Origin of the sequence: Flavobacterium suaedae (assembly GCF_014642915.1) — a bacterium.
Classification (GTDB): Bacteria; Bacteroidota; Bacteroidia; order Flavobacteriales; family Flavobacteriaceae; genus Flavobacterium; species Flavobacterium suaedae.
Map to the genome: position 1 here is coordinate 575,757 of NZ_BMJE01000001.1, position 84,364 is coordinate 660,120.

Sequence of the window (84,364 nt, forward strand, 5' to 3'; positions counted from 1 at the left end):
TACCGTTGTATGGTATTCGTTAGTATTCTCATATCTTGTATAGTCAATATCATACTTACGCTTTTCGTTGGTAATAATATCGCGTGTATACACTTTATCCAAATACGGTACATCTGTAATTTTAAGGCTACCTACAGATTGTAATTTTTCGGTTATAGAAAACTTACTTTCAAACTTCATAGACTCAGAGTATTTATCTGAATTTTCTATAAGCTTTACTGATTCTAACGAAACTGCTTTATCTAATTTACCGTTAATGTCTTCCTCAAACTTTTTATTTCTCATATCTGCGGTAGTAGCATCAGAGAACAACTCGTTATAATATGATTTTGACAGTCCTTGTACATTAACTGTATTAGTATAATGCTTTGTATCATCTTTTACATCTACAACTGTAGTAGTAGAAAGTATATTTTGCATAGCATTTGTAAACGGTATGTTTATAATGTTTGCTTTTTCATTTTGGTTACGATCTAAAGACACTACCAGTGCTTTAGCATTATATAATGATAATGGCAGTGCTTTAAATGGTAAATACTTATTAGTAAGTTCTAAAAAGTGTTCTTTACCATTAAGCATAACTTTTACAATACAGTGATTAAAATCTATTTCCGGTAGTATAGGGAAAACTGTTCCGTTATCAGATGTAAGCACTAATACCAGTTTGGCATCAAGACCTGCTTTTTCTGCCATAGCAACAAAAAGCGTTGATACATCTTTACAGTCCCCCAGCTTTGTACTAATAGTTTTAGACGGTTTTTGCGGCACATAACCACTCTGCCTGAAATCAAGAGAACTATATGTGATATTATCTTCTATATACTTATAAATTTTATAGGCTTTCTCTTCGTCTGATAATCCTTTAGCTTCATTAGGGAATATTTCATTAAAGGTTTTAAGTGCAACATTATCCATGTCTACATTCTTCTTAACCAAGTCTGCATACCAGTTAGCAATTTCTCCCCATGTTTTTATACTGCTTATTTGTATTTGGTTTGCCACATTATAATAACTTGGTGAATAACTATCAAAAATTGGCATTGCAGGAGTGTTATTTAATTCCCAGCGAATGTAATTTCTGCCATTAACTTTACTTTTCTTAGGAGTTACGTTTCCGTTTACTACTTCATAAGAGAAAGTCACGTCCTCAGGGGATATTATACCGAAAATAGTTTGCACACACGGGTATGAACCATTAAAGAATGATGTAGTATTAAAGTCCTTATAAAAACGCCCGTAACCACTACTGGTAGACTCATATTCAATATATACAACATCATTAACTGCCAGATTAGTAAATACTACTGTACCGTAACCTCTGTCTCCCGGAACAATAGTACCGTCCGGCTTTACAATTTCTGCTTTAATAATATTAAGCCCGCTTGCACTTATACGATACTCTTTTAACTCCTCAATACCACTCTCGGCAGTCACTTCATACACATATATTGTTTTTGCTTTTCTGCTTCCTTCCGGTAATATATTAACAATAAATTCATCAAGAAGAAGTGTTACCCCATAATCGTTTTTCAGTTTAGAGTTTCTTCTGTTTTTTATTAGCTCATATATATCTTTTGTAGATACCTCTTCCAGCTCATCAGGCGTTTTGGTTATATCATACAGCGTTCTTCTTAGGCTGGAATCAGCAGAATTATATACCAATGACTGTCTGAAATACTTTTCAGCCTCTTTAGTATTTTTAAGATAATTGTAGCCGTTACCTTTTCGCTCCATCATTCCGTAAGAATATGGAAAGTTATTTAACGCTGTGGTAGTATATTTTATACCTTCTTCATAATTACTTTCTTTATAAGCAATATTAATCAAGTCTTCATATATATAATTATTGTATGGGTAGTACTCTGCTCGCTGAAGAAGTATTTTTTTAACGTCATCCTTTCTTCCTACAGAGTTATAATAGCTAATTAACTGGTTTTGAGCCGAAATGTTTTCTACTCTGTTTGCCAGCTCTTCATATATTGAGATTGTCTTTTCTTTATCATTCTTTAGTGAAGTATATAATTGTGAGAATGATATTACCAAGTTTTCATTATGATATGACTTTTCAACTATAGTTTCTGCTTTAGTCATCATTTCCTCAACATCCTGATTTCTGGAAACAATAAGAAAATCATATAAAGTACTATATAAATCAGACTTCAAGTTCTTTGCTTTATCCCTATATTCTTCAATATCCGAAATGTTAGCACTTCGCATCCAGCTATCATCCTGAATCTTTTTTATAATGCTGTAGTAGTAATACTCATCCTTAACTAAAACACTTTTTTCAAGTTCTTCTTTCTTTTGCTCATCTCCCATTAATTCGAAGTAAGGTATAAGCTCCACTTTAAGTAAAGAACTTTCAGGATATTTTTCATAAAGGCTCTCTATAACCTCATAAGCCTTTTCTTTTTTGTTATTGCTCATGTAGGCACTGTACAATAAATAAGTATGGAATATATCTCCAGGCTTTTCTTTAAGTTTTTGGATAAGGAACTCCTCATAATCAGGATTAATTTCCTCTGCTTTTAACTGCTCTGCTGTAGATTTGGTATAAGGCTTATAGGTATCGTAAAACTTTAAACCGTTAACAGCTTTCCCGTTTTTATCTTTAATCGCAGCATAAAAATAGTCGCTACTTCCGCTTATTGCCGATTTTATAACTAACCTGCTTATACCTTTTGGTAAATTAAATTTTAAAGAAAAAGCATTTAAGTTAGTGGTTAGCGCTTTATCATTTCTATAAACTTCTACATCGTTTATAAGAATTTTGATAGGGTCACTTGTTCCGAAATTTAATACTACTTCACGGTCAGCATCTGACTCTATAAAAGTTTGTGCATATATAGTTCCGCTACCATACTCTCCTTCATTACTGTAAAAATGATACCCTTCGCGCTGTACTATAGCAGGGTTATACCAGTTTACAATACCATTACTGTTAGCGTTAAATGTCTTGTCGTTTTTAGCGTAAAATTCCGCTTCATATTCAGTATCTAAACCACTGCCGTTCATGTTTTCAAAAACACCACAAAACTGCCATTTTTCTATAGCACCCAGTTTTTCAATACCGGTTTTATAACTGTTTAAATCATACCTTCTTTTATCATAAACAGCTTTGGTATAAATAACCATAGGGTTACTTTTAAACTTATCTACACTGGCAACATAGTCCATTTTTTTGTAGGCTAAATCATCATACCCCTCTGATTCAGGTGCTCCAATCCCGTATTTTCTATACCAAATAGAATAAAGGTATTTTTCACTTTCATCAAGTGCTGCAAAATCTTTAAGAAAGGTTTCATCATAATATATCCTTCCTAATTCTTCATCTATAATAGCATCCAAAACAAGTAGTTCTATGTTGCTGTTTTTCTTCTTTTTAAACTTTTTATCAAAAGTTTCACGTGCACCTTCCCTATCATTTTTCAGCAAAAGATCCCAAACCTTTTGAGTATCCTGAGCATGCATTGCTGCTGTAAAAAGCAGTAATAGTGCTAATAAAATTTTTCTCATTATGCTATGGTCTTAGTATTTTATATTAGTTAATTAGTTTTTATCTTCTAATAATGGCACAAACCTGAAATCGCCAAACTCATGTTTTTCAAAACGCGTCTCAGTTTTTCTTATAAGTAATGTCATTATTTGTTTTTCTTCTCCCACCGGTATTACCAACCTTCCCCCTACTTTTAACTGCGCCATTAGCGGTTTTGGTATAAATGGTGCACCTGCCGTAACAATAATACTGTCAAAAGGGGCATAGTTGGGTAAGCCTTTATAACCATCCCCAAAGGAAAGGTGTTTAGGACGTATTCCTAATTTTCGTAATAAATGCGATGTAGTTTTAAAAAGCTCATGTTGCCTTTCTACACTATATACCTTTGCCCCCATTTTAAAAAGAACAGTAGTTTGGTAGCCCGAACCAGTACCTATTTCCAGTATTTTATGGTCTTTTTCTACCTCTAGCAACTGCGACTGAAAAGCCACCGTATAAGGTTGCGATATAGTTTGCCCTGCCCCTATAGGAAAGGCTTTATCCTGATAGGCGTAATCTTCAAAACTGGAATCTAAAAACAAGTGTCTGGGTATATTGCGTATGGCTTCAAGAACATTTTTGTCTTTAATACCTTTTTGCTCCAAAACATTTACCAACTGGTTACGAAGTCCTTGGTGTTTTGCTGTATCTTTCAATTTTAGGATTTAATTTTGCAGTAAAAATAGAAAACTAATTTTAAAATATAGCTTTTAAAACCAGTCTTGGTCAGGTTTATTGATATCACAAGCAGCTCAGGCAATTTTAGCCGTTTTTTTGCTTTTTCGCCCCAAATAATCTTATTTTTGTTAAAAATATATTTCACATGTTAAAAATCGGAGTATTGGGTGCGGGGCATCTTGGTAAAATACATCTTCGTCTGCTTAATGAGTCGGAAAAATATGAACTTGTAGGTTTTTATGATCCTGATAAAAAAAATGCTGACAAAGTAGCCAAGGAGTTTGGTTATAAAAAGTTTGACTCTATTGCTGCCCTTATTGATGTTGTTGATGTTGTTGATATTGTAACACCTACCCTTTCTCACCACGATTGCGCCAAACAAAGTATAAAAAAAGGAAAGCACGTTTTCCTTGAAAAGCCTATAGCCAATACCGTAGCAGAAGCAGAAGAAATTATTGCTTTGGCTAAAGAATACAATGTAAAAGGACAAGTAGGGCACGTAGAGCGTTTTAACCCTGCATTTATGGCTACTAAAGATGCTATAAACAACCCAATGTTTATAGAAACGCACCGTTTAGCGGAGTTTAACCCGCGCGGTACAGATGTTCCTGTAGTTTTAGACTTAATGATTCACGATATTGATGTTATACTAAGTGTGGTAAAGAGCAAAGTGAAAAACATTAATGCCAGCGGAGTATCAGTAATCAGTGAAACGCCTGATATTGCCAATGCACGCCTTGAATTTGAAAATGGATGTGTGGCAAACCTTACATCCAGTCGTATATCGCTAAAAAATATGCGCAAATCACGCTTTTTCCAGAAAGATGCCTATATCTCTGTAGATTTTCTTGATAAAGGCTGTGAAGTAGTAAAAATGAAAGATGCACCCGAAACTCCGGGCGATTTTGATATGGTACTGCAAAATGCAGAAGGGGTACGAAAACAAATTTATTTTGAAAACCCTGAAGTACAACTGAACAACGCTATACTGGATGAGCTTGAAACTTTTGCCGATGCCATTACTAACAATACAACGCCAATTGTAACACTTGAAGATGGTACTGAAGCACTAAGGATAGCCTACCAGATTATAGACTGTTTTAATTAATACTAACTATTCTTAAAATAACGTTTACAAGATGAAAACAAAGCAACTAATCACTGCTTAAAAAAATCATCAATGAAAAATTTTATAGTAACACTACTCTTTATTTTATCTACAGTAAACGGTATTGCCCAAAATTTCATTAAGGGAGTTATTAAAGACATCGCCACTAATGAAACTATTGAAAGAGCCAGTATTTATACAGCCGATTTTAAGCTCCATACTATCTCTAATAAGGACGGAGTTTTTAAACTTTATTACCGGGAAGGGAATAAAAGTTTTACTGTAAAATACTTAGGTTATAAGGATTTAAAGATAACAGTAAACAATCTGCCTGCCGATGGTATTTATTATCTTGAACCTAAAAATCTTGAACTGGAGGAAATTGTATTAAACAACATTCCTATAAATGAATTAATAGAAAGTTTGGTTGAAAGTTCTGTAAAAAGGCTGGAAGCCCCTGTAATACTAAATACTTATTACAGAGAGTTTATAAGAATCAACGATACTTTTACTAAGTTTTCGGATGCGCTGATTGATTATAATTTTTATAAGAATAAAAGGGAAACCAAAGTAAAAACAGATTTATCTGTAAAACAAAGCAGGTTTGCAGAACTTAATAAAGTTGAAGAAGGTTTTATAAGAGGTGTTGGTCCTGATGTACGAAAAGCTATAGAAATTCCTGCTAATTTCAGCGTAATTAAAGAAGTGTTTCCTAATAAAAAAGAGTATACTAAGTATAATTTCAAGATAGCATCATACGGTACTGATAACGGAGAACCATTACAGGCTATAACTTTTGCACCGAAAGAAGACTTAAATGAACTTTTTTACGAAGGTGTTATTATTTACAGTCCCAACAATAGCCTTATAAGGAGTATTGAAGCAAAAATGACCGAAAAATCTAAAGAAAACATTCGGTACTCTAATATCCTTATCGCCAAGTTAGGTATAGAAGATTTGGTTATAAAGAGTGGTTTTAACTACATAAATAACCAATATTTGCCTGCTTACTATTATATTTATGGTGTTTTACATATTTGGAACCGTAACTACGATAAATCCTACAAGTATACCAGTGATATAATAGTTACAAATGTATCGGAAGATGTTTCCTCTTTTAGTGACGAAAAGAAGTACAAAAAGCGGTCTTTATATGAAAACGGAAACAACTATACTAGTAAATTTTGGCAGGGCAATAATAGTTTAGTACTTACCCCAAATGAGGAAGCGATTATAAAACAATTAGAGCATAAAAAATAAACAGACTCAAACAAACAATAAAACAAATATGAAAAACGTAGCAGTAATAGGTGCAGGAACAATGGGTAACGGTATTGCCCACACTTTTGCACAAAGCGGTTTTAAAGTAAACCTTATTGATATTTCGGAACAATCGTTAGAAAGAGGTATAGCAACCATTGCTAAAAACCTTGACCGTATGGTAGCTAAAGAAAAAATAACTGAAGCTGATAAGCAAAATACATTAGGCAACATTACTACTTATACTGATACAAAAGAGGGTGTAGCAAATGTTGAATTAGTAGTAGAAGCTGCTACCGAAAATACAGACCTTAAACTTAAAATATTTAAAGACCTTGATGCTTTTTGTAATGACAGTACTATTCTTGCTACCAATACATCATCAATATCTATTACACAAATAGCGGCTGTTACAGCCTCAGGAAGACAAGATAAAGTAATTGGTATGCACTTTATGAACCCTGTGCCGATTATGAAGCTGGTAGAAATCATCAGAGGGTATAATACTTCTGACGAGGTAACTAAAACTATAATGGACTTATCTGAACAACTGGGTAAAGTTCCTGTAGAAGTAAACGATTATCCCGGTTTCGTGGCAAACCGCATATTAATGCCAATGATTAACGAAGCTATAGAAACACTTTACAATGGCGTAGCGGGTGTATATGAAATTGATACCGTAATGAAGTTAGGTATGGCACACCCTATGGGACCATTACAACTAGCTGACTTTATCGGTCTTGATGTATGTCTTTCTATTTTAGAGGTAATGTATAATGGCTTCAAAAACCCTAAATATGCACCATGCCCGTTATTAGTAAACATGGTAAGAGCCGGTAAACTAGGTGTTAAATCAGGAGAAGGTTTCTACGACTACTCCGAAAGCAAAAAAGCAGAAAAAGTAGCTGCAATGTTCAGCAACTAATAAACATATTCAACTTTCCTGTTTTAAAGTTATTGAAACAGGAAAGTTATCTTTAAAATATACTCCTTTGGCAAAAATAGTTCCTTTTAAAGCCGTGCGCCCTGCACGCGATAAAGTTAGTCTTGTAATATCCCGTTCTTACGATGAATACAGTGCAGCCGAACTGGCATCGCAACTGGATTATAACCCTTTCTCTTTTTTACATGTGCTAAACCCTGCCTATGTAAACGTACAGAAAATAGCTACTGCTACCCGATTAAAAGCAGTAAACCTAAAGTATGAAGAGTTTAAGGAATCGCAAGTACTAAAAAAGGAAGAAGAGCCAATATTCATGCTTTATGAAATTAAAAGCAAAGGCAATACGTATACCGGTATTATAGCAGGTACATCTTTAGAGGATTACAGAAATAATGTGATAAAAAAGCACGAAGATACTTTATCCTACCGGGTAGAGTATTTTAAAGAATATCTGGACTATACCGGCTTTAATACAGAGCCCGTACTTATTACCTACCCTGAAGATAAAGAATTACAGGACTGGATAACAGCAAAAAAGCAAAACCGCCCGTTATACCATTTTTCATCTGTAAACCGTAATATGCATACGCTTTGGCGCATAAAATATGATGATGAAATTGAATGGATTAAAAAGAAGTTTGAAGGCATGGACAGCATTTATATTGCAGATGGGCACCACAGATCAGCATCGGCAAATATGTTGTTAGAACAAAATCAAGATTCTGATAACGAGAATCTGAACTATTTTATGAGCTTTCTTATTGCGGAAAGCGATTTAAAAATAAACGAATACAACCGTATTGTTCATGACCTAAATGGCTTAAGTAGCGAACAGTTTCTGGAAGCACTTTCAAATGACTTTATAATCGAAAACAAAAAGCAGGAACTTTGGAAGCCAAATGAAAAGTTTAGCTTTGGTATGTATTTTAACGGAGAGTTTTATGCTTTGCAGCTAAAAGAAAAAGAATTCAATTCGGTTTACGAGGCACTGGATGCGCGTATTTTATACGAAAAAGTACTACATCCGTTACTGGGTATTACTGATTTACGTAATGATGAACGTATTGAGTATATTCCGGGAAATCAACCTATTACTAATATTAAAAAAATGGTTGATGAAAGTGAGTTTGAAGTAGGTTTTATGCTTTACCCTCCTACTATTGATGAAATAAAAAACCTGGCAGATAATAACCTTATTATGCCGCCAAAAAGTACCTATATAGAACCGAAGTTCAGGAGTGGTCTTGTGGTTTATGAATTGTAAATGAAAAAACTAAGCTTCCTCATACTATTCCTTTTTATTTGTTCCTTTTGTAATGCACAAGAAGGATACAATTTTACTGTAAAAGAAATTGACAGTATTATCAAAATAAATGATGTTATAACAAAAGGAGGATTAGCTAAAATTGTTGACGGAAGAGAAGTTTCGGGAGTATCCTATAGTTCATACTACATATTTGAATCTAAAGAAAAAAATGAAAGAATTATAAAAGGTACATACCATCAAAACTTTCTCTTTGAAAAATATTCAGAGGAATCAAATATGGAATTGTATTTTAACAAAGGGGAATTATTTTTTGCGAAATTAGAGATTAAGAAGTATAACAAAAGGTTCAAAGAAATTGAAAGCAACTACTATAAGTATAGTGTTGGACAAGAAAGTACTAGTAGTGATATTTTACCCGATAATATTAAAGAATGGATAGAGGATAATAGTCAAGAAATACTTGAAAAATATAATTCTGCTAAATATGAAAATTGAACAAAGCTTAAACAACATAAAACAATCATTACCTGAAAATGTTACACTTGTAGCCGTTAGTAAAACCAAACCTGTAGCAGACCTTATGGAAGCATACGAGGCTGGGCAGCGCATTTTTGGCGAAAATAAGGTACAGGAAATGACTGATAAATGGGAGCAAATGCCGAAGGATATACAATGGCACATGATAGGGCATGTACAAACCAATAAGGTTAAATATATGGCTCCGTTTGTTTCACTTATTCACGGGGTAGATAGCCTTAAACTATTAAAGGAAGTCAACAAACAGGCTAAAAAGAATGACCGTGTTATCGATTGCCTGTTACAAATGCATATTGCTGATGAAGAAACTAAATTCGGTATGGATGAGCAGGAACTTTCAGATTTACTAAATTCAGAAGTGTTCACACAAATGGAAAACGTAAAAGTTAAAGGCTTAATGGGGATGGCTACTTTTACAGAAGATACCGCACAAATAAAACAGGAATTTACTGCTCTTAAAAATATTTTTGACAAGCTTAAGGAAAAACCTACTACCAAAAACTTTGAACCGGACACTTTATCTATGGGTATGAGTGGCGATTATGAAATTGCTGTAACCTGCGGCAGCAACATGGTACGCATAGGCAGCAGCATTTTCGGCGCACGTCAATACAATAAATAAAGGCTTCAGGAATACTATAAGGTATGAAAGTTAGTGCTTTATTCGTATATTTGAAGTTTATCTGAATTTTTCAGACGCGCAACTTTTACTAATCTTAGCACAAAATAAAGCATTCCCTTTTGCAGTAAAGGGTAATTTTATGTACGCAATACTCGATATAGAAACTACCGGAGGACAATATAATGAAGAAGGGATAACGGAAATCGCTATATACCAATATGACGGACATGAAATAACCGATCAGTTCATTAGCCTTATTAACCCTGAAAAACCCATACAACCATTTGTTGTAAAACTTACGGGAATCAATAATGAAATGCTTCGCAACGCTCCTAAATTTTATGACGTTGCCAAGAGAATTATTGAAATCACCGAAGGCTGTATTATTGTAGCCCATAATGCCGGTTTTGACTATAGGGTACTACAGGCTGAATTTGACAGACTGGGCTATAACTACCAAAGGCAATCCCTTTGTACGGTTGAGCTATCACAAAAACTTTTACCGGAACAAAAATCACACAGCTTAGGGAAGTTGGTGCGCTCATTGGGCATACCTATCAGCGACAGGCACCGTGCCAGTGGTGATGCTATGGCAACGGTTAAACTGTTTAAACTTTTACTGGCTAAAGATGTAGAAAAGGAAATAATAAAAAATCTTGTACGTTCGGGAGAGAAAAAAGAAGTATCCGCTAAAATATTTAACCTGTTGGAAGATATACCTCCTGTAACAGGTATGTACTACATTTATAAAGAAAACGGCAATTTAGTATATATAGGTAAAAGCAATAATATAAAGCGCAGACTACACCAGCACTTTACAGGTACTTCGCGTAAAGCAAAGCGACTGCAAAAAGATGCTTTTACCATAAACTATGAGGAAACAGGTAATGAGCTTATAGCACAATTAAAAGAAAATCAGGAAGTAGCGGCTAACAAACCTATACATAACCGATTAATACAAAAAGTAGCTCCACCCTACTCTTTATATTCCAAAAAAAATAAAGAGGGCTATATTGTGCTTACAGTTGCCAAAACAGATTACAGAAAGAAAGAAGTTACATCATTTAGAAATACCAACGAGGCACGTAATGCTATTAATAAGTTTATAGAAGAATACAACCTGTCATCTGAACTTATAGCAACTACCCGAGATATTGAACTGGATAATATTATTAATGGCACTGATATTACTAATATAACCGCCGAAGAATATAACACCAGAGTAGACAGGTTTATTAAGCAATACAGCTTTTATCATCAAAATATGATTATTATTGATAAAGGACGCTCTATTGAAGAACGAAGTGCTGTATTAATAGAAAAAGGTGTATATAAAGGCTACGCTTTTTATGATCTTAACCATCAGATAAATAAGCCTGAAATATTAAAAAACATTCTTATCCCTATGCCACATAACAGGGATATTAAAAATATCATTCAGAGCTACCTGCGTAAAAAAAGAAACTTAAAAATTATTCGGTTTTAAAGCCTAATAAATCTTTTTGCATTCCTTAACTTAAGGTACATATCTTATACGCCCTTTTTTCTCCAAGATATAATATTTATTTTTACAAGAAATATAAAACACAAACTATAATGTCAAGAGGTTTCAGGGAAAAACTGCATGAAGTAATTTACGAAGCTGATACGCCTGAAGGGAAACTTTTTGATGTTGTACTCCTCATAATTATACTTATAAGTGTTATTGCCGTTATGCTGGAAAGCGTGGCAGGAATAAAAGCAGTATATGGTTATGAGCTGGATATTATAGAATGGGTAATAACTGCTTTTTTTACTATTGAGTACATAGCCCGTATTATATCGGTTAAAAAACCTGCTGCTTATATTTTCAGTTTTTACGGTGTTATAGACTTACTGGCGCTTTTGCCCAAATATATTGGTATACTATTCCCGGGGCTGGGTTTTTTACTATCTATAAGAGCATTACGATTATTACGTGTATTCAGGATTTTAAAGCTCGTACATTTTATAGGGGCTTCAAACCAGCTTGTTACCGCTATTAAAAAAAGTCGTGCTAAAATAGCGGTATTTATGTTTAGTGTAGTAATACTATGTGTTATAATGGGAACGTTTATGTATATGATAGAAGGTCCCGAAGCAGGGTTTGATAATATACCTATAAGTATTTACTGGACTATTGTTACCCTTACTACCGTAGGCTTTGGAGATATTACTCCAATTACACCATTTGGGCAGTTTATATCATCGCTTATTATGATTATGGGTTATGGTATTATAGCTGTACCGACAGGTTTGGTAACTGCCCAGTTTATGGAAGAAAATAAAGTACATAAAAACACACAGGTTTGCCCTGTTTGCAATGCTGATGCCCATAAAGACGGAGCTAAATATTGCTATAACTGCGGGGCTAAACTTTAACTAACAAAATGAATACTACACACAGAAAAAAATATTTAATAACCGTTATTGGTCCTACTGCTATTGGTAAAACAGCAATGGCTATACATATTGCTAATTATTTTAATACAAGTATAATATCTGCTGATAGCAGACAGTTTTTTAAAGAAATGGCTATAGGTACTGCTGTACCCGGTAAAGAGGAACTGGAAGCAGCAAAACATCATTTTATACAAAACATCAGCATATTTGACGATTACAGTGTTGGTGATTTTGAAAGAGAGGCTATTGACTTATTAGATAACTTATACACAGAGCAGGATTTTGTTGTTATGGCAGGAGGTTCAGGACTGTATGTTGATGCTGTTTTAAAGGGCTTTGATGAATTTCCTGACATTGAACTTTCTATACGTGAGGATTTAATAGCTGAATACGAAAGTAAAGGCATTACTTATCTACAAAATAAATTACAAGAGTTGGACCCTACACATTATGAACGTGTAGCTAAAGATAACCCTCAGCGAATGATGCGCGCATTAGAAGTATGTATTGGTACAGGTAAGCCATACTCATCATTCCTCAACCAAAAAAAGAATGAAAGAAATTTCACTCCTATAGTTATAGGCTTAGAGGCTGACCGCGAAATAATGTATAATCGCATTAATATGCGTGTAGATATAATGGTGAATAACGGGCTAATTGAAGAAGCAGAAGCCTTATATAAACATAAAGACTTAAATGCACTGCAAACCGTTGGCTACAGGGAACTGTTCAGTTATTTTGATGGGGAGCTTACAAAAGAAGAAGCTATCGAAGAAATAAAGAAGAACACACGCCGTTTTGCTAAAAGACAAATGACATGGTTTAGGCGTAATGAAGCTGCCAAATGGTTTGATTACCAAACGCCTCCTTCAACTATTATTAACTACATAAAAGATACTATATAATGCCTATAGCAGACAATTTTACTTCTGTATATACTCAGGATTTTGAAATTACTTTTTTACACTGCCATCCTAACGGTTATTTAAAGCAAACCGAGCTTTGTAACTTATTACAGCTTACTGCAGGTGCACATGCCGAAGCAGGTGGAATGAGCTTTACCGATATGCAAACCAAAGACCAAGCATGGGTATTAAGCCGTATGAGAGTTGAAATTGATGAATTACCTAAATGGCGTGACACGATAACAATAAAAACCTGGATTATAGATTTACAAGGCTCACGCTCTGTAAGGGCTTTAGAAGTGTGGCTTAATGGTAAAAAAATTATAGGTGCTATGACGTATTGGGCAGTTATAAATACAAAACTAAGAAGAGCTGAAAGCTTAGCCTTACCGCATGAACATTTTGAAAAATATCCTGAAAAGCACCCAACTACTGAGCCTTTCAAAAAAATAGAATTAGACAAACCGGCAGAAAAAACAGGCACAAGAACAGTTGTACTATCTGACCTTGATATAGTTTTTCATGCTAACAACGTGAAGTATTTAGAATGGTGTCTTGATTTTGTTGATTTTAAACCATTATTAAAACAACAACTAAAAAGTTTTGATATGAACTTTTTGAGGGAACTTAAACTTGGAGATGAAGTAAGTTTCCTGAGAGGGAAAAAGGAAAACCAAGAGTACTTTACTATTACAAAAGGAGAAAAGCCCTGTTTTGCTCTTGAACTAAACTGGAAATAGATAAAAAATAAAAAACTCTTTCATTAAGTCGGTGGATGATTATGAAAGAGTTTTCTATATGTGTGTATAAGTAATGGTATCTACTACTTGTCGTCGCCTTCCGAAACTTTATTTTTAACTACTAAACGGAAACCTTCGCCGTGTATGTTAAGTATTTCTACATCCTCATCAGGTTTCAGGTATTTTCTTAGCTTAGCTATGTAAACATCCATACTTCTTGATGTAAAGTAGTTATCATCTCTCCATATTTTAGTAAGTGCTAATTCTCTTGGCATAAGGTCATTTTCATGAAGCGCAAGCATTTTAAGCAGCTCATTTTCTTTTGGAGAAAGTTTTATCGGTTCTTCATTCTCAAAAGTTAAGAAACGTAACTTTGAGTTTAGGTGGAACTTACCTATCTGGAACTCAAACTTAGAGTTATCCGTTTTAGTCTCTGATGCTTTTCTTTGGATAATGGCTTTAATTTTCATCAATAAAACTTCAGAATCAAACGGCTTGTTTAGGTAATCATCCGCTCCTACTTTATACCCTTTAAGCACATCTTCTTTCATAGATTTTGCCGTAAGGAAAATAATAGGTACTTCTTTGTTTTTATCTCTGATTTCTCTGGCCAGAGTATAACCATCTTTATATGGCATCATGACATCAAGGATACAAAGGTCGAAATTATCTTTTTTAAATTTTTCGAAACCCTCCATACCGTTCTTTGCCAAGGTAACTTCAAAATCGTTAATTGACAGATAGTCTTTTAGTACTGCTCCGAAGTTTGGATCATCTTCTACTAAAAGAATCTTTTTGTTTACTTCTTCCATATTTTTAATTTATTAGAGGCATTTTTATTATAAAGGTACTACCCTTCCCTTTTTCACTTTCTACGTATATATCACAATTGTGGTCGTCAATCACCCGTTTTACATAAGCAAGACCAAGACCGTGTCCCTTTACATTGTGTATGTCTCCGGTATGCTCACGGTAAAATTTCTGAAATATTTTCTTCTGTACAGATTTAGACATTCCCAAGCCTTTATCTGTAATTTTAATTAATATGAAATCCTTTACATTTTCCGTATATATGTCTATAACGGGTTCTCCTTCAGAATATTTTATTGCATTGTCTAAAATATTAACTAAAACATTTGTAAAATGAACATCGTTTAACAAAACAGTGGTTCTCTTTGCGTTAAAATGTCTTGTTAACCTACCATCTCTGGCTTCAACAATTAAATGGACATGCTCTATAGCTTCTTCAATAATCTCCTGAACATCAGCCTGATCTTTAGTTATATCAAGCTCTTTTTTATCAAATTTAGATATCTGTAAAACATTTTCTACCTGAGAATGCATTCGCTTATTCTCATCTCTTATCATCCGCAAATAATTCTGAACCCTGTCAGGGTCATTTAGTATTTTCGGATTTTTTATAGCATCAAGCGCAAGGTTTATAGTAGCTATCGGCGTTTTAAACTCATGCGTCATGTTATTTATAAAATCAGTTTTAATTTCAGATATCTGTTTTTGTTTTATTAACTGATTTATGGCACTAAGGTACGCAATAATAATTATAAGTGTAAAAATGAGTGATAATGATGTTATACCAACTATAGAAGAAAATATAAATGTTTTCTTTTTCGGGAAACTTATTACCAGCCTGTACTGTGTTTTACCATCTATATCATCATATAAAGGGTATTGATATGAAGTACCTTCCTTCCACTCCAGTTTTCCTGAATGTAATTCTGTAGGCTCTCCGTTTTTATATACTCCAAACTCAAATGGGGTATCAACACCACTTTGCGCCAACTCCACCTTTATTTTTCGTTTTAAATCATTGATAGAAACACGCTCGGTAATTGGTGTAGACTCTCTGTAATCATTTACATAAAGTTTAAATTGATAGCGTTGCCAAACCTGCATATCACCATCTTCCTCCTCTAACTTTGTTTGGGCAATAGTATCTTTTTTATGTATGGCAGTTAAGTCATCTACGTCGTGATCAACGGAATTGCCATTGCTGATATCTACTGTATCAAAACTTACTGTTTCTTTATTTTTTGAAGATTGCGGCTTTTGTTTGGTCTTACTATTTGCTTTAATATCTATTAAATTGCAATAGGCAGCCTGCATTTCTTCTCTGCTTGGTGAGTGACCAATACTGTCTTCGTAAGCTTTATATAGCTCTAAAAATTTATATTCGTCTTTTTGCTGTAACTTAACTGCAACTTTACCCAGCACCTGCTGTATATGGCGCTTAAACTGGTCTTCACTATTTTCTATAGAAGAATTTACCCAGTACAATTGTACAAGGATAATACCTATTAAGGATAGGCTCATAAAAAATACCAGTAAGCGAAACCGAGTCTTATTCATCGGCACAAATTTAACATTTTAACACACATTAATTTAAGGCGTTAACCAAAGATTAACAAGAGTATCAATTTTTTAAAGTGTGTGAATTGTCTTATAAATTTTATTCACCTGATTTTTAGCTACTTCCAAGTCAATATTTTCAATAATAAAATCGCTTAATTTTTTCTTTTTTTCTTCGCTCCATTGGTTTTTCATCCTCTCAAGCACCTCTTTTTCGCTTACACCATCCCTTTTCATTACCCTTTTTATTCTTGTCTCTTTAGGAGCTGTAACCAGTATAACTTTATCACAATCTTTAAAGCTGCCACTCTCAAATAGTATTGCTGCTTCTTTTATTACAAATTTTTCATCTTTGTGCTGGTCTGTCCAGTCAGTAAAATGCTGCCTTACCCTTGGGTGTATAATAGCATTAAGTTGCTCCAGTTTTTCAGGTTTTTTAAAAACTACCGAAGCTAATTTTTTTCTGTCAGGAATATTATCTGTAAGTACTTCTTCTCCAAAAACCTCTGAAATTTGCTGCACTACTTCAGGAAAGTATAATATTTTCTTTGCTTCCGTATCTGCTATATAAACAGGCACTCCTAAATCAGCAAAATAATTAGCAATAGTAGTTTTACCACTGCCTATACCTCCTGTAAGCCCTATAATTTTGGTTTTCATTTTTTAAAGAATAATTCAGGGAAAGCTACTTCCGGTTTTTTTGAAAGTAAGTGCACATTTATAAACGATTTTAAGTACCCTACTCCATACCCATAAAACTGTATAAAAACAGCTATAAGGGAGTAACCTCCTATTTTTAAACTTTTGTTTTGTATGGTCGATGCAATAAATAGTAAAACAAAATACAGAAAATACAGATATAAAAGGACAGCTATATTACCAAAAAGTAATAAGAGTACTGAAAATGCTAACCCCAGTATAAATAGTGTAGGAAACAAAAAAGTAACTTTTTTATATTGCGGATGCCATAAATCCAGTATTGGTCTTGCTTTACCAAACTTATTAACCTGTTTATAAAACTTCTCCCAATCTATTCTCCGTTTGTGGTATACTTTACAATCAGGAAAAAGTTTTGTTGCATAGCCCAAACGCCATAAACGTATAGAAAGGTCCGGGTCTTCCCCTGGGTGTATATTTCCGAAACCTCCTGAAGCCTCAAAAGCTTTTTTAGAAATCCCCATATTAAAACTTCTGGGTTGAAACTTTTCTATTTTTTCCGATTTCCCTCTTATACCTCCTGTAGTTAAAAAAGAAGTCATTGTAAAGTTTATAGCCTTTTGTATATCGCTAAAACTATCTAAAGCAGCATCAGGTCCTCCAAAACAATCTACATAGTTTTTTGACAGGCTTTTAGCTACATTAGTAAGATAATTTTCAGGAATAATACAATCAGAGTCCAGTATTATAAAATATTCTCCTTTGGCTTTTTTCATGCCATAATTTCGGGAATCTCCGGGACCTGAATTCTCTTTATAATAGTAGGATATAAACAGCTTACCTTCAAACTTATCAACTACATCAGTACATGCTATTGAGGAGCCATCTTCTATAATAACCACTTCATAACGATCTGTATAAGTTTGTTTGGTTAAGCTCTCCAGTAATTCCTCTATTTCATCAGGTCTGTTATATACGGGTATTATTAGCGAAAAAAGCATTTATACAAATTTTAAGCAAAGTTACTGTTTAATTAAAAACAAAAGCCACCCAAGGCAGCCTTTACATAAAAGTTTATATAAAAAAGAACCGATGGCATACGCCACCGGTTCCAAACAATTAAAATTTAATAATTACAACTATTGCTTTTTAACTACTTTAATTGTTTTATTTACAGTACCTGCAGTTACCTGAACTACATAAGTACCGTCAGCAAGAATGCTCATATCAATTTTAGCCTCTGGCGTATTTGGCTTAACATTCATTACTTCCTGACCAAGCATATTAAATATTGCTACAGAAGTAATTTCAGATGAGTAGTTCATTACAAGTACATCCTTAACCGGGTTAGGATAATAGCTGAATGAAGTTACATCAAATCTGTCTCCTGCAAGTACAGCAGTAATTGTAACTGCAAGCGGTGACATACTTGAACATCCGTTCATTGTTGCAACAGCATAATAATTAGCACCTGCCTCAATCATAGCGTCAGCAGCAAGTGGGTTAACACCGGCCATTGCATCTTCCATACTAGCATACCATACTACGTTAGTACCTGTTACCTCAATATCTGCAACAGTAGCAAAGTCAGCATCAGTAACTTCAATTTGTTGCTCAGCTGCACCTGTAGCGTCTTCAACTACAACAACCTGAGCTGTTACAGCTGCACGGTTAATACTTTCACAACCTCCCATAGTTTGAGAAGCATAATATGTCATACCATCCATAACTGTTGCATCCATAGCAAGTGGTTCTCCACCTTCGGCAGCCATATACCATTGAATCATTTCTCCGGAAGCAGATAAATCTGCAACTGTAGCACTCTGACAGAATATTTGATTTGCAGATGCAGTTGGTGTAGATGCAGGACATAGTACTTCAAGTACTCCGCTCATATACGTAACACCATCCCAAATGTTTCCACCGTTTGCATTATAACCACCGTAAGTATAAGGACCATCTTCAAGCTGGAATCTTGCAGCATAGTAGTAAGTACCTATTTCAAGGTCTGAACCTATTGCAGCTACAAACTCATCGTTATTTCCTGACTGTAGGTTAAATGTTGCAGGAACCCACTCTGTCCAAGTTGAAGGATCAGTATCTTCTGTACTAATACCTACCCAAGCAGAAACGCCTACACCAGGTCCTGTGCCGGGAGTAACTCCTTCTTCATAACCCTGAATGTAAACCATTCCTGATTGACCTTGAAGTATAGATAGTGTACCAGGGTATTGCAGGCTAACATAATCCATAGTCGGTTCGTTAACTGTTACAGTAACCGCCAGTCTGTTTTGGCTTTCACAGCCATTCATTGTTTGAGAAGCATAGTACGTCATACCATCTTCAAGAGCAGTATACGCAGATACCATGTTACCATCAACCTCAGCATCATACCACATAATCATATTTCCGTTTGCCATTAGGTCGGCAACTGTAGCACCTGCTTCAAATACCTGAGTAGTATTTCCTGTTGGAGCAGCAGTACTGTTTATAGTTACAGCAACAGCTGTCCTCATTTCACTTTCACATCCTACAGTTTGAGAAGCATAATAAGTGCCTCCGTTTGCAAGAGCAGCATCTGCTGCAAGTGGGTTTCCTCCTTGTGCAGTAGCATACCACATTACCATATCTCCTTCAGCCATTAAGTCTGCAACTGTAGCACTGTAACAGAAAGATTGTGCTGCATCAGCTACAGGAGCTTCAGTACCACAATTAACTGTAAGTACTCCGCTTACATACATATCACCATCCCAGAAAGAACCACCTTCTGCACTGTAACCACCATATCTGTATGGTCCTTCAAGATATTTAAATCTTGATGCGTAGTAATATGTACCAGGCTCTAAATCATCTCCTATTGCAGCTACAAACTCATCGTTATTACCTACCTGAGTGTTAAACGTCATAGGAATCCATGTAGTCCATGTAGATGGGTCAGTATTAGCTTCACTAACACCTATCCAAGCCGTAACCCCTAGACCAGGTCCTGCTCCCGGAGTAACTCCTTCTTTGTAACCTTGCGCATATACCATTCCTGTTTCTCCTTGTACTACAGTTAACTGTGGTGGCCACTGTAAATTAATCCAATCCATTTCAGGAACGCTTACTGTTACTGCAAGTCTTTCCTGGCTTTCGCAACCATTCACTGTTTGTGTAGCATAATACATTCCTGATGTTAAACCTGCTGATTCAGCTAAAGCTGTACCACCTTCGGCAACACTGTACCATTGTATATTCTCACCTGTTGCTTCTAAATCTGCAACTGTTGCTGCTGTAGTAAATACATAATCAGTTTGCCCTGTAGGTGCAGGTGTTATAATAACCTCTATATCTACACTGTCAGAAGCAGGGCAACCTAAATCTGTTGTTACAGTAGCTGTATAAGTCGCATCAGCCATTGGCTTAGCATATACCATTTGTGCAGGATCTCCTGTATATGGTACTGTTGCAGCAGGATCAGAGTAAAGACCTTCCATAGGAGACCATACAAATTCAACTGCACTTGCTCCACCTGTAACCATAACATTATAATCTTCCCACTCACCAAAACCTGTGTGACCACAAGCCTCATCAGCATTAATTCCTGTAGAACCATATCTACAACCTACACGCATTCTTGTAAATCCGTTAAATGCAGTTGCCGGTATACTAGCTGTTCCTGTTACTTCATCTGTTGTTGCTGTAGCAGTATCAAAAATACTTTCATCTGCCGTAAACTCACCATCCATGTTAAAGTCAATCCATACACGGAAACGCTGTCCCCAAGTACCACCTGCATCAACTGAAATATCATATGTTTGACCTGCAATTACGTTTGCAGTCATAGCATCATAGTATGTATAATCTGAAGCTGCATCATCTGAACCATTGTTAGCAAGGTCTGCAAAAGAGAAGCTTCCGATAAAGTCTCCTGTAGAGCCTGTGCTGCTTACAGTTGGTATACAGTATTCAGCAGGAACTATACTTTCGCCTCCTTCAGCCATAAGCATTACAGGAGAACCCTGACAAGCTACTACAGAAGAAGGTACTACTGTTACAGGGTTTGGCACAGGGTTTACAGTAACAGTATAATCTGTTGATATTTCACAGTTACCTGCAGATTGTGAAGCCGTTAATGTAAACGTAGTTGTTTCTGCTGGTGTAAACACATAACCATTTACAGAGTCTCCACTAACTCCATCAGCAGGAGACCAAACGTATGTATCAAAATCAGCAAGACCTTCTGTTATTGTTACCAATTCAGAATCGTCTCCAGAACATATAGTAGTTTCTGTTCCGCTTAACGTTAAGTTAGCCGGTTCAGTTACACTAAACTCATCTGTTGTAGTAGCTGTTCCTGCTACTGTTGTTACTGATACAGTACCTGATACTCCGGCAGGAACTGTTGCTACTATTTCTGTATCTGTGTTAGATGTAATATCTATTGCTGTACCTCCTATTTCAAGAGCTGTAGCAAAACCTAAATTTGTACCTGTTATAGTTATATCCCCTGATACTGCACAATATGCAGCCGGTGTGAACTCTGTAATTGCAGGAGGATCCGGCATAAATACGTTTAATGTATAGTCCTCAAAACTACCCCAAGAACCTGTATAACATGGTCCTGAAGGTCCTGAGTTATTATCTGTACCACCTACTCTCACTCGGTGAGAACCTACAACTACTGCGTCAGCAGGTATTGAGAATGAACCTTCCAGTGTAGTTGGCTCATCACTTTCTGATAATCCTTCATAAACAAGTTCTCCTTCATCGTCAAAATCAGTATCATTATTCCAGTCTACCCATACTTTAGTACCATATGTGTAACCTGTATTATAGGTAATAGCGAAATCTACAGTTGCTGCCACAGGGAAATCTGTTGACATAGCTGAGTAATCTCCATAGTAAGATGGTTCACCTCCTGTTTCATTATTTATAGTTCCCATAAGGAATCCTACAATACCATCACCATCCATACTACTTGGTGCCGGAGTACAATATCCTGTATAGAATGATGCAGGTCCTTCCCATGGGCTTGAATCTGAGTCTGAACATACGGCCTGTACCCAAGTATAATATGTAGTATTTGGTGTAAGTGCCGATACTGTAGCCTCTGTTACCCCTGCTGCTACACTTCCTGTTGCAACTGTTGTTTCTGTAGGCATTTCATCTGAAGTACTCACATAATAGTTATATCCGTCAGCAGGTTCGCTGGCAGATGCCGACCATGTAACAAGACCTGATTCAAAAGAAGCTGTTTCCGCAGAAACACTTCCTACAGGCTCACATGATGGAGTTTCTATTACTGATATATCGTCTACAAATAATCTGTTTTGGTTTGCAATTGAGTATGCATTGAAACCTATGTAATAAACACCGGATGTTGTAGGTGTAAAATCTACAAATACTTCTTCTGAACCTGACATAGAAATTTCAGGATAATCTGCCAAAGTAGTAGTCATTGCAGCAGCAGTACCACTGGTACCATAGGCTACCTGAAGACTCTCTGTATAGAATGTACTGTCATTACCGTAACGATATGCCAACCTGTACGATACTCCTCCTGTTAAGTTTAAGCCTTGTGTAAAGAACCAAGCGTTAGCAGGGTTAGAACTGTTATACTGATATCTGAAAACAATTCCGTCAAAACCATAACCAGGATTATTAGTTGTAGACCAGTTGTTGCCTGAACCTACATTTTGTCGTGTAATACACTCCGGCATTCCGGGTGTAGTAGCTGTTTCTGCATCTTGATAATAAGGTACATCAGTAGCTGTACATAATGTAGTAAATGATACTGAACTAGACCATGCACTAACATCTGAACCGCCGCATAGGCTTCTTACCCATACATAATACATAGTATTAGGAGTAAGTGATGTTATATTTGCAGTAGTTGTACCTGCTGTAACACTTCCTGAAGCAGTTTGAGATGCATCAGGAGCAGCTGCTGATGTACTGTAATAATACTCATATCCTGCTGAAGCATTTGTTGCAGCAGTCCAAGACACATCTGCTGAGTCCGTTCCAAATCCTGCTACTGATAGCGCTGTTGGAGGCAAGCATGAAGCTACAGGTCCTACAAATTGTAATCTTGCTAACGTAGAAGTACGTGTTCCTGATGGCGGTGAAGCAGGGTCAGGGTTTGTACCATCACTATAATAATACAGACCGGTGTTTGAGGTTGATGAATACGAACCAAAGTTAGCTGTACAAGAATAACCTGAAACGTTTTCATCTACTGCTATAATAAGGTTACTGGTACCATCGTAATTAAATGGTGTTGAAAAAGTAATTTCAAACCAGTTTCCGCCAACAGGAGTAATTGCTCCTGAATAAACTTGCGTTAAGTTAGCAACAGGTTCCCAGTCAGAAGTAGAAGTAAACTCAGTTTTAGTAGTGTGACCTAAGTAAACTGTCCATTGATTCCAGTTTCCTAAGGTTGTACCGCCTGATGAATAATAATACCTTACTTTGGTAATTTCTCCCGGTAGTCCTCCTCCGGTTGCATACTCAGAAGCTTTAACAATTTGCTGAGTATAATTGTAGTTATAACATGAATTAATTGGTATTAATCCATTTGTAGATGTTCCGGAACCAATCCCTATGGTTCCTGTTTGTGAGAATCCTGTCGTGACCGACAGTAAGGCTGTTAATAGCCAAAAGCAAACATGCCACTGTCTCCGGTTTTTCCCATAACCGGAAACACTGTTAATAGTAGTGTTTTTCATATTATAATAGTTATAAATTATTGTTAATAAAATTACAAATTTTACATTTAAATAACACTAAATAATACTTTTTATATTTTTTATAAATAAATTTTTAAATTAAAATCAATTATTTTCACAAATAATGGCTTTATGTCATTAAAAAGTTAAAAAAATCAATGTATTTTATAAAAAATTCTTTTTTTTAACATTTAGAATGATTTTAAATTTAATTTTTAGTTACAAAAAATCTTATAAAACCATTTATTAACAGCGATAAACAAAAAAACAAGTATATGATAATATTAATTATATAAATAATACAGTAAAAAAATAGCATAAAAAAAGGAGCCGTAAAGACTCCTTTTTTTATGCTATTTTATATATAAATTTTATTCTTCTGTCGAAAATTTTTCCATTACTTCTGCACTAACTCCTGTCGAAGAGTACCCTCCGTCATGGAAAAGGTTCTGCATTGTAACCATTCTTGTAAGGTCTGAGAATAATGTAATACAGTAATCCGCACAAGACTCTGCATCTGCATTACCAAGTGGTGCAATAGAATCGGCATAATCATAAAAAGCATCAAAACCTTTAATACCTGTACCTGCTGTTGTTTTGGTTGGTGACTGTGATACTGTATTAATACGTACTTTTTTCTCTACTCCATAGTGGTAACCAAAACTACGTGCTATAGACTCAAGCATTGCTTTAATGTCTGCCATATCAGTATAGAAAGGATAAGTACGCTGTGCAGCCATATATGTTAATGCTACTACACTACCCCCTTCATTTATTACATCCATTTTTTTGGCTACACTAAGCATTTTATGTAAAGACATAGCAGAAACATCTATACCTTTCATAAAGTAGTCGTAGTTAGACTCTGTATACGATATTTTTTTACGAATGTTTACACTCATACCTATAGAGTGTAATACAAAATCTATTTTACCTCCTAAAACTTCTTGTGCCTTTTCATAAAGGTTAGCAATGTCATCTACATTTGTAGCATCGGCAGGTATAATTTCTGAACCTGTTTTTTCTGCTAACTCATTTATTTGCCCCATTCGCATAGCAATTGGTGCATTAGTAAGTACAAATTTAGCTCCTTGTTCATGTGCTTTTTCAGCAACTTTCCAAGCTATAGAGTTTTGGTCAAGAGCACCTGTTATAATACCTCTTTTACCTTTTAGTAAATTATACATATCGATCGTGTGTTTGCTTTGTTTATTGATAAACAAATATTATATTTTTTTTTTACTTAAGCAATTCCCTTGCATGGGTTAAAGCAGTTTCCGAAATATCTTTTCCGGAAAGCATCTCTGCTATTTCATTTACCCTCTCATCCTGAGATAATAATTTAAGTTCGGAAACAGTATTATCACCTTCTGTTGTTTTAAATACTTTATAATGAGTATCGCCTTTTCCTGCAATTTGCGGTAAGTGCGTTATAGCAAAAACCTGCATATTTTTACTCATAGCCTTCATAATATCACCCATTTTGTTTGATATTTCCCCTGACACTCCAGTATCTATTTCATCGAATATAATAGTAGGCAGGTTAGAATACTCTGCCAGTACCGCTTTTACCGAAAGCATTACACGAGACATCTCTCCACCGGAAGCTACCTTTTTAAACGTACCGAAATCAGTACCTTTATTTGCTGAGAATAATAAGACAACATTATCTTTCCCATCAGCATAATAACTATCAGAAATTGTTACTTCAAATTTTAGGCGTGCATTTGGCATACCTTGCAATGCTAATAATTCAGTAATTTTCTCTGTTAATACCGGTACCGCTTCTCTTCTCTTCTCAGAAATTGTTTCGGCTGTTTCATTAAGTTGCTCACGTGCCCCTTCTATTTTTATAGTAAGTTCTTCTATTAAAGTATCTAAATCTTCCGAATAACTTACTTTTTCTTTAAGTACTTCCTGAATAGTCATTAACTCTTCTACCGTTGTTACCTGATGCTTTTTTTGCAAAGTATAAATAAGCTGTAGCTTTTGGTTTACCTGTTCCAGTTGTTCAGGGTCATCAATTAATGAATCAGAACTTTGCGAAAGTTCATTAGTTATATCATCAAACTCTATTAAAACACTGGAAACTCTTTCATGTAACTGATTATACTCTTCCGAAAAACTACTTATTTTTTGCAGTACATTTTTTACCTCTTTCAGGTTTTGCACTACACCTATCTGCTCTTCACTGGCTATGGCTAATACTTTAGCTACCGATTCTTTTATAAACTCAACATTACTCAACTTTTCAAGTTCAGCCTCCATCTCCTCCTGTTCACCTGCTTTTAACTTAGCTGTTTCCAGTTCTTCCAGTAAAAAAGCATTATAATCCTGCTCTTTAACCAGATTGCTTTTATCTTCTTGTGCTTTAGCAAGTGTTGCTTCTAACTGTTTATATGCTTTAAGCTGACTTTTATAATCTTTCAAAACATTTGCATTATCAGCTATTGCATCAAGCAATTGTTTTTGATAACTTTCATCTGAAAGCTCGCGAGTTTGGTGTTGCGAATGAATATCAATAAGGTAATTACCTAACTGTTGTAGTTTTTGAAGGTTTACAGGGCTGTCATTTACAAATGCCCTGGATTTCCCTGAAGGTAAAATTTCTCTCCTAATGATGGTTACATCATCATAATCCAAATCATTTTGAGTAAAGAAATCACTAAGGCTGTAATTTTTAATTTTAAAATAAGCCTCTATTACACATTTCTTTTCCTTGTTTTTTAGAGAGGTAAGGTCTGCCCTGTTCCCCAATACTAAACCAAGTGCACCCAGTAATATAGATTTACCGGCTCCTGTTTCTCCTGTTATTATAGAAAAACCTTCGGAAAAGTCAATATTAAGTTGCTCTATAAGAGCAAAGTTTTTAATTTGAAGTGTTTGCAGCATATAGTATTTTGTGCCTTTAATGTCACACAAATATACTATTTAATATTACTCCATTTAGAAGAATTAAGAGGAGATATTCTGTTTAAAGTATCAACAAGCTGTGTAATAGTAATCATTGGTCCTCCTGAGAAAACAGAAACTATTTCATCTGCCTTGGCATCAAAAAATATACGGGTTAAAAAAGCATTAGGTCTTACTTTGTTTACCTCTGCCAGTGTTTGTATTGCCTCCGCCACTTTCTCTTTACCTTCTTTAACGTTTTTTGCCATCACATCCAGTCCTAAACGATGGTACTGGTATAATGCTTCTCTAAAAGAACTGTAGGTATTGGACAAAAGGTCGCTTATTAAAAAGTATCGGTTTTGGTTACCATCCTGCTGACTCCAGCCTTTATAACCACCACCCTGCGCTAACGATGCCATATTTTGTGCCTCTTGGTAATATGGTGTACCACTATTAAGTTCAAAAGTATCGGCATCCAAACCAATTATAATATTGGCATAAAAAGATATTAAAGCCACCAGGTTAGAACCATAACTGTTTGGGTTATAAATAAGGTTTTCTGATTGTGTATATCTAAAACCTACATCAGGATCACTGTAGTTTAAAACAGGCGACTGGTATGTTGAGTTATGTACAGGTCTTGAAGATTGTACCTGCATTGTTGCTTTAAAGTTGTTAGAATTATATTCTGATACGTTTATAAATATAGAACAATCAATACGCTCATTTCTTCCATAGTTACGGGTTGTCCAGCGTGTATTGTTTATAAACTCTGTAAGCGAAGTTTCCAGTGTTTTAAATAACTGTGTATCACCATCGGTTATCCTGTCTGTATTTACCTGCACTATGCAATTAAGCTCCTGTGCTTTTACAGAAAAAGAAAATAACACCAATACCAGTGCTGCTACCCATTTATACATTGTAATGCTGTTTTATTTTACTAATAATATCTTTTGCAACTTCTTCCTTTGTTTTAAGCTCTGCCGGCTCAACTTCAAAGTTTTTATTTATAAATGTTACTTTGTTTGTTGGTTTGCCGAACCCCGCCCCTTCATCATTCAGCGAATTTAAAACAATCAAATCTAAGTTTTTTTTCTGTATTTTTTGCTTTGCGTGCTCTAATTCATTTTCTGTCTCTAATGCAAAGCCAACTAAAAACTGATTTTTCTTTTCCTGTCCCAAAGAAGCTAAAACATCTTTAGTTTTCTCCAGTTCAATAGTTAAATTTTCATCAGCCTTTTTTATTTTTTGCTGTGCTACTGTTTTAGGTCTGTAATCAGCCACCGCAGCTGCAGCTACTACTGCATCTGCATTTTTAAAATGAGCATGACAGGCATTATACATATCCTCTGCCGAGGTTATATTTATAATCTTTACAAGCTCATGTTCTGCTTTCAGGTTTGTGGGGCCACTCACTAAAGTAATCTCAGCACCTTCATTTGCAGCAGCAAGCGCAATATCATACCCCATTTTACCTGAAGAATGATTACCTATAAAACGTACAGGGTCTATAGCTTCGTATGTAGGACCTGCAGTAATTAGTATTTTTTTTCCGCGTAAGGGTAATTTCGCTGTTATATCCTTTTCAAGAAAAGTGATAATATTTTCAGGTTCTGCCATGCGCCCTTCACCATGAAGACCGCTTGCCAGTTCGCCTGACTCTGCCGGAATCATTACATTACCGTATTCCTGTAATGCCTTAAATGTAGCTGTTGTAGAAGGGTGGCGATACATATCTAAATCCATTGCAGGAGCAAAATAAACAGTGCATTTTGCTGAAAGATATGTTGCCAGTAATAAATTATCTGAACTGCCCGAAACCATTTTAGAGAGCGTGTTGGCGGTTGCCGGGGCTATTAAAAACAAATCAGCCCAAAGGGCTAATTCTACATGATTATTCCACACCGCGTTTTCATCTTCTTCGTTATAAAATGATGAATGCACGGGGTTTTTAGACAACGTGGAAAGTGTAAGCGGAGTTACAAAATCTTTAGCAGCAGGCGTCATGATAACACGAACATGCGCGCCTGCCTTTACAAAAAGTCTTACTAATGTTGCTGTTTTATAAGCGGCAATACCTCCGGATATACCTAGAACAATTTTTTTACCGCTTAAAACTGACATCTATATTTTTATTTTGCTTTTTTGTATGAAACTTTTTCCTCTAACCACTCTTCTACTGCTAAAGCATGTGGTTTAGGAAGTTTTTCATAAAACTTAGATACTTCTATCTGCTCCTTGTTTTCAAATATTTCTTCAAGGCTGTCATTATAAGTAGCAAATTCCTCAAGCTTTTCTATAAGCTCTTTTTTAATTTCTGTATTAATCTGCCCTGCTCTTTTAGCTATAATAGTAATAGCTTCATATATGTTACCTGTCGGCTCTTCAATCTTACTTCTGTTGTAAGTAACTGTGTTTACAGGAGCTTGTGCTTTTTTTAAATCTATCATAATATAATGACTCTTTGTTATTTAGAATATAATTGTAATTCGTTTTCCAGTTCTTTCTTCATTGCGTCAGCCTGCTTTTTATATTTAGTATCAGGCTTAAACTTAATCAATTCGTTATAGTTTTGTATAGCTGCTAAAAGACGTTCTTCCTGTTTAGAGCGTACACTGTTAATAGCTAACCTGTAAGAAGCATCTAATTTATAAAAAAGAGCATCTTCTTTATATTTTGTACCCGGAAAGTTAATCAGGAAGTTATCTAATGCAGTTGCAGCTGCTTTAAAATCTCCAAAGTACTCGGCTGTTGTATTATATTGTTTTGCTACTTCAAATGCTTTCTTTTCCAGCTTTTCATTAAGTTCTTTTACCAGTGCATTAGCCTCATCCATATATTCAGATTCAGGATAAGTGTTAATAAACACCTGTAGTTTATCTAACGCTTTGTATGTAGCTTCCTGGTCAAGAGAATATCTTGGGGAAAGCATATAGTATGATTTAGCTCCTAATAAAAAAGCTTCTTCTCTTTTTTCGCTACGTGGATAGTTTGCTGTAAAATATTCAAACTGATATCCGGCAGTGTAATATGTGCCTACCTCATATAATGATTTAGCATAAATGTAAAATAACTTCTCTCCCTGAGGCTTACCCCTGTATGATGGTGTTATCTGCTCGGCAAGCCGTACTGTTTTGGAGTATTTTCCCTGATCATACATTTGCACAGCGATATCATATTTAAACTTAAGATCTTCTGACTTAAGTGCTTTTTGGTATTGGCTGCATGATGTTAACACTGCCGCAAGTATGAATATATACAGGTATTTCGCCATTTTAATTTGTTTGTTTTATGCTACAGCTACTGCTGATTTAAAAGCAACTGCAAATTTAGTTAATAATTATACAATACAAAATCTTTTTTTAGCTCTCGCTTTTTTTTAAAATCAGGTATAAAAAAAGATGCCTTTTGGGCACCTTCCTTTAAACTCATATATTTTACTTTTATTGCACTATGTTGTGCGCTGTAGAACTAAAGTTCTTCATATCGTTATCAAACATATACAACCCTCCTTTATCATCACCTATCAGGTCTATTTTATCCAGTATTACTTTAGCAGTAGCTTCTTCTTCTATTTGTTCGGAAACATACCATTGTAAAAAGTTATGCGTAGCATAGTCTTTTTCTTTTAAAGCAATATCAACTAAAATATTGATACATTCTGAAACTCTTACTTCGTGCTCATATAACTGACGGAAAAGTGTTTTAAATGATGTATAGTCCAATTTAGGCTCATCAAGCTGAGATATCTTTGCTTCTCCTCCGCGCTGGTTTACATATTTTAACAGTTTAAGCATGTGCGCACGCTCTTCGTCAGATTGTTTAAACATAAAAGTAGCAATACCCTCGAACCCCTTGATTTCTGCCCAAGATGCCATTGCAAGATATATTTGAGAAGACTCTGCCTCTACTTTTATCTGTTCATTTAAAGCGGATTGTATAATTTCAGGTAACATAGTAGTCGGTTTTTAAAATTGTGTCTCTTACAAATTTAACCGATTTTTTTTACAAAACCCTCAATACGATCTGCTAAATCTTCGTTAACCTTTACTAAAGGTAACCTAACAACATCTTCACAAAGTCCTAATGATTTAAATACTGATTTTATTCCTGCCGGGTTACCCTGCTCAAAAATCATATCTATAGCATCAGCAAGCAGGTAGTGTAATGTATAGGCTTCATCAGCTTTTTTCTCACGACCTAAACGTACCATATCAGAGAATTGTTTTGGGAAACCTTCGGCAATTACTGATATTACCCCTACTCCTCCGGCAAGTATCATCGGCAGCGTTATCATATCATCACCTGAAATTACTAAAAAGTCTTTTGGGGCTTTTTGTATCAGTTTCATTGCCTGTACTATATCGCCTGCCGCTTCTTTAATCGCTACAATATTATCAAAATCTTTAGCTAGTCGCACTACTGTATCAGGTAGCATATTGCTTGCCGTTCTACCCGGTACATTATACAATATAATTGGTAACGGAGAAGCCTCAGCAACCATTTTAAAATGCTGATAAATTCCCTCCTGTGTTGGTTTATTATAATATGGCGAAACAGAAAGCACTGCTGTAAAAGCAGATAAATCTCTTATTTTTAATTCTTCTGTTACTGCTGCGGTATTATTACCACCAATACCAAGCACTAACGGCAAACGTTTATTATTTGCTTCTACTACAGTAGTAATAACAAGTTCTCTTTCTTCAGCGGTTAAGGTAGCAGCTTCTGCTGTTGTACCCAGCACTACCAAATAATCAATACCGTTATCTATTTGATAATTCACTATTTTTTTCAAGGCTTCAGTATCTACTGAAAAATCTTGCTTAAACGGTGTAATAAGCGCTACACCTGTACCTGTTATTGCCTGCATATGTATATTATTATTTTTCTTTTTAAAACTTATAACCAACTATATACAAACAACATACACTTTTAAAAACAATTTCTTAATACTACTTTTTAGTAAAAAATATTTAATAAAGTGTAAAATGGTTGTAATTTTGGCTACTGAATACAAAACTACTTCAATTTAAGTGTCATCGCAAATGATAAACCTAAAAAAGAATAGTACAATACAAAGTGTTTTTGTGCTATTTCTAACTTTTTTAATATTAACCTCTTGTGGGTCTGAAAAGCTATATAATTCTGAAATTAAAGGTAAACAAATACCTGTTAGCGATACATATAATAACGATAAGCAAATAGAAGATTTTATCGCACCGTATCGTGATCATATCAATAAAGATTTAGATAGTGTATTGGCGTATGCACCTGAAACGTTTACCAAAACAAAAGGTAAATGGCAAACCAATATTGGTAACCTGATGGCAGATATGACTTTTGAAACTGCTGACACATTACTTTACCAAAGAGAAAAAGAGCATGTAGATATTTGCCTGTTAAACTATGGCGGAATACGCGCTACCATACCACAAGGCAATGTAACAGCACGTTCAGCTTATGAAATAATGCCTTTTGAAAACAGCCTTATTGTTATGGCACTTAGAGGAAAGCAAGTAAAAGAAATCGCAGAATATATTTCGCAAGGCAAACGCCCTCACCCACTGGCAGGAATGTTAATTGTTTTAAACAATAACGGAACTGTTAAAAGTGCTACAGTACAGGGAGAACCGATAGATGAAAATAAAGTATACTACGTTGCAACATCTGATTACCTATCTAATGGTGGGGATAATATGAACTTTTTTAAAGAAGCTGTAGCAGAGTATAAACTGGACTATAAGCTAAGAAACATCTATATAGATTATTTCAAAAAAGCAGATACACTGCCGGTTAACAATTCAAATCGTATAATTACAGAGTAAAGCATTATGAAAAGAAGAGATTTTATACAGAAAACAGCAGCAGGCTCGGCACTGGTTGTAGGCGGACTTTCATTAAGCAGCTTTACCAACACCAATACTAATAAAGATAATACTAAGCGTATCACTATACTACATACTAATGATACGCACAGCCATATAGACCCTTTTGAAAAAACTGACCCCAAATACCCTAATATGGGCGGGGCAGCACGCAGGGCTACTTTGGTACAGCAAATACGCAGAGAAAATCCAAACACGCTATTACTTGATGCAGGTGATATATTCCAAGGAACGCCATACTTTAACTACTATGGTGGTGAACTGGAATTTAAGATTATGAGTATGATGAAGTACGACCTTGCTACACTGGGTAATCATGATTTTGACAACGGTATTGAAGGGTTTTACAAACAATTACCACATGCTAACTTCGACTTTGTTTCCGCTAACTACGATTTTAAAAACACAGTGCTTGACGGTATTGTAAAGCCTTACAAAACATTTACTTTTGACGGTGTTAAAATAGGCGTTTTCGGATTAGGTATACAGCTAAAAGGATTGGTTGACGAACGTAACTACAAAGAAACACTATATATAGAACCTGTTGATGTAGCTAAAGACATGAGCCGTATATTAAAAACAGAAGAAAAGTGTGATTTGGTTATCTGCCTTTCACACCTTGGTTTTAAATATGGCGGCGATAAAGTATCGGATGTAGTGATTGCTAACCAAACAAAAGATATTGACTTAATTATTGGCGGGCATACCCATACTTTTTTAGACAAACCATACATTACCAACAATATTGATGGTAAAGAAGTTATGGTTAACCAAGTAGGTTGTTATGGTATTAACTTAGGGCAGATAGATTTCTACTTTAAAGAAGGCAAAAAGGCAGCAGAAGGCAGGACTATTACCGTATAATAATAAATCTAGTTAATTAATTACGAAAGTTTATATATTGCAGCTTCTGAAAACTACAACTAAATGAAGCACTTTTTTAAGTATAAATACGGCTATATAAATATAGATGATGAAAACCTATATTTAACAAGTTCAGGAAACTGGCAGGAAGCAAGAGAATTAAATGAAAAAAACAGAGCTTCAATCAAAAAAAATAATAGAAGAATAAATAACCAAAAAGCTTTTGTTTATGTTACTGTGACAATCATTATAATTCTTTTATTTTTTATGCTTCAAAACAATAGAGTTTCCATTGGTCTTTCAATAGGGCTTATTTCATTAGCTTATTATATAAATAATTATTTTAGAGGAGAGTTTGGTGTAAGGTATAAAATACCTTTGGCTAAAATTGAAAGTATAGAGCATTATGAAAATAATGGTTTAAAAATTAACTTCAAAAATGCCGACAACGAATTAGACACTGAAACCGTGTACGAAGTTGATGAAAAAGGGCTTGTCTTTTTATTAGGACTAAAATGAAACACTTTTTTAAATATAAATACGGTTATATAAATGTAGACGAAGAAACCTTGTACCTAACCAAAACAGGCAACTGGCAAAGAAGTTAAGGATATAATAGCTTGCAATAATAAAAATAAAGAAGACAAAAAGCCGAATACTATATTCCAAATATTCTCATATATATTAGTTCTGTTTAATATCGCTATTTTTCTATACACATTAGTATACACCCCTGAACACATTATAACTACCCTCATTGCCGTTTTAGTTCTTGATACTATAACTTTTATATTTCGCAGAAGAGACTTTGGTAAACAATGCATTATACCACTAAACTGTATTACAGCTATAGAAATACTAAAAAACAATAAATTAAAAATCAGTTACACAAACAAAGATAATAAACCTGATTATGTTACTTTAAAACGTGTAGAAGAAAAGGGAATTGAGTTTTTAAATGGAATAAGTAATAATATAAAATTACAAAGCGCTTAAAAAACTTTCAGCTATAGCATCTGCTTACACTCCACCCTATTTGTTCTCCCTATTTATCTGCTTTTCTCGAAAAAAACCACTACTTTAGCTACTACATAAATAACAATTGCCCACTAAAGAAAATGATTTCAGAAAAACAATTTCAGCACGAACTTGATATAATTATTGCCAATGCCGTTCGCGAAGATGTCGGCGACGGCGACCATAGCTCTTTAGCTTGTATTCCTGAAGACGCTACGGGAAGAGCAAAACTTTTAGTAAAAGACGAAGGTATTATTGCAGGTATCGACTTTGCCAAGCAAGTTTTTGAGTATGTAGACCCTGAACTGAAAGTAGATGTAATGATTGAAGACGGATCTCCAGTAAAATATGGCGATGAGGCTTTTTATGTTGCAGGTAGCTCACAATCTATACTAAAAGCAGAACGATTAGTACTTAACGCCATGCAGCGTATGAGTGCCATAGCTACAAAAACTAAAAAATTTGTCAGCCTACTGGAAGGAACTGATACTAAAATACTGGACACCCGTAAAACTACTCCCGGTATTCGTGCCATTGAAAAATGGGCAGTAAAAATAGGCGGAGGCGAAAACCACCGTTTTGCATTATACGATATGATTATGCTTAAAGACAATCATATTGACTTTGCAGGGGGTATTACTGCAGCAATACAAAAAACGCTGGGATATTTAAGGGGTAAAGAACTCGATTTAAAAATAATAGTAGAAGCCCGCAGTCTTGATGAAGTTCGGGAAATAATGCAGAACGAAGGGGTTTACCGCATACTTTTAGACAACTTTACGCTGGAAGAAACAAGAGAAGCTGTTGCCCTTATCGGCGATTATTGCCTTACGGAATCATCGGGCGGTATTAATGAAACCAATATGCGTGGCTATGCAGAGTGCGGTGTAAACTACATATCATCAGGAGCAATAACACACTCTGTGTACAACATGGATTTAAGTTTAAAAGCATTTTAATTAATGTCTGCAGAACTGGAACATAAGCTGGAACGCATTCCTGTAATCAAGCATATTGTACGGTTTGGTAAAAGTATAGAGTTACCCTGGTCAGAAGGGCTTACACTTTATCACCTTGGCGAGTTGTATATTACAGGTATTGTAAAAGGAGACCTTTCTTATAAAGCAGGGTCTATCGCTTTCAGTTTCTTTATGTCTCTGTTTCCGTTTGCGCTTTTTATACTGAATTTAATCCCCTATGTACCCGTTACTAACTTTCAAAAAGACTTTATGCGTTTTGTGGAAGAAAATGTCCCACCTAACACATACGATGCTATAGCGGGCACACTTAATGATATTACTAATACCAGTTATAACAGCCTGCTGTCTTTTGGTATATTATTGGCTATCCTGTTAATGTCTAACGGGGTAAATGCTATACTAAGCGGGTTTCAGTCCTCTATGCACATAAGTATTAAACGCTCTTATTTTAAGCAATATGCCATTGCTATAGGGTTATCACTCCTTTTAACAATAATACTTATTATAACTGTAGTAGCCATTATTACCCTCGAAGTAGTAATACACAGTTTAAAAAGTAATGGCTTTTTAACTGATGATGTATATTTACTGGAAATAGGCAGGTATGCTTTTTTAGTATTAATGATACTTACTACTACATCTATGCTGTTTAAATTTGCTGCAAAAGAAACCCGAAAAGCCGCATTTTTCAGCTATGGGTCTGTATTTACTACTATACTGTTTATTTTAACTTCCTTCCTTTTCAGGATTTATGTAATACGTTTTGCACAGTACAATCAACTGTACGGTTCAATTGGTACACTTCTTGTTTTAATGTTGTATATATGGATTAACTGTTTCATCCTTTTATTAGGTTTCGAACTAAATGCATTAATTCATAAATTAAAACGAAAAAATTTATATATTTAACAAAAAATAAAAGTATTACTTATGAAAAAATATTTTTTCACATTACTATTCGTAATGGTAGCAGGAGTATTTTCTGCAACGGCACAGGGAGTTGTTGGTCAATGGAAAACTATTGACGATGAAACAGGAGAAGCTAAATCTATTGTAGAGATTTACGAGAAAGATGGTAAAATTTACGGTAAAGTAGTAAAAATACTTAACCCTGCTAAAAAAGATGCTAAATGCACCGAATGCAAAGGTTCTGATAAAAACAAACCAATTCTTGGTATGGTTATTATAAAAGGTTTAGAGAAGGACGACGACGAGTACACTGACGGAAAAATACTTGACCCAAACAATGGTAAATTATACAGTTGTACCATAAAACTGGACGGTAAGGATAAACTAGAGGTAAGAGGTTACATTGGCTTTTCTTTTATCGGTAGAAGCCAAACGTGGACAAGAGTATAATCTGTTGAATTTCAATTATAAAACACCTCCCGAATCGGGAGGTGTTTTTTTATACCTATATAGCAACTATCTTTGTAAGAAATAGTACAGTATATATGCCGTTTTTTGTAGAAGTTATTCTTCCGTTGGCGTTGCCAAAACCTTTTACCTATAGCATTACCGAAGCCGAATATAATTATATAAAGCCGGGGATGCGTATAGCGGTGCCTTTCGGTAAAAGCAAAGTATATACCGGTATTGCTATAAACCTGCATACTACGCCACCACAACTGTACGAAGCGAAAGAAATAGACCAAATACTGGATGAAGAACCTATTGTTACACAACAACAATTAAAACACTGGGAATGGATAGCATCTTACTATATGTGTAATATAGGCGATGTTTATCGCTCGGCAATGCCATCTGCCTATTTACTGGAAAGTGAAACCATAATAGTAAAAAAGGAAGAGTACACAGAGCAGAATAGTGAGTTAACCGATGAGGAATACTTAATTTATGAGGCGTTACAAAACCAGTCTGCATTAAAAATACAGGAAGCAGTAAGTATACTTAACAAAAAAAATATACTGCCTGTAATTAATAAACTGCTAGCTAAAAATGCTATTTCACTTCGCGAAGAAGTAAAGGAAAAATATAAACCAAAACGTATTAAGTATATAAAACTTCGTGATGAATTTTTACAAGGAGATAAACTAAACGAAATTTTAGAGATATTATCGCGGGCACAAAAACAACGCGAAGCTGTTTTACAGTACTTTCAGCTATATGCAGTAGAAAAAAAGCCCATTACAGCTAAACAACTTACCGAAACTGCGGGGGTATCGTCGACTGTATTAAAATCCCTAACCGATAAAGAAATTTTTGAGGAATATTATTTAGAAGAAGACCGCGTAACATTTCATGCTACTGATAATTCAGGCTTTTCCCTAAGTGAAAAACAACAAAAAGCTTTTGAAGCAGTAAAGGCTTCGTTTACAGAAAAACAGGTAACATTATTACACGGAGTAACATCCAGCGGTAAAACAGAACTTTACATAAAACTGATTGAGGAATACATCAATCAAGATAAACAAGTACTATATTTATTACCAGAAATAGCACTTACTACCCAGTTAGTTGCACGCCTTACTGCTTATTTTGGTAATCAGGTAGCTGTATTTCATTCAAAATATACCAATAACGAACGCGTAGAAACCTGGCAACAGGTAATACAAGAGTCTGAAAAAGCTAAAATAATAATAGGCGCACGTTCCTCTTTATTTTTGCCTTTTAAAAATTTGGGCTTAATTGTTATTGATGAGGAACATGAACAAACATTTAAGCAACAGGACCCTGCACCACGATATCATGCGCGCGATGCTACTATAGTTTTAGCAGGGTATTTTAATGCAAAAGTATTATTAGGTTCTGCAACACCTGCTATAGAAAGCTACTATAACGCAGCAAATAAAAAATATGGCTATGTGCAAATGAAAGAACGCTACGGTAATGTAGTGCCTCCTGAAATTGTACTGGTAGACCTTAAAGATAAATACAAGCGTAAAAGAATGAAAGGTCACTTTAGTGACCAACTTATAGAAGCGATTACAGAAACTTTATCAGAGGGTAAACAGGTAATCCTATTCCAAAACAGAAGAGGTTTCTCCCCTTGGGTAGAATGTTTAACCTGCGGGCATGTACCACAATGCCCACAATGCGACGTAAGCCTCACTTTTTATAAGTATAAAAAACAACTTCGTTGTCACTATTGTGGTTATAATATTGCCAGCCCAACACAGTGCCATCAATGCCATTCTACTGATATTTCTACCAAAGGTTTTGGTACTGAGCAGATAGAAATGGAACTGAAAGAAATTTTCCCCGAAAAGAATATTTCTCGTATGGATCAAGATACTACACGAGGGAAATATGGCTACGAAAGGATAATTGATGCTTTTAAAAACAGAGAAGTAGATATTTTAGTCGGCACACAAATGCTTGCAAAAGGACTACACTTTGACAATGTTAACCTTGTGGGCATCTTAAACGCCGATAATATGCTCTACCAACCTGATTTCAGAGCTTTTGAACGTGCCTACCAAATGATGGTACAGGTTGCAGGACGTGCAGGAAGGAAAGATATTCAGGGGAAGGTATACATACAAACCTATAACCCTTTACATAATGTAATACAGCAAGTAACTGACAATAATTATGAAGGGATGTATAAAGAGCAGTTACATGAACGTATTAATTTTAAATACCCTCCTTTTTACAAACTGATACGCCTTACGCTAAAACATAGAGATTACGAAAAGTTAAAAGATGGTGCTATGTGGTTATACAGCGTTTTAAGTCAAAACCTGAAAATGCCTGTTCTAGGACCCGAAGAGCCTGCTATAAGCAGAATACGAAATGAATATATAAGAACCATTATAATAAAAGTACCACAAGACACTTCATTAGGGTACTCAAAAGGAGTTATTCAAAAAGCAATGAGTAGTTTTGACAGTATTCCGGCATATAAATCTGTAAAAGTGGTAGCAAATGTAGATCCTTATTAAAATTAAGTTCTGTTATTTAAGGCATTTGCTAAATCTTCCTTTTTATTCCGGCTTAAAGGTATTTGTGTCCCTGCTATTTCAGCCACCCTGCTATTAAATTTCTCTACTCTGTCTATATTAATTATATAGGATTTATGAACTCTCAAAAATTTATCAGCCGGTAGTTCTTCCGCAAAAGACTTCATTGTTGAAAGCACTAAGTGCGTACCCTCTTCCGTATTAATTTTAATGTAGTCGCCAAACGCCTCAACCCATTTTATACGGTTAATGTAAATTTTAAGGTTTTTAAGGTTACTCTTTACAAAAATAAAATCACCCTCCTCTTCAGGAGTTTCCTTCCTCATTTGGCTCATCTCTATCGCCTTTTGTACTGCCTTTTCAAAACGGTCTTTAGTAACCGGTTTATGTAAGTAGTCCAAAGCAGCATAATCAAATGCCCTAAGGGCATAGTCTGACTTCGCAGATACAAAAATTATCTGCGGCCTAACTTTTAGCCCGTCAAGCAAATCAAAACCACTCTGCACCGGCATTTCTATATCTAGAAATAAAAGATCAATACTTTTATTCAGGATACAATTGCGGGTTTCAGAAGCGTTAGAGAAATCTCCAATTAAATTGAGATCCGGATGTTCATTTACTAACTTTGCAATAGTTATCCTATGTATCGTGCTATCATCAACAACTACACAGTTAAGTTTCATTATCTTAAATCTATTAGTAAGGTTTTAGCATTATAATGCATTTTTTGATGGAGTGATTTTACAAATATAATGAAAAAAGAGGTCAAAAAAATCGATAAAAAACCATTTTTTCCACTTGTAAAGTAAATATAATTACTTATTTTTGCACCCAATTTTATAACAAAATTTTTATCATTATGAATAACTATGAAACTGTTTTCATCTTGAATCCCGTTTTATCTGAAACTCAGGTAAAGGAAACAGTAAGTAAATTTGAAGATTTCCTTACTTCTAAAGGAGCCGAGATTGTAGCAAAAGAAGACTGGGGGCTAAAAAAACTAGCTTATGAAATCCAGCACAAAAAAAGCGGTTTTTACCACTTATTTCAATTCAAAGCTTCAGGTGAAATCCTGAAAGGTTTTGAAACTGAGTTTAGACGTGACGAAAGAGTTATGCGTTTTTTAACTGTATCACTTGACAAGCACGCTCTTGCATGGGCCGAAAGAAGAAGAGAAAAACTAAAAGCTAAAGCAAACTAATTATGGCTAGTATAGAACAATCAGCTAAAGGGAAAAAAGACGGAGATATCAGATATCTTACACCTTTAAATATAGAAACTAACAAAGCTAAAAAATATTGCCGCTTTAAAAAATCAGGTATTAAGTATATTGATTATAAAGATCCTGACTTTTTATTAAAGTTTGTAAACGAGCAAGGTAAAATACTTCCTCGCCGTTTAACAGGTACTTCTTTAAAATACCAAAGAAAAGTGTCTGTAGCTGTAAAAAGAGCACGTCATTTAGCATTAATGCCATATGTGGCTGATTTATTAAAATAAAAAAGGAGGCAATATTATGGAAATTATACTTAAACAAGACGTAGAGAATTTAGGGTTTAAAGATGATATTGTTACTGTAAAGCCAGGTTATGGTCGTAACTATCTAATCCCTCAGGGATTTGCTCAAATTGCAACTCCTACAGCTAGAAAAGTATTAGCTGAAAACCTTAAACAAAGAGCATTTAAAGAGCAAAAGCTTGTTGATGACGCTAACAAAACTGCTGAAGCAATTAAAGCACTTGAAATAAAAATTTCTGCAAAAGCAGGTAGCGGGGACAAATTATTCGGTTCTGTTACTAACGCTGATATAGCTGCTGCTTTAGAGAAAAACGGACAATCTATTGAGAAAAAATACATCAATAGCGGTATCGTTAAGCGTACAGGTAAATATACTGCAACAGTAAGGTTACACCGTGATGTTATAGTAGAACTACCATACGAAATTGTTGCTGAGCAATAATTAATAACATTATATACAAAGCCTTCCCAATGGGAAGGCTTTTTTATTTAATAAAATTCCTTTATAAAAATGAAATACGCACGCCTTACTAAAGAACAATTTGAAGAATTACACCCTGAGTTTATCCGATTTTTAGCTTCACAGCAAATCGATAAAAATGAATGGGATACTGTAAAACAAGATAAACCCGAAGTAGCTGAACAAGTACTTGATGTTTTTAGTGACTTAATTTGGGAAGCAGTTCTGGATAAGGCAGAGTGGCTGGAGCATTATGCTAAAAACCATATTTTTCTTTTTAAACTTAGTAAAGAGGAAATGCAAAGCATTGTAATACATGCTCATGCCCCGCATGTAGACTTTTTATCTAAGGGCGGGCTACAATGGCTTAACGAAAATATTTTCTCTGATGAAGTTAAAGTAACAAGAGGTAAAAAGCCTTTTGGCGAAGACCGAAATGCAGAAGTTTTTGAACTTATACAGCAGGGAACAATATTAACCGACGGTACAGTTTACAAGCAGTTTGAAGATATGTTTGAATAGGTTTTAAGCCTAATAATCATTTTCCAAATAAGCGAAGTTTGCCTAAATTAGCAAACACAAAATTTGGTAAATGGATATTCTTCAAAAAATAACTGAACTGCGCGAAGAACTACAGCAGCACAATTATAATTATTACGTACTGGACACTCCTGTAATTAGTGACCTTGAGTTTGATATGAAACTTAAAGAGCTACAGGAACTGGAAGAAAAGCATCCTGAATATTATGATGCCAACTCCCCTACCCAACGTGTGGGTGGAGCCATTACCAAAAACTTTGAAACAGTACAACACGAGTACCGAATGTACTCACTGGATAACTCTTATTCTAAAGAAGAATTACAAGAGTGGGAACAGCGTGTACATAAAGGTTTGGGTACTACAGCCGTAACCTATACCTGTGAATTGAAATATGATGGTGCATCCATAAGCCTTACGTATGAGAATGGAAAACTTGCTCAGGCTGTAACCAGAGGCGATGGCTTTCAGGGCGATGATGTTACCAACAATGTAAAAACTATCCGTTCAGTACCTTTAAAATTAAGAGGGGACTATCCTGAAAAATTTCATATACGTGGTGAAATCATCCTACCATTAGATGGTTTCGCAAAAATGAACCAGGATTTAATAGAAATTGGTGAAACACCTTATGCCAACCCACGTAATACTGCGTCGGGAAGTTTAAAACTGCAAGACAGTAGTTTAGTTGCAAAACGCCCGTTAGATTGTTTACTTTATTCTATCATAGGTAATAACCTGCCTATAAGCACTCAGTTTGAAGGGCTGGAAAAAGCGCGCGAATGGGGCTTTAAAGCACCTAAAGAAGCTATATTAGCAAATAGCATACAGGAAGTTATAGCATTTATAGACCATTGGGATGTGCATCGCCACGAGCTGCCTTATGAAACTGATGGTGTGGTAATAAAAGTAAACGACTTGTATCAACAGGAAGAACTAGGCTATACCGCCAAGTCACCACGCTGGGCAATAGCTTATAAATTCAAAGCTGAACAGGCTTCCACCAAACTGGATAAAATTACCTACCAAGTAGGACGCACAGGTGCAATTACGCCTGTTGCTAACTTACAACCTGTACAACTTGCAGGTACTACTGTAAAACGTGCCTCTCTACACAATGCCGACCAAATTGCAAAACTTGACGTTCGTGAGGGTGATACTGTTTTTGTAGAAAAGGGCGGAGAAATTATTCCAAAAATTGTAGCAGTTGATTTTACACAACGTCAGGAAAATTCAGAACCAACAAAATACATAACACATTGCCCTGAATGTGGCACGGAACTAATACGTAAAGAAGGAGAGGCACAACACTACTGCCCTAACTTTTACGGTTGCCCACCACAAATTATTGGGCGTGTACAGCATTATATTTCCCGTAAAGCAATGGATATAGAAGGTTTAGGTGGCGAAACTGTGGCACTATTGTATAACGCTGACCTAATTAAAAACTACGCTGATTTATACGAGTTAACCAAAGAGCAGGTTATTCCGTTAGAACGAATGGCAGATAAATCGGCTGAGAACCTCGTTAATGGTATTGAAAAATCAAAAGAGATACCTTTTGAAAGAGTATTATACGCTTTAGGTATTCGCTATGTAGGGGAAACCGTAGCCAAAAAACTGGCGAAACATTACAAGAGTATTGATGGTCTTGCGAATGCCACGCTAACAGAATTAATTTTAGTTGATGAAATTGGCGAACGCATAGCACAAAGTGTAATTGACTTTTTTGAAAATGAAAAGAACAGAATGCTTATTGAGCGTTTAAAAGGCTATGGTATACAAATGGAGCTTAACGAAGCTACCGACACCAGCGTTAGCGATAAACTGGCAGGTAATACTTTTGTAGTTTCGGGAGTATTTGAAAAGTTTTCCCGTAATGACCTTAAAAAAGCTATTGAAGATAATGGCGGTAAAGTAGGTAGTTCAATATCATCTAAAACCAATTATGTGGTAGCAGGCGAGAATATGGGACCTGCTAAACTTGAAAAAGCTGAAAAACTGGGCATTCCTATTATTAGTGAAGATGATTTTGCCAAAATGATTAACAACTAAAAAGCATATCATGATAAAAAAGTTATTGCAATTTGTTATACTGTGCTTGCTAGTTTCATCTTGTCAGGAGAAAGAAAATAAAATATCTGATGCTGATATAAAAAAAGCCGAAGAACTTAGTATGCAAGCTGGTGATTTATATTTAGATGGAGAAAAAGACAAAGCTCTTGAAAAATATAATGAAGCATTTAAAATCAATAATGAAAATTTTAACTATATATCATCTATCATTGGTATTCATGTTGAAAGAAACGATTTTAAAAAGGCTTTTGAAACTCTGGAAGAACTACCTGTAGAGGATAAAAAATCTGTTTTTTATTATCAAATAAAAGCTGGTATATATGCATTTAAAAAAGATTATAAATCTGCAAAATTAAACTATCAAAAAGCATATGAAATAGCTGAACCTATAGATGCATTTGATATAGAAGATGAATATGACCTTATGCCCTTAACAGGTTATGCTATGTTAGAAACATATGCCGGACATAAAGAAAAAGCTCTTAAAAGGCTAAATACCACATTACAATTAGATTGGTTATCTGAAAATAACATTATGTACATTGAACAAATAAGAAATGAAATTGAATATTATAGAGGTATAAGATTTGATGATTTTTCCTATTCAAACGATATTACTATATGTACTACAAATGTTGATAGTTTAGAAAAAGTTTTACACCAAAATCACATCAATAGTTCAGGCAGCAGTAGTGGAGAAATATATATATCAGAGAAATATCGTAAAGGATTGGAAAAGCTAAATATAACTCCTTGCAAAGACTCTATTAAGTAATGAACATTAAACTTATTGCTATAGGCAAAACAGATAGTAAACAATTACAATCTCTTATAGATGAGTACGTGAAAAGGTTGTCTTTTTACGTAAAATTTGAATTGGATATAATACCTGATGTAAAAAACGTAAAAAACCTTAGTGAAGCACAACAAAAGCAAAAAGAGGGTGAGTTTATACTGAATAGGCTTTCCCCTACTGACCAGTTAATTTTACTTGATGAAAACGGTAAAAGTTTCAGTAGTGTTAGCTTTTCGGAAGAGCTACAAAAAAAGATGAACTCGGGCATTAAAACCCTTGTATTTGTTATTGGTGGCCCTTATGGCTTTTCCGATGAAGTATATCAAAAAGCACAGGGAAAAATATCATTATCTGCCATGACATTCTCACACCAAATGGTACGCTTATTCTTTATAGAGCAGGTATATAGGGCTTTCACTATTTTGCGTAACGAGCCGTACCACCATCAATAACACCCTATTATTTTATTCTAAAAATTATTTACAAAAAATACTTACATTTGCTTTCGTCTTTATACTTGTAAAGACACCTCCCCCCAGATTACCCGCACTTACTTTAGCTATTGCACCCGCAATAAAACCCTTTATTAATATCCGTTTGGCATATTGCCATTTTTAGGAAATAATATTTACCGGTGTATGATTACCTTTATAGCTGAATGTAAACGTGAAAAAGAAAAATTTAAGACGCTCGCAAAAAAGAATGTACAATCAGATGATAATTTTGATAAGCATTGCCTTTATGCAGTAGATTTTGCCAACATACTTGATTATTTTGCTGAATGTGCCAAAAAAAGAGTTCCAGGTTCTGAGGAGGAAATAATCAATATTTATAAATGGCATATTAGGCGCTATGTAGATTATTTAAATTCTTTATAGGTTTAAGCACCTAAATTTTATGTATTTTTATATAAATCAATTACTTAAACAATTATGAAGACTTTAGTTTTATCACTGATTGCAGGGTTCCTTGTATCTGCCTCTGCTCCCCTAAACGATACTACTGCTTACATTTGTAATGGTAAATACAGTAAAAAATATCATTTAAAACAAAATTGCAGAGGGCTTAGCAACTGCTCTACTGAAGTTGAAAAAACCACCGTTAGCAAAGCCAAAACAAAAGGTCGTACACTTTGCGGTTATGAAGACTAAAGTTATAGACTGTTCATTATTTTCACTGCTTGTACCGCCTCTTTTACATCGTGAACCCGTAATATAGTAGCACCTTTACTTAAAGCTATAGTATTTAAAACCGTAGTTCCGTTTAATGCTTCCTGAGGCGTAATACCCAGTAATTTATATATCATTGATTTTCGGGAAACGCCAACTAGTATAGGCAACGTTGTTATTTTAAATAATCCCAGTTTTTGCATCATTTCATAGTTTTGTTCTAACGTTTTTGCAAAACCAAAACCGGGATCAATAATAATGTCATCTATTCCGTTTTTACGGGCTTCATCAATACGCTGCGAAAAATAAAGCAGCATATCCTTCACAATATCGTCATACTCAGTAAGTGTTTGCATGGTTTGCGGTGTACCGCGCATGTGCATCATTATATAAGGCACTTTCAACTCCCCTATTGTTTTCAGCATAGCATCATCAAGCATACCTGCTGCAATATCATTTACAATAGCAGCTCCGGCATTTATACACGCTTTTGCAACATCAGCCCTAAAAGTATCTATAGAAATTAATGCATCGGGAAAATGTTTAATAAGTAATTCAACCACAGGTACAGCACGGCGCAACTCCTCCTCATTACTTACAAAATCAGCATTTGGCTTAGTAGAATATGCTCCTATATCAATAAAGTCTGCTCCGTCTGTAAGCATTTGTTCTGCCTGCTTTAAAAACTGGGTTTCATCTTTATACTTACCGCCATCGTAAAACGAATCAGGAGTACAATTTAAAATCCCCATTACTTTGGGTTTAGCCAAGTCAATAAGTTTGCCTTTGCAATTAATAAGCATACACTCTATTTTAATATTGCCCCTTTGGGTTTGGGGTGTTTTTTACTACATTTGAAATTTGAACAAAGATACTACTTAAATGAGTAATACCTCCGCTGAATACGACAGTGTAGTTGCCACATGCAGGCAATTGTATATTAACAAGATGAAAGACTACGGTAGCGCATGGCGTATACTTAGGTTACCATCTTTAACCGACCAGATATTTATTAAAGCGCAGCGCATACGCAGTTTACAGGAAAACGAAGTACGTAAGATAGATGAGGATGAGTCAGGTGAGTTTATAGGTATTATAAACTACTCTGTAATGGCACTTATACAACTGGAAAGAGGTATTGCTGACCAACCTGACCTTGATGTTGAGGAAGCAACTAAACTTTATGATGAAAAAATAAAGTTAACAAAAGACCTTATGGAAGCTAAAAATCACGATTATGGTGAGGCTTGGCGCGATATGAGGATAAGTTCGCTTACTGACCTGATACTGCAAAAGCTACTTCGTGTAAAACAAATAGAAGATAATAAAGGCAAAACTTTAGTATCCGAAGGTATTGATGCAAACTATCAGGATATGATAAACTATGCGGTGTTTGCCTTAATACTACTGGGGTTTAACCAATAACAACTCATTAACAAATTGAATTGCTTTAACCGCTATATTTGATAAAAGTTTATAAAAAGCTAAGCCATGAAGAAATATTTACCTATAATTATAAGAGTAATCATAGCCCTTTTATTTTTAGTTTCGGCAGCGGGAAAAATGTATCCGTCACCATATTTTGCCATTACCACTTTCGAGGTAAAGCAATTATACGTTATGGGCTTCTCAGAAAGTTTTGCACCGTATTTCTCCCGAGTTTTAATAGGTATAGAACTTGCTTTAGGCTTACTACTACTACAACGTAATTATTTAAAACGCTTAGTAGTTCCTGCTACTATACTAATGCTGTTAGTGTTTATAGTACACCTAACAATTGATACAATACAAAACGGTAACTCAGGTAACTGTGGTTGTTTTGGTGCCTTAATAGAAATGACTCCTGTAGAGGCTATTATAAAAAATGCCATCTCTGTTATTTTACTGGTTTACCTGCTAAACCTCATAAAGCGTGACCGTGACAGTAGTAACTTCTGGGTACTAACAACAGTAACGTTTGCAAGTATACTATTTGTGTTTATGCTTGCACCTATACAACCACAAGTGGCAGAATCAGGTGCTACACCACAGGAAATTATAGCAGACAGTGCAGAAACCTCAACAGGCGATGCTCCTACGCCGGCTACCTCTCCTTACTCGCAGTATTTCCCGAATATAGATAAAGGCAAAAAAATTGTTGCACTTTTCGCTCCGGGTTGTGAACACTGTAAAGAAACAGCGAAGGAACTAACCGCTATGAAAAACAGTAATGCTGATTTCCCTGAAATTCGCATTCTGTTTATGGATGAGGAAGCAGACCTTATCCCTGAATTCTTTGAATATGCAGGTGCAGAATACCCTTATCAAGTATTAGATATTCTTAACTTCTGGAAAGTTTTAGGTAATACTAAGGATACTCCCGGTGTAGTATACCTGTGGAATGGTAATAATATTAAAGAGTGGGATGGTATTAATGAGAAAAAGTTTGTAGCTGAAGAAATGGAAGAGGTTATAAGCAAACCTTACTCAGAAATAAACAAACAATAGTTTCATTTGGTAAAGTATCTTTTAAACAAAATCGGATATGCTCTGCTAACCCTGTTTGGGGTAGTAACAGTTATATTCTTTTTGTTTACAGTATTGCCCGGAGATCCGGCAGAGATGATGCTGGATCAAAATAAAAACTCAGAGCAAATAGCTATCGTTAAAAAAAAGTATGGGTTTGATAAACCTGTAAGCACGCAGTATTTATATTATTTAAACGACCTCTCTCCTATTTCATTTCACAGTACTCATCCTGATGATTACACTTACCTGACGGAAGGAAAATATAATGCATTACAACTTTTTACTGTTAGCAATACTACCATAGTTTTAAAAACACCCTATTTAAGAGAAAGCTTTCAGAAAAACGGTAAAAAAGTTACGGCTGTTATTGGCGAAACCCTGCCCAATACCATTATACTGGCATTTTTTGCTATAACCATAGCTATAATTATCGGTATTATTTTAGGTATAGTTTCAGCTCTTAATAAAAACACGTGGCTGGACAGGACTATAGCTATATTCAGCACGCTGGGTATGAGCTTACCCTCTTTCTTTGCGGCTATACTTTTTGCATGGGTATTCGGTTTTTTACTGCATAAATATACACACCTCAACATGACAGGCAGCCTGTATGAAGTAGATGATTTTGGCGAAGGAGTTTACATACAATGGAAAAACTTAATACTGCCCGCTATAGTACTGGGCATACGTCCGCTTGGGGTTGTAATACAACTTATGCGTAACTCACTCTTAGAAGTTACAAGTCAGGATTACATTCGTACTGCAAGAGCTAAAGGGCTAAGCGAAATACGAATAATCCGTAAGCATGCATTAAAAAATGCTTTAAACCCTGTAGTAACTACTATATCAGGTTGGTTTGCCTCTATGCTGGCAGGTGCTGTTTTTGTAGAATATATTTTCGGGTGGAATGGTTTAGGTAAAGAAATAGTTGAAGCCCTAAACAATTTAGACTTACCTGTAATTATGGGAGCTGTACTGGTTATAGCCACTACTTTTATAATTATAAATATATTGGTAGATTTTATTTATGCATGGCTCGACCCAAGAGTCAGGCTGGAATAATACCGCTTCTTTTACCGTAACCCTATAAAAGCAAAATAAAAAATTTACGAAAACGAGTGAGTTAAAAATATTGTTATTTTATAACAGTATTAGGTATACGCCATGCTGGTTTATTACCTCAGTTATTGTAAATTTGTTTCACACATGAGAAGAAAAACTATGAAAAAACTATTGTTATTACCCATAATACTTTTAGCTTTTACAGGCTGTAAAGACAAAAGCGATAAATCACAAGAAGAAGAAAAAGTGCAACCTACAAGTTTTACAGAGAAAGCACTGAATGAAACTATGCAAACACCGGATGGTGCTACAATGGATTTCAGGACTGTATTAGAAAAATATCAGGGCAGGCCTATAGTTATAGACTTATGGGCATCATGGTGTCCTGATTGTATAAAAGGTATGCCTAAATTACATGCTTTACAAGAACAATTTCCTGATGTTACCTATCTGTTTCTTTCTTTTGACAAAACAAAAGAAGCATGGATAAATGGTATTGATAAATATGAAGTAAAAGGCGAACACTACCTGTTAGGGCGTGATAAATGGAAAGGCGGAGCATTAAGCGAAGCTGTGGAGTTAGATTGGATTCCGCGCTATATGGTACTTGATGAAACAGGAAACATTGCTTTATTCAGAGCTGTAGAAGCTGATGACGAAAAACTAATTGCCACATTAAATAACTTGAAATAATGAGAAAACAAATTGTTGCAGGAAACTGGAAGATGAATAACGACAGCAAAGAAACAAAAGCATTGCTGGATGAACTATTGGCTAAAACGCCTAAAGATACTACAGCTAAAGTAGTTGTAGCTCCTACTTTTGTTAACCTACAGGCTGCCGTTGCACAAACAGCAGACAGCAACATTATTGTTGCGGCACAAAACATGCATCAGGCAGAAAACGGTGCCTATACCGGTGAAGTTTCGGTTGGTATGCTAAAAAGTATTGATGTAAATACTGTAATACTCGGTCACTCAGAGCGCAGGGCATATTTTGGCGAAACCAATGCCTTATTAGCTGAAAAAGTAAACACTGCTTTAAAACATAATCTTACTATTATTTTCTGTTTTGGAGAAGAGTTAGCAGACAGACAGTCTAACAATCATTTCAGTATAGTAGAAACACAATTAAGAGAAGCATTATTTCATATAGAAGAGTCACAATGGGCAAACATTGTTTTAGCTTACGAACCTGTTTGGGCTATCGGTACAGGAGAAACAGCATCTCCGGAGCAGGCACAGGAAATGCATGCCTTTATAAGAACCTTACTTCGTGATAATATTAATAGTAATGTGGCTGATGCTACTTCTATATTATATGGTGGTAGTGTAAAACCTGCCAATGCTAAAGAAATATTCTCTAATCCTGACGTTGACGGAGGGCTAATAGGAGGAGCATCACTAAAAGCAGACGACTTTTTAGCAATAGTTAATGCTATATAATTACTACATTTTAAACAAAATATAAATTGGAAAAGAGCGATGTATAATACATCGCTCTTTTTTATCACTAAGGTTACCTGTATATTAACTAAGTAAACACTTACAACTATTTAGTTAATAGAGAAGTTTTATTCACTTAATAATTAATTAAGATATAAAGCACAGTTTTGTAGCTATTATTAACAAACTACAAAACTATGTTGAACAACTACACTAAAAAATGCTTTATGTTACTGGCATTCTGCTTAGTAACTACTTTAGCAAAAGCACAGGAATTAGTACATTACTGGAATTTTAATACCATAGATGGTACAGTAGAAACGGTTCCTGCTGATTATTCAATTATTGCAGGTACTCCATCTATAACTTACCCCGGTACGGGCGATGGTTATATGGATGACGTATCGGGTGATGCACTTAATGCACAAATGGATGCTGAGGCAGGAAATGGTATCCGCCCGAGAAACCCTAGTGATACAAGAGACTTCCTTATTGCATTTCCAACCACAGGGTATGAAAACATTGAAGTAACATTTGCTACCCGAAGAACAAACTCAGGTGCTACAGAGCAATTATACTCATACAGCCTTGATGGTGGTGCAAACTACACCAATGCAGATTTAGCACTTACATCATTTAACCCTAGTCCTGATGACTATCAGTTGGTAACATTAGATTTTTCTGCAATTGAAGGAGCAGAAAATAATGCTGACTTTATACTTAAAATAAATTTTGGAGGTGATAATGCTTCAGGTGACAGCGGAAATAACAGATTTGACAACATTGCCGTTAAAGGTACACTTATGGATGGTGTTGAAGATGTTACCGCTCCTATGGCAATGTTTACTCCTTCTAACGAAGAGAACTATTTACCTGTAACTACAACACCTTCTATTGAATTTAATGAAGATGTTAGACTTACAGATGACAGCCCGATAACTGATGCTAATGCTGCAAGTGTTGTAGAACTTCGTCTTGATGATGCAGAAGGTACTGCTGTACCGTTTACAGCTACCTTTAACAATAATACAATTACAATAACTCCTACCGAAGATTTACTAAACAATCAACAATATTATGTTGCACTTTTAGCTAATACAGTAGAAGACATGAGCGATAATGCTATTACAGAAGTACAATCATCTGTATTTATGACTATAGCTGAACAAACAGAATTAAGTGCAGGAGATATGGTATTTACTGCATACCGTATGAATGCAAGTGATGCAGAAGATGAAATAGCACTACTTACACTTGTTGATATTGCTCCGGGTACATTTATTTACCTTACAGATTCAAAATATACTACAAACCCGCAACCACAATGTGGAGACGCTATTATTTGGACTGCTACTGATTGTGTTCCTGCCGGTTCTGTAATTACAATACAAACTTCTGACCTTGTAACAAATTCAGGTACAGTAACGGGTGATGATTTCGGTTTAAGTTCAGGCGGAGACCAGGTAATAGTTTACACAGGTTCAGTTGAAAATCCTAATTATATTACCGCAATGACTTCTAATGACTGGTTAGAAACAAATACTGATTGTGGTGGTAGTGAATCTATGATACCAATGGGATTACAAGACGGCGTTAGCGCAGTAAACCTTTCTACTGCTCCCGGTAACGTTGATGGTAACACTGTAAACGCTTACTATAACGGCACACAGGAAGGTACTCCTGCCGATTTAAGAGTTGCTATACAAAACCCTGCTAACTGGGTTGGTATAGGTGAAGATACTCCTGCACAGGAATGGCCAACATGGAACTTCCCTAGCTCTCCAACAGTACAGGAAATTACAGTAGTAAACCAAACTACTATAGAAGTTGTTTTCAATAACGAACTTAATGCTACTTCTGCTGCTACAATAGCTAACTATACAGGTATTAACGGACTTGACACTGCAAATGCAGAGGGTAATGTGGTGACACTTACTTACACTATTCCTTTTGCTTTAGGTACAGACTACGGGCTTACTATAAACAATATAGAAGATGAAGCCGGTATTACTATGGCTTGTGCATATAACTTTAGCTTTACTTACAATACCGAAATTTCATTTGATACTGACTACATAGTAGTAAATGAAGATGCAGGTACAATAGAGGTTGTTTTAAACCTTGTAAACCCTGCTACAGGTTCGGTTGATATAGTACTTAAAGGAGCGCCTTTCAGCACTGCTGACTCTAACGACTTTACTTATACCACAACTACACTTAACTTTACTGGTACAAGTGAACTTACACAAACTATATCAATACCTGTAATTGATGATACTGAAGAAGAACAACAGGCAGAATATTTTGTTCTAAGCCTTGAAAACCCTGTATCTGTAGGAATAGAAGGCGAAACAATGGCTACTATATACATTATAGATAACGACCGTATGGCGCCTACAGCTTCTCAAAGCATAGAACTTGATTACATCGGTAGTTTCGACCCTTCAGGAACAGGTTCCAGCACATGCGAAATTGTAGCCTATGATCCTGAAAGTGAAAGACTGTTTACTACAAGTGCCGAAGAAGGTTTCTTAGATATAATTGACTTTTCTAATCCTGAAGCTCCAACAGTAGTGAACTCTGTTGATATGAGTGGTTTTGGTGGCATTACAAGCGTAGCGGTTAAAAATGGTATGGTTGCAGTTGCTGCTCCAAACGCTGATGAGCATTTAGATGGTTCTGTAGTATTCTTTAATGTTGATGGTGATATGCAAAGCCAGGTAATTGTTGGTGCTTTACCGGATAACCTTGCTTTTACACCTGATGCAACTAAAGTTATTACCGCAAACGAAGGTCAGCCAAACAATGATTACAGTATAGATCCTGAAGGTTCTGTAAGTGTTATAAATGTTACAGGTGGTATAGAAAACCTTACTGATGCTGATGTTACTACAATTTACTTTACTGATTATAATTCTCAGGAAGCTGAATTAATCGCTGCCGGAGTTAGAAAATTATATGCTGCAAGCACAATGTCTCAGGACTTTGAACCTGAATACGTTACTATTAGTGCCGACTCTAACACTGCATGGATTTCACTACAGGAAAATAATGCTATAGCTGAAATAAACCTTACTGATAATACCATTACCGATGTATGGGCGCTTGGAACTAAAGACATGAGCCAGGCAGGTAACGGTTTTGATATTTCTGATAAAAATGACGAAATACTTATTGCTAACTGGCCTATACAAGCATACTATATGCCGGACGCTGTTGCTACTTACAATGTGGGTGGTACTAACTATATTGTTACCGCTAACGAAGGTGACGAGAAAGAATATGACGGTTTTGAAGAAAGAACTACTATAGGTAATGATGATTACACTCTTGATGCTACTGCATACCCACAGGCAGCAATGCTTAAAAAAGAGAAAAATGCAGGTAGAATGAGAGTTACTAATCTTGATGGTGATACTGATAACGATACAGAATTTGAGCAAATATACTGTTTAGGTTCGCGTTCATTCTCAATATTTAATGCAGACAGTAAAGAGATTGTTTACGATAGTGGTGACGATTTTGAAATGATTACTGCTGCCGATGCTGTTATTGGTGCTATATTTAACTCTGACAGTGATGAAAATGAACTTAAATCAAGAAGCCGTGCTAAAGGTCCTGAACCTGAAGGTGTAGCTTTAGGTACTATAGGTAACAATACTTTTGCTTTTGTTGGTCTTGAAAGAATAGGTGGTATTATGGTATATGATATTACTGACCCAACAGCTCCTACTTTTGTTGACTATAAAAACCCCAGAAGTGTTAGTGAATTTGGTGGAGATAACGGTCCTGAAGGGATTGCATTTATAAGTAACACTGATAGTCCTGATGATAAAAACTATGTTATTGTAGCTAACGAAATAAGTGGTACACTTACAATTTATGAAGTAGATACTACTAACCTTAGCACTGATAACTTTGTAAATGCACCTAAAAGATTTACAATATTCCCTAACCCTGCTAACGACGGTATAGTTTATTTTAACCGTATAGCTGATGTGGAAATATATGACCTGAATGGTAAATTGGTACACTCAGAAAAACAAGCTTTAAAAGTTAATACTACTACCATGTCTTCAGGTATATACATTATAAAAACTGCTGAAGGTATAGTTAAAAAATTAGTTGTTAATTAATTTTGTGAATACTTTTTTGAATTGAATCCTGCTCTGTATAGAGCAGGATTTTTTAATTTAGCACCAATGGATATTTTCTTTAACCCTTTGGCGGTATTTTGGATTTTCATAGTACTATCCTTGTTTTTTTATGCAATGAAACGTAAAAAAACAGCTAATAGAATAGCTGTCATAGCTATTGCAGAGCTTTTTATATTCAGTATTAGCCCTTTACCAACTTACTTAATAAGAAGACTGGAACAACAATATAAACCACTTAAACATATTGAGGCAAACAATAATTTGCCAATATTAGTTTTAGGCGGCGGTCATACTTATGATACAACTTTAGTACCATCACAACAAATATCTGCTACAGCGCTTTCAAGGCTAACCGAAGGTATACGGTTATATAATGAAGGTAACAAAGCCCCGTTAATACTTTCAGGGTATACAAAATATAGCACTAAGCCCGCACATGCAAAACTAATGGCTGAAACCGCAATTTCTTTAGGTGTAAAGGCTAAAGACACTATAATGCTTACACAACCTGCTGTTACATGGGAAGAAGCTATTGCGTTTAAAAAAAGATTCGGAAACGATAAAAAACTGATATTGGTTACAAGTGCTTATCATATGCCCAGAGCTATAAAAACATTTAAACGGGTAGGATTAAACCCTGTTCCTGCGCCTACTGATTACCAGGTAAAACATGACACTGATAACTTAATGTACAATTGGAAACCTTCTTCAGAAAAAATAAAGTATACTACAAAGGCATTGCATGAATATGCCGGAATGCTTTATTATAAGTGGTTTAAAACAGAAAAATAAAAAATCCCCAATAAAATAAATTATTGAGGATTCTGATTTTATAAGCTATAGCTAATTATATACCTGCTATTTCTTTTATTTCTCCCATTATATGTTCAGCTAAAACATTTGCTTTTTCTTGTGTATGTGCCTCTGTATAAATACGGATAATAGGCTCTGTGTTCGATTTTCTTAAGTGTACCCACTCTTCAGCAAAGTCAATCTTAACACCGTCAACAGTAGATACCTCTTCATTAGCATACTTAGTAGCCATACCTTTTAAAATAGCATCTACATCTATTTGTGGTGTAAGCTCTATTTTATTTTTGCTCATGTAATACTGAGGGTATGATGCTCTCAATGCCGCTACAGAAGTTATATTGTTTTCAGCTAAGTACGTAAGGAAAAGTGCTACTCCTACCAGCGAATCACGACCATAGTGTAACTCAGGGTAAATAATACCTCCGTTACCTTCGCCACCAATTATGGCGTTATTCTTTTTCATTAACTCTACTACGTTAACCTCACCTACTGCACTGGCTTCGTAGCTACCGTTATGTTTTTCGGTAATATCGCGTAATGCTCTTGATGATGACATGTTAGAAACCGTGTTACCTGGTGTTTTACTCAGAACATAGTCTGCACAAGCTACCAGTGTGTACTCTTCGCCAAACATTTCTCCGTCGTCTGATATAAATGCTAAACGATCTACATCCGGGTCCACTACTATACCAAAGTGGGCTTTTTCTTTAACTACAAGCTCACATATATCTGTTAAGTGCTCTTTTAGTGGTTCAGGGTTATGAGGGAAATGTCCATTAGGCTCGCAGTATAATTCTACAACCTCAACGCCCATTTGTCTTAATAGTCTTGGTATTATTACCCCACCTGATGAGTTTACACCATCAACAACTACTTTAAATTTTGCTTCGCGTACTGCATCAGCATTTACTAACGGCAGCTCAAGCACTTCATCAATATGGATATCCATATAAGCACCATTCTCCGTTACTTCTCCTAAACTATCTACATCCGAATATTCAAAAGCTTCGTCTTCTGCTATTTCAAGTATTTCAGCACCATCTTTACCGCTTAAAAACTCTCCTTTTTCATTAAGTAATTTTAAGGCATTCCATTGCTTAGGGTTATGGCTGGCTGTAAGTATTATACCACCATCAGCTTTTTCCAGAGGAACGGCAACCTCAACAGTTGGTGTAGTAGAAAGCCCTAAGTCAATGACATCTATACCCAAACCTACTAATGTATTCATAACCAAATTATGAATCATAGGTCCTGATATACGTGCATCTCTTCCTATTACTACTTTTATTTTTTGTTTACCGGCATGCTTTTTTAGCCACGTACCGTATGCTGATGCAAATTTTACAGCATCCAGAGGGGTTAGGTTATCCCCTGTATTTCCCCCTATTGTACCTCGTATCCCAGAAATGGATTTAATTAATGTCATAAATTTTCGGTTTTTGGTTACAACAAATATAAAACTTCCTTAAGGTTTAGTTTTAACTAAAGTTTATTTTTTGCAAGATAAAAATTACTGCTTCCTAATAAAGCAACAAATGCTTATCTTGTAAACATGAATTTCCTTGCTCACATATACCTTTCAGGTGATAATGACTTGCTTAAGATAGGTAACTTTATGGCTGACGGAGTGTATGGTAAACCTTCTGAAAACTTTCCCGAAGATATACAAAAAGGTATAATATTACATCGACTTATTGATAGTTATACCGATGCTCACCCTATATTCAGGCAAAGCACCAAAAGATTACACCCTGTTTATCATCACTATTCGGGGGTTATTATAGATATATATTACGATCATTTTTTAGCTAAAAACTGGGGTAACTACAGCGATATTCCATTAGCAGACTATACACAGCATTTTTATAACTTATTACAGGAAAATTATGATGTGCTTACAGAGAAAACTAAAAATATGATTCCTTACATGGTTAAATATAATTGGTTGCTAAGTTACGCCTCTGTAGAAGGTATATCCCGAATACTGGAACAAATGGATAAGCGAACAAAAAACAAATCGGGTATGCGTAACGCTAAAAATGAACTTGTAGCCTATTATGCGGAATTTGAAGAAGAGTTTACTGAGTATTTTGAGGCTGTTCAGGTTTTTGTACAAGAGAAATTACCAACATTACAATCATAAACTTAAAATAATAGTTTTCTTTCTGCTATTATCGTGTCAAGCCTATTAATGCTAATTTCAATTTAAAAAAGGTAAAAACCTACCGTCGTTTTTTTTAAATGAAGTAACTTTGCTGTTTTATTCAAAAAATTAAATTTTTACAGAAATAAACAATGCTCAATCGTAATGTTTCAAAAGTACGGTTATTCTTCAGGAATAACTTTCGTCGTGTTGAAACCCTGTTTTTTATAGCTAAAAGTTTGCTGTCAGATAGGCAATTTATATACCTATCGGCAGTACTTGTATCTATATCAACAGCCTTTGCCGTAATTATACTAAAAGGGTTTGCGCATAATGTATTTAATTTTGCTAACTATATAAATGGCTATTTAAAACTGCCATATATTAACAGTTTATTGCCTATTGCCGGTATATTACTAACAGTTCTTGTTGTTAGAAAAATACTAAATGGCAGGATGGAAAAGGGTACTTCCAGTATATTATACTCTGTAGCACGCAGGGGTGGTATTATACCGCGAAAGCAAATGTACTCACAAATTATAACCAGTTCCCTTACCGTTGGTTTAGGAGGGTCTGCAGGACTGGAGTCACCCATTACCATAACAGGAGCTGCCTTTGGTTCTAACTTTGCACAAAAATATAAACTTCCTCAAAAAGACAGGGTTTTAATGCTTGCATGTGGTGTAGCAGCAGGTATAGCAGCAGCCTTTAACGCTCCTATTGCAGGGGTGCTTTTTGCTATTGAAGTAGTTCTTACGGATGTTTCTATTACTGCGTTTATCCCTATTATGATATCGGCTGCTACAGGTGCTATTATATCAAATATAGTGCTAAATGAAGAAGTACTGCTTTCCTTTAAGCAACAGCATATGTTTGATTATCATAACATACCGTATTATATATTATTGGGTATTTTAGGCGGGCTTGTATCGGTATATCATGCACGAAAATTTCAAAAAATAGAAAGCTATTTTGCCCGAATGAAAAAGAGTGATTATCGTAAAGCATTATATGGAGCATTACCCTTAGCAGGTTTAATATTCCTGTTTCCTACACTGTTTGGTGAGGGTTACGAAAGTATAAAAATACTTACCAATGCCGACCCTAGCGAAATACTAAACAATACACTTCTCGAAGGTTTTAAAGATAATGCCTGGGTACTTTTAGGTTTTGTAGGACTCACTATGATGGTAAAAGTATTTGCAGCAGGTTTAACCCTGTCTAGTGGTGGTAATGGCGGTAACTTTGCTCCTTCTCTTTTTGTTGGTTCTTACCTTGGGTTTGTAGTAGCTAAACTACTTCACCTTTTAGGTTTTGCTAAAAACCTGCCGCTAAGCAGTTTTACTATAGTGGGTATGGCAGGTATATTAAGCGGATTATTCCATGCGCCTTTAACGGCTATATTCCTTATCGGGGAGATAACAGGAGGCTATAACCTTATGGTTCCGCTAATGATTGTTTCTTCTATTAGTTTTGCAGTGTCTAAACAGTTTGAAAAGCACTCAATGGATATTAAGCACCTTGCTGATAAAGGCGATGTATTTACAGGAGATAAAGACAAGAATATACTTTCTACTCTGGACTTATTAAGCCTTATAAATACTGATATAAAAGTTATAAAAGCTGATGAAAATACTACCGATGATATTGTAAATCTTTTATCATCTACACACCACAATGTTTTTGCAGTAACCGACCAGAAAAACAAACTTCTGGGTGTTATAGATTTCAATACTATAAAGCATATTGTATTTAGTCCTTTTAAAATAAAATACAGCAAACTGGATGAGTTAATAACAACTCCACCTGTAATTGTAACTATTGAAGACTCCGTAGAAACAATTATGGAACAATTTGAAGAGGCTAATGCTGACTATCTGCCTATTTTAAAAGACGGCAAGTATTATGGCTTTATTTATAAAGCTAAAATACTGGAGGCTTATCGACAAAAATTAAAAGAGATAGTAATAGAGTAAACTTCTATTTCTCATTTACTTCATCAAAAGTTTAAGTTACGTTAAAGTCGCCTGCTTTAACAGCTACATTTAATACATTTATTGCTAATACTTATTATTTATGAGTGCGCAAAAAATATACGATGTAGTTATTATTGGTGGCAGCTATGCAGGCTTATCAGCAGCATTGGCTCTGGGCAGGTCTTTACGTAATGTTTTGGTTATTGATAATGACAACCCTTGTAACAAATCAGCTCCCGAGGCACATAACTTTTTAACAAACGACGGTGTTACTCCGTGTGAGATAAGAGATAAAGGCAGAGAACAAATAAAACAATATAAAACTGTAGATTTTGCTACTGATACGGTTACAGATGTGGTAAAAACAGAAAACAACCATTTTAAAATACTGTCAGAAAAGTCAAAACCTGTAAAATGTAAAAAAGTACTTTTTGCTACAGGTATTACTGATACTTTGCCAAGCATACAGGGTTTTGAAGCCTGTTGGGGAATATCAATATTACACTGCCCCTATTGTCATGGCTATGAGGTAGCCAATAAAAAACTGGGTGTTTTAGGTAATGGCGATATGGGTTATGAAATGGCTAAAACAATATGCCATTGGGCAGGTGAACTTACACTTTTTACTAATGGTGCAAGCACACTGGCTCCGGAAGAAGTATTACTATTAAATGAACATAATATTACCATTATAGAAAATGAAATAACGAATATTGTTCACGATAACGGATATATAACAGAACTTCAGTTTGAAGATACCGAACCAGAAAAACTGGATGCTTTATTTACGCAACTACCATTTGTACAACAATGTGACATCCCCGAAAAACTGGGTTGCGAGTTTACTGATAACGGTTTTATTAAAGTAAGTAAAACTATGGAAACCTCTGTACCCGGTATATATGCTGCGGGAGATTGCTTAACCCTGTTCCGCTCTGTAGCTAATGCTGTAGCAGCAGGAAACAAAGCAGGCGCAACAATAAATAAGCAATTTATAGCTGAAGCTTTTGAGCTTCCCGAAGTAAAAATTATATAATAAAAAAAGCTCCCTAAATAGGGAGCTTTTTTTATATGAGAAATCAATTTACTGATTATTTATTTCCTTTTTCAAAATCTGCAATAAATTGAGCTAAACCTGCATCAGTAAGAGGGTGCTTTAAAAGCCCTGTAATAGCCGATAGTGGTCCTGTCATAACATCAGCTCCTATTTTAGCACAATCTACAATATGCATCGTATGGCGTACTGAAGCAGCTAATATTTCAGTATCAAATCCATAATTATCATATACCTGACGAATTTCTTCAATAAGGCTTAAACCATCTGCCGAAATATCATCTAAACGACCTATAAACGGTGATACATAAGTAGCTCCTGCCTTAGCAGCTAATAGTGCCTGCCCAACTGAGAATACTAACGTTACATTGGTTTTAATACCTTTATCAGCAAAATATTTAGCAGCTTTAACTCCATCTTTAATCATTGGTAGTTTTACCACAATTTGCTCATGTAAAGCAGCAAGTTCTTCACCTTCTTTAACCATGCCTTCAAAATCAACAGCATTTACTTCAGCACTCACATCGCCTTCTACTATATTACAAATATCCACATAGTGCTTTAGTATGTTTTCCTTACCTGTAATTCCCTCTTTGGCCATTAATGAAGGGTTAGTAGTAACACCATCTAAAATTCCCAGTTCCTGAGCTTCTTTTATCTGGTCTAGGTTTGCTGTATCAATAAAAAATTTCATTTTTTGTTTATTTATATAGGTTGTGTTATCGTTTTTATACTCAATTGCAAAACTACAACTTATAATGATTCATCAGTAATTTTTCGTATACCTTATCGGGTAAAATTCGCTTTAATACAATAGAGAACTTTTGCATAAATGCCCCTACTTTATAATGCACATTTGGCACATCTGTTTTAATGATGTTATATACCGCTTGCGCCATTTTCTCAGGATTACTGCCAGAGTCTACATGCTCATCCATCATTCGCAGGGTACGTCCGTAGGATTCTTCATAAGGAGAACCTTCAATAAGTGGCGCATGGTAACGCCGGGTAGCTATATTAGTAGCAAAATCGCCCGGGGCTACATTGGTAATACTTATCCCGAAGTTTTTAACTTCCATGCGTAATGCCTCTGTAATAAGTTCTAAAGCTCCTTTTGAGGCGGAATATACGCTTCGGTAAGGTAAGCCCATGTAACCCGCTATAGAGGTTACATTTATTATTAAACCTGCTTTTTGGTTACGCATATAGGGTAATACTGCTTTCATTACCGCTATAGGCCCGAAAACATTAGTATCAAAGTTGTTTTTTATTTCTTCGGCAGGTATTTCTTCAAGCGGTCCTGTAATCCCTACTCCTGCATTATTAATCAGTACATCTATACGTCCTGATTTAGTAACTACTTCCTGTACTGCTTTGGCAATACTTTCTGAATCGCGGACATCAAGTTGTACCAACGGAAAAACAGAATCTTTTACATTATCAGGATTACGGCTTGTACCATATACAGTATATCCTTTTTCATGCAAAAAGTTCCCTATGGATTTACCTATACCGGATGAACCTCCGGTTATTAAAACTATTTTTCTGTCCATTATATTGTAGTTACTTAACGCCCAAAAATAAAAAAATCTCCGCGAGGGAGACCATTAAAAAGAAATAAAAAAAGGCAAGCGACCTACATCGCACCGCTACAACCGTATACCTTTGCTGCGTTCCCGCCCTGGAGGATTCTACAGGAGCTGGTCGTGTAGGACTTGCCGAGTGCAAAGATACATTATTTTTATATTTTTGCAAGGCAATTTGCGGTTATAAAATACAATTGTATCTTGCCTTAACTATTATAAATACTATGAAAACACTTAAAATACTAGCTTTCATTTCGTTGGCTATAACACTACAGTCGTGTGGAGACGATGATAAAGACAAAAATAATTTATTTAAGCTCGATACTTCTGCTATGAAACAGCAGTATCACCTGCATGAAACACTTTCTTTATCGCTTGTAAACGCTAAAAATAAGCCTGTAGATTCAGTTGTGTATTACCTGAATAATGAAAGAGCGGGGAAAGTAACCGGTAATGAAAAGCTGGACATAAAACTGGAAGGCAGAAAGTTTGGTTACCAAAACATTAAAGCACTTACTTTTTATGATGGTGAAAATGCAGAAGTAACAGGGCGAATTGAATTGGTTTCGGATATTCAACCTGAACTGTTGGAGTACGAAATTGTAAATACTTACCCTCACGATATAGAGGCTTATACTCAAGGACTGGAGTTTTATCGTGATACTTTATATGAAGGTACAGGACAATACCAACACTCTACCCTGCGTAAAGTAGACTATAAAACAGGAAAGGTTTATAAAAAAATAAGCCAAAAGGGTGAATACTTTGGTGAAGGTATAACTATACTTAATAATAAAGTATATCAGCTTACATGGCGAGAAAAGACAGGTTTTATTTATGATGCCGATACTTTTGAAAAAATAAAGGAGTTTCCTTATTTTAAAAATATTGAAGGTTGGGGGCTTACTAATGATGGTGAGTACTTATACCAAAGTGATGGTACTGAAAAAATATGGAAGCTAGACCCCGAAACATTAAAAGAGGTTGATTATGTAAATGTGTACACCAGTAACTCTAAAATAAAGGCTGTAAACGAACTGGAATGGATTGATGGTAAAATATACGGTAATGTATACCAAAAGGACGCTGTAGCAGTTATAGATCCTGCTACAGGTGCTGTAGAGACTATTATTAACTTCTCTGAATTAAAGCAAAAAGTAACCAAGCACCCAAAAATGGATGTGCTTAACGGTATAGCTTATAACCCTAAAACCAAAACTATTTTTGTTACCGGTAAAAACTGGGATAAAATGTTTGAAGTAAAAATTAAAAAGAAAACAGAAGAGTAAAATAACTCCTCTTATTATATATAAAAAAGCCCTGCAAATACAGGGCTTTTTTAATATCTAAAATATACATTATAATTATTTTTTTATTTAAAAAACTATTAAATACAAAAAAATGTTAATTTTATATAACCCAACAATTAAAATATTATGTATATCCTTGAAATTTTACAGCAAGCAATTAAGCAAAAAAGGCAAATAAGTTACGAATATGATTTATTAGGTAAAGCACAAGGAAAAAGATATGGAGATCCCCACGCAATATTTACAGCTACAACAAAAAATATGAACATACACATTTATAAACAAGACGGAGTATGTTCTGACAGTAAACCGCTACCTGGTTGGAGGGAATATAAAGTTAAGCATATTATAAACGTAAAAATATTGGATAAACATTTTGAAGTTGCTCCTGGTTATAACCCAAATTCAAGTAGATATATTAATGTATTTGAGAAAATATAATGAGTGTTCCTTACCACAAAGAGATTTTTTCTAATAAAAAAATCAAGCTAATTATAAATTATTCAGGCATTGATTTGAATAACACCACCAATAAAGATACGATTTCTCTATCAATTTATGCAATCAATATTAAAACAACTGATACTATATTTTCAGAAAAATTAAACTTTAAACAAATAAAGTCATTATATGATCATTTAAATAGTATTTCAATAATTACTGGAGAAAACTATAGCACAAACGAGTTTATAGAAATAACAGATGCTATTAAAGATATTACTTCAATGATTGAGAAAATTGATTTAAATTCTTTAAAATCAATTTTAAATAAAATTAATGAAGCTGAAAAAATTAACCTATTAATAGAAGCTCTTAATGATAATGAAATCCAAAACTTACATGCAGCTATAAGGCAAAAGAACCATAAAAAATCTCTTAGTGATTTAATTCAATTACTGTCTCTTGAAGAAAAAGAAAATATCGTAAATGAGATTAAGCTAATCCAAACGTTAGAAAAATACAATGCTGGGCAACCAGAGAAAATCTTTCAAAATTGGATTGAAAAAAATATTTGGGCTCTGGGAATCGATTATATAAAAAAACATTCTGCAAGAAAAATTGGCATCGAATCTGAAAGTGATTTAATAATGGAAACTACAGATGGCTTTATAGATTTAATAGAATTAAAAAGACCTAAAGTAAAACTTTTAAATTACGATAGTAGTCATAAAAGCTATTACCCATCAGTAGATTTATCAAAAGTAATTGGACAATGTATGTTCTACCTAAAAACTTTAGATGAATATAAATTAATACTAGAAAAACAACACAGATTTAAATTACTAAAGCCGAGAATTAAAATTATTATTGGTAGAACTAATGAATTTAATGATGATGAATTTGAAGCATTAAGAATGCTTAATGCAACTCTAAATCATATTCAAATAATTTCTTATGATTATTTACATTTGTGCGGTCAAAATATTATATCATACTATAATGAAGAATTAACACATTCTAAAACGGATTCAGGGAATAATATTTTACCAGCAATGTCTTAAAGTATTTAAAATATAAACAAAAAGCCCCCACTTTCGTGAGGGCTTTTTTATATCTAAAATGAATTGAGGATTTAGTATTAGCTATTTCCTTTTTCCATTTTTTCTTTTAAAGCTGCAAGTGCATCTATATCACCCAGAGTAGTTTTCTCTGCATTGTTAGAGTTGCTGTTAGACTCTTGTGCAGCCTTAACATTCTTCTCTTCTTCATCTTTAAATGTAGCAGTGTGCGAAGCAACTACTCTCTTGAATTCTTTATTAAATTCAATTACTTTAAAGTCTGCAGTATCACCTTTCTTAAGTTTCTTACCGTCTTCTTTTTCAAGGTGTCTTGTTGGTATAAAGGCAACAATATCATCGTTAAACTTAACTGTAGCTCCTTTATCAACTATTTCAGAAATCTCTCCGTTGTGTACAGTACCTACTGCGAAAGAATCTTCATACTTATCCCAAGGATTAGCTTGTGTTTGTTTGTGACCTAAAGATAATTTACGTCCGTCAACATCAAGTTCAAGAACTACTACGTCAAGAGTATCACCTACATTTACAAATTCACTTGGGTGCTTAATTTTCTTAGTCCAAGAAAGGTCAGATATATAGATAAGACCATCAATACCTTCTTCAAGCTCTACAAATATACCGAAGTTAGTAAAGTTTCTTACTACACCTGTATGCTTAGAACCTACAGGGTATTTAGTAGTAATATCAGTCCAAGGGTCTTGGCTAAGTTGCTTAATACCTAGAGACATTTTACGCTCATCTCTGTCAAGAGTAAGTATTTGAGCTTCTACTTCATCACCAACTTTTACAAAGTCTTGTGCTGAACGTAAGTGAGTAGACCAAGACATTTCAGAAACGTGTATAAGTCCTTCAACACCTTCAGCTACTTCAATAAATGCACCGTAATCAGCTATAACAACTACTTTACCTTTAACCTTATCACCTACTGCAAGGTTTGCGTCAAGCGCATCCCATGGGTGTGGGTGAAGCTGCTTAAGACCAAGTTGTATACGTGTTTTCTCATCATCAAAGTCAAGAATAACAACGTTAAGTTTCTGGTCAAGTTCAAGAACTTCACTTGGGTGGTTAATACGGCTCCAAGAAAGGTCAGTAATGTGGATAAGTCCATCAACACCTCCAAGGTCAATAAATACACCGTAAGAAGTAATGTTCTTAACAACACCTTCAAGTACTTGTCCTTTTTCAAGCTGACCGATAATTTCTTTCTTCTGAATTTCGATATCAGCTTCAATAAGTGCTTTATGCGATACAACAACGTTTTTAAATTCGTGATTAATCTTAACCACTTTAAATTCCATTGTTTTATTTACATACTGATCGTAATCTCTAATTGGCTTAACATCAATTTGAGAACCAGGAAGGAAAGCTTCAATACCAAATACATCTACAATCATACCTCCTTTAGTTCTGCATTTCACAAAACCATTAACAATCTCTCCTGTTTCGTGAGCATTGATAACTCTGTCCCAAGCTTTAATTGTACGTGCTTTTTTGTGAGATAGTACAAGCTGTCCTGATTTATCTTCACGAATATCAATAAGTACTTCTACTTTGTCACCTACTTTTAAATCCGGGTTGTAACGGAATTCGTTAAGCGATATAACACCTTCCGATTTTGCGTTGATATCAACAATAGCATCTCTGTCAGTAATTCTTACTACAGTACCTTCAACAACTTCGTCACTGTCGGTATCTACAAATGTTTTCTCAACTAATTCTTCGAATTCTTTTAAGTTACTTTCATCTACCGGATCAATACCTTCTTCAAAGTTATGCCAGTTAAAATCTTTTAAGAATTCTTCTTGTGTTTTTGTTTGCTCAGACATATGCTGAATAAAAAATTTGTATTCTGTGTTAACTATAGGTTTCGTGCAGTAGAAAACAGCAGAAGCAGTTTATATAAAATATTGATACCTAATGGAAACCATTACCTGCCAAAAGGTGCGCAAAATTACTATTATTTTTTTGATATACAAACAAATAGCATACCTAAAGTACTTTATATAAAAAACTTTATGCAAATAATACTTATTTGCGGGAATAAAACTGATTTACAGCATATAAACAAAATCACTTTTTATTATATATAAATAATTTTATTTACCTTGGCAGTATGAAAAAGATTAATAATTAAGTTAAAAAACTTAATTTTTGCTATGCATCCACACTTTACCACCCTTAATAAACCAATAAGGTTTAAAAAATTGTTTCTATTATTTAAGTTTTGCCTGACAATAATATTTATTACAACACAAAATGTTAGTGCGCAAGACCTCAACCTCTCTATATCTGTAACAAACCAAACATGCCCCGGTAACGGTGCTATGAGTTTTACGGTAGATAACATTTCCTCTGCTCCTGTTAACTATGTGGTTTACTTACTCCCGGACACTGCAAACCCTATATATAATAATACAGAAGCTAACGTAACAGGGCTTGTAGATGGTAATTATTTAGTAATTGCTACTCAAAATGATAATGGTACAACCTATACTGATGAACAAGAGGTAACTATTGAAGACGAAACTACACCTTTAATATATAATGTTACAAGTGTTGATACTACTTGTGGCGATGATGGTACTATTACTATTAATGTAGAAGAAGGTAATCCCGTTACATATGAAATACTAACAGGACCTGTTACAGCGGGGCCACAAGCATCAAATGTTTTTGAAAATGTACCTGACGGAACTTATACAGTCAGAGTAACCGATAATTGCGGTGAAGGCATAGTAAAAGCACATACAGTACTATCATCAGTAACAGGAATAGTGATTGGTTTACCGGGCTTTCCTGATACCGAATTACCTGATTGCAATGAAATAACAGTAAGCCACAACCTTAGCCCTGAAGATCAGGATATACCTATGGCATTACCAATATCAGTTACAGTAACAGTATACCCTCCGGGTGGTGGCACACCAATAGTATTTACGCAAACAGCTAATGGAGATCCTTCAGGCTTCGCTATTGATGAAATTATACCATTTTATTATGATACTGATTATTATTACGACCTTGAGATAGTAGATGCATGCGGAGCTGTATACACGCAAAACAATAATCTTGTAAGACAGAAACTTACCGTTGTGGGTGGTTTTGATAATGCTGATTGTCCCGGTAAATTTCTATTTATTGATGTATATAAATATGGTGCTCCTTTTACAGTAGAGTTCCTTTCAGTTCCTGCTGGCTTTAATCCTGAAGATTTTAACACCGAACATCCTGGTCCTTTTACTGATGAAAACAACGTACAGTATGGCGATGAAGAAAATCCCGTGCCTTACGGTATATACGAAATAAAAGTTGCGGATAATTGCGGACGTGAAGAAACTATTTTACTGGAGTTAGAAGAACTTGAAATTGAAACACAAGTTACTGCTTTCAATAACGACTGTGTAAATAACCTTGGAAGAACAGAAATACTACTTCCCGGTTTTCCGATAACAGGTGGTAATATACTATCAGGACCTGATGAATATACAGAAACACTTCCTTTTGACCTGTCAAACTATGTTAACGATGAAGGAAATATAGAAATTGGAGGACTCCCACCGGGAACATACCAATTTGAAGTTTTTGATGACTGCGGAAATACTTACCCTGCCGAAGTTGTTATTCCTGAATTTAGCGCATCAGGAATTGCCTATAATGCCCGTCCTGACTGTACACCGGGTCTTGGTAGCCTACGGGTAGCAGGTGGATATGCATTAACATCCGTAATAATTACAGAAGCGCCTGATGAGTTTTCAGAAACGTTACCGTATGATGCTTCAGAATTTATTTCTCCAGGTGGTTCATTTTATTTAGATGAACTTCCTCCCGGTGAATATGTACTAACAGCATCTACAGATTGTACCGATGACCAAATTGTAACAGCAAATGTTATGGGGTATGAAGTAACTACTAATAACATATATGAAACAAGACATTGTGGCGCTTTTGATGTTACTGTAGAGCACGACAGTAACGGCTCAGCATTTGTTAAGTTTTGGCTACAAAAAAAGATTGATACTGATACATGGGGGCATCCGTCATTAGGCATTGAGTATATTGAAGGAGAAGTACCTTCGGAAGATGATTCCAGGGAGTTAATCAACAATACTGCTACCTACAATATTATTAATACAGGCGAATTTAGGGTTTTAAAATCGTACAGAGCTTTTGGCAGAGGAACAGAAATAAAAATGTGTGTTGAAGTTTTATACGAGTTTGAATTTTATGATGATTTAAATATTATAGAGCTAAAAAATCTTACCTGCATAGGGAATGTGGCAGACGTAGAAGTTACAGCAATAGGTGCAGAACCACTTACTTATAAAATTATAGAGAAAGACGGAGATAGTTCCTTTACAATAGATAACGGCACTAATAATGTATTTACAGGATTAGAAACCGCTTCATATAAAATACGTGTAGATGACCCTTGCGGTAATTTTGATACTATGGAGTTTAATGTTGCAGACCTCCCATCATTAGTAAACGCAAATACACCACCTGATATGGAAGTATGCGATGAAGGTTATGATAATACCGAAACTTTTGATTTAAGTGACCAAGATGAAATAATATTAGGAGGGCAATCTAATGACGATGTTGTACTCACATACCACAGTACATTACTTGATGCTGAAATAAATGCTAGTCCTATAGATGTTATTTACCCTCAAACAACAGGAACTTCAACAGTATATGCCCGAATAACAAAAGTAGATGATGTTAATTGCTATTCCACAACATACTTTCATGTAATAGTAAGACCTACCCCACAACTGCAAATGCAGGAAGAATGGTCTATGTGTGAAGACTCTACTGTTACACTAATAGCTGATTTAGGTTATGATAGTTATGAATGGTCTGACGGAACACAAGGAAGAATAAAAACAGTAAGCGAACCCGGTGAATATACGGTTACAGTACAAAACCAATACGGTTGCGAAGCATCAAAAACAGTTACCGTTGTAGAATCATTAGCGCCAAGAATAGCGACTTTAACTATTGAAGACTGGACTGATGATGAAAACGTAATAACAGTACTACTGGAAAACCCATCACCTAATTTTGAGTATTCTATTGACGGCATTACTTATCAGGAGAGCAATACTTTTACAGGATTAACTCCCGGAGAATACGATGTATACGTACGTGATAAATATAATTGTGGAGAAGATGAAGGCGCTGTATACCTTTTAACCTATCCTAAATTTTTCACCCCAAATGGCGATGGTGTAAACGAACGTTGGCGAATTGCTTTTTCAACCATAGCAGAGCCTAATTTATACACCTTTATTTACGACCGTTACGGTAAACTAATAGCCGGTTTTGGTACAGACAGCTTAGGTTGGGATGGTACTTTTAATGGCGTTAACCTCCCTTCTACTGACTACTGGTTTGTGGTAATACGCGAAAATGGTAAAGAATACAAAGGGCACTTCTCTATGATACGATAATTTGTTTCGTTAGTGAATCAACATGACGAATGTCATATTTTAATAAACTACACAGTGATAATTTTGCGCCTCAAAATTATCACTAATGACTGAAAACGGAAAAATAGAACTTATGGCACCTGCGGGAAACTTTGAATCCCTACAGGCTGCTTTAGACAATGGAGCTGATTCGGTTTACTTCGGCGTAGAACAGCTAAACATGCGTGCAAGAGCATCTATAAATTTTACACTTGATGACCTGCCGGAAATTACAAAACGCTGCGAAGCAAAAGGTGTTCGTACTTACCTTACGCTGAATACTATTATTTACGACCATGACCTTTCGCTTATTAAAACACTTTTAGACAAAGCTAAAGAAGCCAACATTACAGCAGTAATTGCTATGGACCAAGCAGTAATTGCCTATGCAAGGCAAATAAACATAGAAGTACATATTTCCACACAAATAAACATTACCAACATAGAAACTGTTAAGTTTTACGCCATGTTTGCAGATACTGTTGTATTAAGCCGAGAACTTAGCTTAACACAGGTAAAGAAAATTACCGAACAAATAGAAAAGGAACAAATAAAAGGTCCATCCGGCAGGTTAGTTGAAATAGAAATATTCGGGCACGGTGCATTGTGTATGGCAGTATCGGGTAAATGTTATTTAAGTCTGCATTCTCATAACTCTTCTGCAAACAGAGGCGCATGCAAGCAAAACTGCCGTAAAAAGTATATAGTAACCGACCAGGAAAGCGGTTTTGAGGTAGAAATTGATAATGAGTACATGATGTCGCCTAAAGATTTATGTACTATTGACTTCCTTGATGAAATTGCAGCCTCAGGTATTAAAGTATTAAAAATTGAAGGTAGAGGTCGCGCTCCTGAGTATGTTGCTACTGTTATTAAATGTTACAGAGAAGCTATTGACTCCATTAATAACGGTACTTATACCAAGGAGAAAGGCAGGGAATGGATGGAAGAGCTTAAAAAAGTATATAATCGCGGTTTCTGGACAGGTTACTACCTTGGGCAGAAACTGGGAGAATGGTCGCCAATAAGCGGTTCTATGGCTACACAGCGTAAAGTGTATATTGGAAAAGGAAGACACTTTTACCCGAAAGCAAGCATAGGGGAATTTTTAATTGAAGCCTACGATTTACAAGTTGGTGATACTATATTAATTACCGGCCCTACTACAGGAGCTAAAGAAACTACTGTTACATCGCTTATGGTAGATGATATAGCATCAGAAAAAGCTACTAAAGGAGATAAAATTACATTACCAATAGATTTTAGAATTCGACCTTCAGACAAATTGTATAAATTGGTAAAAACCGAATATGCCGAAGCCTGATGATAGTAATAACATTACAACGAAATAAATGTATTGGCTGTAATTATTGTGCTGAACTGGCTCCGCAAAAATTCAGGATGTCTAAAAAGGACGGTAAATCGGTATTATTGCATTCCACAGAGAAAAAAGGCTTCTTTACCTTAAAAGAACCTGACTATTCACAACTGGAAGATTGTGAAAAGGCAGCGAAAGCCTGCCCTGTAAAAATTATATCAGTAAAAGAAACATAAATAAAAAGCCCGAACAATTATAGTTCGGGCTTTTTTATATTTTTTTAATTAGAACACCTATTCTGTTAGTGACTAACTGACTCTACATCTTCAGGGTTATGTTTGTGTTTAAACAATATAGCAAATGCTATAGCTACCACTAAAGCATACACTGCAAAAGCAAGCCATATACTGTGCCAGTCTTTCATAAAAATAGTATCGCTAAAGCTACCATTAGCAGTTACCTCTATACCTCTTTCGTTTACTAATTCCAACATTTTAGAGTTAGATGGTTCTGTTTCTAAAAACGTAGCAAGCCTCTCACTATTTGAAAATGATTTGGTGAAATACTTATCAATCATCCAACCGGAAGTAAAACTACCTAATACTGCACCAAAACCGTTTGTCATCATCATAAACAAACCTTGTGCTGATGAACGTATTTTTGCAGGTGTTGTAGTCTCTACAAATAACGACCCTGATATATTAAAGAAGTCAAAAGCCATACCGTATACAATACACGAAAGTATAATCATCCACAAGCCTGTTACAGGGTCTCCGTAAGCAAATAAAGCGAAACGTAATACCCATGCCAGCATACTAATAAGCATTACCTGCTTAATACCAAATCGCTTTAAGAAGAATGGAATTGCCAATATAAACAGGGTTTCTGAAACCTGAGAAATAGACATTATTATGGTACTGTACTCTACTACGAAAGAATCAGCGTATTTAGGAAAGAATTTAAATTCATCTAAAAACACATCTCCGTAAGCATTAGTCAGCTGTAATGCACCTCCCAAAAACATAGAGAATATAAAGAACAATGCTATTTTATACTGCCCGAAAAGTTTAAAGGCTTCCAGTCCGAAAGCTTCTGATAGTGTAGCATTGGCTTTCGTATTTTTAGGCTTACACTTAGGCAATGTAAATGCATATATACCCAAAAGTACAGCAGCTATACCTGCTATATAAAACTGAAATTCTGTTGCTTTACTGCCTGTAAGGTTAGTAACCCACATGGCAACTATAAAACCTATAGTACCCCAAACCCTGATAGGCGGAAAATCTTTCACTACATCAAAGCCGTTTGATTTTAAGGCATTATAGGATATGGAATTACTTAATGCAATAGTAGGCATATAAAAACACATTGCTGCCAGCATTACATATATAAAAGTATTGGGGTCACTTACTTGGGGAATAAAAAATAATGTTGCGGCATACAGTAAATGTAACACACCATACAGTCGTTCTGCATTTATCCATCTGTCAGCTATAATACCTGTAAGAGTAGGCATAAATATAGACGCTATACCCATGGTCCCAAAAACAAGACCAAATTGGGTTCCATCCCATTGTCTTGTACCAAACCAGTAGTTAGCAATCGTTATAAGCCATGCTCCCCAAACAAAAAATTGGAAAAAGCTCATGGCTACGAGGCGGTCTTTAATCCCCATAAGAACAAAAAATCAAATTAACATTTAATTAACGGAAACAAAACTATTAATAAAATTTGATTTTCAGCTTACTACCGCCGTTAAAGTTGAGAGGCTTTATGTGCTAATTGTACAACTTTTTCAAACTGCTCGGTAATGGTCATATCAGAGTTGTCTATTTCAATAGCATCATCAGCTTTTACCAAAGGAGAATCTGCCCTGCTGGAGTCAATACTATCACGCTCTTTTACATTTTGCAAAACATCCTCAAATTCAACATTCTCACCTTTCTGTAAAAGTTCATCATAACGGCGTTTGGCTCTGGTTTCTGCACTGGCTATCATGTATAGTTTAAGTTCTGCATCAGGAAAAACAACAGTACCTATATCCCTGCCATCCATTACAATACCTTTATCAGCCCCCATTTGCTTTTGTTGCTCTACCAGTTTAGCGCGCACTTCTGAAACTGCAGCTACTTTGCTTACTAATCTTGAAACTTCAAGTGTACGGATTATCTTTTCAACATTATTACCGTTAAGATACATTTCAGCAAAGCCTAAAGCTTCATTAAACTTAAATTGTAACTGTATCTTGGGTAAATCTGCAATTAATTCTTCTTTATTAAAGCTATCAGTAGTTATATAACCCTTTTCCATTGCATAATAGGTTACAGCTCTGTACATAGCACCTGTGTCTACATATACATAACCTAAATGGCTTGCTAGCTGTTTAGCTAAAGTACTTTTCCCTGTAGAGGAAAAACCGTCTATTGCAATGGTAATTTTTTTATCCAACACTGTAAATTATTGAAGGTTAATCATTAATCCGAAAAGACTGGTGTTTGCTGCCAGCGTATATCTTGAATACGAATAATCGAAACGTAAATTATTAAATCTAAGCCCTACTCCTACTGATATTCCTGAAAAGTTTCGGGTTTCCTCTATTCGAAGCTCTTCTCCTTTTCTAAAGTTATATCCTACACGTAAGTTAAAACTCCTGCCGGGGAATAATTCAGCTCCCAGTATAACGTGGCGAAGTGCATTATTTACAAATGAAACTTTCTCTTCTTTTACTCCGCCATCAATGTTTTGTTCTGCACGGTTTGGGTTAGAAAATGCTATGTTCCACTGTTGCAGGTTTTCCAACGTTATATGCCAGCGTATAGGCACATTTTCTACCTCTTGCGATATACCTGCTATAATTTCTAATGGAAGTTTTTCCTGTAAACCTGCATAGGTAGTAAACTGAGTACCTACATTACGTATTACCAATCCTATGTTAATATCGTTGTCTTCATCAATATATAAAGCTCCTAAATCTAAAGCTCCACCGAAAGAGTTATAACTTTCTAAGGTAGAAGATATAAGTTTTGCATTAGCACCTATATAAAAATCTGTCCAAGGTATATTATAAGCATAGCCGAAAGAGAGTGCTATTTCGCTACCTGTAAAATCTCCTGTAAGTAAACCGGCTTCATCACGCCCTTCAAAAGTACCGTAGTTAACATAGTTAACCCCTGCGTGGAATGTTTGCACGTGCCTGTCATACGTATAGGCATAGGCAGCAGTACCATAGGTAACTTCCCCGTAATAACTACCGTAATTCACTGAAAGTTGGTTATCCATATCAGGGTTTATGGTAGCAGGGTTGTATATAGCCTGATTTACGTCGTAATCGTAAACTGTAACTGTTTTTCCGCCTAATGCAGCCTGACGCGGGGAGGTAACTAAATTTAAAAATTGATAGGTATGTTTACCCCCTATCTGACTAAAAGAGAAAGTACTGGCTAATAAAAGAAGGTAAAGATAACCGTTTTTAAACATTATTGTAATATACGTTTTGTGCTTACTATAACGTGAGTGCGAAGATATTATTTTTTAAATAAAAAAACGGCTAAAAAGTTTAGCCGTTTTTTGTATTGAATATATATTTTTAAAAGTCTTATAATACTTTAGCGTTTTTAACCTTTTGGTCAGTAATAGCGTGTTGTATCACTTCACTCATTTCCCTAACATAATGGAACGTAAGTCCTTTTAAGTATTCAGGTTTTATTTCATCTATATCGCGTTTATTCTCTTCACAAAGAATAATCTCTTTTATATTAGCACGTTTAGCAGCAAGTATTTTTTCTTTTATCCCCCCTACAGGAAGCACTCTTCCTCTAAGTGTTATCTCACCTGTCATAGCAAGGTTCTTTTTCACACGTCTTTGCGTAAATGAAGACACTAATGATGTTAGCATTGCTACGCCTGCACTTGGACCATCTTTAGGGGTTGCTCCTTCCGGTACGTGAATATGTACATTATAGTTACCTATCACTTCAGGACTTATTTTTAACTGCTCGGCATTGGCTTTAATGTATTCAAGTGCTATGGTAGCCGACTCCTTCATTACATTACCTAAATTACCTGTCATAGTCATAGTTCCTTTTCCTTTAGAAAGTATTGACTCTATGAAAAGTATATCTCCGCCTACGCTTGTCCATGCCAGTCCTGTTACTACACCTGCTACTTCATTATTTTCATACTTATCGCGCTCCATTCTTGGGGCTCCCAGTATTTCAATAATATCTTCATCAGTTAGTTTTACGTTGTACTCTTCCTCCATTGCTATATTTTTAGCAATGTGGCGTACCACTTTGGCTATTTGTTTTTCAAGTCCTCTAACACCGGACTCTCTGGTATAGCCTACTGCTATTTTTTCTATTTGCCTTTTGCCAAGTGTTATATCTTTAGAGGTAAGTCCGTGCTCTTTAATTTGTTTTGGTAACAAGTGCCTTTTGGCTATTTCTACTTTTTCTTCTATAGTATAACCTGTCATGTTTATAACCTCCATCCTGTCACGTAAGGCAGGCTGAATAGTTGACATATTATTTGAGGTTGCAATAAACATTACGCGAGAAAGGTCGAAACCAAGCTCAAGGAAGTTATCGTAAAACTCTGAGTTTTGTTCAGGGTCCAATACTTCCAGTAAAGCTGATGAAGGGTCTCCGTTATACCCTCCTGTTGCCAGTTTGTCTATCTCATCAAGTACAAATACAGGGTTTGATGTTCCTGCCTTTTTTATACTTTGAATGATACGACCGGGCATTGCCCCTATATAGGTTTTTCTGTGCCCTCGTATCTCCGCTTCATCACGAAGACCACCAAGCGATATACGTATGTACTCTCTGCCCAGTGCTTCGGCTACTGATTTGCCTATTGATGTTTTACCAACCCCCGGAGGTCCGTAAAGGCATAATATAGGCGATTTCATGTCATTACGCAGCTTTAATACAGCTAAGTACTCTATTATACGCTTTTTAACATCATCAAGCCCGTAATGGTCTTTATGCAATATTTTATCAGCACGTTTCAGGTCAAACTTATCATCAGAGAATGTATTCCAAGGTAAATCCAACATTAACTCTAAATAGTTTCGCTGTGTAGCATACTCTGCTACTTGAGGATTCATACGCTGTAATTTGGAAAGCTCTTTTTCGAAATGCTTTTTGGTTTTTTCATTCCATTTTTTGGCTTTTCCTTTTTTACGCATTTCATCTATTTCCTGATCATGAGAAACGCCACCCAATTCTTCCTGGATGGTTTTCATTTGCTGATGCAGGAAATATTCGCGCTGTTGTTGGTCTAAGTCTGAACGTACTTTACTTTGAATGTCATTTTTAAGCTCCAGTTTTTGTAGCTCAACATTCATGTGCTTTAACGTTTCCAGCGCCCTTTCTTTCAAGCTACTCTTAGTAAGTAAGTCTTGTTTTTCATCTACCGTTAAGTTCATGTTAGATGAAACAAAGTTTACTAAGAAAGATTCGCTCTCTATATTTTTAATAGCAAAAGTAGCCTCAGTAGGAATGTTTGGGCTCTCCTTAATTATTTGAATAGCCAATTCTTTAATAGAATCTATAATAGTAGAAAACTCAGCATCTTCCTTATCAGGTCTTACTTCATTTACTTCTTTTATAGTTGCCATCAGGTAAGGTTGCTCATCTGTAATTTTATCTATCTCAAAGCGTTTTTTACCTTGCAATATTACAGTGGTGTTACCGTCGGGCATTTTAAGTACTCGTAAAATACGTGCTACTGTACCAACAGTATGAATATCAGCCGGTGTAGGCTCTTCTACAGTTTCATCTTTTTGTGCTACCACTCCTATTACTTTACCACTGGCATTGGCATCATTAAGCAGTTTTATTGATTTATCTCTACCTGCTGTAATAGGTATTACCACACCCGGAAACAACACCATATTACGTAAAGGCAATATAGGCAAGGCCTCAGGCAATACCTCATTATTCATTTCCTCCTCATCTTCGGGGGTCATTAAAGGTATTAATTCTGCATCTGTGTCAAGTTCCTGAAGTGACAAACTGTCAATATCTAATATTTTTTGATTTGGCATCTCTAATTTAAAGTCATTTTGTCATTATACATTGGTACATAACCTATATACGAAATATTGTGTATACAGGTTATCCCCTTGTTTATCAGCTATTTTTAGTATTGTATAGCTATTTAGTCTAATTATTTAGACAATGATTATGCCAATAAAAAAATCCGCCAGTTGGCGGATTTTTTATTGTTATTTTACAAAAATAGTTTCCTTACGGAATTTGCATTTCAAAATCTCCGTTAGTTATGTCTATTGTATCATTTTCATCGTCTGAATTGTATGCTGAAAACTCAAAAGTTCCTTTTATAACATCACCATCATTACTTATAATTGTTAATTCACCAGATGAAACAACATATAGTGCTAAACCTTCAGAATACATTGCTGTCACTCCATTACCAAACCCTCCATCTTCAGTAATGCTATATGTTCCTGCTTCTATATCAGCATCCATCATTAGTTGTATTTGTTTAGGAGGAGCTACATTTTGACCACTTACTGTTAAAAAGTTACCCGATACTAATGCCACTGCTATTGTAAAATCTGTTTCAGTACCATCTATATCCGCAACAATATAATCTTCATCCGATCCAGGGTTTGGGTTAGTAGTATTATCTGCATAGGACACGTCGGTGAAAACACCACTCGTAAGTTCTACAGATTCTATTTCATCATCGGTATTACTCCAGTATCCTGTAAAGCTAAATGTACCTGAAATAGTTTTATTAACAGTATCAATGTCAGTTATAGTAAATGATCCTTCGTAAATATCATCAGGAATTTCACCTCCTATTACAAGATCCGGGTTATAGTTTATATAACCGTAATCATCAGGATTTGTCTCCGGCTGATATATCATTAATACATCTGACGGTTCATATTCACCAATACTCGATGGTGCAGCTTCACCTTCTAAAACTAAACTTACATTTTTACCATTGCTTCCTGATCCTTGTATAGCAATTAACCCTTCGCCTATAACTGCTTGGGTTTGTGTTGCTGTGAAAAGTTCGCCATCAATGTTAACCTGAAAAGAACCTGAACCGGTATCGGGAACCTGATCTTCTATATTATCTAAAAAAACAGGGTCAACAGGTTCAGTATCACAAGAAATAAAGTTTAATGATACAAAGAAAGCCAACAATGCAGCAGGCAGCATTTTCATTTTTTTCATAACAGTCAATTTAAGTTTTTGCTACAAACCAAAAAGGCTTGATTTTTATTACGTTAGTCTATTACAGCTTTTTATATTTCCCGAAATATACGGCTTACAGCTATTAATACAAAACGGAAAAATTTATTACTTGATATATTTTATTTTATATTTTTCAAATATAAGGTAATATATTTAAATGTTAATCTTTTTTTAAAACTCTGGTTAAAAGCACTATACCCAAAATAAAGAAAACAGTTAAGAATATTACCGAATAGCGCATACTGCCAAAATACTGGTCTATAGCGCCATAAAGGATCATACCTATTACTATACCTATTTTTTCGGTTACATCGTAAAAACTAAAAAATGAGGCTGTATCTTTTGTTTCCGGTAAAAATTTAGAATACGTAGAGCGGGAAAGCGATTGTATACCACCCATTACTAAACCTACAAAACCTGCTGTTATATAAAAATGCAATGGTAGGGTTACAAAAAATGCACAAACACATATTACTGCCCAAATAACATTTATACCTATCAAGGTTTTTATATTACCGTATTTTTTAGACATGCGGGAAGTAATTATAGCACCTGCAACAGCTACGAGTTGTATAAGTAATATACTTACTATAAGTCCCATTTGTTTAGCATCCGAATCACTCCATGCTATTTCTTCTGCGCCAAAATAGGTTGCTACAAGCATAACTGTTTGCACTGCCATACTGTAAACAAAAAATGCTCCCAAATAACGTTTTAAAGTTATGTTCAGTTTTAATTCATTCCATACTTTTTTCAACTCTCTAAAGCCGTTGAGTAATACATCTTTAGTTACTTTATTTTTTCTTGTCCCTTTCGGCAGGTAATAATAAGTGTACTGGCTAAATAATATCCACCAAATACCTACAGTAATAAATGAAATACGCATAGCTATTAAACCTGCACTTTCATCAACAGTATCTTCAATACCAAACAAGCCAGGGTACATTACCATTACAAGGTTAAATATAAGTAACAGTACGCTACCTATATAACCCATTGAGTAACCTTTTGCACTTATACCATCTTGTTGGTCAGGGTATGCTACATCCGGTAAATATGAATTATAAAAAACCAAACTACCCCAAAAGCCTACTAAACCAAAAAAGTAACAGGTTAAACTCCAGAAAATATTTTCAAGGCTAAACCAGTATAAACCGATACATGAAACTGCTCCTATATAACAAAATAGTTTTAAAAATATCTTCTTGTTACCTGAATAATCAGCAATACCTGATAGTAAAGGTGAAATAAAGGCAACAAACAAAAAGGCAAAAGCAGTAACAAAACTTATAAGAGCCGTTCCTTTTACAGAGTTACCCAGTATAGCTATATGGGTTTGTCCTTCCTCAAAAAGACCTGTATAAAAAATGGGGAAAACGGCAGTTGCTATAACTAAACTGTATACCGAGTTTGCCCAATCATAAAAAGCCCATGCATTAAGCAGTTTTTTACTTCCTTTCTCTAAATGTGGCATAGTTGGTTGCTTTAGTAATTATTGTATATAAAAAAAGCTGTCATTAAAATTAATGACAGCTAATATATATATAATTATTAAACTTAAATGTTACTATTTAAATGTAACACCAAATTTAGCAGCTTCGGCTTTTGCCTCAGGAATTAATCTATTTATATTATTAATACGTGTATTACTTGATGGGTGTGTACTTAAAAATTCAGGTGGTGCACCGCCTCCGGAATTTGCATCCATTCTTTTCCAAAAATCAATTGCTTCTTCAGGATTATAACCTGCTATTGCCATAAGTGTCAGTCCTACTTCATCTGCTTCATTTTCATGGCTTCTGCTAAATGGCAACATAGCTCCATACTGAGTGGTAATACCATAAGCCTGCATATATAACTGTTGTGCAGTTTCATTTTTACCTGATGTTGCTGCTCCTACTCCCACAGCTCCTAATTGCTGTAAAGTCTGTGCGCTCATACGCTGTGCACCATGATTAACCAAGGCGTGTGCAACTTCATGCCCCATAACTGTCGCTAAACCTGCTTCATTTTTAGCTATTGGTAAAATACCGGTATATACCACTATTTTCCCTCCGGGCATACACCAAGCATTAACCGCAGGATCTTTTACCAAATTATACTCCCATTGGTAATCATCTAAATAACCTCTATGCCCGTTGGCATTTAAAAACTTTTCCGCTGCAACTTTTATCTTCTGCCCCACTCTTGTTACCATCTGTGCTTCCGAAGTACCCCTTACCACCTCATTTTCTTGTAAAAATTGGTCATACTGCTGAAAGGCTACCGGAAATATCTCACTGTTAGATACAAAATTAAGATTTTTCTCTCCTGTAAAAGGATTTGTTTTACAGGCAGCACTCAATATAAAAAGCGCTATAAAAAGCCCTACTATACTTTTTTTCATGTTTCTTGTGTTTTGTTACCTCCAAAATTAACAAAATCATTTCATAACTGATTCTGAAAAATTACATTGTAAAGTTAAAGTACTGTGAATTCTTTACACACAATAAGTTTTTTTATTTTTTATATAAAGCTACAATTTGAGATAAAATAGCGTCAATCATATTAATATCAACATCTTCATTAGGTTCAATTAATACTATTTTCATTCTTGCCCGCTTTTCTGATAGTAGCCTGTCATGCTTAATTTTATTTCCTTCCACTACTCCAATATAAGGAATACCATACTTTTTATGTACCCATAAATAGCAACACATTTTACCATTATACAAGTAAAAAGGCATTCCGTATTTTCTGTCTTCTGTTATAGCATCATCATAATTAAGTATATATTCTCTTAAAAACAGTAAACAGCTTTTTACAGGTTCTTCCTTTTCAAGGAAATATTTATCAATCAGTTTCATTTATTACGTAATCAAACAGTTTTGTTATTTAGTATCTTTATCGTTTACAAAATACAAATAATCAAGATTAAACTATATGTCTAAAAATAATAACAACGCTATAAAAATTCCTAAACCCATTTTAATAACAGCCAAAACTCTTGAAGTAATGTCTAACAAACTTGCAGCAAAGTTTGCTATGAAGCTCTTTAGAACCCCTATGAAATTTAAGCTCCCTAAAAGGGAACAAAAAATGGATAAAGAAAGTAAACAAGAGTTTTTAGAAATACCGGGAGTAAATGAAAAAATAAGAGTTTATCATTTAGGCAATAGTAACAAAAAAGTATTACTGGTACATGGCTGGAGCGGTCGCGGAACGCAATTGTGCAGTATAGCCTACAAATTTGTAAAAAAGGGCTATAGCACCGTAAGTTTTGATGCCCCTGCACACGGTAAATCAACAGGGAAAACCAGTGATATGACTGAATTTATAGCATCAATACAAGAATTAGATAAAAAATACGGTCCATTCGAATATGCCATTGGGCATTCCTTAGGAGCCATGTCTGTATTAAATGCTATAAAAAGAGGTTTAAAAGTTAAAAAAGCTATAATTATTGGTAGCGGAGATGTTATAAAAGACATAATGAATGACTTTATTATAAAATTAGGTATGAATGTTGCAACAGAAAAAGAAATGATAAAGCTGTTTGAAAAGAAATTCAACACAACTATCAATAGCTATTCTGCGTATATAGCAGCAAAAGAAGTCAATATACCAGTACTAATAATTCATGATGAAGATGATAATGATGTTCCCGTTAGCGCAGCACACCATTTATACAAACATTTAAATAATGCTGAACTCGTAATAACAGAAGGACTCGGTCACAGAAAAATACTGGGCGATAAAGAAGTAATAAAAAAAATACTACAATTTACAGAAGATGAAGAAGATAATAATGATAACGCTAATAGTGTTTAACCTTACAGCATGTAAGGGACAAACAAATAAAAATACAGAAAGAACAAATACTAAATCAGCTGAAATGAAAGATACAACTAACAGTAAATTTAAAGTTAACAAAACTGATGCTGAATGGCGCCAAGAACTAACAGCAGAAGAATATGATGTGCTCCGAAATAAAGGTACTGAACGACCACATACAGGAAAGTATAACAAATTCTTTGAAGATGGTGTATATGTATGCGCAGCTTGCGGTAACCCATTATTTAAATCAGACACTAAATTTGACTCTCATTGCGGATGGCCATCATTCGATCAGGCAATTGAAGGCTCAGTAATATATGAACATGATACAAGTTACGGTATGAACAGAACTGAAGTAATGTGCGCAAACTGTGGAGGTCATCTTGGTCATGTATTTGATGATGGTCCTAAAGAAACAACAGGAGAACGATTTTGCACAAATTCAGTTTCAATAAAATTTATACCGGCAAAAGAAAATCAATAAATATGAAAAAATACAATATTGAAAAGTCTGAGAATGAATGGAAAAAACAGTTAGGTGCTGAGCAATATAAAATTTTGAGACAAAAAGGAACCGAAATGCCACATTCAGGCGAATATAATCTTCATTTTGAAAATGGAACTTATAAATGCAGAGCATGCGATGAAGAACTTTTTGAAAGCGACTCTAAATTTGAATCAGGATGTGGCTGGCCATCATTCGATAAAGCAATGCCCGGAAAAGTAGAATATATAAAAGACACCAGTTTCGGAATGATTAGAACAGAAATAGTATGCTCCAATTGCGGAAGCCATTTAGGTCACGTATTTGATGATGGTCCAACCGAAACCGGACAACGTTACTGTGTAAACTCATTATCAATAGATTTTAATAAATAAATAGCAGCTATTTAGCTGCTTTTATCTTATCTTTTAATAGTACAAAGAATAATAAGAATAATAAGAAGTAAATAAACGCAAAAACCCCTTACTACTTGTATAGTAAGGGGTTTTAAAAGAAAGGCGATGACATACTCTCCCACAATAAGCAGTACCATCTGCGCAAGCGGGCTTAACTTCTCTGTTCGGAATGGGAAGAG

At 35.1% G+C, this 84,364-nt stretch carries 74 protein-coding genes, 1 rRNA gene and 1 other RNA gene (1 of these 76 running past the window's edge); 45 read left to right on the top strand and 31 right to left on the bottom strand.

Annotated elements, in window-relative coordinates:
• Positions 1-3,516, bottom strand: the 5' portion of a protein-coding gene (locus IEW45_RS02705) for a transglutaminase domain-containing protein (RefSeq protein ID WP_188619681.1). 234 nt of this gene lie to the left of the window's left edge; only the first 3,516 of its 3,750 coding nucleotides appear in the window; its start codon is at positions 3,514-3,516; its stop codon lies off the left edge, out of view.
• Positions 3,517-3,549: 33 nt separating this feature from the next.
• Positions 3,550-4,191 (bottom strand): protein-L-isoaspartate(D-aspartate) O-methyltransferase, encoded by a 642-nt coding sequence (locus tag IEW45_RS02710; protein WP_188619682.1) that lies wholly within the window; start codon positions 4,189-4,191, stop codon positions 3,550-3,552.
• Positions 4,192-4,358: 167 nt separating this feature from the next.
• Between IEW45_RS02710 and IEW45_RS02715 the strand changes: the two genes are divergently transcribed.
• From IEW45_RS02715 to IEW45_RS02760, 10 genes are all read left to right on the top strand, one after another.
• On the top strand, positions 4,359-5,321 hold the full coding sequence (locus IEW45_RS02715) for a Gfo/Idh/MocA family protein (RefSeq protein WP_188619683.1): 963 nt from the start codon (positions 4,359-4,361) through the stop codon (positions 5,319-5,321).
• A gap of 72 nt (positions 5,322-5,393) precedes the next feature.
• The gene (locus IEW45_RS02720) at positions 5,394-6,581 is read left to right on the top strand and encodes a carboxypeptidase-like regulatory domain-containing protein (protein ID WP_188619684.1); all 1,188 of its coding nucleotides are present in this window, start codon (positions 5,394-5,396) and stop codon (positions 6,579-6,581) included.
• 28 nt (positions 6,582-6,609) lie between these two features.
• The gene (locus IEW45_RS02725) at positions 6,610-7,506 is read left to right on the top strand and encodes a 3-hydroxyacyl-CoA dehydrogenase family protein (protein ID WP_188619685.1); all 897 of its coding nucleotides are present in this window, start codon (positions 6,610-6,612) and stop codon (positions 7,504-7,506) included.
• A 67-nt stretch (positions 7,507-7,573) separates the two neighbouring features.
• Positions 7,574-8,788, top strand: coding sequence for a DUF1015 domain-containing protein (locus tag IEW45_RS02730; protein WP_188619686.1), 1,215 nt, complete (start codon positions 7,574-7,576; stop codon positions 8,786-8,788).
• Positions 8,789-9,286 carry a hypothetical protein gene (locus IEW45_RS02735; RefSeq protein WP_188619687.1) on the top strand — a complete coding sequence of 166 codons (498 nt, stop codon included), beginning with the start codon at positions 8,789-8,791 and terminating at the stop codon, positions 9,284-9,286. It abuts the gene before it with no gap.
• Positions 9,276-9,950: a YggS family pyridoxal phosphate-dependent enzyme gene (locus tag IEW45_RS02740; RefSeq protein ID WP_188619688.1), complete on the top strand. Its 675-nt coding sequence runs from the start codon at positions 9,276-9,278 to the stop codon at positions 9,948-9,950. Before IEW45_RS02735 ends, IEW45_RS02740 begins: the two co-directional genes overlap by 11 nt.
• A gap of 139 nt (positions 9,951-10,089) precedes the next feature.
• On the top strand, positions 10,090-11,436 hold the full coding sequence (locus tag IEW45_RS02745) for an exonuclease domain-containing protein (RefSeq protein ID WP_188619689.1): 1,347 nt from the start codon (positions 10,090-10,092) through the stop codon (positions 11,434-11,436).
• A gap of 110 nt (positions 11,437-11,546) precedes the next feature.
• Entirely contained in the window at positions 11,547-12,350 is an 804-nt protein-coding gene (locus IEW45_RS02750) for an ion transporter (protein ID WP_188619690.1), read from the top strand.
• Between the two features lie 8 nt (positions 12,351-12,358).
• On the top strand, positions 12,359-13,276 hold the full coding sequence (gene miaA, locus IEW45_RS02755; RefSeq protein WP_188619691.1) for a tRNA (adenosine(37)-N6)-dimethylallyltransferase MiaA: 918 nt from the start codon (positions 12,359-12,361) through the stop codon (positions 13,274-13,276).
• Positions 13,276-14,016 carry an acyl-[acyl-carrier-protein] thioesterase gene (locus tag IEW45_RS02760; protein WP_188619692.1) on the top strand — a complete coding sequence of 247 codons (741 nt, stop codon included), beginning with the start codon at positions 13,276-13,278 and terminating at the stop codon, positions 14,014-14,016. Before miaA ends, IEW45_RS02760 begins: the two co-directional genes overlap by 1 nt.
• 83 nt (positions 14,017-14,099) lie before the next feature.
• On the opposite strand, the gene IEW45_RS02765 is transcribed toward IEW45_RS02760, so the two are convergent.
• The 13 genes from IEW45_RS02765 to dapA form a co-directional block, all read right to left on the bottom strand.
• On the bottom strand, positions 14,100-14,828 hold the full coding sequence (locus tag IEW45_RS02765; protein WP_188619693.1) for a response regulator transcription factor: 729 nt from the start codon (positions 14,826-14,828) through the stop codon (positions 14,100-14,102).
• A 4-nt stretch (positions 14,829-14,832) separates the two neighbouring features.
• Positions 14,833-16,383 (bottom strand): sensor histidine kinase, encoded by a 1,551-nt coding sequence (locus IEW45_RS02770; protein WP_188619694.1) that lies wholly within the window; start codon positions 16,381-16,383, stop codon positions 14,833-14,835.
• A gap of 72 nt (positions 16,384-16,455) precedes the next feature.
• Positions 16,456-17,043 (bottom strand): dephospho-CoA kinase, encoded by a 588-nt coding sequence (coaE, locus tag IEW45_RS02775; protein WP_188619695.1) that lies wholly within the window; start codon positions 17,041-17,043, stop codon positions 16,456-16,458.
• On the bottom strand, positions 17,040-18,041 hold the full coding sequence (locus tag IEW45_RS02780) for a glycosyltransferase family 2 protein (RefSeq protein WP_188619696.1): 1,002 nt from the start codon (positions 18,039-18,041) through the stop codon (positions 17,040-17,042). The genes coaE and IEW45_RS02780 overlap by 4 nt, the downstream gene beginning before the upstream one ends.
• Positions 18,042-18,179: 138 nt before the next feature.
• Positions 18,180-23,750 (bottom strand): GEVED domain-containing protein, encoded by a 5,571-nt coding sequence (locus IEW45_RS02785; RefSeq protein ID WP_188619697.1) that lies wholly within the window; start codon positions 23,748-23,750, stop codon positions 18,180-18,182.
• A 371-nt stretch (positions 23,751-24,121) separates the two neighbouring features.
• The gene (locus IEW45_RS02790; protein ID WP_188619698.1) at positions 24,122-24,937 is read right to left on the bottom strand and encodes an enoyl-ACP reductase FabI; all 816 of its coding nucleotides are present in this window, start codon (positions 24,935-24,937) and stop codon (positions 24,122-24,124) included.
• 52 nt (positions 24,938-24,989) lie between these two features.
• Positions 24,990-26,642, bottom strand: a complete 1,653-nt coding sequence (recN, locus tag IEW45_RS02795; RefSeq protein ID WP_188619699.1) for a DNA repair protein RecN — start codon at positions 26,640-26,642, stop codon at positions 24,990-24,992.
• Between the two features lie 35 nt (positions 26,643-26,677).
• A complete protein-coding gene (gene porD, locus IEW45_RS02800) occupies positions 26,678-27,565 on the bottom strand; it encodes a type IX secretion system protein PorD (RefSeq protein ID WP_188619700.1) in 888 nt (295 codons plus the stop codon).
• Positions 27,558-28,769: a bifunctional phosphopantothenoylcysteine decarboxylase/phosphopantothenate--cysteine ligase CoaBC gene (coaBC, locus tag IEW45_RS02805; protein WP_188619701.1), complete on the bottom strand. Its 1,212-nt coding sequence runs from the start codon at positions 28,767-28,769 to the stop codon at positions 27,558-27,560. Before coaBC ends, porD begins: the two co-directional genes overlap by 8 nt.
• Before the next feature lie 8 nt (positions 28,770-28,777).
• Positions 28,778-29,092: a DNA-directed RNA polymerase subunit omega gene (locus tag IEW45_RS02810; protein WP_188619773.1), complete on the bottom strand. Its 315-nt coding sequence runs from the start codon at positions 29,090-29,092 to the stop codon at positions 28,778-28,780.
• A 20-nt stretch (positions 29,093-29,112) separates the two neighbouring features.
• Positions 29,113-29,919, bottom strand: a complete 807-nt coding sequence (locus tag IEW45_RS02815) for an outer membrane protein assembly factor BamD (RefSeq protein WP_188619702.1) — start codon at positions 29,917-29,919, stop codon at positions 29,113-29,115.
• Positions 29,920-30,088: 169 nt separating this feature from the next.
• A complete protein-coding gene (locus IEW45_RS02820; protein WP_188619703.1) occupies positions 30,089-30,601 on the bottom strand; it encodes a ferritin in 513 nt (170 codons plus the stop codon).
• Between the two features lie 35 nt (positions 30,602-30,636).
• Positions 30,637-31,515 carry a 4-hydroxy-tetrahydrodipicolinate synthase gene (dapA, locus tag IEW45_RS02825; RefSeq protein ID WP_188619704.1) on the bottom strand — a complete coding sequence of 293 codons (879 nt, stop codon included), beginning with the start codon at positions 31,513-31,515 and terminating at the stop codon, positions 30,637-30,639.
• A gap of 175 nt (positions 31,516-31,690) precedes the next feature.
• On the opposite strand from dapA, the gene IEW45_RS02830 reads away from it, so the two are divergent.
• The 7 genes from IEW45_RS02830 (at position 31,691) to priA (ending at position 39,296) form a co-directional block, all read left to right on the top strand.
• Positions 31,691-32,470: a 5'-nucleotidase C-terminal domain-containing protein gene (locus tag IEW45_RS02830; RefSeq protein WP_188619705.1), complete on the top strand. Its 780-nt coding sequence runs from the start codon at positions 31,691-31,693 to the stop codon at positions 32,468-32,470.
• A 6-nt stretch (positions 32,471-32,476) separates the two neighbouring features.
• Positions 32,477-33,394 (top strand): bifunctional metallophosphatase/5'-nucleotidase, encoded by a 918-nt coding sequence (locus IEW45_RS02835; RefSeq protein ID WP_188619706.1) that lies wholly within the window; start codon positions 32,477-32,479, stop codon positions 33,392-33,394.
• A gap of 63 nt (positions 33,395-33,457) precedes the next feature.
• On the top strand, positions 33,458-33,913 hold the full coding sequence (locus IEW45_RS02840) for a hypothetical protein (RefSeq protein ID WP_188619707.1): 456 nt from the start codon (positions 33,458-33,460) through the stop codon (positions 33,911-33,913).
• 599 nt (positions 33,914-34,512) lie between these two features.
• Positions 34,513-35,370, top strand: coding sequence for a carboxylating nicotinate-nucleotide diphosphorylase (nadC, locus tag IEW45_RS02845; protein WP_188619708.1), 858 nt, complete (start codon positions 34,513-34,515; stop codon positions 35,368-35,370).
• A gap of 3 nt (positions 35,371-35,373) precedes the next feature.
• Positions 35,374-36,300: a YihY/virulence factor BrkB family protein gene (locus IEW45_RS02850; protein ID WP_188619709.1), complete on the top strand. Its 927-nt coding sequence runs from the start codon at positions 35,374-35,376 to the stop codon at positions 36,298-36,300.
• Between the two features lie 21 nt (positions 36,301-36,321).
• Positions 36,322-36,750 carry a DUF2147 domain-containing protein gene (locus IEW45_RS02855; protein WP_188619710.1) on the top strand — a complete coding sequence of 143 codons (429 nt, stop codon included), beginning with the start codon at positions 36,322-36,324 and terminating at the stop codon, positions 36,748-36,750.
• Between the two features lie 95 nt (positions 36,751-36,845).
• Positions 36,846-39,296, top strand: a complete 2,451-nt coding sequence (gene priA / locus IEW45_RS02860; RefSeq protein WP_188619711.1) for a replication restart helicase PriA — start codon at positions 36,846-36,848, stop codon at positions 39,294-39,296.
• Positions 39,297-39,298: 2 nt separating this feature from the next.
• Here the strand turns inward: priA and IEW45_RS02865 are convergent, their stop codons facing one another.
• A complete protein-coding gene (locus tag IEW45_RS02865; RefSeq protein WP_188619712.1) occupies positions 39,299-39,997 on the bottom strand; it encodes a LytR/AlgR family response regulator transcription factor in 699 nt (232 codons plus the stop codon).
• A gap of 176 nt (positions 39,998-40,173) precedes the next feature.
• On the opposite strand from IEW45_RS02865, the gene rpsF reads away from it, so the two are divergent.
• The 9 genes from rpsF (at position 40,174) to IEW45_RS02910 (ending at position 45,853) form a co-directional block, all read left to right on the top strand.
• Positions 40,174-40,515: a 30S ribosomal protein S6 gene (gene rpsF / locus IEW45_RS02870; protein WP_188619713.1), complete on the top strand. Its 342-nt coding sequence runs from the start codon at positions 40,174-40,176 to the stop codon at positions 40,513-40,515.
• A gap of 2 nt (positions 40,516-40,517) precedes the next feature.
• Positions 40,518-40,814, top strand: a complete 297-nt coding sequence (gene rpsR, locus IEW45_RS02875) for a 30S ribosomal protein S18 (protein WP_188619714.1) — start codon at positions 40,518-40,520, stop codon at positions 40,812-40,814.
• A gap of 16 nt (positions 40,815-40,830) precedes the next feature.
• Positions 40,831-41,274 (top strand): 50S ribosomal protein L9, encoded by a 444-nt coding sequence (rplI, locus tag IEW45_RS02880; protein WP_188619715.1) that lies wholly within the window; start codon positions 40,831-40,833, stop codon positions 41,272-41,274.
• A gap of 69 nt (positions 41,275-41,343) precedes the next feature.
• Complete coding sequence (locus tag IEW45_RS02885; RefSeq protein WP_188619716.1) at positions 41,344-41,814, top strand: DUF6495 family protein; 471 nt, start codon at positions 41,344-41,346, stop codon at positions 41,812-41,814.
• A 70-nt stretch (positions 41,815-41,884) separates the two neighbouring features.
• On the top strand, positions 41,885-43,885 hold the full coding sequence (ligA, locus tag IEW45_RS02890) for an NAD-dependent DNA ligase LigA (RefSeq protein WP_188619717.1): 2,001 nt from the start codon (positions 41,885-41,887) through the stop codon (positions 43,883-43,885).
• Positions 43,886-43,895: 10 nt separating this feature from the next.
• Complete coding sequence (locus IEW45_RS02895) at positions 43,896-44,681, top strand: tetratricopeptide repeat protein (protein ID WP_188619718.1); 786 nt, start codon at positions 43,896-43,898, stop codon at positions 44,679-44,681.
• Complete coding sequence (gene rlmH / locus IEW45_RS02900) at positions 44,681-45,154, top strand: 23S rRNA (pseudouridine(1915)-N(3))-methyltransferase RlmH (RefSeq protein ID WP_188619719.1); 474 nt, start codon at positions 44,681-44,683, stop codon at positions 45,152-45,154. Before IEW45_RS02895 ends, rlmH begins: the two co-directional genes overlap by 1 nt.
• A 186-nt stretch (positions 45,155-45,340) precedes the next feature.
• Positions 45,341-45,580 (top strand): hypothetical protein, encoded by a 240-nt coding sequence (locus IEW45_RS02905; RefSeq protein ID WP_188619720.1) that lies wholly within the window; start codon positions 45,341-45,343, stop codon positions 45,578-45,580.
• A gap of 54 nt (positions 45,581-45,634) precedes the next feature.
• Positions 45,635-45,853, top strand: a complete 219-nt coding sequence (locus tag IEW45_RS02910) for a hypothetical protein (RefSeq protein ID WP_188619721.1) — start codon at positions 45,635-45,637, stop codon at positions 45,851-45,853.
• Between the two features lie 2 nt (positions 45,854-45,855).
• On the opposite strand, the gene folP is transcribed toward IEW45_RS02910, so the two are convergent.
• Entirely contained in the window at positions 45,856-46,674 is an 819-nt protein-coding gene (folP, locus tag IEW45_RS02915) for a dihydropteroate synthase (RefSeq protein WP_188619722.1), read from the bottom strand.
• 79 nt (positions 46,675-46,753) lie between these two features.
• Between folP and IEW45_RS02920 the strand changes: the two genes are divergently transcribed.
• From IEW45_RS02920 to IEW45_RS02950, 7 genes are all read left to right on the top strand, one after another.
• A complete protein-coding gene (locus tag IEW45_RS02920; RefSeq protein WP_188619723.1) occupies positions 46,754-47,296 on the top strand; it encodes a DUF1599 domain-containing protein in 543 nt (180 codons plus the stop codon).
• Between the two features lie 66 nt (positions 47,297-47,362).
• Entirely contained in the window at positions 47,363-48,358 is a 996-nt protein-coding gene (locus IEW45_RS02925; RefSeq protein ID WP_188619724.1) for a MauE/DoxX family redox-associated membrane protein, read from the top strand.
• 6 nt (positions 48,359-48,364) lie between these two features.
• A complete protein-coding gene (locus IEW45_RS02930) occupies positions 48,365-49,441 on the top strand; it encodes an ABC transporter permease (RefSeq protein WP_188619725.1) in 1,077 nt (358 codons plus the stop codon).
• 159 nt (positions 49,442-49,600) lie between these two features.
• A complete protein-coding gene (locus tag IEW45_RS02935) occupies positions 49,601-50,134 on the top strand; it encodes a TlpA family protein disulfide reductase (RefSeq protein WP_188619726.1) in 534 nt (177 codons plus the stop codon).
• Positions 50,134-50,886, top strand: a complete 753-nt coding sequence (gene tpiA, locus IEW45_RS02940; protein WP_188619727.1) for a triose-phosphate isomerase — start codon at positions 50,134-50,136, stop codon at positions 50,884-50,886. The genes IEW45_RS02935 and tpiA overlap by 1 nt, the downstream gene beginning before the upstream one ends.
• Before the next feature lie 197 nt (positions 50,887-51,083).
• Positions 51,084-55,022 (top strand): choice-of-anchor I family protein, encoded by a 3,939-nt coding sequence (locus tag IEW45_RS02945; RefSeq protein ID WP_188619728.1) that lies wholly within the window; start codon positions 51,084-51,086, stop codon positions 55,020-55,022.
• Between the two features lie 135 nt (positions 55,023-55,157).
• Positions 55,158-55,835: a YdcF family protein gene (locus IEW45_RS02950; protein ID WP_188619729.1), complete on the top strand. Its 678-nt coding sequence runs from the start codon at positions 55,158-55,160 to the stop codon at positions 55,833-55,835.
• Between the two features lie 55 nt (positions 55,836-55,890).
• On the opposite strand, the gene glmM is transcribed toward IEW45_RS02950, so the two are convergent.
• Entirely contained in the window at positions 55,891-57,282 is a 1,392-nt protein-coding gene (gene glmM, locus IEW45_RS02955; RefSeq protein ID WP_188619730.1) for a phosphoglucosamine mutase, read from the bottom strand.
• Positions 57,283-57,408: 126 nt separating this feature from the next.
• Here glmM and IEW45_RS02960 point away from each other — a divergent pair, with 126 nt between their 5' ends.
• The 3 genes from IEW45_RS02960 to IEW45_RS02970 all read left to right on the top strand — a co-directional run bounded on the left by IEW45_RS02960 (position 57,409) and on the right by IEW45_RS02970 (position 61,011).
• Complete coding sequence (locus IEW45_RS02960) at positions 57,409-57,999, top strand: acyl carrier protein phosphodiesterase (protein ID WP_188619731.1); 591 nt, start codon at positions 57,409-57,411, stop codon at positions 57,997-57,999.
• Positions 58,000-58,151: 152 nt separating this feature from the next.
• Positions 58,152-59,975 (top strand): chloride channel protein, encoded by a 1,824-nt coding sequence (locus IEW45_RS02965; RefSeq protein ID WP_188619732.1) that lies wholly within the window; start codon positions 58,152-58,154, stop codon positions 59,973-59,975.
• A 100-nt stretch (positions 59,976-60,075) separates the two neighbouring features.
• Positions 60,076-61,011 carry an NAD(P)/FAD-dependent oxidoreductase gene (locus IEW45_RS02970; RefSeq protein WP_188619733.1) on the top strand — a complete coding sequence of 312 codons (936 nt, stop codon included), beginning with the start codon at positions 60,076-60,078 and terminating at the stop codon, positions 61,009-61,011.
• Between the two features lie 55 nt (positions 61,012-61,066).
• On the opposite strand, the gene fsa is transcribed toward IEW45_RS02970, so the two are convergent.
• From fsa to ffs, 3 genes are all read right to left on the bottom strand, one after another.
• Positions 61,067-61,723, bottom strand: coding sequence for a fructose-6-phosphate aldolase (gene fsa, locus IEW45_RS02975; protein WP_188619734.1), 657 nt, complete (start codon positions 61,721-61,723; stop codon positions 61,067-61,069).
• Between the two features lie 52 nt (positions 61,724-61,775).
• Positions 61,776-62,582, bottom strand: a complete 807-nt coding sequence (locus tag IEW45_RS02980) for an SDR family oxidoreductase (protein WP_188619735.1) — start codon at positions 62,580-62,582, stop codon at positions 61,776-61,778.
• 69 nt (positions 62,583-62,651) lie between these two features.
• An RNA gene (gene ffs / locus IEW45_RS02985) (signal recognition particle sRNA small type) lies at positions 62,652-62,750 on the bottom strand.
• A gap of 89 nt (positions 62,751-62,839) precedes the next feature.
• On the opposite strand from ffs, the gene IEW45_RS02990 reads away from it, so the two are divergent.
• The 3 genes from IEW45_RS02990 (at position 62,840) to IEW45_RS03000 (ending at position 65,427) form a co-directional block, all read left to right on the top strand.
• Entirely contained in the window at positions 62,840-63,904 is a 1,065-nt protein-coding gene (locus IEW45_RS02990; RefSeq protein ID WP_188619736.1) for a glutaminyl-peptide cyclotransferase, read from the top strand.
• A 147-nt stretch (positions 63,905-64,051) separates the two neighbouring features.
• Positions 64,052-64,366, top strand: coding sequence for a WYL domain-containing protein (locus IEW45_RS02995; RefSeq protein ID WP_188619737.1), 315 nt, complete (start codon positions 64,052-64,054; stop codon positions 64,364-64,366).
• Positions 64,366-65,427, top strand: coding sequence for a Shedu anti-phage system protein SduA domain-containing protein (locus IEW45_RS03000; protein WP_188619738.1), 1,062 nt, complete (start codon positions 64,366-64,368; stop codon positions 65,425-65,427). Before IEW45_RS02995 ends, IEW45_RS03000 begins: the two co-directional genes overlap by 1 nt.
• 77 nt (positions 65,428-65,504) lie before the next feature.
• Here the strand turns inward: IEW45_RS03000 and rpsA are convergent, their stop codons facing one another.
• On the bottom strand, positions 65,505-67,271 hold the full coding sequence (rpsA, locus tag IEW45_RS03005; protein ID WP_188619739.1) for a 30S ribosomal protein S1: 1,767 nt from the start codon (positions 67,269-67,271) through the stop codon (positions 65,505-65,507).
• A 330-nt stretch (positions 67,272-67,601) separates the two neighbouring features.
• Between rpsA and IEW45_RS03010 the strand changes: the two genes are divergently transcribed.
• From IEW45_RS03010 to IEW45_RS03020, 3 genes are all read left to right on the top strand, one after another.
• On the top strand, positions 67,602-70,898 hold the full coding sequence (locus IEW45_RS03010) for a T9SS type B sorting domain-containing protein (RefSeq protein WP_188619740.1): 3,297 nt from the start codon (positions 67,602-67,604) through the stop codon (positions 70,896-70,898).
• A gap of 85 nt (positions 70,899-70,983) precedes the next feature.
• A complete protein-coding gene (locus IEW45_RS03015; protein ID WP_188619741.1) occupies positions 70,984-72,240 on the top strand; it encodes a peptidase U32 family protein in 1,257 nt (418 codons plus the stop codon).
• The gene (locus tag IEW45_RS03020; RefSeq protein WP_188619742.1) at positions 72,240-72,470 is read left to right on the top strand and encodes a ferredoxin; all 231 of its coding nucleotides are present in this window, start codon (positions 72,240-72,242) and stop codon (positions 72,468-72,470) included. Before IEW45_RS03015 ends, IEW45_RS03020 begins: the two co-directional genes overlap by 1 nt.
• Before the next feature lie 65 nt (positions 72,471-72,535).
• Here the strand turns inward: IEW45_RS03020 and IEW45_RS03025 are convergent, their stop codons facing one another.
• From IEW45_RS03025 to IEW45_RS03060, 8 genes are all read right to left on the bottom strand, one after another.
• A complete protein-coding gene (locus IEW45_RS03025) occupies positions 72,536-73,909 on the bottom strand; it encodes a nucleoside permease (RefSeq protein ID WP_188619743.1) in 1,374 nt (457 codons plus the stop codon).
• A gap of 80 nt (positions 73,910-73,989) precedes the next feature.
• Complete coding sequence (gene cmk, locus IEW45_RS03030; RefSeq protein ID WP_188619744.1) at positions 73,990-74,682, bottom strand: (d)CMP kinase; 693 nt, start codon at positions 74,680-74,682, stop codon at positions 73,990-73,992.
• Between the two features lie 9 nt (positions 74,683-74,691).
• Positions 74,692-75,711, bottom strand: a complete 1,020-nt coding sequence (gene porQ, locus IEW45_RS03035; protein WP_188619745.1) for a type IX secretion system protein PorQ — start codon at positions 75,709-75,711, stop codon at positions 74,692-74,694.
• Positions 75,712-75,829: 118 nt separating this feature from the next.
• Positions 75,830-78,283 carry an endopeptidase La gene (gene lon / locus IEW45_RS03040; protein ID WP_188619746.1) on the bottom strand — a complete coding sequence of 818 codons (2,454 nt, stop codon included), beginning with the start codon at positions 78,281-78,283 and terminating at the stop codon, positions 75,830-75,832.
• 202 nt (positions 78,284-78,485) lie between these two features.
• A complete protein-coding gene (locus tag IEW45_RS03045; protein ID WP_188619747.1) occupies positions 78,486-79,448 on the bottom strand; it encodes a DUF6252 domain-containing protein in 963 nt (320 codons plus the stop codon).
• A gap of 181 nt (positions 79,449-79,629) precedes the next feature.
• Positions 79,630-80,943, bottom strand: a complete 1,314-nt coding sequence (locus IEW45_RS03050) for an MFS transporter (RefSeq protein ID WP_188619748.1) — start codon at positions 80,941-80,943, stop codon at positions 79,630-79,632.
• A gap of 93 nt (positions 80,944-81,036) precedes the next feature.
• Positions 81,037-81,855 carry a M48 family metallopeptidase gene (locus IEW45_RS03055; RefSeq protein WP_188619749.1) on the bottom strand — a complete coding sequence of 273 codons (819 nt, stop codon included), beginning with the start codon at positions 81,853-81,855 and terminating at the stop codon, positions 81,037-81,039.
• 112 nt (positions 81,856-81,967) lie between these two features.
• Positions 81,968-82,315: a DUF1801 domain-containing protein gene (locus IEW45_RS03060; protein ID WP_188619750.1), complete on the bottom strand. Its 348-nt coding sequence runs from the start codon at positions 82,313-82,315 to the stop codon at positions 81,968-81,970.
• A gap of 76 nt (positions 82,316-82,391) precedes the next feature.
• Between IEW45_RS03060 and IEW45_RS03065 the strand changes: the two genes are divergently transcribed.
• The 3 genes from IEW45_RS03065 to msrB (IEW45_RS03075) are packed head-to-tail and all read left to right on the top strand — an operon-like array spanning position 82,392 to position 84,164.
• Complete coding sequence (locus IEW45_RS03065) at positions 82,392-83,279, top strand: alpha/beta hydrolase (protein ID WP_188619751.1); 888 nt, start codon at positions 82,392-82,394, stop codon at positions 83,277-83,279.
• Positions 83,242-83,769, top strand: a complete 528-nt coding sequence (msrB, locus tag IEW45_RS03070; protein WP_188619752.1) for a peptide-methionine (R)-S-oxide reductase MsrB — start codon at positions 83,242-83,244, stop codon at positions 83,767-83,769. The genes IEW45_RS03065 and msrB (IEW45_RS03070) overlap by 38 nt, the downstream gene beginning before the upstream one ends.
• A gap of 2 nt (positions 83,770-83,771) precedes the next feature.
• A complete protein-coding gene (gene msrB / locus IEW45_RS03075; protein ID WP_188619753.1) occupies positions 83,772-84,164 on the top strand; it encodes a peptide-methionine (R)-S-oxide reductase MsrB in 393 nt (130 codons plus the stop codon).
• A gap of 118 nt (positions 84,165-84,282) precedes the next feature.
• On the opposite strand, the gene rrf is transcribed toward msrB (IEW45_RS03075), so the two are convergent.
• Positions 84,283-84,364: ribosomal RNA gene (gene rrf / locus IEW45_RS03080) — 5S ribosomal RNA — on the bottom strand; the annotation flags it as partial.

Excerpts from the sequence above, each read along its gene's own strand:
- IEW45_RS02835 (WP_188619706.1), top strand. The coding sequence starts at position 32,477 with ATGAAAAGAAGAGATTTTATACAGAAAACAGCAGCAGGCTCGGCACTG.
- IEW45_RS03065 (WP_188619751.1), top strand. The coding sequence starts at position 82,392 with ATGTCTAAAAATAATAACAACGCTATAAAAATTCCTAAACCCATTTTA.
- IEW45_RS02735 (WP_188619687.1), top strand. The coding sequence starts at position 8,789 with ATGAAAAAACTAAGCTTCCTCATACTATTCCTTTTTATTTGTTCCTTT.
- IEW45_RS02745 (WP_188619689.1), top strand. The coding sequence starts at position 10,090 with ATGTACGCAATACTCGATATAGAAACTACCGGAGGACAATATAATGAA.
- IEW45_RS02855 (WP_188619710.1), top strand. The coding sequence starts at position 36,322 with ATGAAAAAATATTTTTTCACATTACTATTCGTAATGGTAGCAGGAGTA.
- coaBC (WP_188619701.1), bottom strand. The coding sequence starts at position 28,769 with ATGTCAGTTTTAAGCGGTAAAAAAATTGTTCTAGGTATATCCGGAGGT.
- folP (WP_188619722.1), bottom strand. The coding sequence starts at position 46,674 with ATGCTTATTAATTGCAAAGGCAAACTTATTGACTTGGCTAAACCCAAA.
- ligA (WP_188619717.1), top strand. The coding sequence starts at position 41,885 with ATGGATATTCTTCAAAAAATAACTGAACTGCGCGAAGAACTACAGCAG.
- rlmH (WP_188619719.1), top strand. The coding sequence starts at position 44,681 with ATGAACATTAAACTTATTGCTATAGGCAAAACAGATAGTAAACAATTA.
- IEW45_RS02990 (WP_188619736.1), top strand. The coding sequence starts at position 62,840 with ATGAAAACACTTAAAATACTAGCTTTCATTTCGTTGGCTATAACACTA.
- IEW45_RS02820 (WP_188619703.1), bottom strand. The coding sequence starts at position 30,601 with ATGTTACCTGAAATTATACAATCCGCTTTAAATGAACAGATAAAAGTA.
- IEW45_RS03045 (WP_188619747.1), bottom strand. The coding sequence starts at position 79,448 with ATGAAAAAAATGAAAATGCTGCCTGCTGCATTGTTGGCTTTCTTTGTA.
- IEW45_RS02865 (WP_188619712.1), bottom strand. The coding sequence starts at position 39,997 with ATGAAACTTAACTGTGTAGTTGTTGATGATAGCACGATACATAGGATA.
- IEW45_RS02765 (WP_188619693.1), bottom strand. The coding sequence starts at position 14,828 with ATGGAAGAAGTAAACAAAAAGATTCTTTTAGTAGAAGATGATCCAAAC.
- glmM (WP_188619730.1), bottom strand. The coding sequence starts at position 57,282 with ATGACATTAATTAAATCCATTTCTGGGATACGAGGTACAATAGGGGGA.
- IEW45_RS03020 (WP_188619742.1), top strand. The coding sequence starts at position 72,240 with ATGATAGTAATAACATTACAACGAAATAAATGTATTGGCTGTAATTAT.
- IEW45_RS03060 (WP_188619750.1), bottom strand. The coding sequence starts at position 82,315 with ATGAAACTGATTGATAAATATTTCCTTGAAAAGGAAGAACCTGTAAAA.
- IEW45_RS03025 (WP_188619743.1), bottom strand. The coding sequence starts at position 73,909 with ATGGGGATTAAAGACCGCCTCGTAGCCATGAGCTTTTTCCAATTTTTT.
- IEW45_RS02980 (WP_188619735.1), bottom strand. The coding sequence starts at position 62,582 with ATGGACAGAAAAATAGTTTTAATAACCGGAGGTTCATCCGGTATAGGT.
- miaA (WP_188619691.1), top strand. The coding sequence starts at position 12,359 with ATGAATACTACACACAGAAAAAAATATTTAATAACCGTTATTGGTCCT.
- porD (WP_188619700.1), bottom strand. The coding sequence starts at position 27,565 with ATGTATAAATGGGTAGCAGCACTGGTATTGGTGTTATTTTCTTTTTCT.
- IEW45_RS03055 (WP_188619749.1), bottom strand. The coding sequence starts at position 81,855 with ATGAAAAAAAGTATAGTAGGGCTTTTTATAGCGCTTTTTATATTGAGT.
- IEW45_RS02895 (WP_188619718.1), top strand. The coding sequence starts at position 43,896 with ATGATAAAAAAGTTATTGCAATTTGTTATACTGTGCTTGCTAGTTTCA.
- IEW45_RS02815 (WP_188619702.1), bottom strand. The coding sequence starts at position 29,919 with ATGGCGAAATACCTGTATATATTCATACTTGCGGCAGTGTTAACATCA.
- IEW45_RS02945 (WP_188619728.1), top strand. The coding sequence starts at position 51,084 with ATGTTGAACAACTACACTAAAAAATGCTTTATGTTACTGGCATTCTGC.
- msrB (WP_188619752.1), top strand. The coding sequence starts at position 83,242 with ATGAAGAAGATAATAATGATAACGCTAATAGTGTTTAACCTTACAGCA.
- IEW45_RS02790 (WP_188619698.1), bottom strand. The coding sequence starts at position 24,937 with ATGTATAATTTACTAAAAGGTAAAAGAGGTATTATAACAGGTGCTCTT.
- IEW45_RS02780 (WP_188619696.1), bottom strand. The coding sequence starts at position 18,041 with ATGCTTTTTTCGCTAATAATACCCGTATATAACAGACCTGATGAAATA.
- coaE (WP_188619695.1), bottom strand. The coding sequence starts at position 17,043 with ATGAAAACCAAAATTATAGGGCTTACAGGAGGTATAGGCAGTGGTAAA.
- IEW45_RS02920 (WP_188619723.1), top strand. The coding sequence starts at position 46,754 with ATGAGTAATACCTCCGCTGAATACGACAGTGTAGTTGCCACATGCAGG.
- IEW45_RS02910 (WP_188619721.1), top strand. The coding sequence starts at position 45,635 with ATGAAGACTTTAGTTTTATCACTGATTGCAGGGTTCCTTGTATCTGCC.
- IEW45_RS03050 (WP_188619748.1), bottom strand. The coding sequence starts at position 80,943 with ATGCCACATTTAGAGAAAGGAAGTAAAAAACTGCTTAATGCATGGGCT.
- fsa (WP_188619734.1), bottom strand. The coding sequence starts at position 61,723 with ATGAAATTTTTTATTGATACAGCAAACCTAGACCAGATAAAAGAAGCT.
- IEW45_RS02960 (WP_188619731.1), top strand. The coding sequence starts at position 57,409 with ATGAATTTCCTTGCTCACATATACCTTTCAGGTGATAATGACTTGCTT.
- IEW45_RS02950 (WP_188619729.1), top strand. The coding sequence starts at position 55,158 with ATGAAACGTAAAAAAACAGCTAATAGAATAGCTGTCATAGCTATTGCA.
- IEW45_RS02965 (WP_188619732.1), top strand. The coding sequence starts at position 58,152 with ATGCTCAATCGTAATGTTTCAAAAGTACGGTTATTCTTCAGGAATAAC.
- IEW45_RS02770 (WP_188619694.1), bottom strand. The coding sequence starts at position 16,383 with ATGAATAAGACTCGGTTTCGCTTACTGGTATTTTTTATGAGCCTATCC.
- rpsF (WP_188619713.1), top strand. The coding sequence starts at position 40,174 with ATGAATAACTATGAAACTGTTTTCATCTTGAATCCCGTTTTATCTGAA.
- recN (WP_188619699.1), bottom strand. The coding sequence starts at position 26,642 with ATGCTGCAAACACTTCAAATTAAAAACTTTGCTCTTATAGAGCAACTT.
- IEW45_RS02840 (WP_188619707.1), top strand. The coding sequence starts at position 33,458 with ATGAAGCACTTTTTTAAGTATAAATACGGCTATATAAATATAGATGAT.
- IEW45_RS03015 (WP_188619741.1), top strand. The coding sequence starts at position 70,984 with ATGACTGAAAACGGAAAAATAGAACTTATGGCACCTGCGGGAAACTTT.
- IEW45_RS02905 (WP_188619720.1), top strand. The coding sequence starts at position 45,341 with ATGATTACCTTTATAGCTGAATGTAAACGTGAAAAAGAAAAATTTAAG.
- rpsR (WP_188619714.1), top strand. The coding sequence starts at position 40,518 with ATGGCTAGTATAGAACAATCAGCTAAAGGGAAAAAAGACGGAGATATC.
- dapA (WP_188619704.1), bottom strand. The coding sequence starts at position 31,515 with ATGCAGGCAATAACAGGTACAGGTGTAGCGCTTATTACACCGTTTAAG.
- IEW45_RS02885 (WP_188619716.1), top strand. The coding sequence starts at position 41,344 with ATGAAATACGCACGCCTTACTAAAGAACAATTTGAAGAATTACACCCT.
- IEW45_RS02725 (WP_188619685.1), top strand. The coding sequence starts at position 6,610 with ATGAAAAACGTAGCAGTAATAGGTGCAGGAACAATGGGTAACGGTATT.
- priA (WP_188619711.1), top strand. The coding sequence starts at position 36,846 with ATGCCGTTTTTTGTAGAAGTTATTCTTCCGTTGGCGTTGCCAAAACCT.
- IEW45_RS02720 (WP_188619684.1), top strand. The coding sequence starts at position 5,394 with ATGAAAAATTTTATAGTAACACTACTCTTTATTTTATCTACAGTAAAC.
- IEW45_RS02760 (WP_188619692.1), top strand. The coding sequence starts at position 13,276 with ATGCCTATAGCAGACAATTTTACTTCTGTATATACTCAGGATTTTGAA.
- IEW45_RS02715 (WP_188619683.1), top strand. The coding sequence starts at position 4,359 with ATGTTAAAAATCGGAGTATTGGGTGCGGGGCATCTTGGTAAAATACAT.
- nadC (WP_188619708.1), top strand. The coding sequence starts at position 34,513 with ATGATTTCAGAAAAACAATTTCAGCACGAACTTGATATAATTATTGCC.
- rpsA (WP_188619739.1), bottom strand. The coding sequence starts at position 67,271 with ATGTCTGAGCAAACAAAAACACAAGAAGAATTCTTAAAAGATTTTAAC.
- IEW45_RS02995 (WP_188619737.1), top strand. The coding sequence starts at position 64,052 with ATGTATATCCTTGAAATTTTACAGCAAGCAATTAAGCAAAAAAGGCAA.
- lon (WP_188619746.1), bottom strand. The coding sequence starts at position 78,283 with ATGCCAAATCAAAAAATATTAGATATTGACAGTTTGTCACTTCAGGAA.
- IEW45_RS02750 (WP_188619690.1), top strand. The coding sequence starts at position 11,547 with ATGTCAAGAGGTTTCAGGGAAAAACTGCATGAAGTAATTTACGAAGCT.
- tpiA (WP_188619727.1), top strand. The coding sequence starts at position 50,134 with ATGAGAAAACAAATTGTTGCAGGAAACTGGAAGATGAATAACGACAGC.
- IEW45_RS03010 (WP_188619740.1), top strand. The coding sequence starts at position 67,602 with ATGCATCCACACTTTACCACCCTTAATAAACCAATAAGGTTTAAAAAA.
- porQ (WP_188619745.1), bottom strand. The coding sequence starts at position 75,711 with ATGTTTAAAAACGGTTATCTTTACCTTCTTTTATTAGCCAGTACTTTC.
- IEW45_RS02850 (WP_188619709.1), top strand. The coding sequence starts at position 35,374 with ATGTCTGCAGAACTGGAACATAAGCTGGAACGCATTCCTGTAATCAAG.
- rplI (WP_188619715.1), top strand. The coding sequence starts at position 40,831 with ATGGAAATTATACTTAAACAAGACGTAGAGAATTTAGGGTTTAAAGAT.
- msrB (WP_188619753.1), top strand. The coding sequence starts at position 83,772 with ATGAAAAAATACAATATTGAAAAGTCTGAGAATGAATGGAAAAAACAG.
- IEW45_RS02830 (WP_188619705.1), top strand. The coding sequence starts at position 31,691 with ATGATAAACCTAAAAAAGAATAGTACAATACAAAGTGTTTTTGTGCTA.
- IEW45_RS02925 (WP_188619724.1), top strand. The coding sequence starts at position 47,363 with ATGAAGAAATATTTACCTATAATTATAAGAGTAATCATAGCCCTTTTA.
- IEW45_RS02935 (WP_188619726.1), top strand. The coding sequence starts at position 49,601 with ATGAAAAAACTATTGTTATTACCCATAATACTTTTAGCTTTTACAGGC.
- IEW45_RS02785 (WP_188619697.1), bottom strand. The coding sequence starts at position 23,750 with ATGAAAAACACTACTATTAACAGTGTTTCCGGTTATGGGAAAAACCGG.
- IEW45_RS02740 (WP_188619688.1), top strand. The coding sequence starts at position 9,276 with ATGAAAATTGAACAAAGCTTAAACAACATAAAACAATCATTACCTGAA.
- IEW45_RS03000 (WP_188619738.1), top strand. The coding sequence starts at position 64,366 with ATGAGTGTTCCTTACCACAAAGAGATTTTTTCTAATAAAAAAATCAAG.
- IEW45_RS02970 (WP_188619733.1), top strand. The coding sequence starts at position 60,076 with ATGAGTGCGCAAAAAATATACGATGTAGTTATTATTGGTGGCAGCTAT.